Raw genomic sequence first — 115,343 nt, forward strand, 5'->3', positions numbered from 1 at the left:
CTGATAATATGCGACCGGTATTTATGGCTAAAAATGTGAAAGATGCAGGCTTTTCCAAAGTGGTAAAAGACCTGCATCTTAGAGTGGTATTAAAACAAGATGATATTATTTTATCGGGTATCGGGTTTAATATGGCCGATAAATTTTCAATATTGCAAGATGGTCAACCAATCGACATTGTTTTTACAATAGATGAAAACGAATGGCAAGGCAATACCAATTTGCAACTAAAAGTTATTGACCTCCTACCTGCATCATCTGTACAGAACGATTAATAAAGTTAGTCAGCTCCGATCCCTTCAATAATCCTTGTGACAACAAAGCCAAATCAGCTAAATTTCTTACCTGCTTGGTTTTAAGGTCTTCATTATTCTCTTTTAAAATTGTTTGGAATACGGGGTGATTACCATTCACTGTCAAGGTCACTTCATCTGGCATTTGAGCATAAAATGCAGTCATTCCGCCACCAGCAGCACCCATATCTTTCATCCTACGCATAAACTCAGGACGAGTGGCAATAACAGGTGCCGAATCAGTACTTAATCCTTTTACTTCTGTGGTTACATTTAATTCAGGAATTTGTAGGGTAAATAAAGATTTCAATTGCTCTGTTTCATCCTTGCTTAATACAGATTCATTACTCTCTTGTTTATCAATTAAATTATCTACGATATCCGCATCTACTCTTACAAAACTGGTATTCTCCCACTTCATTTCCATCGTATTCAAGAATGCAGCGTCTACCAAGGTTTCCATCTTTACTACTTCGTATCCCTTCAATTTACATGCTTGAATATAGGCGTCTTGTTGAACAGGATTAGTAGTATACAATACAATATGTTTCCCTTCTTTATTTTTTTGTAAAGCTTCTGTTGCCGTTTTGTATTCGTCTAGAGTAAAGAATTTGCCATCCACATTTTCCATTACCAAAAACTTGTTGGCTTTATCTAGGAATTTGTCGTCGGTCATCATTCCATACTTCACAAACAAGCCCAAACTTTCCCATTTTTGTTCAAACTCAGCACGATCATTTTTGAAAATTTCTTCTAATTTATCTGCTACCTTTTTAGTGATATGGGCATTAATTTTTCTAACATTTGGATCGCCCTGCAAATAGCTTCTACTAACGTTTAAAGGAATATCCGGACTGTCAATTACACCATGCAATAACATTAAGAATTCAGGTACAATATCTTTTACTTCATCCGTTACAAAAACTTGGTTACAGTACAACTGAATCTTATCTTTCTGAATTTCGTAGCTCTGCTTAATCTTTGGGAAATACAATACTCCAGTTAAATTAAATGGATAATCTACATTTAGATGTATCCAAAATAAAGGCGTTTCACCAAATGGATATAATTCACGATAGAATTTTTCGTAATCTTCTTTAGTAAGTTCACTTGGTTTTTTAACCCAAATAGGATTGGTATTATTAATCGACTTTTCAGCTTCTTTTTCATCGTCTTTCTTTACTTCGGCATTCACATCCGTAAAAAAAATGGGGATTGGCAAAAACTTACAGAATTTTTCTAAAATTCCTTTCAATTTGTAAGCATCTAAAAATTCAGCACTCTCTTCATTAACATATAAAATAATCCTAGTACCGCGCTGTTTTTTCTCCACTTCATACAATTCAAACTCAGGGCTACCATCACAACTCCAGTAAACTGTTGCAGCATCTTCTTGGTAGCTTTGGGTTAACACTTCTACTTTAGAAGCAACCATGAAAGCACTATAAAAACCCAATCCAAAATGCCCAATGATACTCGCATCTTTATATTTCGTTAAAAACTCTTCTGCACCACTAAATGCTACTTGGTTAAGATATTTATCTACTTCTTCTTTAGTCATTCCCACCCCACAATCTTCAATGGTAATGGTCTTCTCTTTGGCATCTAGCTTAACATCTATGCGGAGTTCACCCAACTCACCTTTTGCCTCTCCAATTGAGGATAAAGTTTTAATTTTTTGAGTTGCATCAGTAGCATTACTTACTAATTCTCTTAGGAAAATTTCGTGGTCGCTGTATAAGAACTTTTTAATAATAGGGAAAATATTCTCCGTCTGAACGCGAATCTGTCCTTTTTGCATATCAATGTATTTTTCCATGACTTGTCAAAGAAAGTACCAATTGAGTATTTGCTGACAGGATGACAAATAACAGAGGAAAATGCACTTAAACGAATAAATTTTGACAGAAAAATGGGAGATTACCGGAAGCTGGGAATGTAAAAATTAGCCCCATTGACTCCAGATTGTCCATAATGTACTTCTTTAATGGCGGTATGATCGTACCAAAAATTCCATTGATCATTTACTTCGGAATATCCGTTTTGACGCAAAAATTGAACAATATACTTTTTAGCCGCATCCATCTCAGTTGTGGGTTTGGTATAACCAATAAACTGAATGTACGTTTTCTTATCTGGGAATAAACGCATAAAACGCTCTAGTTCCTCATTGGTAATAGGCGTATTGTTGGGAACAATATCCTTCATTTCTTTGCTATTGCGGTTTTCCTTTATTTCATTGCTGCTAGGATTACTTTGTCGAGGGATAAAAAAAGCTTCCACTTTTTTATTATTGAAGTTAGGTGGAGTGCTTATTTTTTTTTCAGTTTGTTTAATATTTTCTGGTAACTGTATCTTACGAATGTTTGATTTAATAACCGTTTTAGGCTTCGTTAATAAAGGCTTTACAGCAACATCTTCGGGTTTTACAGTGACGGGAATAGCTGATTCTTTGGTTCTTGTTTCAGTTATTGTGGAAGAATCAATTACAACAGCAACCATACGCTCGGCCGAACTATCAAGAGTAGGCTGGCTATTCATTTGAGCTTCCATTATTTTTTTTTGCTCATCATACCAAGCCTGCGCACTTGCATCAACCACTGTTTGCTCAGGAACTTTTGTAACAATTTTTTCGCTTTTAAATATCCATAAAAAAGCCATATAACCTATACCAGCCATAATAAAAAGTACTAGTATAAGCAGGAGGAATCTTGGATTTTTCTTTTCTTGCGTTTCCTCTCCCGTCAAATCGGTTGCGGTTAACATAGTACTAAGTTAACAAAATCATGTGGTTTATGGCCAAAATGCCCTTAAAAGAGCCTATTGAGTGGTAATTTTAACATCATCTACCCAGAACTGGGTATTTTTTTTTGACCCCGCCAAGCCAAAATCACTACCGGTATATTTAAAAGCAAGATGAACTGATCCCGTTAAATTAGACAAAGAAATATTCCCCGATTTAACCCAAATGGGCCCAAGTCCTCCTAAAGCCCCTTTTGAAAAATTTGCTTTTAAATTCGTCCATTTGGCTTTCCATGGCTGGCCTTTCCCATCATAATTATTAGAAACTAAAATCTGCAAATTAGCCCCATTATCAAAAGCATCCCTACTCAAGAAACTCAATTGCTCTCCAACAGTTTGATTCAATTGAATTGAAGGTAAAACCAACCAACTAATTAATGCGGACTCATTGGTTCCTAAAGCTGAAATACTAGCAAATTGATTATTTTGATGAGTTTGAACTTGATACATCAGTTTACCGGATTCCGAAAGATTATTCCAATTTGGCAAATTGAGTATGGAATTAGGAATCGCCTGTTCAAAGTCTTCATAAAACAAAACACTTGGGCCAATACCCACACACCTATTTTGTGTGAGTAATACATCGTTAGTGTCTCTAATCATTAATTGTCTTTGAGAGCCAAACTCCGAATAAATGCCAACAATAGAACCACTACCATTAGGCGTTTTTATTGCCGCGAAAGAAGCAAAACCACTTGTTCGTAAATAAACAGTTCCACCAGTACAAAACTTCAATGAATGACTTACAGTCAATTTATTAATAGGATCCCCGTATGATTTTGCTGTATCTGCAATTGCTAACTCAATATTATTCAACCGTACTAATCTACTGTGCAATGAATCGTTTAATTGATGATACGTTACATCAATAGGTTTAGGCATAGCTTCCAATTGAACACCCAATAAATGCTTACTAAACAAAGGGGCTGGCACCGGCAGTAATTCAGCAAACATTGGATCAGTACGATCAACGCCACCACCTATTTGCAACATTCCACCATACTCACCCATCCATAAACCATTTAGTTTTACCATTATACGCATCCCAAGTGGAAATTGAGCAGATAAACCAAAACCATCCAACCGAATAGTAATAGCAGCAGTACTATCTTGCAAAACGATTGACTTATAAAAATTATCCTTTTCGTCATTAGCAGTTACAATTCCTGTAATAATTTCATTATCAACAAACTTTTCAGTATTACCAGCAATATGAGAATCATATAAAGATCTAATAGAAGTATTCGCTTGTAAATTTGTGCCTGAATAAGCAGGGGGCGAATCAAATTGCTTAATGCATCCCTGCAACAAAAAGCCCGAAAAAATGCAGACAATCAATAATTTAATAAACACGATAGTATTCATAATTTCCATTTTAAACTGAGTGAATACAGCGCACCTGCACTGAAATAATATTTGTTAGGAAATTTATTTAAGTCAGCACCCTGTGCATCAAAGCGTAACTGTTCGTAACCACCAGTAATAATAGGTTGATTCAAAAAATTGTTAATGCCTAAAAAACATTGCAAGTAGTAAGCATGCCCGTCTTTGAATTTTTTTAGACGAAAACTATACCCTGCAGAAAAATCAAACACAAATGCACTTGGCAAAGCAGTTGGACTTGAAAGTAAAGAGGGGTCTTGTCCTGGTCTCCAATTTTGACCAGCATCATAAGTTCTTCGAATAGGATTAAAGGAAATCCATTGATTACTCATATAAGCGCTACTGATACTCAAAAATAAATTACTATTGTACCGATAAACCAACCCACTCAAAAAAGACAATTGGGGTGTACCTGTTACAGGAAACTTGTTAGTATACAAAACACCACTTTCTAAAGCATGCAGCTCATTATCGGCTACCACAATATAGTTGGGTCTACCCTGATAGGTATATCTTCCTAAATTGAAAGCAGTATTCAACGTTAAATTGGTGTTGAATGAATACGCCGAACTAAATTCTACCCCTAATAAATTAGTACCAATATTAGACAAACCATAATTGACTAAATTTCTATACCCATCATGATAAAAACTCAAAACATCCATGGCACCCCTTATTTGAATGAGATAACCATTAAACCGAACCTTAATAGTTGGAGCATTTAACAAGTACCCTGCTTCTAACATAATGGCATTTTCATTGGAAGCTAAAAATTGTTTATTGGAGTTTATTCTTGGAGACAAATACAAATCATTGACCAATGGTGGTTTACTCGTATAGGCACCATGAAAATAAAAATAATTTCGTCCATTCATTTTATAGGTAGCTCCTATTTTTATTTGTCCATTTTTAAAATAGTCTTGTGGAGATCTACCATAAGAATTATTGGGGAAAATTCCATTTTGAAAAACCCCTTCACGCTGATAACTTGTATAAGTATATTCAAGTCCAGCAAAAAAATCGAATTTCGGCAAGTTCAATACTAACTGCCCCATTCCCAGCCATTGATGCAAACGCATTTTGTAGTGATACCCGAATAAATCTCCAATCAACAATTGTTTATCTGGATATTTTAAATCGTTTTGAATAGTGGTACTCCCTGGTAAATTTTCAGCGGCAAATTGATTATAGTTGATAGAATAAGCAGCCCCCAACAAGTCATTCACTCTTTTAAAATATTCATACTGCTCTAGCTTATATTGACCTTGAAGAGTCAATACAAGCTTAGGGGAAAACCGTATAGCATACCTAGTATTGAATGTAAGTTTTTTTGATTTTTCAACTCGGTCTTCTAACAAGTACTTTGCTCTTCTATCGGTAGAACTATATTGGTTTATCCAATACATCTTATCCCAATCAATTTGCAATTGTAAAGGGTTAGTAAAAAATTGATTGGCAACAACAGAAGACATTAAACTGTCTTTATAAAAAGAAGGTAAATACCGATAATAATCAGGCCGAGGATCTGAAGCATTGTACCAATCTAATCCAGTGTTATACTTTTCCCCAACACTCAACAATACCGAACTCACCTGTTTTATTTGAGAAGAAGCTTGGTATTCATGAGACAAAATAAAAATGGGTTGATGGCTATATTGCCAATTCGCGTTTCTTACTTTTCCTGCCTGCAACCCCCATCCTGGCTGATACAAAGTTGAATTAGATAAACGAACTAACTCATCAGTAATGGCTGCGGTTCTAGTATTAGCCTGTTTGTTCCCCACTAAAACAAGCGACCATAATTGATTTTTAAACCGTTTATCAACGGACAAGAAATAGGCAAACCCATTGAATGAATTAGCAAGAAGCCTCCCTCCTTCACCCATTTTATAGGAGAAGCTATATGCAAAAGACCATCCATTTTTATTAAGTGGTATTACTTGTGTAAATGCAATTCGTTGATGATAATTTCGATTAGAGAAATTTATCGTTAAAGTAGTTTGCGGGAAAAATTTACTTGAATTTAGCTGCATAAATACTGCTGAACCAAATGAACCGAATTGATACTCATTATTACGTAATCCAGTAGCAAATTGATTATTGGAAGTGACTTCATTTAAACCACCCCAACTAGCCCAAGGAATTGTTCCATCAGACAATTGATTCATTGGTATTTCGTGGATGGAATTAGTGGAATACCGATTACTCAATCCCTTTAACCTAAATCGTCTAATACTAAAACTAAAACCAGTTAAAGCACTGAATAAGTCTTTACCCGACTGTAAAATGGAAGGGACAAAAGGTTGCTCCTCATCCCCTTCCGCTATTAGCGCTTCATTGGTATACTGGTCTTGAAAATACTTCCACCCTTCCTTATCTAAACTACTATCAATGAATTGATTTTTGCGTTTAAATAAAGTTGATTTAGTAGGTGGCTGTGAAAAGGCAACAGCATTAATCAACCCAAATAAAAATAAAATAACCCGCATAAAAATCTACTTGCGGAATTACAAACAATTAAAACTATCGACTTTATAATAAAGTACCAAGGCATACAAAATATTTGTGTTGAATACTTGAATACCTGCCGTTTAAAAAACCGCTTTAATTCGGCAAATGCCCTCATACACCTATTGCTAAAAATGTATTTTGAGTTAATGAAATGGATATTACTTTTTGTAGGAGTTCTCACCTTATTATCGCATCAAAACAAGCCCATTGAAATTGCGGTAATTGGTTTTTATAACCTTGAAAACTTGTATGATACAATTGATAACCCAATTACCAGTGATGATGAATTTACCCCGAACGGCGCTAAACATTATACCAGCGATATTTATATTAACAAGCTGTATAAATTAGCCTATGTACTAAAAGATTTTGGTAAAGAATGGCATCCAAGAGGCGCTGCAATCATTGGCGTTGCAGAAATTGAAAACGACACGGTATTAAATGATTTAGCGAATCACTTTTTACTACGCAATAAAAAATACCAATTTATTCATTTTGATTCTAAAGATGCACGAGGGGTAGATGTAGGATTATTTTATCAACAAGATTATTTTCATCCCTATACTGCAAAAGCGCTGGAAGTAATATTACCGGGCAAGAGTAAAGAAGCTTATTTCACTAGAGATATTTTATATGTAAAGGGAAAATTGAGTGGGGAAGAAGTACATATTTATGTAAATCACTGGCCTAGTAGAAGAGGGGGTGAAGACAGAAGCGCCCCAGCTAGAGCTGCAGCGGCAAAACTTTGTAAAGCACATGCCGATTCAATCAGAATTGTAAATAATGCTGCAAAAATCATTGTAATGGGAGACTTAAATGACAACCCGACTGATAAGAGCATTATTGAAACATTAGGTGCAACTGGGAATCTAAAAGATTTGCACGATGGAATATTTTTTAATCCATGGATAAGGTTTTATGAAAGGGGGATTGGAACCCTTGCAAACAGAGATGTCTGGGGATTATTTGATCAGATCCTGTTATCGAAACCATTTTTTGATAGCACCAACAATGATTGGCGGTTTTTAAAAGCAGGTATTTATCATCAGCCTTTTATGACAGAAAACACTGGAAGGTATAAAGGCTATCCAATGCGGACCTGGGATGGAAATCATTATAGAGGAGGATTTAGTGACCATTATCCTACTTATGTGGTGCTAAAGAAATAAATGAAGAATAAAATAGTAAATTCATTTTGAATTAATCAAAACATTGAATGAGAAAACTAGCAATTCTTTGGATATTAGTTCTTTTTGCTATTCCACAACTTATCTTATCTCAAACAAATGATAAGACGGAAGAAGAAAAATGGAAAAAAAATTTTGCTTTAGCTAATCAACTAGAAGAAGAAAACAAATTCACAGAAGCAATAAACCTAGGGAATTTGGTTTATAATTATTATGCAAAAAATAAAGACACAATTAATGCAGCAAAGATTAAAAGCACTGTAGCACTCTCGCTTTATAAATCAGGGAAAATTCAAGAATCTATCAATACCTATCAACAAATAAGCCAATTATTAGGGAATAAAGACCCTCTTACAAAAGCAATTGTTTACAACCAAATGGGGAATATTTGGGCCGACGAAATGAATAACCACTCTAAAGCACTAGAATATTACGAACAGAGTTTAGCACTTAAAATAAAGATAAATGCAAGGCCTCAATCTATTGCCAATTCGTACAATAATATTGGATTAAGCTATAGATATTTACTTGACTCAGCAAAAGCAGCACAATCTTATCAAAGTGCAATTTTGTATATCAATAAAACAGAAAACCCTATTGGTATTTTTAATCCTTTAAATAACCTCGGCAACCTGTATAAATTTTATAATAATTTTCAACAAGCATACTTGATGTATGCAAAAGCTTTATCAATTGTAGATAAATTAAGCCGTCGGAATCAATTAATTTTATTTAGCAACTTAGGAAATATGCATTTAGAAATGGCGAGGCATGATTCTGCCATTTTTTACTTAAAAAAATCAAGAGAAATTGCAGTAGAACTAAAAAGAACCAAAGACTTTGCAAACAATGAGAAATATCTATCACTTGCATATCAGGGTTTAAAAAAGTTTGAAGAGGCATATCAATACAGCATATCTGCCAGTAAAGTTCTAGACTCCTTAAATAATGTAGAAAGAAAAAGCATATTAGCAGACTTGATGTTAAAGTACGAAAGCACGAAGAAGGACAATGAAATACTGGAAGCAAAACAACAAATTATCAAGCAAGAAAAAGACAAACAACTACTTGCATTAGAAAAAGAATTAAGTGATAAAAAAGTAGCTGCTACAATTCAACAAAGCAGATTAAAAGAAGAGGAATTGATAAATGAGAAAAATATACTGTTATTGAAGGCACAATCGGACAGCTTAATAAAAACTACACAAATATTAAAACAGCAAATTGCAATTAATGAGGCATACGCCAATTTATTAGAAAAAGAAAACGCAATTGAAAAACAAAGTTATTGGCTAATTGGTTTTGGGGGTTTCCTTATTACATTATTTGGTATTCTTTTCTATCAGGTAAAACAAAAAAAATCAGCGAAAAAACAGGCTAGCTTAGAAATGGAAATTGCCAGACAAGAAGCAATTAATAAATTACAAGAAGAGCGATTAAGAATATCAAGAGAATTGCATGACAACATCGGCTCTCACCTTACACTAATGAATGCAACGGTAGAACAAATACCTAGTTCAAAAGGAATAGATATCACTCCTCAACTAACTACTGTTAAGAATAGTCTAACAATGAGCATGCGTGAACTACGGAGAACTGTTTGGCTAATGAATAAATCTAGAATATCGTTGGATGAATTGGCAATTAAACTCAGAGATTTTTTAAAACCAATAAGTTCAGCTAAATATCTTATACAGATTTCCGTGAAAGAAGGCAATGAAATCATACTAAACGAAGTATCTGCTGCTCACTTATTCAGAATGATACAAGAATTGGTAAATAATAGCATAAAGTATGCTAATTGTACAGCAATTAATGTATATCTGATTGGGAGCAATGATTTAATTCAATTTATTGTTTCAGACAATGGTAAAGGATTTACTATTTCAGAAGAAAATAAAAGCAACGGAATTAAAAATATAGAATATAGAATTAAAGAACTGAACGGGACAGTTGAATGGAGAAGTGATATTGAAACTGGCACCTTTGTAAAAGGAGTATTTCCTCTTTAAATACGAAATTATACGTACAAATTTATTCATATAACAGCAATAACTTTGTCATTAAATATGCCAATACATATCATTATAGCAGAAGACAATAGTTTTGTAAGAGCTGCAATTATAGAGCGTTTGAATCTACATAAACAGATTATTATTAAACATCTAGCAAATAATGGTGAAGAATTACTCAAAATATTACAAAAAGACCAACAAATTGATCTGATACTAATGGATCTTCAAATGCCTATTATGGGCGGTCTTGAGGCAACAACTAAAGTTAAACAGCAGTACCCGCAAATAAAAGTATTGATACTCACAATGTTTGACGATGATGAAAATTTATTTAATGCTATTATGGCTGGAGCATCAGGTTATTTATTAAAGGAAGATGATAGTGTTCAATTAATCCAAGGCATTATGGATACAATCACGGGGGGCGCGGCAATGAGTTCGGGGATTGCTTTGAAAACATTAAACCTAATTAGAAACCCACTGCAAACAAACCAAGAAATAATTGACTACGGTTTAACAAAAAGAGAAATAGAATTACTTACCCATTTAAAAAATGGACTGACTTACGAACAAATTGGTTCAAATTTGTATATCTCTTATCATACTGTAAGAAAACATATTGAGAATATCTATCGTAAATTACAAGTGACTAATAAAGTCGAGGCAGTTCAAAAAGCAGCAGAAAATAGAATACTTTAAATACGTATTTATGCGTATTGATTTCATAATCGCACTGTAGGAATTTTGATTTATAAAAACCTACAGTATGAAAAAAATTTGCAGCTTCTTACTTATTATAGGTTTGCATTTGGGTGTACAAGCTCAAGAGGTAAATCTAAAAAATTTTGAAAAATCCTACATTGCCCAGGATTATAAAAACCCCTTTAAAAAAGCAAAAAAGATTTGTTTTTTAGGGGTGAACCTTGGAATTAGAACTCAATCCTTTACTACAAAAAACCAAAAAGGTACCAATACACTGCACACGTATTTAGGGAATCTTACAATGGATGTAGGCTATGAGTTAGCAGATTTATTTAGAAAAAAATTGGAAACTAAATTTGCACAATTGGGCTATACTATTGTAGATCCAAATTCGCTCACAGAAAATAATTTATACCAGAAATTAATTGAGAACTCCACCAAAAAACAGGATGAAGAGTTTTTCTCCAAAGATTTTGGAGTAGCCATCCGAACCTTTCCATCTGGGAAACGTCCAGTATTTAAATTTCCAAAATTTGCTGGAGGAGCGCATGCCCGATTAGCGAATCAAGAAGATATGGTAGTCGTTAATATTTCTCCTGTACTAGAACCCTATTTTATCAATTGGGACAGGAAGTATAAATACACAACAGAATACACCGATAACTTTGACTTTGACCCAATCATGCGATTTACCACTTATGCCAATCCATTCTGGTATGATGTACCCAATCAAATAGCAGGTCCAGATTATGGATACATTAATTTTGAATTATACGTTGGAAAAGATGCGGATAAACTTATCTATTCTAAAACCAATGATTACATAGTAGATTTAACCAATGGAATTCTAAATAATGGCAAACTTCAACAGAATGTATTAGGCAAGAATACATATTCATACGGCATCAATTTAGATGTGCCTAAATTTAAAGAAGCTGCTAGTATTGCTTTGGATGCTTATGTTGCTCATTTGGCTGCGTATGCGGAAGACAGAAGAAAATAAAACATTGATTTACAACATATATTAATATTTAACATTTCACGATTGATTAAATGAGTAAATTAAATCCTCATTTAATCAATCGTTTATGTTTAGAATCCACAGTTTATTTGCACTGCTTTTCATTTCTCTAGCAGTATCTGCACAAAAATTTACCTACCAGCCACTAAAGCCTAAAGCAGGAGACAAAGTTGAATTTACATATAATCCAAAAGGTTCTGTATTGCCGGGAAAGACTAGTCCAACTTTTTCTGTATACCATTTTAATTTTATTGACAAAAAAAATGGCATCATAGAATTTTTGCCTACAAACCAAAAAAACCAAACTTATACAGGATCTTTTGTGGTACCTGCTGATGCTAAGTTTTTAGCATTATTAATCCAGGAAGAACAAATCATCGACAACAATAAAAAAAATGGCTTTTTGATTCCTGTTCACAATGAAAAAGGAAACCCTATAATGGGAACTGGGGTGGCGCTTATAAACTTATATACTGGCTTAGGGGACGCCTTTCTTGAAATTGGATCAAATCCGGAAAAAGCATTAGAGGCAATGAACAATGAATGGAAAAACTATCCTGAATCTCATTATATTTTATACCCTCATTACTTTAGAATAAACTTTCAAACTAAAAATAAAGAATTAAATAAAATTACTCAGGATCTTATAAAAGAAATTTTAGCTCACCCTTCTGTTAAAGAGGATGATTATAGTCGATTATCTTCCTTTGCGAGTCTTTTAAAAATGACCGAAGAATCAAATCAATTAATGGTTCAGATGAAATCAAAATATCCTGAAGGAGATTGGAAAAAAAATGAAGAATTGAAAGGATTGAATAGCATTATTGATTTAGATAAAAGAATGACAGCGCTTGATGAGTTTGTAAAAAAATATCCCGCTAAAACTGCAAATGAGAAAGAGGTTTACAGTGGCATGTACGAAATGATAGCGCAAGCTTATACTAATACTAAAGAATCATTTAATATAGATAAACTTTCCTTATACGCAGCTAAATTATTGCCTGCAGATAAAGCTGCATTGTATAATAATATTGCATGGGATTGGGCTTATAAAAAAGATACCATGTATTCTCAGGCAGAACAGTTATCACGGGAAGCCACCCAATGGGCTAAAAATGAAACTATTAATCCAACAGAAACCCAACCTGAATTTTTTACCTCTTTTTTATGGGAAAATAGAAGAAACTTTTTTTTAGGAATGTATGCAGATACCTATGCATTTGTTTTATCTAAGTTAAAAGATTACAATACAGCCTATGCTTATGCAAAATTGGGTTGTGAATCAAGTAAGTGGTTGAATAGTGAATATAATAATCGTTATGCGGAAATTGCAGAGAAGGTATTAACCAATGCAAAACTTATTGAAGCGCTAAGTCCCTTAGTAGAGAAAAATACGGCAGGTAGTAAAACCAAGGATATCCTCAAAAAAGCCCTAACAAAAGAATTGGGATCAGAATCAGCAGCAAACGAGAAACTTAACCTATTAGCTAATGCAGCCAATATAAAAGCGAAGGAAGCGATTATTAAAAAAATGATTGATGAACCTTCTGTAGATTTTAAACTCAAAAACCTTGAAGGAAAGGAAGTACAATTGGCCAGTTTGAAAGGAAAAGTGGTAGTAATCGATTTTTGGGCTACTTGGTGTGGACCCTGCATCGCTTCATTCCCTGGTATGCAAAAGGCCTTGGATAAATATAAAAATGATCCAAACGTGGCTTTTCTATTTGTAGATACTTGGGAAAGTCAGGAAACCATGGAAAAAAGAGCTAAAGAAGTATCTGAATTCATTACCAAAAACAAATACAGCTTCAATGTTTTATATGATGAAAAAGATGCATCTGACGCCTATAAAGTAGTTACTTCTTATAAGGTAAACGGAATCCCTACCAAGTTCATTTTGGATAAAACAGGAAAAATCAGGTTTAAAAGCGTTGGAGGAGACTCCAATGAAGACAAATTAGTGAATGAATTGAGCACAATGATTGAATTAGCTGGTAACTAATTTGGTTGAGAACCCTATTATACTTACTTTTGCAGCCCCAAATCTGTATTTGGCAGATTTTCTTGCTTGCAAGAATCCACTGGGCAAAACCAATTTTTAACCAAAAAAATTCAAGTAATGAACAATTACGAATTGATGGTGATCTTTACTCCGGTTCTTTCAGAAGATGATTTTAAATCATCTCAGAAGAAGTTCCAAGACCTGATCACTGAACTGGGCGGTGCAACCGTTCACAGCAATCCATGGGGATTAAAATCACTAGCTTACCCTATTCAAAAGAAAACCACTGGTATCTACTGGGTTTTAGAATTTACACTTCCTGCTGAAGGAATTGAGAAATTAAAAATCCAATTACTACGTGATGAGCAAGTGATGCGTCACATGATTACCCGTCTCGATAAATACGCCGTCGAGTACAACTACACCAAGAGAAATGGCGGATTCCCTAAAATTGAAAAAGCGGAAGCATAATCATGGCAAAGAACGAAATAAAATACCTGACCGCTATTAAGCAGGAGAAGCCAAAGAAGAAATTCTGTCGTTTTAAGAAATACGGTATCAAATACGTAGACTACAAAGACGTAGAGTTTTTGAAGAAGTTCATCAACGAACAAGGTAAATTATTACCTCGTCGTTTGTCTGGTAACTCTTTGAAATACCAACGTAAAGTAACTGACGCTGTTAAAAAAGCACGTCAAATGTCTTTGTTGCCTTATGTAACAGATTTATTGAAATAGACCAATTAGTTAACCATCCCTAATCACGCATAGCGTGAGACAGTCAAATCAAATTCAAATGATTGGGCGCTGGGACTAAAAAACAAAACATGCAAGTAATTTTAATTCAAGATGTAGACAATTTAGGCGGTAAGAACGAACTAGTAACCGTTAAAAATGGCTATGCACGTAACTTTTTGATTCCTCAAAAATTTGCTGTTGAAGCAAGCCCTTCTAATATGAAACAATTAGAAGAAAAGCTTAAAGTTAAAGCAAAGAAGGAAGCTGCTATGTTGGCTGAAATCAACAAGGTAATAGATGTATTGAAGTCATCTCCTGTTAAAGTGGGAGCAAAAACTGGTACCAGCGGTAAAATCTTTGGTGCAGTTACTTCTCTACAAATCACTCGTGCTATCCGTGACCAAAAAGGTTATGAGATTGATCGCAAGCGTATCACTATTGTCGACGATGTGAAAGAGTTAGGAACTTATAAAGCAACTATCGACTTTGGTAACGGTAATAATACCGAAATTGAATTTGAAGTAGTAGAAGGATAATTCTTTACTGAAAATAGTTAATGCCCCGATTGCTCGGGGCATTTTTTTTGCCTTTATCCCCTCCGATAAATGCAAATCATTGAAATATTATTTGTTCAGTCTAATAGGCGGTAAAACTTTATTGCTAAAATCAATTCCAGTCTTAGGATTTGCCTCTTCTGAAGAAACTTTTTTGCCCTGTTTATTTATATGCCACCATTCAGTACCTTTTTTCACTAGTGCAAACCCATTATAAAATGCACTTGCATGTTCATACTGGAAAGGAATAACGGCTTTTCCAGTTTTATCTACAAAACCCCATTTACCCGCTTTCGATACATTTATTAACCCTTGAGAATAATACGGATAGGAGGTTCTATAATCCCCTTTAGGTTTTCCTTTAAATAATAAGGAATCATATTTATATTCATCAAATACAGACAAGGATAACCATGCTTTGCCCGTATGATCATATAATGTCTTTATTTTTTCATCTTCTACCAAGACCATCTGTTTATCAGCTGTTGAAGCAATATAAGAATGTTTTACAGGGATGATTATAGCACCAGTATGACTTAGCATCCCCCATTTCCTGGAATTGGTTTCCTCTTCGTCTAACGCAGCCATTAATTCATCATCCGCTAAATCATCTAAATCAAAACCTACTGAGATATTTCCTTCGGCTACAGCATAATTTTTACCTTCTAACTCAATAGTCGAATACTTTAATGGAATAATCTCTTTACCATTGTAATCTAACACTCCATACTTGGTACTCTTATCCTTGGGATCAACAATTGATACTTTATATGCCTGATTGGTGTCAATAAAAGAGATTGACTGATACTTAGGCGGGATGGCCCATTTACCTGAATTATCCATCACTCCAAATTTTCCTCCGTCATTTTTATGGGCTTTTACAATCAATCTCCCTTTTTTAAATAGCATGGGATAGCGATAAGTTCTTTTTTTAATTTCGTCTTCGTCATCAATAGTTCCGAAGGGTATAATGGGTAGACCATTAAAATCAATCACTCCCCAGCCTTTTGAATTTTTTGCATAAACCAATCCTTCAGAAACTCTATCTAAATAATTGTATACAAATGGAAGAATTGTTTTTCCAGTTTGGTCGATTAATCCCCAATAACCATTCTCTGCTCTAGCAGAAAAATACAGGTTTGATTTATCCTTACTTACATTAATCGTTTGCATAATTGGGGGAATAATATTATTCAGTTGCAAATCGTACACTCCCGAACTTAAAGTAGTTTGACTAGTTATGGTTACTACCTGCTCATTAATAGATGCATACTTTAATATAGGATCAACTATCCTATACCCATCTTTATCAATCAGACCATAATCAAATCCATATTGACCTCTCATAATACCAAACACTTCTGGTTGCTTAGACTTAGTGGCAATAGGTTTTTCAGCGATAGGATAATCAGCCCTTGGGTTGTACCCTGCTTCAATTTTACCTTCAATGGAATTGTTTTGCAGCCATTGTTGTATTTCGATTTTATCCATTGCAACATGCATATTTCCTGTTGCATACAACCCCATATTTCCAATAAACGGTTGAGCATTTAACCTTATTTGTTTTACAGTTACCTCATTTAAAATAAATTGAAACTCCTCCCCTTTTTTCTCAACAGCTAATTGATTGATATTATTAAAACCTGTTTTAATTAAAGAAGATTTTACCCAACCATTAGATATACTATTTAACTTCCCATCAATGGCGGAACTTATGGTGTAATATCCATTTGCGGCAATACCAAATTGAATAAAATTCTTTCCATCTTTTGCACTCAGCACAATTCCAAATCCATAATCTTGAACTCCAGCAATTTGCATGATATCTGCTTTATATTTAGTATAAGCTTTACTATTCATACCGAAAGCAAGTGTTACCCAACGAGTAGGACTGCCTTTAAAATGCTTGTTATTAATTTGAAAACTTCCATTTTCTAAAAAGTATAATAAAGAATCATTTTTACTAAGAGTTGTTTTACTACCATAATTAAATCGATCGTCATCAAAGGAAGTATTAACCACCGTTATAGCCTGAGCATATAAATGGGTCAATGGAAAAGTAATAAGCACAAATACAAAAACAAGTAAACGCATAAAAAAAATTTAAATAAAAATAACCACAGTCTATAATTAGAACAATACCGCGTATGCGGTATTTTAAGTCATAAAATAAATTTGTCATTTTTTTGGAAAAAAGTGCCCAATTCATTAAAAACACTATCTTTAACTGTCCAAATGCAGAAGTTCCAGGTCTCAGAACGTTTTCACGTAAATGGTTCAGGGTTTTTGGTTACTATTTTAGCTTTGGTTTTTTGATCACTTAATTTCTTAAAAATGAACATTTACGTTGGAAATCTGAACTGGAATATGTCTAGTGAAGACCTGCAAAATCTGTTTGCTCCCTATGGTGAAGTAAGCAGTGCCAAAATCGTTACCGACAAATTTAACAACGACCGTAGCAAAGGCTTTGGTTTCGTTGAAATGGCTGATGATGATGCAGCTCGCGCTGCAATCGCTGCTTTACATGACACTGATGTTATGGATCGCAAAATTGTTGTAAACGAATCTACACCTCGTCCTGAAGGCGAAAGAGGCGGCTTTAAGAAGAAGCCTTACGGTGGCGGCGGCGGCGGTAATCGCGGCGGCTACGGCGGTGGTGGTGGCAATCGCGGTGGCGGTGGATACGGTGGCGGTAATCGCGATCGTGGAAACGGCGGCGGCGGTGGATACAACAGATATTAATCTATTCAAACTACCGATTGATAAATCTCGTTCTGACTTCAGAACGAGATTTTTTTATTCCTATATTTAATTATGAAACAACAAGTACAATTAAGTAGTCCTATTGCAGGCTGTATGCGATGGGGCAAATGGGGAGCCAACTTTTCAACTGCTGCGTATCGTGCAATGATTGAAGAATGTTTGGCCATTGGAGTAAATAGTTTTGACCATGCAGATATTTATGGAGATTATACTACGGAGGAAGAGTTTGGAGAAGCTTTAAAGGAAGACAAAACGCTTAGGTCTCAAATAAAACTGATTACAAAGTGTGGAATTCAAATGGTAACCGAAAATAGGCCCAACCACAATATTAAATCTTATAATACGAGCAAAAAACATATTATACGTTCTGCAGAACAATCATTAAAAAATTTTGGTACTGACTACTTAGATGTGCTCTTAATTCATCGTCCAGATCCATTACTCAACCCAGAAGAAGTAGCGGAAGCAATACAGACTTTACAAATGCAAGGTAAAGTACATGCTTTCGGTGTGTCAAATTTTCTACCTCATCAAGTAAATATGTTGCGCAAATGGGTTCCTATACAATACAATCAAATAGAGGTATCTATTATTTGTACTGCTCCTTTCAACAATGGAATTTTAGATAATTGTATTGAAAATGAAATCATTCCAATGGCTTGGGCACCATTAGGGGGGGGATTACTTACAGACGATTTACATCCACATTTTAGAAGCATCACACATGCAGCTTCTTTGCTTGCTGAAAAATATGTTGCTGGGTTAAATGAAATATTGATTGCATGGCTAAATACCCATCCATCAAAAATAGTTCCTGTAATTGGCACTACTAAATCAGAGAGATTGGCCCAAGCAAAAATTGCAGCTTCCATCAAACTAACCAGAGAAGACTGGTTCCTAATGAAGAAAGCTGCAACTGGCGAAGATGTGGCATAATATTAATCAGCAGAAATAGCTGCAATACCTGGTAATACTTTTCCTTCAAAGTATTCTAGCATGGCACCACCACCTGTACTTACATAACTTACCTGATCAGCAAAACCAAATTGATTAACCGCAGCAACGCTATCTCCTCCTCCTACTAAACTAAATGCGCCATTGGCAGTGGCTTCTGCAACTGCAATGGCAATGGCTTTGGTCCCTTGTTGAAATTTATCCATTTCAAAAACACCCATTGGTCCATTCCATAAAATAGTTTTAGAACTTTTAATCGTAGCAGCAAATGACTCAGCAGCTGCTGGACCAATATCCAATCCCATCCAACCATCAGGAACTTGATTACTTTGCGCAGTTGCTGTATTTGCATCAGCGGCAAAATTGTCTGCAATAATACTGTCTACTGGCAAATGAATATTCACCCCTTTAGCCGTTGCTTTATTTAAAATATCTAACGCCGTATTTAAACGATCTTCCTCGCAAAGGCTTTTTCCTATTTGACCTCCTTGCGCTTTCATAAATGTATATGCCATTCCTCCACCAATAATAATATCCGTGGCACGCTCTAATAAATTTTCAATAATCAAAATTTTATCACTCACTTTAGCACCACCAATAATTGCAGTAAATGGCTTAGCTGCTTTGTGTAAAACCAACTCAGCAGCCCTAACTTCCCCTTCCATTAATAATCCAAACATTTTATGCTCTGCAGTAAAATACTGTGCAATTACTGCAGTAGATGCATGCGCTCTATGAGCCGTACCAAATGCATCATTCACGTAAACATCTCCTAGCTTGCTTAACTTTTCTGCAAAAGCAGGATCGCCTTTCTCTTCCTCTTTATAAAATCGTAAATTTTCTAATAATAAAACTTCTCCTCCATTTAAATTTCTAGCCTTATCATATGCTTCTTGGCCTATACAATCATTCGCAAATTGCACCATGACTGCTTTATTCATTGCATTACTCAATAAAGTTTGCAAATGCCCGATAATATGTATTAGTGAACTTTTTGTTTCAGGGCCTTCTTTGGGTCTACCCAAATGACTCATTAAAATAACTGCACCGCCATCTTGCAAAATTTTTACAATTGTTGGCACCGCAGCTCTTATACGATTATCATCACCAATAGCATAGGTTTGCTTATCTAAAGGCACATTAAAATCAACTCTAATTAATGCTTTCTTTCCAGAGAAATTAAAAGCTACAAAAGGACTCGTCATAAAAAAATATTTAAAGGCAATTTAACCAAAAAACAAAAGCCGTCCCGAAAAATCGGAACGGCTTTTAAAGCTATTATAAAATGATTATTTGCTGATTAATCCTGCAAAATATTGTACCGTTCTAACCAACTGACTTACATAACTCATTTCGTTATCGTACCAGCTCACCGTCTTCACCATTTGCGTATCACCAACAGTCATTACTTTTGTTTGAGTCGCATCAAATAAAGAACCAAAATGGGTTCCAATGATATCTGAACTTACAATTTCATCTTCGTTGTAACCAAAGCTTTCATTAGCAGCAGCTTTCATTGCAGCATTGATTTCTTCTGCAGTTACTTTCTTGCTCAAGATAGTAGTTAACTCAGTTAAAGAACCAGTGATAGTTGGAACACGTTGTGCACTTCCATCTAACTTTCCTTTTAACTCAGGTAAAACTAATCCAATCGCCTTTGCTGCACCAGTACTATTAGGAACAATATTAGCAGCAGCTGCTCTAGCTCTTCTTAAATCTCCTTTTGGATGAGGAGCATCCAATGTATTTTGATCATTGGTATAAGCATGTATAGTGCTCATGATACCAGTTAAGATACCATATTCATCATTCAATACTTTAGCCATTGGAGCCAAGCAGTTAGTTGTACAAGATGCACAAGAGATAATGGTTTCAGAACCATCTAAAATGGCATGATTCACATTAAATACCACTGTTTTTAAATCGCCAGTTGCAGGAGCAGAAATAACGACTCTTTTAGCACCTGCTTTAATATGTGCTTCTGCTTTGTCCTTATCAGTAAAGAAACCAGTTGACTCTATCACCACATCAACACCATGTGCACCCCAAGGAATTTGGGCTGGATCACGCTGTGCGTATATTTTTACAGTCTCCCCATTCACTACAATTGAATCTTCTGTTGAAGTTACAGTTGCATCAAAACGTCCTTGTGCACTGTCGTATTTTAATAAATGTGCCAAAACCGCTGGACTAGTTAAATCGTTGATAGCAACTACATCAATTCCCTTCATATTGTAAATCTGACGAAATACCAAGCGACCGATTCTTCCAAATCCATTAATAGCAACTTTAACTGTACTCATTGATAACTATTTTATTTTAATTAATAAGCGTTAGGTTGGCAAATTTACAGTTTCTAAAATCAATTTGCGTATTTTGATAAAAAAGTTTGGCAGAAAAGAAATTGCCTCTTATTTTTGCAACCCGAAAGATAAAAACCATGGCCGGTTCGTCTATCGGTTAGGACAGCCCCCTTTCACGGGGCAAAGACGGGTTCGATTCCCGTACCGGCTACAAAGCCCTCGAGCGAAAGCGAGAGGGCTTTTTTACTTGCGAACATGCCGAATGTATTCGGCTAAGAGAGCAAATAAAAATACCGGTATCGGTGAAGCCGACAATCCCGCTCAAAATATCTAAACTTTAATATAAATCCTTTTTTTATTCATCCAGTAACCAATCAACCAAAGTAAAAAGACAAAGCAGAGTGCAAACAACAAAGAGCCATTTTCTGGCGGCCCGGGTATTTTACTGGTGATATTTTGATGAAACCAACCCCAAGCAGATACGTAATCCGGTTTTCCGCTTGCGTTAGTACCATTGCTGATCCGTATAGTGCCCAATAACTCAGGCAGCAAACCACTTAAGGCATAAATAAAAAGCGGGTTTTTCCCAAAGACATCAAAGAAGCGCATCCATCCGGCACTTACCTTTTTTACTTCAATAAAATAAATGAGTATTGAAAGTACAACGATGGCCAATCCCGACGTGCACGCTACATAGGAGCTTGTCCATATTTTTTTATTAATAGGAAAACTTAACCCCCAGGTATAGCCGGTAAACAACAAGGCCGTTGCTGCTACAAACAGGATGGTTAGGGTTTGATAGTTGGGATTTACACCCGCTTCTGTTGTCTCTCCGTTGTTTATTGCAATTGCTTTACCTCTTTTCAAAATATAATCACCCACCAGGAACCCAAAGATGACCTGTACAATCGAAGGCAAAGTGCTCATTAAACCTTCTGGATCAAAAGGAAGACCTTCACCGTTATACATATGCGCCTCACCTAGGATGGTCTTATCAATACTCGTTCCAAACCAACCGCTGAGACTATATGGATCGGAATTGTTGCCAGCAATACATATTGCCCAATATACAACTAAGAGGAGTACCCCAATCAAAAATGCAATACGTGCTTTTGCATAATAAACAATAATGGAAGCGAAAAAATAACAGAGGGCAATGCGCTGTAGCACACCCATTATCCGAATGCCCGTTCTTTCGCCATCGCTGTTATACCAGGTCCAGGAGTTAAATACTAATTGATCATCCTGCCAATGCATAAACGGAAACCAGTTGAGCAGTAAGCCAATCAAAAAAATAAGGATTGTTCTTTTCAGCACTTTTTTCCAAAAGGTAGCAGGGCCAGTTTGTTCAAAACGTGGCATTACAAAAGCCATAGCATTTCCTACCGCGAAAAGGAAGAAAGGAAAAACGAGGTCAGTTGGGGTGAGGCCGTGCCAAGGAGCATGCGCTAGTGGAGCATAAATATGCGACCAAGTTCCGGGATTGTTTACCAAGATCATAAAGGCCACGGTAGCGCCCCGAAAAACATCAAGTGAATAATATCGCTGGTTCATAGCAGTTGGTTTTATACTTTATTAGATTGTGCTGAAGATCTATGATTAGCACAATCTTCACAAAGTAAAAATAATGGGTTTAACTATGGTAGTCAATATTTCTCTAAAGTATAAATATTGTTAAAACGCATTGGCGTTTTTTTGATTTCCTAGGGCTACATTTACTTTTAAATAGTTTATAATTATTTAGATACGGTCATAGCTGTGTTAAAATATTATATTAATTTTTTGCTTTAAAATTTAAACAATGAAAAAAATATTGATCATTTGCATTTTAGCAATCTCCATATGTGGTGCAGAAGCTCAAAGTAGTAAACGCGATATTTCTATTATTCCTATACCTGTAAGTCACCAGTTTAATGATGGTAGCTTCTCACTCAAAAAAACAACGGCAATAGAGTTAGCAAGTAATAATGAAGATGCAAAAAGAGTAGCCGAATTTTTAAGTAATCGATTAAAAACAGCTACAGGATATTTGATGCCCGTTAAAGTAGTGAGCACGGTTTCAAACACCCTAGGAAATATCAGGTTAGATTTTATAAAAGATCCGCAGCTAGGTGATGAGGGCTATAGGATAAATGTATCGCCAAATATGGTAGCAATATCAGCTAATAAGGCTGCAGGATTATTTTATGGCATGCAAAGTTTTTTACAACTATTGCCAAAGGAAGTTGAAAGAAAAAAGAGTATTGGATCTAATACAACTTGGACTGTACCTACAATAAGCATAACTGATTACCCACGTTTTTCCTGGAGAGGGTTAATGCTTGATGTAAGCAGGCATTTTTTTACTAAAGACGAAGTGAAAAGCTTTATTGATGATATGGCTAGATATAAGTACAATTTATTGCATTTACATCTTACCGATGACCAAGGATGGAGGCTTGAAATAAAAAGCTTGCCTGAACTAACAAAAGTAGGCGCTTGGAGACCAAAAAGGGAGGGCAAGTATGCTAATACCACAGCCCCAGATCCGAATGAGCCCAAAACTTATGGCGGTTATTATACACATGATGATATAAGGGAACTCGTAAAATATGCAAGCGATAGGTTTGTAAATATTTTACCTGAAATAGATGTGCCCGGTCACAGCCTGGCTGCTATTGCTTCTTATCCGCACTTAACCTGCACACCTGGAACTTATAGCGTAAATGCAGGTGAAAAATTTATGGAGTGGCCTGAAGGTGGTCATTTTTATGCACTGCTTGATAACAACCTATGCCCAGCAAAAGAAGAAGTATATGGTTTTTTAGATAAAGTATTTACAGAAGTTGCACAGTTATTTCCATTCCAGTATATACATATGGGTGGGGATGAGGCCGCAAAAAACTTTTGGGAAAAGAGCAGTCTGATAAAAGATTTAATGCAGAAGGAATCTTTAAAAGACATGAATGAAGTGCAAAGCTATTTTGTAAAACGAGTAGAAAAAATCATCAATGCTAAGGGAAAGAAATTAATAGGATGGGATGAAATACTTGAAGGGGGACTTGCACCAAATGCTGCTGTAATGAGTTGGCGCGGCATGAAAGGTGGTATTGACGCGGCTAAGGCCGGGCATGAAGTTGTTATGTCGCCAACTGATTTTGTTTACCTCGATTATATGCAGGGCGATCCTATCACCGAGCCACTTATTTATGCATCACTTCGGTTGAAAAAAACATACGATTTTAACCCCTTGCCGCAAGGTGTAGACCCCAAGTTAATTTTGGGCGGACAAGGAAATCTTTGGACAGAACAGATGACGAACATGCGCACGGTACAATATATGACTTGGCCCAGGGGGTTGGCTATCGCTGAATCAGTGTGGTCTCCGGATGGAAAAAAGAATTGGAACAATTTTGTGCAACGCGTAGAAAAACAAATGGAAAGACTAGATGAGGCAAAAGTGAAATATGCTAAAACCATGTACGAACCTATTTTCACGACAGCAAAGGAAGAAGATAGGGTGAGAGTGACGCTGGCAACAGAAATAGAAGGTGTGGATATTCATTATTCGCTGGACGATACACATCCTGATGAATTCTATCCAAAATACATAGCTCCTATCTTGGTACCGCATGACGCAGCTACTTTAAAAGTAGTAACTTATAAAAATGGTAAACAGGTAGGGCGGCAAATAAATATGCCCGTTGTTGAGTTAAAGCGAAGAGCTGGAATAAAATAAAAAAAAATTTTTTTAAGCATCACTTTTTCTAATGCCAGCATCTAATTAAAAAAGAATATTATGAAAAATACCCTAATCGCAATATTGGCATTTAGTTTTTTGCAAATTTCTTGCAACAAAGAAGATGATTTAACCACTACTACATTTCGAGTAAAAATCATAAAGGAAATTTGTAACGATGCAATTGTACAATTAGTAGATAGCACTTCTAAAGCAAATGCAGAGGATGGATTTGTATTTGAAGGAAGAACATTCGATAATGTTTTTTTTACAACATTTAGTTGTGCTGATAAAGCAAAAATGCAAACCCTCACCAGCGATTTAACAGGTTTAGTCATCACAGTAAAACTTTTACAAGCACCTAAAGAAGATCCCAATTGTGGTAGTTGCAGAGCAACTGTAAGCAGCAGACCCAATAAATCAAATTTTATTGAAGTAATCGGTTTATAAAAAAGAGGTCGCTAAAAGGCGACCTCTTTTTTTATAAATAATCATTCTTTATACTTTATCCACCCGCATACAAATCCCAGTTAATCTCTGCTTGAGGACGAGGGAATTGTTTAAATATGGTTCCTTGATCAAAAGAGGTAGGAATCGTATTTAGTCTGTCATACCTGCGAGCATCAATCCATCTATGCCCCCATGGCTCAGCCCACAAAGAATAACGACGCTGATATAATATCTCATTGATTAATGCTGCTTGCGTAGTAGCACCACCATAATTTCCAATAGCCGCAGCAGTTCTGATAATATTAATTGCATTCACCGCATCGGTTGTTTGATTTAATTGAGCATGTGCTTCCGCTTTAATTAAAATCAATTCTTCATTTTTAATAAAAGGCATTGGAGCAGTATTAGTTGCCCATCTTTTATCTTGATGCGTTCCTACCAATGGAGTTGCATCGGTAGTAACCGTAACAGGTGCTGAACGTTGATGGAACTTTGCAGCAACTCTTGCATCACCTGGTGTTGCATCTGCTAATACAGATGGATGCACTACAATGATGGTATTAATATTTGCATCCAATACGTAAAACATTGGATTGAACCCATCAGGTGGGGCACCAAATGTATGCGCAGGTCCGGCAGATAATGAACCGGATAAATTCATGAAAGATAAATTGAGTGCATTCAATGCACCTTGCCAATCCTTTCTGTAAATAGCTACACGTGCGGCTATTGCTTTGTTCAGGCGCTTTAATCCATCAATATTATTAAATCCATTAAAGCCAGCAGTTAATGTAAATGGAAATACAGATCCTGCATTATTTAGGTCATTATAACCAGCCGTTAATAAAGAATCTATAAAACCTAAAGCAGCTGTATATGATCTGACAGGACCAGGTTTAAGTGGGTCTTTAACATCAGTCCTAATTCCATTCTCATATAACCAATTAGCAGGGATCAAATATTGATAAGCCATAATGGTTTTAGCAAAACCCGACACTGCACTTTTTTCTTGAGTAGTTAGTGTACCCGAATTATTCGCAGCATCAATCAATACAGAGCCTTGTTTGATTGCCTGATAAGGTGTTGCATAAGATCCGCCACCTGTGGCGCCAAATCCGAAATAAGCCGCATCTGGTAAACGACCCGCTTGCCCTAACCAATCAGTTTGAAAGCGAGGATCTGATGCATTCAGGTACCAAATTTCTCTTCCAAAAGTATTCCATGCCTGACAAATATTGGTCACATAGCCTTTATGTCTTTGTTCTAGTCCGGTTACTAGAAACTGTATTTGTCTTCGGGAAGCGTTATTAGAAACACTCGCTTCACTTGGATTATTTGGATCAGTTAGTTCTTTTACTTTAAATGGGTTACAGCTAAATAAAAAGGCAACCGCACTTGATATAATTAATAGTTTAAACTTTTTCATGTGCTATTGGTTTAGAAGTCAATTTGTAAGTGAAAAAATAATCTCCTTGATGTTGGATAAGGAGCAACGTCTACGTTATTAGCTAAAGCCTGAGCTCCAAATGTGGATGTTTCAGGATCATAACCAACATACTTAGTTGCTAAGAAAACGTTGTTCCCAGAAATACCAATTCTTGCACGTTGAATGATATTACCAAATGTTTTGCTTAAAGATTCTTTAGGCAATGTATAGTACAATCCTACTTCACGTATTTTTAAAAATGTAGCATCTTGTACCCAACGAGCTGCACCATTATATGGAGCTGGATCACGTTGACGACCATTTGGGATTCCGTCTTTGTTATCATCATTAAACCAACCTTTTGTAGTTCCACCGCCATCTGTTAAGAATGAAGTAAGATTGATATTATCGCCTCCACTTCTGTACTCTGTTAAGATACTTAAATCAAAGTTCTTCAAGAAAGTGATATTATTAGACCAAGATGAAGTCCAATCAGGTTGGGCATTTCCTAATACCGTAAATACACCGGGAGAAATTGCAGGCGTCCCAACAATAGTAGTAGGAGCTACTCCCTGTTGAATTAAAAAAGTACCTAATGCAGTTCCAAATGCTCCTGTAGTGTAAGATGGGATTCCAAGTTTGGTGATCATCACATCATTCTTCCACCATAATAAACGGGAAAACCATCTAAAGTTTGGTTTTTGAACAATTGTACCAGACAATCCAAGTTCAATACCTTTGTTACGCATTTCTGCTTCATTACTAATAGTACTTACCACACCAGTAGCAGGAGATAATGTTAAAGGCTGTAAATTATTTTTAGTTGTCTTAACATAGTAAGTTGCTTCAAATAAAATTTTATTATTTAAGAAACCCGCGTCTATACCAAATTCAATTTCTTGTGCACGCTCTGGAAGAATATTGGTATTACCCACACTGGTTGCAACAGTTGAGCCCAATAATCCACCAATATTCACTCCACCCAAAGAGGTGAAAGTTGCTCCAAATGGGACAGGTCCTGCGGTTTGACCATAAGCAATTCTTGGCTTGAATTGAGAAATAGCATTGATTTTCCAGAAATCAAAATTTGTTAAGTTAACTGCCAATGATGCTTTAGGAAAAGCGTAAAACCGATTGGCATTACCATTGGTATTTGATTTGTCCCAACGCATACCCACGGTTCCAATAATCTTATCTTCAAAATTCATTTGTTGTTGAACAAATAAACCCACATCACTTTGTGTACTTTGAAATTCAGATTCTACTTCTTGAACAGTTGCTTGCTTTATATTAGACTGCCCTGGAGCTAAACCCCTACCTCTATTAAATAGCCCATTGTTTTTAAAATCAAGTCTAACCATACCCACTTGTGTACTCATATTTACACGCTTCACTTGCCAATCATAAACAAATGCAGCTTGGATATTGGTATTCATGGTTTCTTGTCTTCCTACTAATACATCTCCTGGGTTGGCTTGACCACGTTGAAACTGTAAATCATCGGGTAAATATACCTTTGTGGAATTCTGAAGAAAATCAATACCTCCGTTTAATTTAAACTTTAATTGAGAACGTTCGTTTTTGAATAAGTTAACGTCTAAACCAAAAGATTGAATGAAACGATTAACCAAAGAATTATTAATTCCATTATCGGTAACTGCTACTGGATTCTCTGCAAAATAAGGGTTGGTAGGATATACCCCATTTACTGGTCTTAAATCAAAGTAATTAGGTACATAAGCAATATTGTAACCGATACTTGCACCTGAGTTATTTTGGTTTCCGGTAAACCCTCTGTCTGTATTGGTTCTAATGTAATTCGAGTTTACAGTTAATACGATATCCTTAGAAAGCTTATGCTCCAGATTTGCTCGAATCGATTGTCTTTCAAAACCTGTTTTTCTTACGATACCGCCTTCATCGGTTAATGAACCTGATACAAAGAATTTAGTTTTTTCATCTCCTCCACGAATGCTTATTCTAGAGTTCATTAATGATGCAGTGTTGCCATAAAAATAATCTTCGTAATTCACGAAATTATTTGCAGCAACAGCACTCTGATATCTAGACAATTCAATGGGTCTTCTTGCAGCTGGGAAAAAACTATTGATTTTGGCTTCACTCCAATTGTCTACTCCCATCATTCTTAGTGGTCTTCCAAAGCCAACATCTTGTCCAAAACTGATGGTTGTTTTACCAGCAGCACCTTTTTTAGTTGTGATAACCAATACCCCCGCATTCGCTCTTGTACCATAAATGGCAGCCGCAGAAGGTCCTTTCAACACTTCAATATTTTCAATATCTGCAGGATTGATATCTGCTAAACGATTGGCGCCATCGTCTTGGTTTGCACCACCAGCTCCAGATACAGAAGCTCTACCCGTTCTTTGAAAGTCGTTGCTTATATAAACACCATCTAACACAATCAAGGGTGCAGAAGCTTGTGTTAAACTAGATAAACCACGTAATTGGATATTAATACCCCCACCAGGAGCCCCTGAATTCATGCGAATATTTGCACCAGACACTTTACCGTACAATGCACCATCTGCAGTTTGAATTTGAGTAGTTCCTGTTAAATCTTTTGCTGAAACAGAAGTGATTGCATTGGCCAAATTGGATCTTTTAATAGATGATGCCAACCCAGTAATTACTACTTCTTTTAACGCACTTACTTCTTCCTCCATTGAATAAGTTGCCACTGGTTTTTCTGCAGAAACTGCAACTTCAATTGTTTTAAACCCTACATACTTTAAAACCAAGGTAACTGATTTACCAGAAGACTTTAAAGAGAAATTACCACTAGCATCTGATGTGGTAACTTGTTTAGTACCTTTAATACTAATAGATACTCCAGCAAGTGGAGTTCCGGTAACAGATTCTTTTACAGTTCCCGAGGCGGTAAACCCCTGAGCATCTGCTTGAATACCCTTCATAAAAAAGAGTAATGCTAGCAGCATTTTCATTAAGTAGCGTTTCTTCATGCTAGTTTGTTTTTGGTTAAAAAAAAGATTAGAAATGGTTAAAAAAAACTTAAAGCTGAATTTAATAAATAAAGAACATGTTTAACAATTCTAGCCGCTTCGAGTTATAGCCTATAGTTTTAAATAAAAAAAATTATACTTTCAAGCATGTGTTATTACAACTCCCTCAAAATCCCAACGAAAAAAAAGATCAAATTAAAAGGAAAGGAAAAAGAAATTCCTCCAATAGATGTTGATGTACAGTCTGGTTTTAGTTATAACTCGTGGCCAATCATTATAGAAGATAATGCAGGTGATTGGCAACCAGAATTAGCCCATTGGGAATTCATCCCTTGGTTTATTAAAAATTTGGGAGAACTGGAAGAAAGTAGAAAAAAATATACCACCTTAAATGCTACTGCAGAAAAATTATTCGAAAGCAAAATATATCAACATGCAGCAAAAGCTAGAAGATGTTTAGTACTCAGTACAGGATTTTATGAATGGAGACATTATCAGGGGGTTGAAGATAAAAAACCCATCGCATTCCCTTACTATATCCATAGCGCCAACAAGGGAGAGCCATTGTTTTATATGGCGGGAATTTGGCAACCTTGGACCGACAAATTATCTGGTGAAATGATTCACAGTTTTGCCATTGTGACTACGCAGGCAAATGGATTGATGCAAAAAATCCATAACACAAAAAAAAGAATGCCTACTATACTGCCTACTGAATTAGCCGAAGAATGGATTAGTCCTTTGAAAGAAAATAGAATAAAAGAACTCGCGGCATACCAAATTCCAGATAGCGCATTAACTGCCCATACCATTACAAAAGATTTCAACAGAGGTATTGAACATCCTCAAGCAGTTGTAGAATATGCTGCATTGCCACCACTATAGTCCATGACGATCACCTGCAATCACATCTAGCACATGTAACACTTGTGGAAACAATGCTTGCATATATTCTGTGGCACCAGATAATGAACCAGGAAATGTAAGCACTAAAGTTTGGTTGATCAAACCCGCTACACTTCTAGATAGCATTGCGTAGGGCATGCGCTCTTGCCCGTACCTTCTAGCTGTTTCCATAATACCGTCCAACTCACGATCTAATAATGGCTTAATAGTTTCAGGCGTTATATCTCTCAAAGAAACACCGGTACCTCCTACCATGATTAATAATTGTATAGCATCATGGGTATTCGCTGCAACTTGCGCTTGAATGGCATTAGCATCATCAGGTATTACTTTGTATACGGGCACTTGTACATTTAATTTTTGTAGGGCCTCAATGACTGCAATACCTGCTCTATCTTCTGCCTTATTCGCTGAAACTGTATCTGAACAAACAATTACTGCAGCTTGGAGATTTTTATCCAAATACAATTTTTTATCGGTCTTCCCACCCGTTTTAGACATCAATCGTATATGCTGAATTTCTACATTTTTGTCAATGGGTTTTAGCATATCATATAAGGTTAAAGCTGCAATAGAAGCGCCATGCATGGCTTCAACTTCAACACCTGTTTTATAAATAGTATGCACTTCTACTTGAATTAAAATATTCAATCCATTTATAGAAAACTGCACGTCAGTAAATTCTACTGGCAGTGGATGACAATCTGGAATTAACTCACTGGTTTTTTTAACGCCAAACAAAGCAGCTACTTTGGCAAATGAAAATACATCTCCTTTTGGAACCTTATATTGCTCAATTGCATCAATTGTTTCTTGCTTAGATACTAGCACAGTAGCTTCCGCAATGGCTTTTCGAAGTGTACTCGATTTATGGGTAATATTAACCATGATTAATTATTTTGTTTCCATACTGTACTTTCATCAGTACAAATTTCCTTACCCCAAATTGGCAATTCCTTTTTAATAGTTTCCACCATTTCATTACAAGCATCAATTGCATCTCTTCTATGTGCAGAGGAGGTGAATACAAATAAACAAATTTCACCTACTGCTACCCTACCTAAACTGTGATAAATATGCATACAGGTTAAAGCATATTTTGCAAAAAAAGTCTCCCTTATTTCAGTCATTTTCTCCATCACCATCTCTTCATACGCAGTGTACTCAATTGCAACAACTTTTGCATTGTTCAATTCATCTGCACGAATCTGTCCTAAAAAAATACTGTGGGCTCCAATATTCGTTTTAGCTGAATGCTTTTGAATATCATCTGCTATCTTTTGTGCTGGAATAGGACCACTAACAAAAATAGAAGCTGGTTTTTTATTACTCATTACTTACTTTATTAAAATAGGCAGTTAAGCCCCCTTTTAAACTATATGCTTCAACTTGCTTATGCAATTTAATTAATTGTGCTGCATAAACACTTCTAATCCCCTGATGACAAATTACACAGATTGGCTGTTCGGGAAGTTGATGAATGGCTTCTTTTAATGTAGACATTGGAATTTGAGCATGAGAAAAATCAATTGCGGGATATTCATGTAGCTCCCTCACATCAAGAATAAAGACCCTTAAATCATTTTTAAAATCTAAAAACTGAGAAACATCAATTTCTTCAATATCAACATCTTCTAAATCGGCTTCCATCCTAGCACAATCAATTTGATAATTAGTGGTATTAATAAAATTTTCGTCAATAATAGGTATTGCTAAATTGGCATTCATTTCAATTTCAAACCAATGGGCTGTTAAGAAATTATAAGTAAGCATCCGATTATATAATGGGCTACCTAACCCTGTTATCAGCTTAATTGCTTCAGCAGCTTGCATCGTTCCTATGATACCTGGCAATACTCCTACCACACCTGTTTCTTCACAGGAAGCAATTTCATTAGCTGCTGGTTGTACTGGAAATAAATGGCGATAATGAATACGATTAGCATCCTTTGAAGCCAAATTAAAGACAGTTACTTGTCCTTCAAATCCAGAAACTGCACCAAATACAATTGGTTTCTTCAACCATACACATACATCATTAATCAAGTACTTAGCAGCAAAATTATCCGTTGCATCTAAGATTAAATCATATTTGCCAATGATATGGATTGCATTTTCTTTGTTAATTTCAAAAGGATAAACATCAACTTGAATTAAACTATTTTGAGCCTGTACTTTACGTGCAGCGATGTCTACTTTCAACTGTCCAATATCTTTTTCATCATACAATAATTGACGATGTAAATTACTCTTACTGATCCTGTCTGGGTCCATTATGCCAATCGTTCCTACTCCTACCCCAACCAAGTATTGTAATATTGGACAACCCAATCCTCCCATACCCACAATTAATACCTTAGCCTGACCAAGCTTTTCTTGAGTTACAGTTCCAAATCCTGGAAGAATTATTTGTCTAATATAACGATCGTTCATATCCATCTTATCCCCCGGAGAATGGTGGCATTAATGCCACCGTGTCTCCCATTTTAAGTTTACTATTTTCATGTACTATTTTCTGATTAACTGCTACAAAATATTTTTTATTAGCCAATGCTGGATAACGTTCAATTAGTTCTTGTACTAATGAATTTATATCAACGCAATTATCTATCACAACTGAGTTATCAAGCGTAATATCAGTAATTGATCCAAAGAAAATTACTTGTACTTCCATATCGTTAGTTTACAAAAAATAATTTTGTTGCAGCAACTATTAACACACTTGCCAAAATGAATTTTAATTGGTCTGCCTTCAGTTTCTTAGATCCAATGTAAGCTCCAATCCAACCGCCGGATAAAACAAACAAGATAATAATATAAATAGATTGATCTAAATTAAATCCCTTTTGAATTTGTCCGACCATACCTGCTGCCGAATTCAAAAATATAAAAACTGCACTCAATGCTGCAGTTTGTTGTTGCGTAGACCATCCCATCAAAAGCAGTAATGGCGATAGTAAAATACCTCCCCCCATTCCAATCATACCCGAAACCAAACCAATTAATGCCCCAGCAATACTTAACCAATACCACTTAGGTGCAGGACGAATTGCATTAGATTTATTTAAAAATAATATTCTAGCTACAGCTATTAATAAAACAATGGCCAATAATTTTTTATAAAAACTCTCAGAAACGGGAATAATGCTCCCCAAATACGCAAAGGGGATAGACGTAATAATTAATGGCCAAAGCATGGAAGACCTAAAATGCTTGGCCCTATAAAAAGAAATAAATGCCAAACAGGAAACCATTAGGTTCAATATTAATGCAGTGGGCTTAATCTCTGTTGCACCAAAATTAAAAATGGCCATTAAAGCCAAATACCCACTAGCACCTCCATGACCTACCGCGGCATATAGAAATGCTATGATAAAAAAAGCAAGTCCATAAAGAATTATTTCTTCCATTACTCAAGCTTTAAAATAAATATACGGTTACGGCTTGTTCCTTATGAAAAGAGGACGCTTCAGCGGGCAATTCTACCCAACAATTGGCTTTTGAAAATGCACCTACCTGATACGATGCCTGTGCAGGTAATATAGTTACCCAACCTTCCTGAATAAATCCTTTTAAGAAAAATACCAACCCTGGCTTTTTGTGATACGCTTCTGTCAACTTGGCTTTAATTGGCAAAGCTGATACTTGACCTGTCATCAATTCTATCGCTAGCTTTACATACTGCTGAAAACAATGCAATACAGAACTTGGATTCCCAGGCAGACCAAAAACAAATTTTCCTTGGTATATCCCAAAGAGCAGCGGTTTCCCAGGTTTTTGTTTTACCCCATGAAATATTAATTCGACTTTTTCTTGTTTACATGCTTCGGCTACATAATCATAATCCCCAACACTTACTCCACCTGTTAGCAAAACCATATCTGAACAGTTCAATGCATGCTTTATTTCAGTTGACGTTGCTTCTAAAGAATCTCTAACATAAACAATTTTCAAATCATTGACACCCACAGATTTTAAGGCAGCTGCAAGTCCTATAGAATTGGACTCGTACACTTGACCAAAATGAAGTGACTGTCCTGGCTTAACTAATTCATTACCTGTAATGATTAATGTAATAACCGGCGCAGGATAAACCAATACTTCATTTATTCCCAAACTTGCCATCATGGCTAATTGGTATGGATGTAAACAGGTTCCTTTAGCAACAACTAAATCATTTTTTTCTACTGATGATCCAGGTTCTCTAATATTCAATCCTTTTTCATCTGTTTTTTGAATTACTTGAATGGCATTACTTATCTGGCTTACCCATTCTTTTTGGATTACACAATCTGCACCTTTTGGAACAGGTCCTCCAGTAAATACTTTTATTGCATGACCTTCAATTAATTCCAATTGATTTGAAGTACCTGCCGGCAATTCAGCTTGAATAGGCATAATTGCATCTATGCTTTTCAACTGAATCGCAAAACCATCCATAGAAGATTGTGTAAACAAAGGCATTGCAATAGGACTAAATACAGCTTCTGCTGTAACCATACCACTCGCATGAATTAAAGGAACGGAAACAGGGCTAAGTGGCTTAACCATAGAACTGATCAACTGTTTTGCTTCGTTTACCGTTATCATAATATGAAATTAACCTCCAATTGCAATCATGCTTCTATTATGTAATTCTTTGGTATCAATCTTTTCAAAGTCTTTTGAAAATTGACCACCTAATTCTTTGTGCTTACTTGCTATTGATTGTTTGATTAATGGCAGTATGTCTAAACCTTCTCGCAATGGTGTTAGTAAATCAGTTTCAGAAGAAGAAAACAAACAATTTTTAATTTTACCATCTGCAGTTAATCGAATCCTATTACAGGTGCTGCAAAAGGGATTACTCATTGTACTTATTATTGCGAAACTACCCTTGTGTCCTTCAATTTTGTAGCGCTTGCTTGTATCGTTGGGTTCATTTTGAGTAGGAGTAATGGTATAACGCACTTGAATTAATGATAGCATTTCTTGCAAGGTTACCAACTTATCACTATTCCATTTATTGCCATCAAATGGCATAAACTCAATGAGCCGAATTTGTATAGGAGTGTGTTTCGTCCATTCTATAAAATCAACTATTTCATGGTCATTCATTCCTTTTACTACCACCATATTTACTTTAACCCTAAAATCATTGGCTAATAACAAATCAATATTATCTTTTACTATACCGAATTGATCTCGGCGGGTAAGTAATTGAAATTTATCCTGCTGTAGTGTATCCAAACTGATATTAACAGATTGTACACCTGCTTGCTTCAAATCATCAATAAACAAGTGAATTCGAGTAGCATTAGTGGTAATAGTTAACTCAACGCCTAACTCACCCAAGGATTTTATAATTGCCGCTGCATCTTTTCTTACCAATGGCTCACCTCCAGTTAATCGAATTTTCTTAACCCCTTGATTCACAAATAATGTAGCTAATATAAGGATTTCATTTTGTTGCATTAGTTGCTTATTGGGCATAAATGCATAATCTTCTTCGGGCATACAATAGAAGCAACGCAAATTGCAATTATCCGTTAAAGAAATACGTAAATAATCATGTACTCTATTGTGCTGATCAATCAACATGGTCTTCATTTATTATTTTACAAAACCGCTCATAATCTTCCACCGTATCAATATCCAATTCTCCACTTTCAAAGTCGATGGTAGCAACATCATCCGGGAATTGCTGCAATATACCACGTGCGCCTTTATCACCTGCTAAATTGTATAAGTGAGTAAAATACGATGAACGAAACAATACTGGTGTTCCCCTAATTCCATTATATGTAGAAGCTACTATTCCTTTTGCAGTTTGTTGCTGTTTATTAAATAAACTAATTAAAACGGAACTGCTTAAAAAGGGTTGATCAGACACTACAATTACTAAAAAATCCATGCCCGAACAGCTATTCAACATTGCAGTAAGCCCCACTTGTATAGAACTACTCATGCCATTTTTGTACCCTTTATTTTGAATGATACTAATACTGTCCGAATTAACTTGCTTAACAATTAAATCGTGATAATGACCAGTAACTAATTGAATTATACTGGGATCAAGAGAACTAATTTCTTTAATCAAATGCCCCAATATAGTGGTTTGTTTATAGGGTAAGAGCATTTTAGCCTTTCCAATTCTAGATGCTTCACCAGCTGCCAATATCATTACTCCCCATTTCATATGGTTGCATGTATGGGTGCATTTTTCAACTTTAAGTGTTGAGGTTGTTTTCCTTCAATTACGGCCATTATTTCAGCGCTTACAGACAAAGCTATTTCTGATGCTGTTTCTGCACCAATATCCAATCCAGTTGGCCCATATATATTCTTTAATTGCGCATGATCAAAATGAACCCCATTTTCTGCTAACTCGCTTAATAAACGATCTCTTTTAGCAGTGGGTCCTAATAATCCTATATATGGTATATCAATATTTGCCAAACAGGTCAACATGGCCAAATCATAATTGTAATTATGAGTCATCAATACCATGGCTGTTCGATTGTCAAAAGACAATTGTGAAAATACCGTCTCAGGTTTTCCCACAATCACTTTACTGGCTTGGCCAAAACGGAGTGTATTTGCATGTGTGGGCCTTCCATCCACTACAGTCGTACTCCACCCAATTAATCTAGCCATTGTTTCTAACGGCATGATATCGTTTCCTGCACCAATGATAATTAATGATATAGGAGGTACAACATATTCAATGAATAATTCCTGCTTTCCCTCATCCGTATCAATTACTAAGTGTTCTGATTTTTTTAGTTGAAGTACACGTTGGAAAACAGGTGTTAACTCCATTTTATATTTTTCGGAAATCGCCTCAGGCACTAAAGTACCCCAATGATTTTGAAGATTGTTTTGATATCCTGTAATGAGCAGCGATGGTTCACGAGAAGCATTAATTTGCTTAAATGATTCTATGATTGAAGCAATATGAGGTTCAATGGGCTCAAACAAAATGCGAACAATTCCATTACAACCAAGCTGTACTCCTAATTTTGCATCATCCTCATCGGTGGTATCATAAATGACCAACTTTTTTTTGCCTTGTGTAATAGCCAATGCAGCTTTTCGAAGTGCATCCCCTTCCAAACACCCCCCACTGATTGCCCCCGTAAACTGCCCGTCTTCTGTGACCAACATTCTGGCACCTGGCCTGCGATAAGAAGAACCTTCAACATTTACAACTGTTGCCAGAGCCATTTTTTGACCCAACTGATTTGCCTTTTCATATGCATGAACAATATCGCCTAATTCTTTCATGAAAAATTCCTTAAGGTCTCAATAGTTTTACTTGCGAAGGAAGAATTGGTTTTACATTTTTATTGCCCCAACTATTATTAATATAATTTAACACGTCTGCAATTTCTTCGTCGGATAAATAATCTTGTGCTGGCATTGTGCCGTTATAAATTATTCCATTCACTTTTATTTCTCCCGATTGTCCCTTTAATATTACTGTTATCAAATCTTTAGATGGACGTTTTAAATAATCAGCTTTAGCAAGAGGAGGGAATGCTCCTTCCAATCCCTTCCCATCTTCCATATGGCAATTCATACAATTATTGGCATATACTTTCTTACCATTGGCTATGCTCTTGGCCATATTTGCGGGTTGAATAAAGGCAACAGCTACAAATACGAAAAGCAATATTCCAACTAAAATCACTACTCTTCTCATGCTTACACAATTTTATTAATATCAAAAGGAAGCCTTCTAATTCGCTTTCCAGTAGCAGCAAAAATTGCATTACACAATGCAGGTGCAAATGGTGGCAACCCAGGTTCTCCTACTCCTTTAATTTTACTTCCTCCATTGGCCAAAATATGTACTTCTACTTTGGGCATTTCATTAATTCGAACGAGCGGATTATTATGGAAATTAGATTGAACCGTTGCTCCTTTATCAAAAGTGATTCCACCTTTAATAGCTGCTGTTAAAGCCATTACTGCTGCACCTTCAACTTGCGCTTTAGTATTGTCTGGGTTTACTACTGTTCCCAAATCAATTACAGCATATACTTTTTCAATTTTAACGCCAGTTCCATTTTTTGACACTTCAATTACGAAACCAGCTTGCCCCGCAAAAAATTCATATTGCGCAACTCCTCTTCCCCAACCAGCCGGTAATTTCTTATCCCAGTTAGACACTTCTTTTAGCTTGTTTAAAATCTGTTTGGTATCGGACTCTTTAGTAAGCATTTCTAATCGAAATGCCATAGGATCTTTTTTTGCAGCAACAGCCATTTCATCTAAGAAACACTCATGTGAAAAAGCTAAAGTGGTACTAGTAACAGCTCTCCAAGCAGCCAATGGAATATGTACATAATGATGAACATACAAATTTTTCATGTGTTCAATTTCGTACTTCTGTTCGCTGATACCTTCAGTCATGGTTCCATCAGCCTTTGTAATATCGTAATCCTTCTTCATGTCTAACGTAGGAGATATTACTTTGTGTTGAAATGCAATGGCTTTACCATTCGCATCCAAAGCCCCCTTCATTGCAGAAAAAGTCAATGGTCTAAATGGACCCTGCTGGGTATCATCTTCCCTGCTCCAAATTGATTTTACTGGCTTACCAACTTTCTTACTCAACTGAACTGCCTCATGTATATAATCAGGATACAATCTTCTTCCAAAGCCGCCTCCATTAAACAATACATTCAATTTTAAATCTTCTTGTTTAACCCCATAGGTTTTAGAAAAATCATTCACAACACTTCCAGGCACTTGGGTTGAAGTCCAAATCTCCAATTTATTCCCTTCTTGCCAACTCGCTAAGCAGTTCATTGGCTCAATAGGTGAATGAGAAACAACTGGTGTTTCATAAAATGCTGTAAGTTGAGTAGGCGCCTCTGCAAAAGCTTTATCAAAATTGCCTTGTTGGTGTTCAACTGCACCTTCTTTCTTGGCAGCCTCTCTTAAACTTTGTTCATAATCCTTAGAATTGAAAGTTTCATTTCCTTGATGATCCCATTTAACTACCAAGGCTTTTCTGCCTTGCACTGCAGCCCAATAATTTTCAGCAATAACCGCTACCCCTTCAGATTTATAAATACCATGAATTCTTTCGCAGGTTTCCACAGCAATAACCCCTTTCACTTTTTTAGCAGCAGTTGCGTCAAAGCTGATTAATTTACTACCAAACACTTTACAGCGCTCAATAGAAGCATACACCATTCCAGGAACACTTGCATCAATACCAAATTTAGCAGTCCCATTTACTTTCATTGGAACATCTGGTCTAGGTGCAGACTTTCCTAATATTTTAAAATCTTTTGCTTCTTTTAAAGTGGGATTTTTGGGCGCCTCTAACTTAGAAGCGGCTTCTGCTAATTCACCATACCCTAACTTTTTACCAGTTGGTCGATGTATAACGGTTGCATTTTCTGCATAGCATTCATTAACAGGAACGCTCCAAGCTGTACTTGCTGCTTTAACCAGCATCTCTTTTGCCGCAGCACCAACTTTACGTAAGTTGGTATAGTTGGTTCTAACTGATGAACTGCCCCCAACAAACTGAGCCGGTCCGTATTTTTTTTCGCCACCTGTTTGGTTGATGACTATTTTATCCATCGCTACTTCCAATTCTTCTGCAATTAAAGCTGGAATAGATTGGTAAGTCCCTTGACCAATTTCTGGTTTAGTATTAAATATAGTCACCAACCCTGTTTGATCAATCATCACTAAAGGAGATAACTCAAACGAAGCTGCTGAAGTTCCCAAGTTTTCTATAACAGATATACCATCTGCTTTAACGCCCAAACCCATTACCAGGCTTGCTCCAGTTAAACTGGTTAAGCGTAAAAAATTTCTGCGATTGATTTGACTATTTTGCTGATTCATTGCTTAATTTTTTTGAATTACTTGATCATTTCTGCAGCGCGGTGGATAGCACTACGTATGCGTTGATAAGTTCCACATCTACAAAGATTCCCTTGCATGGCTGCATCTATATCAGCATCAGTTGGATTGGGTTTCGTTCTTAGCAAAGCAGTTGCACTCATGATTTGACCTGATTGACAATATCCGCACTGAGGCACTTGTAACTCTACCCATGCATTTTGAATGGCTTCTGTAATCTTATCTTTCATTCCCTCTATGGTCGTAATCTTTTTCCCTACAGCAGCTGAAACAGGGAAACTACAAGAACGAACAGGCTTTCCATCTACATGAACAGTGCATGCCCCGCACTGAGCCATACCGCATCCAAATTTTGTTCCTGTTAATCCTACCATATCTCTGATAGCCCATAACAAAGGCATTTCTGAACTGGCATCCACCTGATAAGCGGTGTTGTTAATATTTAATGTTATCATGGCAAAATATTTCAGTATGAAGTTAGGTTTTTAATCTAATAAGTGCGTTTCATGCATTTCTGGTATAATCACTTCCTTGAAATGTTTTCTTCTTAATCGGGCAGCAAAATCAATTTGAACATCGTGTTCACCGTGTACTAGAAACAATTTCCTTACTAATTCAGGATTTTGGCAAGCTAAGAATTGACAAAGATCTTCATAATCTCCATGCGCACTCATGCTTCGCATTACGCCAATCTCTGCCTTAACAGGATACAATTCTCCAAAAATCTTTACTTCTTTTTGCCCTGCTGTTAATCTCCCTCCCAAACTATAAGGATCACAGTAACCCACCATTAATATAGTTGTTCTCTCCTTTTCAATATTGTTCATGATATGATGCTTTACTCTACCAGCATCAGCCATGCCACTTGCAGAAATAATAACACAAGGAGCATCATTTTCATTTAACTGTTTGCTCTCATCAACCGTCTTTATAAACTTCAGTGTTTTAAAATCAAAAGGATCATGATCATGTTCCATTATTTTCCTTACTCGTTTATTAAAATTCTCCGGAAACTGTTTCAGCAATTCAGTAGCTTCCCTACTTAAAGGACTATCCACATATATGGGAACAGGGGGTAATCTTTTTTCAATATCCAATTGATTGAGTGCATATAATATTTCTTGGGTTCTGCCTACACTAAATGCCGGGATAATTAACTTCCCCTTTTTCTCTAAACAAGTACCGACAATCCACTTCAAAATAGTATCTGTGATACCAAAAACTTCATCATGCAATTTGTTTCCATAGGTACTTTCTAAAATAATATAATCTGCCTGCTCAAATGGTTCAGGAGACCGTAAAATGGCATCATTGTATCTACCTACATCTCCACTAAAAGTAATTTTATTGGTTTTTCCCTCTTCGATTACTCTTAAATGAACCGCTGCTGAGCCAATGATATGACCAGCATCTGTAAAACAAACAGACAGTTCATCATCAATTTTAGTCCATTGATTGTAATGAACATATTTAAAAAGTGATAAAGCAACAGCGGCATCTTCTAAATCATATAAAGGCTCAAATGGCGGCAATCCTTTTTTTGCTCTTCGCTTATTAATAAACTTTGTATCATCTCTTTGAATAATAGCAGAATCTTCTAACAAAATTTCAGCCAATGCGCCCGTTGCAGGGGTTGCATAAATTGTTCCCTTAAATCCCTCTTTAACCAACTTCGGTATTAAACCTGAATGATCAATATGCGCATGAGATAATATTAAATAAGTGATTTCAGAAGGATCAAATCCAAAATGCGCATTTAATTCCTCCGTATTTTTCCCCATTCCTTGAAAGAGACCACAATCCAATAAAATTTTTTTGCCATTCTTTAAGGTCAACAAATGCTTAGAACCAGTAACTGTTCTAGCTGCTCCATGAAAAGAGATTTTCATAATTATTTTGATTTAAAACTCCAGGTAATATGAAACACTGCAACTACTTCGCCTTGTTCATTTGTGCCAACCGATTCGCAAACAATTGTTTTTCCTTGCTTGGTTGCAATAGCTTCTTCAATTGTTTGTGTGACTCGCAAACCATCATTACAAGTAAATGCAATTAATCCAGTTGCTTTCTTTACAAATTTTGCTTCTAGCCCAACTACCAACATACTCACAGAAGGACTTCGTTTATAGGTTTGCCCAACAGGGAACAATCCCGTACTCATTTCTGCAGCCATTGCTTGTACAGCAAAATACATTGACTTAAATGGATTTTGATTGATCCACCCATGTCTTACCAAAATGACTGTTTTGTATTCGTCAATATACCCAACTTTTAACCCAGCAACGAATGCAGCAGGCAACTTTACCAATTTAAAAAAAGCAAACCGTAGGGAATTTGTTATGATTTTTTTGAAAGCAGGAAATTGAGGATTCATATCTCAATTTAACTAATTATCAGTTTATAACAAGAGTGCTGCTAACAAATAATCAGCGAGTAAAATTAAAATGCAACTTACTACCACTGCACTGGTACTTGCACGACCAATTTCAAGAGCGCCACCTTTTACATAATATCCATAATAAGCCGGCACACTACTGATGATAAATGCAAATGTGTATGCCTTGTACAAGGCAAAATTGATATTGAAAAAATTTAGATTTTGTCTTAACCCGATATCAAATGTATCATTAGCTAAAATACCCGCCAATTCGCCTGCGGTTCGCCCACCCCAAATACCTAGCACCGCTGAAATAACAATTAAACAGGGTACAACCACAAGTGCTCCGAGAATTTTAGGTAATAATAAATAAGCTTTCGTATTGATTCCCATAATTTCCAAAGCATCAATTTGCTCACTGACCCGCATATTACCCAACTCACTGGCTATTTTACTACCTACCACTCCAGCAAGTACAATACTTACCACTGTGGGAGATAATTCTAAAATCATGCTATCTCTTACAATCTGTGCGATGGTACTTTGTGGAACTAAAGGGCTTACTAATTGATAAGCAGTTTGAATGGTAGTAACAGCTCCAAGAAATAAAGAAATGATGATCACAATGGGCAATGCCCCCATTCCAATTTCAACACACTGATGCATGAACTCTTTCCAATACATTTTAAAGTTCTCTGGCTTAGAAAACATGCCTTTTAGCATCAATAAGAACTTACCTAAGTGCGTGAAAAAATTCATAAAATAAAGATATGCTTATAATTGGTTGGTTGATTTCTTGTTTTTCTTCCTGCTTTTCCACCATGAACTTCTTTGTACTTCTTCTGCAGTATCAACTCGAGTTTTCATTTGCGCATCAACTACGGCAACCAAAGCCATATTTATGATATTTCTTACACTGCTTCCTAATTGTAAAACATGAACAGGTTTTTTTAACCCTAATAAAATTGGACCAATAGCATCTGCCCCACCTACTTCTTTCAATAAATTATAGGCAACATTCCCAGCAGTTAAATTAGGGAACATCAACACGTTCACTTCTTGTTCAACTAAATCACTAAAAGGATAATTGTCTCTAAGTATTTCTTTATTGAATGCTAAACTACCTTGCATTTCACCGTCTACAATTAAATTTGGATCTCTTTGTTTAAGTATTCGGGTAGCTTCTGCCACTAACCTGGCTTCCGCAGAATCGCTGCTTCCAAAATTACTGTAACTTAACATAGCCACTCTTGGAGTTAAATTAAAGCTTCTTACTTCCTTTGCAACCATTTGAGTGATATCTGCCAACTCTTCTGCTGTAGGATGAAAATTAACCGTTGTATCCGCCAAAAACAATGGCCCTTTTTTGGTTAACAATAAATACATTCCTGCAATTTTCTTAACCCCTTCTTCTGTCCCAATTATTTGCAATGCAGGCCTGATTGCTTCTGCATAGTTTTTTGTTAAGCCCGACAACATTGCATCTGCGTCGCCCGTTTCTACCATCATACAACCAAAATGGTTTCGATCTTTCATTACTTTCAAACTCTCATGATGATTGTACCCTTTTCTTTGGCGTTTTTTAAAGAATAATTCTCCATAAAATTCTCGCTTAGATTCCATTGCATCACTTCGTGGATCGATAATAGGCAAGTCAGCTAAATCAATGCTATTAGCTTCAGCAATACGATTAATTTTTTCTGGATCCCCAAGTAAAATTGGGTAAGCAATTCCTTCATCGTAAATAATGGTTGCTGCCTTTAATATTTTCAAATTGTCGGCCTCTGCAAATACCAATCGCTTAGGGTCTCTTCTGGCTTTATTGCTAACCACCCTAAATAATTGATTGTCTAATCCCAATCGTTTGTTTAGTTCTAATACATAAGCATCCCAATTCGTAATATTCTTTTGAGCAACCCCGCTATCTATTGCCGCTTTTGCAACTGCAGGGGCAATGGTGCTTAATAAACGAGGATCTAATGGCTTTGGAATAATATATAAAGGACCAAAACTCATGTTGCTTTGGTTATATGCTAAGTTCACAATATCAGGCACTGCTGTTTTAGCTAAATCGGCCAAAGCATGAACTGCAGCCAATTTCATGGCTTCATTAATTTGTGTTGCTCTTACATCCAATGCCCCTCTAAAAATATAAGGAAAGCCTAACACATTATTTACTTGATTGGGATAATCGGATCTGCCAGTAGCCATTATAATATCTTTTCTTACCGCCACTGCATCTTCATAGGTTATTTCAGGATCTGGGTTGGCCATTGCAAATACAATTGGATTCCTAGCCATTGATTTAATCATCTCTTGTGTAACCACATTACCTACACTCAACCCTAAAAACACATCGGCATCTTTTAAGGCTTTTGCCAATGTCCAGTCCGATTTTTTAACTGCAAACTTTTCCCGACCAGGTCCAAGATCGGTTCTTCCAACATGTAATACACCGTCTTTATCAAACACAATAAAATTTTCGTGTTTTGCACCGAGCGCAACATATAAATTGATACAAGCCATTGCTGCTGCACCAGCTCCATTAATTACAAACCGAACTTTATCAATGCGCTTTTTTTGTAACTCCAATGCATTTAACATCGCTGCACTACTAATGATGGCAGTACCATGTTGATCATCATGCATTACCGGAATATTCATCTGCTCTTTCAGCTGCTGCTCAATATAAAAACATTCAGGCGCTTTAATATCTTCCAAATTAATACCCCCAAAAGTTGGTTCTAAAGACTTTACAATTTGAACAAATTTTGCTGGATCTTTTTCATTGATTTCAATATCAAAAACGTCAATGTCTGCAAAGATTTTAAACAATACTGCTTTACCTTCCATTACTGGTTTACTGGCTTCAGGACCAATATCGCCCAATCCAAGTACAGCAGTGCCATTTGTTATCACCCCAACCAAATTACCCTTGGCTGTATATTTATAAATATTATCAGGATTCTCCTTAATTTCTTTACAAGGTTCTGCAACCCCAGGACTATACGCTAATGAAAGATCCCGTTGTGTTTTAGCTTCCTTAGTAGGAATGACTTCAATCTTTCCTGGTCTACCACTTGAATGATATTCCAATGCTTGTTCTCTGCGTAATTTAGAATGCTTATTATCAGACATAAATATATTTCGTTGTAAACTATTTTGTTAAACTAATACCTAAGTAAGCCATCATACCAGCTCCTATTTCAATGGCAGATTCATCAATGTCAAATTTAGGGGTATGTACTTGATGTATAATACCTTTTGATTCGTTGCGTACCCCCAATCTAAAAAAACAACCTGGTATTACTTGTGTATAATAACCAAAATCTTCTGCTCCCATTCGTAGTTCCGTTTCTTCTACCGATTGTTTTCCCATATAATCATTGGCTAATTGCCAAGCTGCTTCTGTAAAATCAGGATCATTGTCTACAGTAGGATAACCAATATCAATATGTAAATCAATTTCTGCACCCATACTTTCAACTAACCCAATTGCTTGCTTTTTAATTAGCTCATGCGCTTTATAACGCCAAGTTTCATCCATTGCCCTGAAGGTTCCCATTAATTTTACTTCACTGGGAATTACATTGGTGGTATTTCCTCCTTGGATAGAGCAAATAGACAAAACAGAGGGTGAAATGGGACTATTATTTCTTGATATAATTTGCTGTAAACTCACGATTAATTGTGAGGCAATTAATACCGTATCTGCAGTTAAATGAGGGGCTGCTGCATGCCCTCCTTTACTTCGAATAGTAATATAAATTTCATCTGCACTAGCCATAACTCTTCCTTTTCTAAAGCTCAGCTTACCCACATCCAAACCCGGATGCACATGCAATGCAACAATCCCATCAGGTCTTGGATTTTCTAAAACACCCTCTTTAATCATAAAACTAGCTCCACCAGGATTTCTCTCTTCGCCAGGTTGAAATAATAGTTTTATTGTTCCATCCCATTCCATTTTTAACTCATTTATAATACGCGCGGCTCCCAACAAAACAGTTGTATGCACATCATGTCCGCAGGCATGCATTACACCATTATTTAATGATTTATAGGGAACATCATTTTCTTCTACAATAGGCAACGCATCCATATCTGCACGCAATGCAATCACACGTGAAGCTGGATTTTTCCCTTTGATAGTTGCTAGAATTCCAGTAGTTGCTTTCACTTCAAAAGCAATATTCATACTACTTAGTTGGTCTTGAACAAAAGCAGATGTTTTAAATTCCTGGTAACTCAATTCTGGGTTGGCATGCAAATGATGTCTGATATCAATCAACTCAGGGGCAATAGTATGAGCGAGTGCTTTAATTTTTTCTTTAAACATGCTGATTGCTTAACTAATTTTGTTCTTCCTCAGGAGGTGTATACTCAATCGTGTCTTCCACGATGTAAATACCTTTAGGAAAAAACTTACTGATTTGATTTCTATATTTCTCTGCTTCTTCTTTCTTTAAGAAGTTTCCAATTCTTACTTTAAAATTTGGCGACTGAAAAAAAGTATAACTTTTTTGATCAGGAAAACGATTCATTAAATCCGTTTTAACTTGATTGGCATCATCTCTTTTGGGAGTACTAATTACTTGTAAGCGAAACCCTTTATATAAGCCAGTACTGGTCATCATAGCAGTACGCTTATTTATTTGCCCTTGTTTGGAAACTAAAATATCTAAACGAGGGTCTTTTTCGATAATTATAGTGTCCCTTACGCAAGCATAAACACCAAATTGGTTAACCAATAAAAAGAATAATATGAAACATCCTATTTTCATGGGGTAAATATAAGGTTAATACGTTGCGTTATGCTGATTTGGTTCCCCCTTAACAATAGCTATACTTGCGCTACAACCTAATCTGGTTGCTCCTGCAGCAACTAATTCTGCTGCAAATTCATAGTCTCTGATTCCCCCAGATGCTTTAATTTGAACCACATCGGGCAAATGAAGCCTGAATAATTTAACAGCTTCAACAGAAGCACCTTTTTCGGCATATCCAGTTGATGTTTTTAAATAATCAATACCAGCTATACCATATAGTTCACAACACTTTATGATTTCCTCCTTAGTTAAAACACCACTCTCAATAATAATTTTAATCGTTTTGTTTTTTGACTTTACCACAGGCATGATATGATTCAATTCATTTGCCAAGTATACCCAATCTTGATTTTTAATGGCACTTATATTAGCTACCACATCTAACTCATCCACCCCATCAACCATGGCCAAAACAATTTCTGCCAATTTAGCTTCAACCGCAGAATAACCAAAAGGAAATCCAATCACGGTAGCCACTTTGATATTTGTTCCTTCCAAAAACGCTTTGGCCTTTTTCACAAAGTTTGGGGGAATACAAACTGCAGCAAAGCCATATTCTACCGCTTCTTTACAAAGCTGTTGAACTTCAGTCAATAAAGTAGTTGGTTTTAAAATAGTATGATCAATATAGGGAGCTAAGTGCATGTAGAAGAATTTTGGCAAAGATAACAAATACCGTAACTACGGTATAGGTGTGCCTGTTAAAAAGCATTTCATTCGCATAAAATACATCACCATGCAAAAAATCTTACTTACACTCTGTTTTATTATTACTGGCCTAATGGCCAATGCACAAAAGGGAATGGATCCACGTTTGAGTATTTATATCGGCATTGCAAGTCCTAAAGCAACTGAAGTTTTTGGGCAATTTTATAAATCAAAAGGAATTCAACCTAGAATTACCGCAGAATACAATTTCCTAAATCTTGGATACACCAATAAAATGTTTGTAAAAGTAGCTGCTATTGCAGGATTAGAACCCCAAAATTTTAGAAACCTAACTACCGCCTTAACCAATGTAACCATGACACAGAAGCCATTGGGCGCTAGAATTTACCCATTTGCTTTTAAAGAAGGATTTAACCCAGATGATCAAAAAGAAGTCTTTAAAAACGCAGGTTTCACTAATTTATTCATTATTGCAGGAACTTGGGCAATTAGCGGATTATATGTAGAAGGAGGTGTTTCTCCAGGGGTAAATATGAAGGAAGAAGGATATGCAGACGTTACCCGTTCGCCCCAATTTTTTGGATGGGGCATTTCATTTGTAGACTTTGAAGACGAGGACAACAAAGTGAAATTTAAATTCAATATTGGAACAAGAAAATATACATGGACCAATGCAAGTAATACAACTTCTCAGATTAAATCTTTCTGTATGGATTTTGGTATAGGCATAAGATTATAAGACCATCAATTACAAAATAAAGCCCGATGATATATTTCATCGGGCTTTTATTTTGTATGATTATGCATCTTTACCATGACAAGATTTAAATTTCTTGCCACTACCACAAGGACAAGGATCGTTCCTGCCAATTTTAGGCCCTACTTTAATAGGCTCTTGTTTTACCGGTGTAGGATCATAATAATCATTTTCATTGGCACCATATTCTTGACCCGCAGCATCTACTTGATCTTTGTTGGCGCTCAACTTACTCATATCGGTTTTTTCTTGATGACCTTCTTGCAATTCATCACCCTCAGCCAATGGAATACCAGCGTGACATAAGAATTGAACGATATCTCTATTTACTTCACCATCCATTTTTTTGAACAATTCAAAAGCTTCCATCTTGTAAATTACTAATGGATCTTTTTGTTCGTAGGTCGCGGTTTGAACACTCTGCTTTAAGTCGTCCATAGAGCGCAAATGCTCTTTCCATGCATTATCAATGAAAGCTAATGTTACTGTTCTTTCTAAAGAATGTAATAATTCAGCACCATTTGTCTGTAAGGTTTTATCCATATTGGCCAAAGCCTGCACCTGACGTTTGCCATCGGTAAACGGAACAATTACATTGTCAATATGCGAACCTTGTTGCAACTTTATATTTTTAAATACAGGAACAGCCTGAACCATCATATCCTGTTTTCTTTTTTCATATTGAGCAATGGCTTCACTATATAATTTCTCTGCCAATTGATTAGCATTGGTTTTATTGAACTCTTCAAGTGAAATAGAAGTATCAATTCCAAAGTTTACAATAGCAGCCAATTTAAATTGATCGTATTCATTTTGATCTTTAAACGAAAGGACTAAGCCTTCTGCAACTGCATACATTGCGTTGTCTAGGTCTAAGGCCAATCTTTCACCAAACAAAGCATGATTGCGTTTGCTATAAATAACTGTACGCTGTTTATTCATTACATCGTCATATTCCAACAATCGCTTTCTAATACCAAAATTGTTTTCTTCTACTTTACGTTGGGCACGTTCAATAGATTTAGTAATCATACCTGCTTGAATTACTTCACCTTCTTTATATCCCGCAAAGTCCATGACTTTGGCGATACGCTCACTACCAAACATGCGCATCAAATCGTCTTCTAAAGATACAAAGAACAGAGAGGAACCAGGATCACCTTGACGACCAGCACGACCTCTTAACTGACGATCTACCCTTCTAGACTCATGTCTTTCCGTACCAAGAATAGCCAATCCTCCCGCTTCTTTAACACCAGGCCCTAATTTAATGTCGGTACCTCTACCAGCCATATTGGTAGCAATAGTAACCGCACCAGCCAAACCTGCTTCTGCAACAATCTGTGCTTCACGTGAGTGTTGCTTAGCATTTAATACATTGTGAGGAATTTGTTTTTGCCTAAGCATTCTACTCAACAATTCACTCACTTCAACAGAGGTAGTACCTACTAGCACTGGACGACCAGCTTCGCGTAACAAAACAATTTCATCAATGACAGCCCCAAACTTTTCTCGTTTAGTTTTGAATATTTTATCTTCCTCATCTTTTCTAATTGCTGGAACATTCGTAGGTATGCTTACAACATCCAACTTATATATGTCCCATAATTCAGCAGCTTCTGTTTCAGCTGTTCCAGTCATACCACCTAACTTATGGTACATTCTAAAGTAGTTCTGCAATGTTACCGTTGCATAAGTTTGGGTTGCTGCTTCAATTTTTACATTTTCTTTTGCTTCAATTGCTTGGTGTAGACCATCTGAATATCTTCTTCCATCTAAAATACGCCCTGTTTGTTCATCTACAATTTTAACAGCCCCATCCATCACCACGTACTCAACGTCTTTATCAAATAAAGTGTAGGCTTTTAATAGTTGTTGAACAGTATGAATTCGATCCGCTTTTACAGAATACTCATTTATCAAAGCTTCTTTCTTCATTAGCTTTTGATCTGCAGCCAACCCTGGGTCAGTATCAATAGCAGCTAAGCCTAAACTGATATCTGGTAATACAAAGAAGTTGGGATCTTCCCCTTGTCCAGTAATTAATTGAATACCCTTATCAGTTAATTCAACAGAATTATTTTTCTCATCAATATAAAAATAAAGCTCTTCATCCGCCTTTGGCATTTCACGCTGCTGGTCTGCTAAATAATGATTTTCTGCTTTCTGTAATTTAACCCTATTACCAGGCTCACTTAAAAATTTAATTAAAGCACTATTCTTTGGCAATCCACGGTGTGCGCGGAATAAAGCCAAGCCTCCATCCTTTGGATCATCATTTCCTTCAGCAATTTTTTTCTTTGCTTCAGTTAAAAACTGTTGAGTTGCTCTTTTTTGCGCTTCAACTAATTTTTCAATTCTTGGTTTTAAGGCAAAAAATTGTTGTTCACCAGTTTGGTATCCGATAGGACCAGAAATAATTAATGGTGTTCTAGCATCATCAATTAAAACTGAATCCACTTCATCAACCATTGCAAAATGATGTTTTCTTTGTACCATTTCAGCAGGGCTATGTACCATATTATCACGCAAATAATCGAATCCAAATTCGTTATTGGTACCGTAGGTAATATCCGCCAAATATGCTTTTCTTCTAGCTTCACTGTTAGGCTCATGTTTATCAATACAATCAACCGTGATACCTAACCATTCAAACAAAGTGCCATTCCACTCACTATCACGCTTAGCCAAATAATCATTCACCGTTACAATATGCACGCCCTCTCCAGCCAAAGCATTTAAGTAAGCTGGTAAAGTAGACACCAAAGTCTTACCCTCTCCTGTAGCCATTTCTGCAATCTTCCCTTGGTGCAAAACAGATCCCCCAATCAACTGAACATCGTAATGAACCATGTTCCATGTCACTTTTCCACCTGCTGCAGTCCAAGTATTATTAAAAACCGACTCATTGCCATTAATGGTCACGTATTCTTTTCTTACACTTAACTCTCTGTCAAGCTGAGTAGCCGTAGATACTAGCTTTTCATTTTCTTTGAATCTACGCGCTGCTTCTTTTATAACGGCAAAAGCTTCAGGCTGAATGATAGCTAAAGCTTCTTCAATTTTTTTATCGCGATCTTTACGTAGCTTATCTATATTTTTATATATAGTATCCCTTCCATGAATATCAGCTTCAGCTAATGATTCGGCATTAGCTTTCTCAGCAGCAATTTCAGCATCTATTCCTTTTAGATGGTCTTGTATTCTTGCTTTAAACTCCACCGTTTTATTACGCAACTCATCATTGGTTAATGATTGGTACTGCTGAAAAAACTGGTTGGTCTTTTGGATGATCGGCATTAACTGCTGCACATCTTTTTCACTTTTACTACCCCCGAATAACTTAGAAATGAACTTCAACATATTTTATATACTCTGATATGAAAAAATTTAACAGTCAAACAGCGTGCAACAAATTTTTTTTAGCCAATTTGGCACCCTGAATTAGAGCCGCCAAAGGTAAGGTTTTGATTTTAGAAGCAAATGAAGCAATTAACTATTATACCAACGGTTTTTTTATGCCTGCTAATGGCGTCTATTAATTTGAATGGACAGGAATCAGAATCAGCTCCACTAATTACAGACACATTGCCTAAACAAGCAATTGACTCTATCATTATGGTCAGTGATTCCATTGCAGCCGACAGATATAATAAAAACAAATCTAATATGACCTTATTAGCAGCCTGGGCAGGGGTGAACATCATTCAGGGGAGTATATCTGCAACAAATGCCACGGGGTCGGGTCCTTATTTTTTTAGAATGAATGCATATTGGAATATGGTTAACCTGGGAATTGCGAGTGTTGGTTTGTTCCAGCTTAGAAAAGAGTGGTCAAAAAAGTATTCATTTACCCAAAATCAGCTAGCACAGCAGAAACTAGAGAAAATCCTATTATTAAATACTGGCTTAGATATTGCTTATATCACAACTGGTTTTTTATTAAAAGAGCGAGGAAACAGTCAAAATAACCTTCAAAACATTGGTTATGGCAATAGTTTGCTACTACAGGGAGCTTTTTTGCTGGTATTTGACTTAGTACAATATGGAAACCATCGAAGAAATGGTAAAATCTTAGAGAAACAGCTATCCAAATTACAAATTCATACCAGTGGAAATGGAATTGGATTACGTTTACCTCTTTAAATAATCCATGAAACTTATTGGAATTTATAGGCTTTTCAGCTACTTTTGCAACCCGTTAGATATAAACTTTAAACCTTACAAATGGCAGGTCAATTAAAAGAGGTTAGGAACCGTATAAAGAGTGTTCAAAGTACTCAGCAAATTACCAAGGCAATGAAAATGGTTAGTGCGGCTAAATTACGCCGTGCACAGGATGCAATTACACAAATGCGTCCATATGCCCAAAAGTTGCAGGAAATGCTCAGCAATATTGTAAGTAGTATTGAAGGAGGCACTACTTTGGCATTAGCAGAAGAAAGACCAGTGGAGAAAGTGTTATTGATTGTTATCACTTCAGACAGAGGTTTATGTGGTGGTTATAATGCCAATATTGTAAAATTGGCAAAAAGTACTGTAGCAGAAAAATACAGCAGTCAGTTTAGCAAAGGCAATGTGACAGTTTGGAATATTGGAAAGAAAGGTTGGGAAAGCTTAAGTAAAGCTGGATACAATACAAATGATCGCTTTAAGGATATTTACTTAAATCTTCATTTTGAAGCCGTTCAGGAAGCAGCGCAATCTGCTATGAAAGCTTTTGAACAGAAAGAATTTGACGCAGTAGAAATAATATATAGTGAATTTAAAAATGCTGCAACACAAGCATTTGTTGCTGAACAATTTTTACCTATCCCAAAAGTAGCTCCAAAAGCAGGAAGCAAAAAAGCTGACTTTATTTTTGAACCAGCAAAAGAAGTACTGATAGCTGAATTAATGCCAAAAATTTTGAATACCCAATTATTCAAAGCGGTTTTAGATGGTAATGCAAGTGAACATGGTGCACGTATGACGGCAATGGACAAGGCAAGTGAAAACGCAAATGAATTGTTGAAGTCACTTAAAATCAGCTATAACCGTGCACGTCAGGCTGCTATCACTACAGAATTAACAGAAATTGTGAGCGGAGCTGCTGCTTTACAAGGATAATAGCCAATACAACCATGGAATTAAGTGAAATTATACCACATATAGAAGTCCTCATTTTTGCCAGTGAAAAGCCGCTGACTTCATTGGATATTGTTGAGCTAATCAATAATAGTTTTGGATTTTTAGAAGAACGTATTTCGCTTGATCAAGTTGAAACAGCCGTAGAAGGTATTAAAGAAAAATATGCTGCAGAATTCTATCCTTTTGAGGTTAGAGAAAGCGGCGGTGGATGGCAGTTCCTTACTAAAAAAGAATTCCACAAAACTATTGCACAATTAAATGGAGATAAGTTTTTAAAACGCTTATCCAATGCTGCTTTAGAAACGCTTGCTATCATTGGTTATAAGCAACCAATCACCAAGGGTGAAATTGAAGCGATAAGAGGCGTAAATAGCGACTATTCCATTCAAAAATTACTAGAAAAAGAACTGATTTTAATTAGTGGTAGAAATGAACAATTGCCAGGCAAGCCCTTAGTTTATGCCACTTCCAAAACTTTTATGGATTATTTCGGCATCAATAGTGCTGCAGACCTGCCAAAAATAAAAGAAGTATTAGCAGATCAGATTGTAGAAGGTACTATTATAAAACCAGAAGACTTTACTGATAATCAAGTAGCCAATGCAACAGCAGCAATTCCTTCTGATGAAGAAGTGATTGAAGGAGATGTATCTGCCCTAACAGTGAATGAAGAAGGAGAATTGACTACCATAGACACATCTCTTGATAAGGATTTATCAAAAGAAAATGATGAATCAAATACTGATGAATCAAATAGCAACGAAGAGCAGAATCCACAATAGTTGGATTATCTTTGTGCTATGTCTTTAACAATTTCCAACGAACAATTACAAGCAGCTGCAAGCCAATATGGTACACCTTTGTATATGTATCATGCAGAAAAAATTACGGCACAATACCAGCAATTACAAAATGCATTTGAGGGAGTTTATGCGCGATTTTTTTATGCTTGTAAAGCATTAACTAATCTTGCGGTTTTACAACATGTCCATTCTATTGGTTGCAATATTGATTGTAGTTCTATCAATGAAGTATATCTAGCACTAAAGGCTGGATTTAATCCAGAACAAATTTTATATACCAGTAATGGAATTTCGTTTGAGGAGATTGAAGCTGCTGTAGAAGCTGGGGTATCGGTTAACATTGACAGTTTAAGCAACTTAGAAAAGTTTGGGAAAGCCTATGGCAGCAGATATCCTGTTGGCATTAGATTGAGACCCAATATAATGGCTGGAGGTAATCTTAAAATTTCTACAGGGCATAATGGTAGTAAATTTGGCATTCCGATAGAACAATTAACCGAAATCCTCACCATAAAAGAGCATTACAAGCTTCGTATTAATTGTTTACATGTTCATACCGGAAGTGAAATAAAAGATGTGGAAGTTTTTATTAAGGTTGCCGATATTTTCTATGATCTAGTACCCTCATTTCCCGATTTACAAGTCTTAGATATGGGGGGTGGTTTTAAGGTACCGTATCAAGAAGGTGAAAAAGGGACTGATATTCCTTTATTGGCTAAAAGAGTGGGAGAAGTACTCAACAAATTTGAAAAAAGTTATGGCAAAAAATTTCAAGTTTGGTTTGAGCCCGGAAAATATTTAGTGAGCGAATGTGGTTATTTAATTACCAGTGTGAACGTAATTAAGGAAACACCTACTGTGATTTTTGCAGGTGTAAATAGTGGCTTCAATCATTTGATACGCCCAATGTTTTATGAAGCCTATCATCATATCAAGAATTTAAGTAACCCCAACGGTAAAGTTAAAATTTATGCAGTTACTGGTAATATCTGTGAAACCGACAATTTTGCTTGGGACAGACCTATCAACGAAATAAGAGAGGGAGATTTATTGGTCATTGAAAATGCAGGAGCATATGGATTTGAAATGGGGAGTAATTACAATGCAAGGTTTTTACCCGCTCAAGTTTTATTAAGAGATGAAAAAATGCTTTTAATAAGAAAAAGAGACACGATGGAGGATTTGTTAAAAAATCAGATAGGCCTATCTTATTAAGAACAATTCATTAGTTTACAGTATCATGATTACGTTAAAAAATATTAGCAAAAGCTTTGATGACCGAGTAATTATTCAGGGCATTGATGCAGTAATGGAAAGTAGTAAATGTAATCTGATTATTGGCACAAGTGGAAGTGGCAAAACAGTACTGACTAAATGTATTGTAGGCCTCATTAAACCCAATGAGGGAAGCATTGAATACGACGGAGAAGACCTTGTGCAAATGGATGAAAAATCGAAAAAACAATTGCGTCAACAGATTGGAATGCTATTTCAAGGAAACGCTTTATTTGATTCGATGACGGTACAAGAAAATGTAAAATTCCCATTGGATATGTTTACCACATTAACCCATGGCGAAAAAATAAAAAAAGTTGATGAAGTATTAGATAGGGTTAATCTAAAAGATGCACGTAAAAGATTTCCTGCTGAAATTAGCGGAGGAATGAAAAAACGGGTTGGTATTGCTCGTTCTATTGTATTGAATCCAAAGTATCTTTTTTGTGATGAGCCTAATTCTGGGTTAGATCCACAAACTTCTATGGTGATTGATAAACTCATTAAAGAAATTACCATCGATTATAAAATGACAACAGTAGTTGTAACCCACGATATGAATAGTGTAATGGAGATTGGGGACCATATCATGTACCTATACAATGGTAAGAAGCAATGGGAAGGATCTAACAAAGACATTATTTTTAGTAAAGATCAATTACTCAATGATTTTATTTTTGCTTCGGAGTTTTTACAAGATGCTAAACAAATGCGGATGCAAGAAGCAGGTCACTAAAAAGCAATCAATTAGAAAGTATGAAATGGAAGTATTACTGCGCATTTTTAATAATATTTATCAGCTGTCTAAAGTTACAAGCGCAAAGCCCTATTGACAATCGACCAAACTATATTAAAAATCCCGCGCTACCTGCATTCAAATTAATTTTAACCGATAGCAGCTTGTTTACAGAGAAGTTAATTCCTAAGGCTGAATATACCTGTATTGTTTATTTCAGCCCTGATTGTGGTCATTGCCAATATGAGGCCGACCAAATGATTCGTAAAATGGATAGTTTAAAACAAGTACAATTTGTTTGGGTTAGCTATAGAGATTTCAATGATATAAAGGCTTTTGGACGTAAATATCAATTTGATTTATATCCCAATATCATTTTAGGTCGTGATCCTGAATATATTGTACCTGCTTTTTTTCAAGTCAAATTCACTCCATTTGTAGCTTTATACGATAAAAACAAGCAGTTTTTAAAAGCCTGGGAGTCAGGTGTAGAAATGCCTGAATTATTACAATTTATTCACAAAAAATAAGGCTGCTGCACGTACCTTTGCACCACTTAAATTAATCATTTTAAATAATGCCAATTATGAAAGTTACTGTAGTAGGTGCTGGTGCTGTAGGAGCAACCTGTGCTGACAATATTGCCCGTAAGGAATTATGTACTGAGCTGGTATTACTAGACATCAAAGAAGGATTTGCAGAAGGCAAGGCCCAAGACATGATGCAAACAGCTGCTTTACTAGGTTTTGACACTAAAATTACCGGAAGCACCAACGACTACAGTAAAACTGCAGGAAGTGATGTGGTAGTTATTACTTCAGGTTTACCGCGTAAACCAGGTATGACTCGTGAAGAATTAATTGGCACCAATGCGGGTATTGTAAAAGGGGTTTGTGAAAATATTTTGAAGTACTCTCCCAATGCAATTATCATTGTAATCAGTAATCCAATGGATACAATGACTTACTTAGCATTAACTGCAACAGGATTACCAAAAAATAGAATCATTGGAATGGGTGGCACATTAGATAGCAGCCGCTTCAAATATCAATTGAGTCAACACTTAAATTGCAGCCCAGCCGATTTAAATGCGTTGGTTGTAGGTGGACATGGAGATACTACTATGATTCCGTTGATTCGATATGCTACATGGAACAGTGCACCTGTGACAGATTTTCTATCTAAAGAACAACAAGAACAAATTGTAAATGATACCATGGTAGGTGGAGCAACATTGACTAAACTCATAGGTACTTCCGCTTGGTATGCACCAGGTGCAGCAGGAGCTGCTTTAGTTGAGAGCATTGTTCGCGATGAGAAAAAATTATTTACTTGCTGCGTTAGCTTAGAAGGTGAATATGGTCAGAACGATATTTGCTTAGGCGTTCCTGTAACTATTGGAAAAAATGGTTGGGAAAAAATCATCGACCTTAAATTAAATGAAGAAGAACAAGCTGCATTTAATAAGAGCGCTGATGCGGTTAGAAGCATGAATGATGTTTTAAAAACTTTATAGTTATAAAATCCATTGCATTGCCATTGCAGCAATGTTAGCGGTATCTTGTAATTGCATACAGTTAAAATGCCCTTTGGGGCATTTTTTTTTGCCATAATTACTACAAGGCTGACAAGTTAAATCAGGTACAATAAAATTGTGGTAGGCTACTTGATTTTTATGTACAGCTAATTGCTGTGCCCCATAATAAGGCTCCACCGCCAACTTAGGAGAAGTGCCTCCCCAGATGGCCAATACTTTTTTATTAAAAGCACAGGCAATGTATTGTAAACCCGTATCGTGTGAAATAACCAGTTTTGCTTGTTTTACTAAATCCGCAGATTCGTGTAAAGAAAATTTGCCACAAGCGTTATAAACTCGAATAGAATCTATGCTAGCAATTGCATCGCCTTCTAGCTGATCATCTTTACCGCCAATTAAAATAATGGGATATGGAATTTGAGTACATAATTGCTGCAGCTTAGGAATAGGCAATTTTTTGGTAGCATAAGAAGCCCCGATTACAATAGCAATGTATCCAAATTGATGCGATGCAGGAATATCATTTATTTGAATACCCTTCCCTTCAGGAATAAAATAATCAAGTCCTTGCTCATCATTAACAATTCCTAGTGGAGCCAATGCATCTAAGCTTCTAAGTGTAATATGTCTATTGGGCATTTGGTTGATTCCAAAACGAGTAAGCAGCCATTTCTGCCGACTTAATTTATGATAAGCATATACTGGAACTTTTAATTGAAACTGAATGAGCCAAGACCTAAAATTTTTATGCAAATCAATAATATAATCAAATTGTTGGCTCATGAGTTTAGGGATAAGCTCATTGAGATTATTATTGAAGTAATGAAACTGGTCTATATACGGATTAGCTTCTGTAACTGCTTTCATAGAAAGCTTGGTTAAAAAATGTACTTCAACGCCAGGCAATTGTTGCTTTAAACACCTAAATACAGGAGAAGTCAACACAATATCTCCAATCGAAGAAAAGCGAATGACCAGTATTTTTTTTGTTGAAACCTCCATGGTCGAATAGGTTAATTTAGGTATGCTTTTCTACAAAATCTAAATCCTTATGAAAAGTTTCTTCGGTAAAATAAAAAGCAATTAAGGTAATACTCATGATAATGATGCCCGTGATAATTCCACTTTGAATTAAAGACCAACCCCAGTTATGTTGAAATAAATTAAGAAACATCAGATTAATCAGTGGCAATGCCCCCCTTACCATATTAGGAATGGTAGTAGCAGCTGTAGCCCTTAAATTAGTACCAAACTGCTCTGCTCCCATTGTAACAAAAATAGCCCAGAACCCAGTGCTAAAGCCCAACATGCCGCAAATAAAATACATAGAAGTATCATTGTTATTAAAGCTACTGTAGAAAAACAAGAGGCATACTATACAGAGTAAGTAAAAAGAAAGCAATGCTTTTTTCCTACTCTTAAAATATTGACTAATCAATCCAATTAAAATATCTCCAATGGCAATACCCACGTAGGCAAACATGATGGCCCTACCACTTTCAATTTTATTATCGCCATATAACGCACCTGCAAAACGATTGCTAAGATTCACTAAAATTCCAATCACATACCAAGTAGGCAAACCAATTAAAATGGCAAGAATATATTTCTTAAATCTTTTCCCATTATTAAAAAACATGAAGAAATTGCCTTTCTGAATACCCACTTGTTCTTTTAAACTATGAAACATGCCACTCTCTGTTACAGAAATACGCAATAATAATAATCCAATCCCCAATCCACCTCCAATCATATAACAAAGTCTCCAGTCATTGGTGAGCTTGTAAACAAAATAGGCAAACACTGCTCCAAATAAACCAATACCTGCAACCAACGAAGTACCTACCCCTCTTTTTTCTTTTGGCAACAATTCACTTACTAAAGTAATGCCTGCGCCTAATTCGCCAGCTAAGCCAATACCCGCAATAAATCTAGCCCAAGCATATTGATCGACTGTTTGTACAAACCCTGTTGCAAAATTGGCAACAGAGTAAAGTGCAATTGATCCAAATAATACACTTAATCTTCCTTTTCGATCTCCAATGGTACCCCATAATACACCGCCAATTAACAAGCCAACCATTTGCCAATTGATAATTTTAGTACTTGCAGCAATAACTTGAACACTATCATTTAATTGAACGCCTATGCCTGCCAAACTAGGTTCTCTAACAATCGTGAATAGCAGCAAATCGTAGATATCTACAAAATAACCAAGAGCTGCAACAACAACTGGTAAAGAGAATATGCCGTAATTTTTTGCCGTCATGCTAATTATTTCTTTTTATTGAAAACTAATTTCATGATAACAGGTGCAGTAGTAACAGCAACAATACCTAATACTATTACTTCTAAGTGATCTTTTAAATCAAATCCAAATTGAGCTAGAATCCATTTTTGTAAAAAATGGCCCGCAAAAAGCATACTGCCTACCCAAGCCACACAACCCACCACATTAAAAAATGCGAATTTCTTTTTATCCATTTGTACAATACCAGCTACGATGGGAGCAAAGGTTCGAACTATAGGGATAAAGCGGGCTACTATAATTGCCCCACCACCATGCTTTTCATAAAATTCATGTGCTTGTTGTAAATAACGTTGCTTAAAAAACATGTTTTCTTTCCATTGATACATAGCAGGGCCTACTTTTTTACCAAACCAATACCCGGTTGTATTCCCGACAATTCCCGCAGCGGAAATAAGCAGCATGATCAACAATAAATCAAGTACCTCATTACCAGTAGGTATAAACTCATTTGCTAAATTGGTGCTGTAAATACCCGCAACAAACAATAAACTATCACCTGGCAGAAAGAATCCAGCAAATAATCCTGTTTCAGCAAAAACAACAAACAAAATCAACCATAAGCCTCCGTGCTCAATATAAAACTGAGGCTGCAATAAATTAGTCCAATGAAACTCTAATAATATTTGCATTAACATAACACTACATAATTTTTTTTACGACTCCATTTCAAAACTACCTTCTTCTTGTAACTCACCTTCCCATTTGCTTACCACACTTGTAGCCAATGCATTTCCTAATACATTGGTACCGGTTCTAAACATATCACAAAAGTGATCAATTGGCAAAATTAATGCAACTCCTTCTGGTGGAATTTTAAACATGGCACAAGTAGCTAGAACAATAATCAAGGAAGCCCTTGGCACTCCAGCAATTCCTTTACTAGTCAACATCAAGACCAATAACATAGTAATCTGCTCTCCTATTGGCATATGGATACCATATGCTTGAGCAATAGCTAAGCTAGCAAAAGTCATGTACATCATACTGCCATCCAAATTAAAAGAGTACCCTAATGGCAAAATAAAAGACACAATGCTTTTTTTACAACCAAAACGCTCTAACTCTTCGGTTAACTTAGGAAATACCGCTTCACTACTGGTAGTACTAAAAGCTACCAATAATGGATTCGCAATGATTTTTAATAAACGAAACATTCTTTTTCCAAGTATCAAAAAACCAACTGAACATAACAGTGCCCATAAAACAGCTATTCCTAAAACAAAATAACCAAAGTATATAAAGTAAAAACTAAAAATTCCCAACCCCTTATCTGCTACTACCGCAGCCAATGTTCCAAACACACCAAAAGGTGCAAAATTCATTACATACCCTACAATTTTTAAAATGATATGTGCAACAATATCCAATGCATTAATCACGGGTTTAGAATAAGAACCTAAGTTAGCAGCAGCCACACCAAAGAAAATAGAAAAGACTACAATTTGCAATATTTCATTGGTAGCCATTGCTTCAAAAATGCTAGCAGGTACTACGTGTTCAATAAATTTTTGCAAGGAAAACTCAGAAGTTTTTCCCATTAAATCTTGTAACCCTGCATTATCAGCCTGTGATAAATTGATGTAAGAGCCAGGCTGAAAATAATTCACCAATATCATTCCCACCAATAAACTCACCAAAGATGCAGAGACAAACCATAACATGGCTTTGCCACCTACTCTACCGACCGTTTTTAAATCGCCTAATTTAGCAATACCAACCACCAACGTACTAAAAACCAATGGAGCTATGATTGTTTTTACCAATCTGATAAAAATAGTTCCCAATAATTTAATGTTCTTCGAAAACGCAGTAATTGTTTCAGGAGCAGCAGATTCATGTATAATATATCCTGTTACTATACCCAATACCATGGCAATCAGGATATAAATAGTCAATTTATTCTTCATCCAGCAAAATTTGAGTTGGCAATATAGCCGTAAATTGAATATAATACCTATTTTGCCAGATAATTTAAAACCAGAACCCAATTAATAAAACTATGAGTTTATTCAGAAAGAAATCGCTTTCAGCGATGCTGGCCAATGCAGAGGATTCTACCAATGGTTTACAAAGAACACTTGGAGCCGGAAATTTAATTGCATTAGGTATCGGAGCCATTATTGGTGCCGGTTTGTTTGTTAGAACAGCTGCAGCTGCAGGACAATCTGCAGGACCAGCTGTTACCATTTCATTTATTATTGCCGCAATTGGATGTGCGTTTGCTGGTCTTTGTTATGCAGAGTTTGCAGCAATGATTCCTATTGCGGGTAGTGCGTATGCTTACTCTTATGTTACATTAGGAGAATTGGTTGCTTGGATTATTGGATGGGCTTTAATTATGGAATATGCTTTAGGAGCAGCAACTGTATCTATTGCATGGAGCGAGTACCTCAATAAATTATTTGGAGGATCCATTCCATATGAATGGTGTCATTCCCCCTTTGAAAGCTTTACAGATTCTGCAGGTGTATTACACCAGGGAATGATTAATGCACCAGCTTTATTGATTTTGTTTTTAATCACATTATTATTGATTAAAGGAACGCAGGAATCTGCCATTGTAAACGCTGTAATAGTATTTATTAAAGTAGGTATCGTATTGTTGTTTATTGGAATTGGTTGGCAGTTTATAAAGCCTGAAAACCATACTCCATACATGATTCCAGAAGGAACCGCAGCCGTGGTTGATAGTGCAGGTAAAGTTATTGCAGATTATTCTCCCTTCAATAAACATGGATGGGGTGGTGTACTAGGTGGAGCAGCTGTTGTATTTTTTGCCTTCATTGGTTTTGATGCGGTATCAACTGCAGCGCAAGAAGCAAAGAATCCAAAAAGAGATATGCCAATTGGTATTTTAGGTTCTTTAGTAGTATGTACCATTCTATACATTTTATTTGGTCACGTATTAACTGGGGTGGCCAACTGGAAAGAGTTTGTTGATCCTGAAAAAGGACGTGAAGCTTCTGTTGCTTACGCTATTTCTGCATATATGACTGGCTATGGCTGGTTAGCACAAGCAGTAACTATTGCAATTTTAGCAGGCTTCTCTTCTGTTATTTTAGTAATGTTAATGGGCCAGAGCCGTATTTTCTACTCAATGAGTAATGATGGTTTGATTCCAAAAGCATTTGGAGATTTACATCCTAAATTCCGCACGCCTTACAAAGCCAATATCATCCTCTTCGTATTTGTAGGATTATTTGCAGCTTTTGTTCCAGGACATGTGGCAGGAGACCTTACTTCTTTTGGTACCCTATTTGCTTTTGTGTTAGTTAGTGTTGGCGTATGGGTATTAAGGGTAAAATCACCTGAATTAGAGCGTCCATTTAAAACACCTATGGTTCCATTGGTGTCTACATTAGGAGTTATTGTATGTACTTCAATGATTTTTGTTCTTGATGCAACAACTTTAAAAGTTGCGTTTGGATGGATGGCATTGGGCTTGGTAGTGTACTTTGTTTATAGTAAAAAAAGAAGTAAACTGAACTAATCAATAAAATTGCATATTCTAAAAGCCCCAACTAGTGTTGGGGCTTTTTTTTCACTAATTTTGCCATCCGAAAACAACAACTATGGGAAGGATTTTTGAAGTACGTAAAGCAAGCATGTTTGCCCGTTGGGATAAAATGGCAAAAAACTTTACCCGAATTGGTAAAGAAATTGTAATTGCAGTAAAAGCATCAGGACCTGATGTTGCTACGAATCCAGCATTAAGAAGGTGTTTCCAAAATGCCAAAAGCGTGGGTATGCCCAAAGACCGTGTTGAAGCTGCAATTAAGCGAGCTATGGGTAAAGACACTAGTAACTATGAAGAAATACTATACGAAGGATATGCGCCACATGGCGTTGCATTGTTGGTAGAAACAGCTACCGATAACCATGTTAGAACGGTAGCCAACGTTAAGAGCCACTTTAATAAAGGAAATGGAGCTATGGGCACCAACGGAAGCGTGAGTTTCCAATTCAAAAAAATGGGGGTATTTAAACTAAAAGCAGAGGGCCAAGATTTAGAAGAGATGGAATTGGAGTTGATAGATCATGGCTTAGATGAGTTAGGAGAAAGTGAAGACGACAACGGCAATCCGATCATTGTGTTGCGTTGTGCATTTACCGACTTTGGAAGGTTACAAAAAGAGCTGGAAGACAGAAATATTACCCCTATTAGTGCAGAATTAGAATGGATTCCAACCAATACCGTTCCAGTAACCGATGAACAAGCAGAAGATGTTTCTAAACTAATTGAAAGACTAGAGCAAGACGAAGACGTGAATAAAGTATTCCATAATATGGGATAATAAATTGAGCTTTATAAATGGAAAATTCAATTGATATAAACCCCGTTATACTTTTTGACGGGGTTTGTAATTTGTGTAATAGTACCGTATTATTTGTAATTAAACATGATCCAAAAAAGCAATTTCGTTTTGCTTCAATTCAGGGGGATTATGGCCAACAAGTACTAAAGCAGTTTCAGTTACCACCTGACTCACTAAATTCATTTATTCTTTTAAAAGACAATCAAATTTACACGCATTCTACAGGCGCATTAAAAGTTGCAAGGCAATTATCAGGTGCATGGCCATTGCTTTATGCATTTATCATTATACCATCTTTTATTCGCAATGCAGTTTATCAATTTATTGCGAATAATCGATACAAATGGTTTGGTAAAAAAGAAAGCTGTGAAGTTCCGAGCCCAGCAATCAAAGCACTGTTTTATAATTAAATTATCAACAACTAAAAGTGTTGCTGTTAAGCAGGTGCTAGTTTGCTAAATATTCTACTTTAAGAGTAATAGAAGCCGTTTTCTCTTTTGACGAAGTATTGAAAGACCCCCCATAACTATAGTCTTCATTATCATTTTTGCCGGTAATTTGAAAAACACCCATATTCGCTTTTTTAAGTGTACCAAGTTTAACAGCAGAGCTTTTTGCAATCGTTTCAGCTCTTAACTTAGCGTCTTCAGCGGCTTTAGCTAAAAGATCAATTTTCAACTCATTCAGTCTGCTATAATAATAACTAGGCTTATTAGAACTAAACTCAATTCCTTTTTGCAAAAGCTCTGTTACTTCTCTAGATACTTTTTCAACTAACTGGATTTGCTTTGAATCTACCTTAACTCCCCCAGTTAAAGTGTACCCACTAAATACAGACTTTGAAGTTCCGTTAGGTCCATTTTCGTAATTAAAATTTTTCACCACATCTACAGCTAAAAAAACCATACTAGAGTCTGGAATTCCTTTATCTTTTAGATAAGCTTTTATGACTGCTTCATCAGACTTAATTTGTGTATAAGCTTCTTTTAATTCATAACCAGATCTACTATACTGGCCTTTCCAAACAATCTGATCACTAGTAAAGTCTTTCTCAGCTAACCCTGTTACTACAATTGTTTCCGTACTAATAAATTTGTACTTGTAGGAATTGCCTAAAATAAACGCACTAATTAAAATACTTAAAGCAATTACAATTGTACTGACAGAGGCTTTCATATTGGTTGATTATTTATTCGTTCATCATATCGCGCACTACACTAATAACGTCTTCGGCATTGGGCTTACTAAAATAATCTCCATCACTTCCATAACTAGGCCTATGCGCTTGAGCAGTAAGTGTTCTAGGTCTTACATCCAACCACTGGAAAGCATTTTGGCCTTCAATCACTTGGTTGTACATATAAGCAGCCGCACCCCCAGGTACGTCTTCGTCCACAAATAATATTCGATTGGTTTTCTTTAAAGAATCTAATATCATATGATTGATATCAAATGGCAATAATGTTTGTACATCTATAACTTCGCAAGAGATGCCTTCTTGTGTCAAACGCTCAACTGCGTCTTGTATGATTCTTAATGTTGAACCATAAGAAACAATGGTTACATCTTCCCCAGAAGTAATGACCTCCGGAATACCTAATGGAACTGTGTACTCAAGCAAGTTGGCTGGCATTTTCTCTTTTAATCGATATCCATTTAAACATTCAATGACCAATGCAGGATCATTAGAAGACAACAGCGTATTATACATACCTACTGCTTGAACCATATTTCTTGGCACACAAACATACATTCCTCTTAAAGAATTAATGATCATACCCATTGGAGAACCACTATGCCAAATTCCCTCCAATCTATGCCCCCTAGTTCTAATAATCACTGGACAACATTGTTGGCCCTTTGTTCTAAAATGAGTGGTGGCAACATCATCACTTAAGACTTGTAAACCATATAACAAATAATCTAAGTATTGAATTTCAGCAATTGGCCTTAACCCTCTTAAAGCCATACCCACAGCCTGTCCCATAATAGTGAGCTCACGAATGCCGGTATCAAAAATCCGATCTCTACCATGCTTTTCTTGCAAACCAGCAAAACCCTGATTTACATCACCTATATACCCTACATCTTCTCCAAAAGCATACACTTTATGATTTTGAGTAAAGAGTGCATCAAAATATTTATTGAGCACTTCAAATCCATTTACCAAAGGCGCATCAAAAGAAATCAATGGTTTAATTTCTTGAATATTTAAAGCACTTTTAGTGGTTTGATTGTACAGATGCGAATTATATAATCCTTTATTTAAACTAAGCAACTCTTTGTAATATAATTGCACATCTTGAACGGATGGAGAAGTAGGAGCAAGTTCAATTGCCAATGATAATGTTCGCAAAATATCTCTCCGCAATGGTTCTTTATTCTGTTGTAAGTCATTCGCCATTTGTTGTAAACGATTGTACTTATCCATATCGCTTACAATCATCTCTTTCAACAAAGTAGCCGCATTACCAGCTTGCTCCTTTATTGGGGTAATATATTTCTCCCAAGCATGCAACCTGCTTTCCCTTACATATTCTTTAGCAGCTGCTTCTATATCAGCAATTTCGTCTTCAGTGCTCAGTTGATTATCGAGCATCCACTCTTTCATTTTTTTAATACAATCCCACTCTTTTTCCCAGGCTAAACGTTCGGGCGTTTTGTACCGTTCATGACTTCCGCTAGTAGAATGCCCTTGCGGTTGCGTTACTTCTTCTACATGAAAAAGTACAGGAACATGGGTATCTCGTATTCTTTGAATACCCTCTTCAAAAGCTTGACAAAGACCTGCATAATCCCAAGCTTTTAATTTATAAATTCTTATACCATTGGTATCCTCCATTTTCTCTAATCCTTTCAAAGCATCTGAAATGGACCCTTTGGTGGTTTGAAAATTCTTTGGAACAGATATACCATAGCCGTCATCCCACACAAAAACAGCTAATGGCACTTGTAAAACACCTGCTGCATTCATAGTTTCCCAAAAATGTCCTTCACTAGTGCTTGCGTCTCCTATAGTACAAAAACAAACTTCATTACCATTATGACTTAAATGGTCTAACTCTCTTAAATGAACACTTTGTCTAAAACATTTAGAAGCAAAAGCCAAACCTAAAGCCCTTGGCATTTGTGATGCGGTAGGGGCCATATCGGCAGAAACATTTTTTCGATTAGCTAGATCTAGCCAATTCCCATTATCATCAACCAATTTTGTAGCAAAATGGGCATTCATTTGTCTGCCAGCACTGAAAGGATCATTTTTAAGGTCTGGATCAGCATATAACTGTGCAAAATATTGCTCAACACTTGAAAGACCAGCTGCAAACATGAATGTTTGGTCTCTATAATAACCACTTCTAAAGTCTCCAGGCTGGAAAAACTTTGCCATTGCCAATTGAGCAATTTCTTTTCCATCCCCGAAAATGCCGAATTTGGCTTTCCCAGTGAGTACTTCTCTACGGCCTAATAAACTAACTTCCCTGCTGATTACAGCGGTTTTGTAGTCTTCTAGAATGGTGTTTCTAAAACCTTCAAAAGACAACATATCGTCTTTGTATTGTAATGAAGCTGTTGATTCCATAAAACAAAAATAACATTAGGAACGGAATAGACTAACAATAATTAGTTTAATTAGAAATTAACGGGTAAATAACTGTTAAGTTAAACTTTAAGCGATCAATTTTAGTACTTTTATGCACTAAATTTATTTTAATGAAAGTCTGGAGATTACTGATTGCATTTTTAGGTATTTCATTGGGGACAATGGCACAAGACAACACAGCCAAAGTATCCATCAAAAATGAAACCTATGATATGGGTAAAGTTACTTATGGAAAGCCCGTAGAGTATTGGGTTGAAGTAACCAATACCAGCAAAGAAACCTTAAAATTAGAGGGTGTTAGGGCAGGCTGTGGATGTACCACACCAGATTTTACTCCTAATCAAGAATTTAAACCAGGGGAAACCATCAAAATCAGAATAAATTTTAATAGTTCGGTTTTAGGAAAATTTACCCGATTCACAGATATCTTTATTTCAGGAGGAATTGTAAAGCAAACAAGCTTTACTGGTGAAGGAATAAAATAATATTATTTATCAAAAGAAAACAAACCCAAATGAAATCATTTTTTTTATCTGTTTTTTTATTCGCTGGAATCAGCGTTTTTGCTCAAAAAGACATCAAGTTTAACAAAACAACTCATCAGTTTGGCAAAATCAAAAAAGGGGTACCAGCAACTTATGTATTTACCTACACTAACGAGTCGGCAAAGCCAGTAGTAATTGAGTTTGCTAATGCAGAATGCGGATGTACTAAACCCGTTTACAACCAAGCTCCAACAGTAAAAGGAAAGTCTAGTACTATCAAAGTAACCTATAATGCTGAAGCGGTAGGTGTTTTTAAAAAGCGTGTAGACTTAAAGTTTGCACACTCTAATCAACCTTATATTTTAACCATTGAAGGCGAAGTAGTAGAAACTAAAAAATAAGTTTTTCTAATTTGTCCATTTTTCAAATTCATTTATGTTAAGCATTAGCAGCAGAGGCATTGCCATGCCATCGTCGCCCATCAGAAAGTTAGTCCCATTTGCAGAAGCGGCTAAAAAAAGAGGCACCAAAGTATATCATCTAAATATTGGGCAACCAGATATTGAAACCCCCAAAATGGTATTAGATGCTGTAAGAAATAGTGATTTCAAGGTATTAGAATATAGCCACAGTGCAGGGAATGAGAGCTATAGAAGAAAGTTAGTTGACTATTATGCTTCTGTAGGAATAAATGTAAATCATCAACAAATCATCATAACTACAGGAGGAAGCGAAGCTATTCAATTTGGGTTCATGGCTTGTTTAGATGCAGGTGACGAAGTTATTATTCCAGAACCATTTTATGCAAACTACAATGGCTTTGCTGTTGCAGCTGGTGTAAAAGTAATTCCAGTAACTTCTGCTATAGAAAATGGGTTTGCCTTACCGCCCATTTCAGATTTAGAAGCTAAAATAACTTCTAAAACCAAAGCTATTGTGATTTGTAATCCAAATAATCCAACAGGTTATTTGTATAGCAGAGCAGAAATGGAACAGTTAAAAGAATTGATTTTAAAAAACAATCTTTATTTGTTTTCAGATGAAGCATATCGCGAGTTTTGCTATGAAGGGGAACAAGTAAGTGCTATGCACTTAACTGGAGTAGATGATCATGTAATTATCATGGATACCATCAGCAAAAGATATAGTGCTTGTGGAGGAAGAATTGGTGCACTAGTTACTAAAAATCAGCATGTATTAGATGCCGTGATGAAATTTGCTCAAGCACGTTTAAGCCCTCCAAGCTTTGCTCAAATAGCAGGGGAAGCAGCAATTGATTTACCTGCCAATTATTTTGATACTACGAAAGCCGAGTATAAAAAAAGAAGGGACTTAATTGTCCGCAGGTTAAATGAAATGGAAGGTGTTTTTTGCCCAAACCCAGGCGGAGCATTTTATGCAATGGCTAAATTGCCTATCGATGATGCGGATGTATTTTGTCAGTGGCTATTAGAGCATTTTAGCCATGAAGGACAAACTGTGATGTTGGCTCCCGCAACAGGTTTTTATGGCACTCCGGGACTTGGTAAAAAAGAAGTAAGATTAGCTTATGTATTAAATATCAATGATATTGACAAAGCTATGGATTGTTTAGCAGCTGCATTAAAAGTATATCCAGGTAGGGATTAGTATAAATATAAAATATTGCTAATATTAACAAATTGTAATTTTTTTGTAACTTTTTGATGAAACAAACCGAAAAACTATATATTATTTTTTTATTTATTTTGTTATTTAAGCAGAATCCCATACCTTAGCAACACAAAATAATTACGAACGATCTCTATAATGGCAAGCAATCGAAAAAACCCTTCGTTTCTACGAGGGGTTTTTTTTTGAGGTATCTTGAGCCCCAGAATTACTTTTACCCATGCGCTTAACCCATTTTAATCGACTTATTTCGCTATTACTGATTAACTTTTTGGTTGTTAACCCAATAGTAGCTCAGCAATACCACGCTATACATGGGTCATCGTATGCTGGTGTTAGCGGCGCATTTAATAATCCGGCTTCAATTGGCAATAGTTTACATCGCTGGGATATTCAATTGTTCTCAGGTCAAGGCACAGTATACACAAATACAATATTAGCACAAGCCTTAAAAAATGCAGTAACAAACAGAAAAGGAGCATATTTAACCAATGGATTTCAAGCAAGAGAACTTAATAGTAATTTAGACATGAGTCTATTTTCGGCCATGTACCGAATCAATAAAAAACATGCTATTGCATTTGCATTTAGAGGCAAAATGTACAATCATGTTTATACCAATGAATTAAATTTCCAAGACAGCAGTTCAACCATAAACAGTTTTTTCAAAACAAATAGAACAACTCCTTTTATTGAATCAAAAACAGTAAATGCAGGATGGGGCGAATTTAATTTAACTTATGCAGGAGCAATAGCAGAAACCAATAATAGCCGATTAACAATTGGTGCAACTGTACAAATTTCAAAAAGCTTATTTGGAGGTTACGCCAATATGAGTAAAATAAGATTCAGGGAAGAAATTAATGGAAGGGACACCAATTATATTTCTTATAGTGGACTTGCCGAATATGGTTATTCAAGAAATATAGATGTGATTCAAAATGATGGTGTGAGCTTAAATTCTGTCAAAAGTTTTATTAAACAAGCTAGAACTGCAGTTGGTTTAAGTATTGGCTTAGAATATCTACAATATGATGATGAAAATGATTTAGATAAAAGAAATTATAGTGGGCGACTTTACAATTACAAAATTGGTTTTAGTATAGTAGATATTGGAGCTCAAAAATTTAACAATAGTCAGTATACGGGAAAATTTATAGGAAATAATAGATCTATCTCAGAAGGTTCAATAGCAAGATCATTTAGAGGAGTTGATAATTCGCAAAGTCTCAGAGATTCATTAACAGTGTTGTTAGACTCCATTCAAGTGCTCCCTGCACAATTTAACATAGGGAATCCAACTCGTGCAATTTTCAATTTTGATAAACAAATAAATCCGAATTTTTTTGTAAATACTCAAATGGTAGTGCATTTAACTAGCGCTAAAAATTCAGCCAATAAACAAACAAACGATTATAGTTTTATTACTATAACTCCAAGATGGGAAAATTTAAAATGGGGAATTTACATGCCAATTCAATATACGAGAGATGGCCAAGCATGGATGGGTTTTGCAATAAAAGCAGGTCCATTTATTGCAGGCATACATAGAATAGGGATAATAAAACAGGGCAGTTTATTAAACGGCGGAGGCTATATTCTATTGAACATTCACCCTTTTAGAAAAAAGGAAATGAAAAGTAGAGTGGATTGTTTTGAGTAAACTATTCTGCGCTTTGTATATTGGCAGCTTGTTTCCCTTTTTTACCATCAGTAATTTCAAAACTAACCTTTTGACCTTCTTTCAATGACTTGAAGCCGCCCATATTAATGGCGGAAAAATGTGCAAATAAATCTTCACCACCATCATCTGGTTTTATAAATCCAAAACCTTTTGCATCATTGAACCATTTAACTGTACCGGTAGGCATATAATTGTATTTAGACTTAAATATACTAATTATTATTTAAGCGTGAATAATACAATATAAACAACTAATAGTGTAATGATATAAACCAGGATAAGCTTGTCCTTTGCATAAATAACATTATGAAACAAGTTGTAATCGTATTCCTATTAAGTCTTACATGGCCATCTGAGAATAATGCACAAATAAAAGTAAATATCAATATAGGGAATCAGCCAGTTTGGGGGCCAACAGGCTATGATTATGCTAGATATTACTATCTACCCGATTTAGATATGTATTATGACATTAATCGTCGTGAATATGTATACAATGAAAACAACCAGTGGCTATATATTAATCATTTACCCGATCGCTATAGAAACTATGATTTATTCAAAGGCTATAAAGTAGTTTTTAAAGAGGATAAACCTTTCGAAAACCATGCAGTTCACTTTGTCAAATACAAAAAATACAAAAAAAATCACCAACAACAAGCAATCATTTATAGCAAGGATAAGAAGTACTACCAAATAAAAGGCCATCCAGGAAACAAGGGAAATAACGGAAACAAAAAAAATAAAAAGAATTAAAATAATGAAAACACAATTTTTGAAATGCCTACCAATTGCAGCAATGATTCTTGGCGGCACACAAACTAGTCAAGCACAAGAAAAACAACAGACAATTAGCAAAGAAATAAACCCGCCTTTATTTTCAGGGACTCCGGGTTTTAGAAAATGGTCATTTGGTTTAAATGTAGGAGCACTTGCCCCATTTGCCGCCATTGGGGGAAAGAATGACTTTTCTAAGTGGGTTCCTAAATTAGGATATGGAGCTTCTATAAAATACCAAGCCTCTCATGGTTTTGGTATACAATTAGATGGTGTAGTTGGAGAATTAGCCGCTAATAATGATAAATTGGTAAACGGATCTGCACCAGTCAGTCCATACCGTTCATTTTTAACTAAAATGAACTGGTCCGCTAGTTTAAGTGGCGTGATTACATTAGCCAATATCAATTGGTCTCAAATGAATACAACAGTTCAACCTTACTTAACGCTTGGCGCAGGTGCAGTGAGTTATACGCCAAGAACAATTAATAATGCTGGAACTTCAGAAGGCTTGTCGCCAAAAGCAACAGCCGTATCATTTTTTGTACCTGTAGGTTTGGGAGTTAAATTAAATCTAACTAAATCGGTTAATCTAGATTTTGGATATACCATGGCATATGTAGATAACGACAATATAGATGGCTATTTTAAAGCACCTTATATTGGAGATAAATATTCATATGGACATATTGGATTAGAATTTTCATTAGGAAAAAAAACAAAGCCGCAGATGGCAACTCACAATCCGCCTGCACAATTGCATCATGAATTAACTGCAGCAGATGCTAACTTAAAAGCATTATTTGAAACTAGTGAAGAGAACATGAGAAAGAAAATGGCAGAGATGAAAGGAATGCATGAAGAAATAGCGAAAATGAAAATGGATATTGATGGAGATGGTGTTTCAGATTATTTTGATAAATGTCCTAGCACCAATCGTTCAATTAAAGTAGATGGTGCAGGCTGCCCATTGCCTGTAGTTGAACCTAGTAAAGACACTATTATTCGAATCACAAACACATATGTGATCACAGAGGAAGACAAGCAAATTGTAAATGAAGCAATCAGAAACCTTGAGTTTGAATTTTCAAAAGCATCAATTAGAGACCGTTCATTCCCGTACTTAAATAGGGTTGCAGAAATGCTGGTTCTAAAAGGATTTAGCTTAAAGTTAGGTGGACATACAGATGCAGTTGGTTCAAATGCAGCTAATATGATTTTATCTAAAAACAGAGCTGAATCAGTTAAGAATTATCTGGTTTCTAAAGGAGTAAATTTCGGAAGGATTGAAGCTGTTGGATATGGAGAATCACAACCTGTATCGAGCAATAAAACTGCTGCTGGCAGACAGAAAAATAGAAGAGTAGAATTTACATTGTATTAAACGGGCTGTAATTAGAAGAGTGCATAATCAAAATCCCGGCTATCTTAATTGATAGTCGGGATTCTTATTGCGTTAATTATTGTGGTAAAGTAATTTTAAATTGAGCACCGTTCCCTTTTTCAGAAAAAATAGACATATTACCTTTCAATTCGTCTACTAGTCTCTTAACCAATGACAAGCCGAATCCATATCCTTGCTCTCCAGTTGTTCCATTTGAAGAGGCTTTAGTCCCTTTTAAAATTTCATCAATCTCTTGAGTAGTTAAACCAACTCCACTATCCGATACGATAATTTCTAGAAAATGCTTGGCATTTGAGTCTGTACGTATACTTAAATCCACTTTGATAGTACCATTTTGAGGAGTGAATTTAATAGCATTTGTGATCAAATTTCCCGCAATCTGAAGTAGTTTATTTTTTGGAATAGGCTTTAACTCTTGTCCCACTTTAATGTCAAGTAAAAAATTAATATGCTTGCTTGCAGCTTGTGGCGTATAAAGTTTTTCCAGTTTATCTTTAAAATTAATTAGCGTAAAATCACTTGTTTGAATAACACCTCTTGCATGCTGGTCTTCTGCATTTAAAATTTCGGTTGCTAGATCTAATAAAGATTTACCTGCCCGATGAATGAGTTTCATAATTTCCAAAATATCATCTAGCTTTTGAGATTGCCCTTGATCAGTTACCATTTGGGCCAACCCTATAATTCCAGAAAGAGGACCACGGATATCATGGGCCATTTTTTTATTATTCTCGTGTACTTGATTTACCTTAGACTTTAGCCCTTGGATATACTTGATAGTTGCCAATCGATTAACTACCTCCTTTGCAACAATTTTCAAGAGCTCTACTTTTTCAGGAGAAATTTCTTTTGCTGTAGTGTCTAAAACACAAAGTGCACCTAAATTAAATCCATCATTTGTTGTTAAAGGAATTCCAAAATAATATTCCAAATTAGGATTATCCACTACATAGAATTTGTCTTTAAAGCGTTCATCGGATGATAGGCTTTTCACTTCGAAGCCCTCATTATTTAAAATGGTGTATTGACAAACTGATTCTTCTCTACCCATTTGTTCAATTGGTAATCCAAAATCGGCAACAGTCCACTGAGTATAAGTATCAATTAAATTGATTAAAGAGATTTTAGTCCCAGCAATTTTAGCAGCCAATTCTACCAAATCTTTCAGCAAAACAGCACTATCTGAATAATCGATATCAAATTCGGTTAAAGCCCAGACTCTTTCATCTTCATTCTTTGGGATAGGTTGCTTCATGGATCATATTAATTTATGCAAAAATAACACAAGAATTCAACGAATTTGTAGTTATTGTTCTGTTTTAAGGAACTTGTAATATTCATGATCTTTTTAATGGAAATTAGTAAATTCAAAGTCGAAATTTAAATCATGCAAAATTTCCTTTTCCTAAGCATTTTATGGGCATGGCTGTTTGAATCGGCCCCTACCCCCAGGTTTAAACTTTTACCTGCTTCTAAAATAAAATTCAACTCATTTGTAGATTGTAATATGGCTGAAGTTTGGGTAGGAGATACTTTCAGAATTTTTCCTGGAAAATATGGGGAAGATCCACTCTGGGGCAATGCAAAAGATTTGAAATACTCAGATGGACCAAATGCACCAAGTGTATTTCAAAACGGATCAGAACAATTTTTCAATCCTGTTATGCCACCCAATGTACCAATTGGCAAAAAAGGATTACATGGCGCAGTATGGTTTGAAACTGTATATCAAGACAAGAAAGATACTAGTGGTAAAACACTATATGCATTATATCACAACGAAAACTATCCCATCACCCTTCCTTACGATCCAAAATCAAAAGAAGGTTATACGAATAGCAAATTATGGCCACAAGGTTTAACTGGTCCTGAAAGTCCTGCAGCTGTATGCAGAATAGGTATTATGAAATCTACGGATGGTGGAAAATCTTGGAATAATCGTGGAATCATTTTAGAAGACTTAGACCCAAGAATGATTTTAAAGCCTCATAATACTTCTAATACTTTTGCAGGGGGTGTTGGAGACCCTTCAGCTGTTGCAAGTGGAGAATACCTCTACATATTTTACGGAGAGTACGGATATCCAGGTGTGTATAATCCCACCACCTATAACCCAATTACTGAAGCAAGCGGACAATGTATTAGTATCGCAAGAATTGCATTAAAAGATTTAGACAATCCTATTGGGAAAGCTAAAAGATGGGATGGTCAACATTTTAATATTGCGCATAATAGCTTTGGTAAGCCAATTCCGTCTTTACAAATTCCTTTGGCTGAAAATGGAGGACCAGCTTCCTCTCCTACTGGTGGATTTCATTGGGGACCCTCTGTAAGTTGGAATACCTATTTAAAGTGTTGGGTAATGTTGATGGGTAAGGTGGAAGGAAAGTCTTGGATTGGTGATAAGATATACATATCGTTTAATCATCATGAAAACTTAGGCGAAGGAAAGAATAGTCAAGATTGGTCTAAACCTCAACTTTTGTTTCAAAAGCCAGGCTATATACTTTGGTATCCCTCTTTACAACCTTTAGATTCAGAAGAAGATATAAGGGAAAAATATACTTCCACTCGTTTGGGTAAGCGGGTACGATTTTTTGTAAAAAGAATCAAACCAGAAGACGACAGTTACGCTTCAGAACATATTATTGAATTTGAAAAATAAATGATTAATTTAAGAGAACATTATTGCTTAATAAAATATTATTTGGATCAATCACAATTTTCTCAGGCGCAGCTGCCAATGGAAAAGTAAATACTTGCTCCTTCTTATTAAATTGTACTTTCTTTATTTGTGGTTCTTTATTTCCTTTTATGTAACAAGCAATTTCAATAGGTAGCTCAAAAACAATATCTCCTGCTTGCGTTTGATTCAATTGTAAGACAAGCTTTTTTTGCTTGGGATCAAAACGCGAATTTGCATTGATACTGGGATTGATAGGTTGATACAACCATTGTTTAAAAAATTGTTTTAAGTTTTTTCCAGAAGCATTTTCCATTTCTTCTCTAAATTGATCAGTAGTTGCATTGGCGTTAAAATATTTTGTGTAATAAGATTGTATCCCTTTTTGAAAATTGGCATCCCCAATTAAGTTGCGCAACATATGCAATACCCAAGCTCCTTTTTGGTAAGTAAGTCCGGTCGTTACAACTTCTTTTTCAGCAGTTCGATCACTGATAATACTAAAATCAGGCATTTTAATTGCCATATCAAATACCGCTTTTTTGGCCTTCGCAATCCCCTTATCAAACTCCGCCTTACCGTATTCATTTTCGATAAACAGTAATGTAAAGTAAGTGGCAAAACCTTCACTTAACCAAGCATCATTCCAAGTCGATTCTGTTACCGCATTACCAAACCATTGGTGTGCAATTTCGTGAATAACAATATTTCTGATTCGTTCATCTCTTTTTCCATTGACTAAATCTTCTCCATAAAAAATGGCCGAAGAAGTTTCCATACCGCCATTTACACTTGGTGTTTGGATATTAGCCAATTTTTCATAAGCAAATGGCCCCACATACTTAGTATAAAACTCCAATACTTTTTTAGTAGGCTCTTTAAAATCATAAAAACCAGCTTCTCTATTTTTAGAATATACCCAAGTTTCAATTGACTTACCATTAAATTGGTCTACATATTGAACAGCAAATTCAGCTACTCCTAAAACAAATAACCACGAAGAAACAGGTACCGATTGTTTCCAATGAGTCAGCTTTACATTATTTCCTAAATAGGATTCCTCTAATAGCAAACCATTCGAAACCACTTTATATTTTGCAGGCGCTTTCACGATAAATTCAGAAGTGGCTTTATCATAGGGATGATCAATAGTAGGTAACCAATGCCTTGTTCTATTGGGCCAGTTCTCATTAAAAAAACTACGATCACCAAATTTTGTAGCACCAATTCTAAGTCCATCAAAGGGAACACCATGGTATTGGATAGTGATTTTAAATTCCTCATTTATGTTAGCGGACTTAGGTAAATCTATGAGGAGTTCATCATTTAGATGGGTAAAAACCAATTTTTGACTACCAATCCTGATTGCGTCTACCATCATTCCCTTACCCGCTCTATTTCCCGTCTGATTCGCTAAGTCTAATCTGAACTGGTTTATCCCAGCTTGTTTGAATTGGACATAAATATTCGTAGTTCCAACAATGACATCGCTGCTATCAGATAAACTAAGTTCAAATGAATAATGTTTTACATCAATATTTTTATTGATAGGGTACGAATCTGCCCATGAGTATAGCGGAGCTAACAAAAGTATAACAGCATAAAAGTATTTATTCATGATGGGTTGTTTGATTCGTATAAATTATTATTAATTAGTGGGCATTTCCATCTGTCCAATCAAAAATTTCTTTATCAATATTATGGTCAATATGACATCCATTACATTTTTTTGTAAGTGTCTGATAAGCAACAATTGCATTAGGGAAATCATTTTTGCCCAATGCTACTCGAATCTTATCAATCGAAGGAACTAGCAATTTATTATATGATTGTTCAAAAGGGACTTCTAATTTACGATGTTCGTCAAATTTGGAGGCGACCACTTTAAGTGTGCTATCCATCCCCTCCAATAACCAACTAGCATAATCTGCATCTTTATAGCGTAAATGTGTTCCTAAATTATCATGGTACATTACAATATCAAGCATATTGTCGTCAAGGTCTTTATTATTAATAGCAGATTCATTCATACATCGATTAAAAAAAATCACAAAAACTATTAAACTACTGATTGTAATAATACGTTTCATCAAGCGATATTTTGTATCTAATTTAAGCTAAAACAAACAATAACCTACTGGTATTACTTTATCTAAAATATCGGATAACAATTCTGCAAATGTGGAAGCTCAGATAATATTAAAAGGCATCCCAACCAAGTAAATTAATTTCAAGCACTACTCCCATATCTTTAGGGGTAGATGGATTGGGAATTTGCCATCCTGCACAAAGTTGAATTCGTTTTGTCAAATTATACATTCCTCCAATGACTGCAACGGAAGCATCATTATTTCCACTAACCCAATCTCCCATTAAATACCATCTTTTTGACAATTTCAATTCATAACCTAACATCGCACCAAAAGTATTACCTTGTCCAACAAACATTTGATTAGTTTGATAAAGACCCGCGACTATTCTGCTTTTATGATTCATAAAATGAAATACACTTAATCCATAGGTAAAGTAGTTCAATTCTTTATTCTGTATTTTACCACTTACATTATATCCAACTTGCGTACCAATATTAAAGTCAATATTTTTAGTAATTGCAAATTGTTTTTGAAGCGTTCCCATTATGATGGGATAAACAGCTCCAATTGCTGGGTTATCATTATGTAATACACGCCAATTAGGAGAAAAATAAAGCCCTTTACCCACCACATTTACACCTGCATCCCAGCCTTTACCTAATCCATAAACAAAATGCGCTTTTGATTCAAACTTGTTATTATATACATTCAATTGGTGTTGATAAAAACCTTTCTTTGCATTGGTAATATCTCCAGATGGTATATTAAAAAGATTTTGCTGAGACAAACCTGCTGAAGATATCAAGAGAGAAATAACAAATTGTATAAAACGTTTCATAATCAAAAGCCGCTTAAATTGGCGCAAAAGTATCGGATTATATATAAAACAATTGTTAATTACACCCCAGCATATGAAATACCTTTTCTCAACCTTATTGATTCTTAGCACCCTTGGTGTGGCTGCACAACAGGAAATCCCACTTTATATTGGAAAAATCCCCAATGCTAAAAACTGTGGAACAGAAAACAAAACACAAATTAATCCATCGGGGCGTGAAGTCTATTATCAAGTAAACACGCCTACCCTTACCATTTATCAACCTAGCTCCAATCAATCCAATAAAACAGCTGTACTTATTTTACCAGGTGGCGGATATGCCTTTTTAGCTGCCAACCATGAAGGGCATGATATTGCGAAAGCATTCGTTGATATGGGTGTTTCTGCCTTTGTTTTAAAATATAGACTGCCTAATGACTCATGCATGTACAATAAAGAATGGGTGCCTTTATTAGATGCGCAGGCTGCTATGAAATACATTAGAGGCAATGCCCGGGAGTTCGGCATTAATCCTGATAAAATTGGCGTAATAGGATTTTCAGCAGGCGGGCACTTAGCTAGTACTTTAGCAACAAAATATCAACTAAACATAAATGATCTGGGATCACGAACAAGTGCAAGACCTGATTTTGCCATATTAGGCTATCCAGTCATTAGTATGGATAGTACAATTACGCATGCTGGATCAAGGAATAAATTATTAGGCTTTCTTTCTTCAGCATCCAATGTGGAACAATTCTCTTCAGAATTACAAGTAAATAAGCAAACGCCCCCCTGTTTTATCTTTCATGCGAAAGACGACAAAACAGTACCTGTAGAAAACAGTCTGAAAATGAAAGCTGCATTAGATGCGGAAAAAGTTTCTAATGAATTATTATTAATGGAAAATGGAGGTCATGGATTTGGACTTCACAATAAACAATCAAATATTCAGTGGTTTGACGAAATGAAGAAATGGTTAAAATCACTTAAAATCATTTAAGCATTATATTTGAAATCAATTTTTGTGGTCTATGAGAAAATGCTGGGGTATAACAATACTATTTTGCTTTTTACAATTACCGTTTTATTCATGGGGGGCATCTGACAGTCTTTTAATTCGTCATTTATTAGAAAGTATTGCTAATGATCAGGTAAAAGAAAATGATAAAGATTTTTTTGAAGGAATGTTCCCAACATTCAGGGAATGGGGCGCCTCGCCCGTAAATAGGCAGCCAGACAACAATGTATACTTTACAGCCATCACCAATTTCACGCTGAAGAATTTAATCCCAAAGATGGGCACAGACCAACAATCGCTGATTCAGTTGATGATTAAGAAGGGCACAGCATGTTATCCGAATTTTTTGAATAAAAAACCTGGCGGTTTGTATGAGTTTTTTCCCGCAGACAATACTTTTATGCCCAATAGCCTTTTTCTTAAATACTTTAAAAAACAATTGAGTTCAGGGGAAGATGCAGATGATTGTGTAATGGTTTTCATGACCAAAGATCATCCAGACAGCATATTAAATCGTTTTCATCAGAAACTAATTAACGCAGCAAATTTATCTAGGAAAAGAGTCGTTAATACCTTTAAAAAATATAGAGATATTCCTGCTTATTCAACATTCTTAGGCCCTAAAATGAAAATTGATTTTGATTTTTGTGTCCAAACCAATGTGATGTATTATTTACTTGGGCAGAAACAAAAATTTGAAAAACAGGATGAAGCTACACTTACCCTATTGCTAGAGAATGTTCGTAATAGAGACTATATTTTTCATCCAGCTTATATTTCTCCCTGGTATGCCAATTCATCATTATTGATTTATCATATTGCTCGATTATTAGATGCATATGAAATTCCTGCATTTAATCCTTACAAAGCTCAACTAATTGATGATGCTAAATATTTATTAAAACAACCTTCTAATATTATGGAGAAAGTCATACTCTCTACTTCTATTTTAAGGCTTGGAGGAGAATTAGATCAACCACTTGTTGTAAAAGACTTGGAAACCTTTGAAAAAAGCAATCATCAATCATTCCCATTTTTTCAGGCAAGAGGATCAGGACTGATGTCTAACACTTTGAAGCGATTGTACTCTGTTCAAGGACCTGCCTTTTACTTTAATTTTTCTTGCCCTAGTTATAACAAAACATTGTTATTGGAATATCTGGTTGAGAAGCAAATGACAGATTAATATTAGAAAATTTATTGGCTTAATTTAGGTAGGTTCTCAATGTCATTTAAATCTTTACTTCTTCCCGAGGCTTTTTTTGCTTCAATTAAATTTTGTAAATGAATAATCCGAATTGGTATCTCATTAATATTTTCAATACTTGCATTTTTAAACGCAACGCCAAAATCAATACCTTTTACTTCAGTCATAATTTCAATAGCGTAAGGGGGTCTTCCAAAACTGAAAACGTCAAAATCTGTTGAGAAAAACTCCGACTCTTTAACAGCTTCAGCTGGTAAACCAAAAGATTGAATTGCTTTTTGCAATTTTAGATAGTTTTCTGGCGTTTTATTAACCCAGATATCAAGATCCCCAGTGGATCGACTATAGCCTCTGATAATAACAGCGTATCCACCAACTAGAATATATTCTACTGCATGTTTATTCAATAAAATAAAAAAGTCCTTAAAATCATCATTCAGAATATTCATCATGAACCTCTTTTTCTAGTGAAAAAAATTTTCTTATCAATTTTCTGATGAATGAAATTAGTAGTAGTATAAGCAGCCTCAATCATTGCAATCGAAGCAATCAATTTTTCTTCAATTGTTTTATTAAACCAATATTGATTATCAATATTGCCATCTCTTTGCATATTTCGAGAAGAAAATACATTTGTATCCACAAAAGCTCTACGCATAAAAGCAAATTTAAATAAAATACAGAAAAGACTTATAACTATAAAAGCTTGGCCCCACTATTGATTTTTAACCCAATAATCAACTACCGTCACTTTATCTAAAATATTAGGTAGCAATTTGGTGAAAGCTACATGAATAGGATGAACTAAATAATCGTCACGATCTTTCTCGTTAGAAAAGGTTAAAACAAAACAATGAGTTAACCCTTGATTTAATTTTTCTGGACTATTATTTACGCCCCATTCATAATCTTTGATGGTCTTGATTTGCTTAGGTAACTCCCCAAAAGCTTTTATAGCCATTTCAATGGAGTCTTTATTGGCATTTGCTTTCCAACCGAATAAAACGACGTGACGGAGTTCTTGTTCAGCTGTTAATTGCTTTGCCATTTTTATAGAATTCTTTAATGAATTAATATCTCTCCAATCGCTATGCGTTGTAATGATATATTTTGGGCTAGGGTATTTGTTTTGAACTTTTAGTAAAGTACTAGCATACGTTTTTGTATTACCATCACCCAAATAACCTAGGTTCTCATCTTTAGCTCCCTTTATTAAACAGCCACCCAGCAATATCTCCTCTTTAGGGAACCAAATGACGATATTGTCCTTTGTATGCCCTTCTCCAGGATAGTATGTTTCAAACTGATATTGATCAAAAGTAAAACTGGTGTCTTTGGTCATTAAAAACGCTGCACGCTTTGTATTGTTGACTTTACTTAAACTATCCGTAAGTGAAGTGGTATAGGTTTTAATTCCTTTCTTTCGATAATACTCCAACCCAGCTGTTTTATCGCTATGCCAATGGGTAGCAAATGCCATTACCACTTTTTGCTGATGTCTTTTATAAATAGTATCCAATAAGGGTTGAAACTGAGTAGTATCCCAAGGTGTATCAAATAGTACAACTCCCTTTTTAGTAACTAAGTAAACGCCATTAGCACGAACTTTACTGTCTTGATAAGTATTATAGGTAGTGTACACATAAAAGTTCCCGGTAAGTGGCTCAATCAATAATTTCTTATCTGCTTGTGCGGAAGCATTCCCTAAAAGTAAGCTTGTTATATAAATTAGTATTAGTTTGTATTTCATCAGAATAGAATTAAGATTTATTTTGATTTCACCGCCTTAATTAATTTTTCATTCCGCTTATCAGCTCTTGCATTTTGAAGTGAAATCACCGCCCATATAGCAGCTGGAATCCATCCAATTAAAGTAATCTGTAAAATGAAACAGATAAATGCTGTAAAAATTCTTCCTCGAAGAAAAAAAGAGAGCGCTGGAAAGAATATAGCGATGAGGGTCATAAAGGTTTTTATTATATTAAATATAAGAAATTAATAAAAGCCATCTATGAAAGCATTCACTGTTGCTTCTTTCAAAACCGCATAAGCTTTCTGATTCTGCCTTGCTTTTTCAGCTAGCGCGTATTTCATCTGTTGATATTCAGCTTTAGCCCATTCATTTTTCCGCAAATAATCTCTGGTAATCAAATGTCGTTTTAGTGCTGGGCTATCAGCTGAGCAAACATAAAGATGGTGTTTGATGGTATCAAGTACATCATCTTGCGAAGTACCTTCACGCTTAAAAACCTCCCTATCTTCAATTCCTTGATTGCCATTGTGGAAATATCCTATCAATTCCAACGCTTGTTTAATCAAAGGAAATGCAGAAGGGTCATCGAATACAATATCGATATCTATGATAGGTTTGGCTGCAAGACCTGGTACAGCAGTACTACCAATATGTTCTATAGTATAATATAGCCCTTGCAAACACTCATCCAATGCATTCTTGATTAATTCAAAATGAGTATTCCAATCTGCAGAATAGGGATGAAGGAGCATGGACTAATTTTGATACAAAATAACCGCCGAACTACCATCAATCAACATCTTTTTCCCTTTTAAGTTGGATTGATTACTAATTGATGCGATTTTCCAATTCCCCGCAGGCAGATCAATAGTTTGAGTACGCTCGGATCCATTATACCCTACCCATATTTTTTTCCAGCTATCGTCTACCGCTGCTCCATTTATTGTATAAGCAATAATCCCCTCGGGCAAATTATCTTGAAACACCAAATGATTCGCTATTTGATTGGCTGAAGTCATTCTAAAAGCTGGGTGTGATTTTCGAATCTTAATTAAAGACTGAATGTATTGATAGGTTGCTATATTTTTCGACTTTAAATTCCAGTTAATGGCATTGATGCTATCCCCACTGTTAAAAGAATTCTCTACACCATACTTGGTTCTCAAGAACTCTGAACCCGCTGTTAAAAAAGGAGTACCCTGCGATGTTAATACAATAGCATAAGCTAGTTCGTGCATTTTAATTCGATCCGATTCAGAAGCGTCTTTATAAGAAAGAGCAATTTTATCCCATAGAATATTATTATCATGGCAATCTGCATAATTAATTAAACTTACTGGAGTAGAAGTGTATGGGGCTTTTGAATAATTTACTTTAGCATAGTTTATTTGCGGATGTTTACCTGCGGCAACTATTCCAAATTTTACCGACTCATTATTTTCAATTTTCCCCGTTGCAAAACCACGATCATCTATATTAAAAACACTCCCTTTTATCCCATCACGCATATCATCACTAAACACAGCAATACCTTTGAGCTGGCTTGCATTGGCTTTAAGCGCTCTTTTAGCGTCAGGCAGTGGAGATCCTCCGGCAGTCCATCCTTCTCCATATAAAACAATTGAAGGTTTTATTTTACGAAGTGTGTCTGCAATTAGGTTCATGGTTTCAATATCATGTATACCCATTAAATCAAAACGAAATCCATCAATATGATATTCCTTCACCCAATACAAAACGCTTTCTAACATAAACTTCTGGAACATCGCTTTGTCGCTTGCCGTTTCATTACCACAGGCACTAGCATCAGAAAAAGTTCCATCAGCACGTTTTCTATAATAATAGTCAGGAGCTAAAATATTAAAATTCGAATTAGCTGTTAGCGCAGTATGATTGTACACCACATCCATTATTATCCTCAAACCATTGCTGTGCATAGTTTTCACCAGTTCCTTTAATTCTTTAATACGCTGTTTGCCATCTGCAGGATTAGTACTGTATGATCCTTCAGGAATATTATAATTCACTGGATCGTATCCCCAATTGTATTGATTAGGCTTGGTTTCATCCACTGAATTGTAATCGTAGAAAGGCAATAAATGTACATGCGTTACACCCAATTCTTTTAAGTGCGAAAGACCTGTTGTTTTACCTGTACTATTTTTGGTTCCCAATTCAGTGAGTCCTAAATATTTTCCTTTGTTTTTAATGCCACTGTTAGCATGTATACTCGCGTCTCTTATATGTAATTCATATATAACTGCATCGGTTTGTTGATTAGTTGAAGAAAAATTAGGCGATTTATCTTGAGCCCAACCAGTCGGATTGGTTTCCTTTAAGTCAACAACTTGCGCCCTTAAACCATTGATACCGCAAGCTTTTGCATACGGATCAATCACTTCAGTACTCCAATTATTATTAACTAATACTTGAAAAGTATAATATTGGCCTTTTAGATTTTCTAGCATAGTAAGCGCCCAAACACCGTTAGCCGCTTTTTCCATTTGCACGGTGCGATTAGACTCTCCGCCTATATCGGTTTTGTAAAAATTGATTCTAGCAGCAGATGCAGTAGGTGCCCAAATTTTGAAAGTTGATTGTTTTGGCGTGTAGTTTAGGCCTAAATCATTACCCTTGTATATAGGATAATTAGCAGTATTTTCCTGGGCTACTAAATTAGTAGCTATTATTAATAGAAAGAATAGGATTAAATTTTGCATAAACAGCACATATAAATTAAATCAAATTGTCTTAAAATTTTTAAGAATTGCTTCCTCCTTCATTTTCATTTCTAATCGTCCTTGCAATTCATAAACATCATCTTGTTTTTCAACAGTACTAGCAAGTTCCATTAAATTATCTGAAAGAGTGTCATTCTGCCTCTTAAATAGCATTGTATATAAATCAGAAAAAAGTTCTCCTTTATTCATTTCAATATCGTCAATTTTGGCATTAAGCAAAGCAAAAAAAACAGATAAAGAATATTTAAGCTGTTCTTTATCGGAAATCAATTTTATTTGAATATAAAGATCTTTAAAAGTAATACCAAGATTTTGCAGGCCCCTATAGGCAAAATAAACAGTACCGGTACCAGTAGAATTAGTTTCCCAATTTGGATTGAAAAGCATCCTTTTAAAATAATCTCTTCCTTGATTACCACAAAGTGAAAACCCCAAAACTATTCCAGCATTACAATCGGTAGAAGCATAATCATTGCCCAGTTCATATAACTTTTCTAATATATCAGATGGGTTATCTAGCTTAGCAACAAGAGTAGGAATAAACTCAGGAAATAAATTTTTACCATAACAATCCGCTATTGTCGTCTTGATTATATCTTGGTACTCACTACAATCAAAATGAAGTAATCCTAAAACGGCATATTTTGTACTGTAGTAATCAGTTACAGCTGTCTTAAAAATATAGTCTACCAAAATGGGCTTTACAGGAGCATATTTTAAAAAGCCCAATAATTCGAATATTTCAGGAGCTGCACTATCTTCTAGCTTATCAAACTTAATAGTTGCATTAAAAATTTGTTCAGCATGTGTATCATCGCCAAGATATTTAATAATAGGCAACAAATAAGTGTAATGAAAGTCACCTGGGTTAAGCAAAAAATGCTTTAGCGCTGCATCCGCATCGTGCTTACTTCCACATTGTAGAATTGCATAGACGATCGAACTAATAACAGTTAAATCCCGTTCGGAGCTATTTAATTTTAAGACATTAATTAAATCTCTAGTTGACTTGAGCATATTGTCGCTATATCAGCAATATACGCAATAATATTATTTTAGTTACCTCTATATGTAGCATAACCAAACGCTGATAAAGTTATTGGAACATGATAATGTTCGTTATCCACTAGTTCAAAAACAACTTCAATAAAAGGATAAAAGGATTGCTGTTTCAGTTTTTTAAAGTAAGGATTAGTATGAAAAGTCAATTTATAGACACCAGCATTATCTTTACCATCTTGCCTTAAAAAATCTTTCACTCTGCCATTTGCATCAGTATTTCTCTCCTCTATAAGCATCCAATTATCTTTACTAACTCTTTTTGATAGTGTAATTTTAACACCTGAAACGGGTTTGCCTGTAGAAATATCAAGAATATGACTAGACAATTGAAATTTAGATTCTTGTGCAAAACTTAACAAACCAATAGACAAGAAAACAACAACTAATATAAATATTTTTTTCATTCTAACACTTTTTACAAAGGTTTGTCATTTTTGGTTAATAAAATGTTTAAAGTGTTAGCGTATATCACACAGTATTACAACTTCATTCTAAAATCGAATGTTTGAGATGTTTTTAAATCATAAAACTTTCTAACTGCAGAAGGAACAATATAACTATTGGCTTTTACTATTCTTGAAAAAGCCATTTTAAATGCAGGTATCAGAAATTTTAATGCTCCATTACTAGCGTAAATTGACAATGAAATGATATTATTGTTGTCTCTACTAAGGTTATATAATATTTCATCATCTTTAGAAGGCAAGTCTAATAATTCCTTGTCAGACAAATAGGTACTATATTCTTCTTGAAAATCACTCTTACAAATTTCAATTACTTTTTTTCTTAGCAATTCGTTCCATTCTTCATAACTTAGCGTTATCGGATTATTCTTCCTATTGTCAACTTCTGCTTTATTTGTTTCAATCATTTTCTCAAACTCTACAGTAGCATGCTCAACTAATTTAATACAGTTATCCACTGGCCTTAAAAGCGTATTTTTTAATCTCAGGATATATTGCTCTAACCCTTCAATGGTTCGTTGCTTATCAAAATTATTAAAATAGTACTCATCAAACCCATTTAAGGAAAAGCCAATTATTGAACTTTCAATTTGCTTAAACAACACGTTATCAGCAGAATTATTAAAAACTAATCGGCTCTCTACCACATCAAAAGAAATTACGCGTTTTGTTGCATTAACAAAGAAAAAACCATTTACCGCCTTACCTAACTCATAATGAAACACAATATAATCAGATCCATTACTCACAAAATCTAATCGATTCTTTTGGGAATCAGTAGTTTTTATTTTTGCTTTAATAGTTTTCCCACTAGTAAATTGCAACAACTGCTTGTTGTTCTCAAAAAATATATCACCTTTCTTTGTAATGAAATAATAGCCTTTTGAAATATCCTCTTGTAATTTTTTATTGACAATCGCTCCTTGGCCAATTCGAAGTGAATCACCCGATTTTTCAAGAAACCATTTGTTAACTCCAACACTTACCAAGGAATAAGCCTGATGATTTTTATTGGCAACAATTACTTGATCACTAATATTACCATTTTTAAAAAAACTGATTGTGGTATCCCCGTCTTTATTCAACATTACTCCAAGACCATCAACACAATTACCAATGATACAGGTTTTCTGTGCATTTAGATTTAAAAATGTAAATGATAAAGCTATCAATAAGAAGCAGCTATTTTTGCTCATGACGAAGAATTAAAGTAAATAGAAAGTAAATAAGTGAATAATTAGTTTGACCTGTACTCTGTAAGTTGGTTCCTATCGTAAATCACAAGATATTTATTCGATCCTTTACTGCAACCAATTTGAGTGCCACTGCTGGTAGTGTACATATAATATGAACTCCCGCTTTCATCTTTCATTATTTTGCTTTGAACGACTGTATAAGTAGATTCCAATTCCCATTTCATATTCATAACACCCTGATTACCCCAAAACTTTTTAATGCTATTGGGCGTAAATTCAAATCTAACTACTCGCTTAGTATTATTGTACTGACCAGGCGTTTGCCCTTGTGTCCAACTTCGATAGATACCATAAGTTTCATAATAAGTCTCAGAAATATCTAATTGACCAAAGGAATAGTTTACAAGCAAAGAAGTAAAAATAAAGATGAAGCATCCTTTTAAAAATGATTGATTCATTGTGGTATGATTATGATTAGTAATTAAAAAGTTATCCTTTTCGCTCTATATCGCTTCTCTTCCTTTTCATAATATTTCAAATTAGTTTTATTGATAAACCATTCGTCATTTTCTAATCTTATTTTAGAAAATAGGCCATGCAGAATAAGCAGTTCTCCATACATAATTTCTGGGGTCATCAAATTTTTTTTACTTATTAAACCTATGTAAGTAACATGCTCTGAGAGTAACACTGCATTTCTACGCATTTTTTCTTTGGGAGTAGTATAAATTTGCATGATACTTTTATGGAAAATACTGTATTTAGACTTTAATTCATCAAGACGGCTTAGTGCGGGGTCTATATCCCCTTTTTCAGCATTCTGCAACACTGTATTAAGCACTTCGTAGAAATCGGCTCGTTCTTTCCAAGTATCTTGTGCAATTACGAATTGGAGACTTGTAAAACCTAAAAGTAAGAGAATGAGTAATTTTTTCATTGAATATATTTATTCAACAAAATAAGTACTCCTTAGCCTAGGTAACAATACTGCATATGTAGTATTCTTTTGATTAGCGCAGCTAGAAAGTGATACTATCCAAAACTTCTAAAGCCTTTTTTCTAAAATCCTTATCAGATGGATCAACTTTATTGGCAGCCTTATAGTTCTTAATATAACTATTCATTTGTTTATAAAAATGCTGGTGCAAATAATACAATGGCATTCTTTTCCCACTTTCATTAATGAGCGACATTTGTTTTGACTCGCCATTGGTTTCATACTCATTATTATACATTTGCCAGTGTAATGCAAATGGGAGATTTAACTCTAAAGAAATTTTCATAATCTCTTTGGTCTCTTCATACTGCTTTTTAAATGATTCAGGTTTGGCGTTGCTAGCATGATATCCATATTCACCAATATATACACGGCGCGAAAAAGGTAAGCCAGCCTTGGGCTTTAATTGTTTTTCTAAATAATCAAAGACATTTTGCAATTGTTCTTTTTTCTCAGCATAGTTGCGGTTATTCTTGATGGCTTCATAACTGCTATACGAAACCAAGTCAACATTCACATTCGGAAGAATACTCTGTGCAATGCAGGCCTCCCCTTTTAAACCTTTTAAAACCAGATTCAATTCAACGTAGTAATAGAGTTCTACATTTTTAGCGTTAGATTGCTTTTTAGCGTCATCAATCGCACACTGTCTTATCTGAAACCACTTCGTCATATTGTCAATATGTTCTTGAGTGGGCGTGAAATTTCGGTTGTAGTTGGGATGCAACAACCAATCACCTTCCCAATTGCCTATCAAAAAAGTTTTACCAGATTCATTATACTCTTTCAACAAAAAAGAAGCAAAATTGAACATCTCATCATACAAAATCTTTTCTTGATCAGCAGAGATTCCTTTTTTCCATTCTATTCCTGTAAGTGTATGCACCCAAGTAAAAATGTACTTGAAATCCATATCAAAAACTTTTCGATACTCTGGGCTAGCCTTAAACAAGTCTAAGGTATTAGTAAGTTTCTGCGTGATAGACAATTCATAAGATTTAGGCGAATTGGGCCCTAATGAAATTTTTAAAATATTAGAGCCCATTGCCCTTATATGCTTTGCTTGCTCATATAATTTTGAATCAGACGTAAATTGATACTTTCCTCCAATGGCATTTGTTCCCAATACAAAATTATAATTCGCCAAAGGCATTATACTGTCATAACTAATCTGCTGCTGACTATGAACAGCAGAAAATAAAAAGATAGTGATAACAGTTAAAAGAGATTTCATTGTTTATTTTTTAACAGACCATAATTGATTCACATTATATCCAGCTATTTTCAAATGCTCAAATCCCTTTTGGGTTCCCATTTCAAGAAAAACAACTTTCTTTTCTTTCGGTAGCAGCGTGAAATAACCATCACTAAAATAAGCAGGCAAAATAATTTGATTAGTAGCATCTAACATATCTAATTTTAGCCCAATTGCTGGATGTTTAGATTTATTCTCGAGTTCAATCTTATAAGTACCATCACCCAATGGGATTAAATTACTTTTTACATCAACAATAGGGAGTAAATTAAATGCTTTAAAATGCCCAACAGATTCTTTGGCCTTCCAGTATTCATTACTTGCTAACTCTTTACCCTGCTCGTCTCTTATCCAAAGTCGGATTAAATAATTTGCTGGTAAAGAACTACTATCAAAAGAAATATCAAAAATATTTGTTTTGCAATTTGCAAGAAGTGCTACATTAACGGATTTTTGCTGAATCAGTTTGCCATCAGGTGCAAACAAGTTAAAGCCAACATTTGCTTGTTTAATTTTATTTAAAGAAGTGTTGGCAACAATTACTTTATTATTATCCAAATTCAATTGTACATGTAAGGGCTCCGTACCTTTCTTAGATCCAAAATAAGATCCATGTGTTTGAAAATCCCATGAATAAGTTTGCCATATCATACTTGGCCAAGCAGGGTGACTCATCCATAGTAAAACGCCGCTACTATTGTTCCACAAATTACTATTCCAAGCTTCAAATATGGCTCGATGGCTTTCATAGTTAACTAGTTGAATTTTTCTATTGAAATCATCTAAGTCATTTGAAGGACCATATAAACTATCGGTAGTTTTTAAATAACCTTCCAAATTTTGATTATTCACATGCAAGTCATGATAATGCCATACATCATTAATAGGCCATTCATCTTCTTTTGGAATAAATTTTCTTATTGAACTAGCTTCAGGAATTGAGAAAGTACCAATTTCAGTTGAAAATCCTTTCCCATGTTTAAGAAAGTAATCTTTATTATTTACAAAAAAGTGCCATGGTCCACTTGGCCTTAAATTCATTTCTCTTGAATTACCGTGATAATGTCTAGTGCCATCTTCCACAGCAATTTGTGCAGCCAAATCATTCTCAAGACTAATGGGGGCATATCCCTCATTTCTAGGACACCATAATACAATGGATGCATGATTCCTATAGCGTTTAATAACATCTAAACTATTTGCTAATAACAATGACTCATCAAGCGGATTCAAATTAAATCCTTCTGTACTGATCCAGAAATCATTCCACACCATCATACCGTATTCATCCGCCAAATCAAAGAAAGCTGGTTCTGTACTTTGACCAACCCAATTTCTAATTAAATTGAAATTTGCTTTTTGATGTAAACGAAATGCAGGGGCTAAATTCTCCCGACTTACTTTTTTCATTGCATCGTCTAAACCCCAATTACCGCCTTTACAAAATACAGGTATGCCATTAACTTTAATCACAAGAAATGGATTCTCGCTATCCATTAAGGGTTCTAACTTATCTAAGGGTACATCTTCTCTTACAGTTGAAATAAATATCTTATTAGCATGCTCTCTCCTATTCACAAAATCAAACAAAGGTTTACCCGTTTGCAAATCTGTTGGGCTGTATGAAAAACGAAGATTTTTTTGCCGCTTTGTATCAGCCAACATTTCATAAGAATACTCACGAATACCAAAACGAATATTTTTAATTTCTGCAACGCCATTCTCATCAATTACTTTAATGGTAGCGTTATATAAGTTGGGTAAACCATAACCATTCGGCCACCATAATTTTGGTTTTTTTACAACCAGTTGCTGATAGTGTTGAGGGGTGAATACAATAGGTAAAATTTCACCTGGCTGAATAGTAAATTTCTGAGAAACCGACACACCCTCAAAAGAAAAATGAACGGTAGCTTCTTGCGCTCGAGTAGTATTATTTACCAATCGGGTTTTAAGAGACACCATTGCAATACTAGTATCAGGTAAAGGCAGATCGGTAATAATCTGTGGATCATCAGAAGTAATACTTCCAGTGAAATGTAATTGAACATCTTGCCATATACCTATATTACGATCTCTTATACCAGGAATCCAATCCCATCCTTCAGTAGGAAAAAAAGATGGCCCATCCAATGTATGTTGCCCCCCATTTTTACCCATTCCAGATAATGCAGATTGCTCGTCAGGAATCCCAGGATTAGGAGGAGGAAGTATTTGTACCAATAAAACATTGCGACCCGATTTCTTCATCAAGCCACTCACATTAAATGTAGCCCTGGTAAAAGCCCCATTGATGTCTCCTACATATTTCCCATTCAGCCAAACTTTTGATTTATAACTAATGCCATTAAATCGCAGCCAAGCAATTTTTCCATTCTCTGATTGGGGACTTTCAAATGTAGTTCTGTACCACCAATCTCTTCTGCACAAGGAATCGGTAATGGCTAAATTATTCAATCCATAATATGGATCAGGATACTTACCAGATGCAACCAAAGAAGTTAAAACTGTACCTGGCACAATTGCATCGCTCCAACCGTCACTGTTGGTTGCTTCTGAAAAAGTTTTTTCAGATCCAATTAGTAGAGACATATTATCCGTCAGTTCCCATCCCTTATTAATTGCATAGTAACTATTCCCAAGGGGATCTAAACTGCCTACTACACCAGACCGCGGCTTTTCAATAGACTGCTGGAATGCAGCTTTTCCCTTTGGCAATGTGACCACTGATTGTTTTTGAGTCAATCCAAAATTGAGTTGCTTTTGTGCAATCAAATCTGATTGAATCAATATCAAACTTGCAATTGATAACCCGATTTTAATAAAGCCCCTTGCTACCATAATCTCCTCTTTTTTCTGTGATAGGTTTTAAAGGAATATTTAGACCGCCCGTTTCTTCTAACCATTTCCATAATTCTTTTCTCATGCGAGCTATTTCAGGTTGCCACGCAGGATGTCTGTATAAATTTTTCTTTTCTTCAGGATCAGTTTTTAAATCATAAAATTCAGATACATCCCAAATACCTGGGTAAAAAATGAATTTATGTGAGCCTTCTCTAACACCAAATGTGGTAGGAGTTTGTGGATAGGAAAACTCCCAATAATATTCATAGAATGCTTTATTTCTCCAGTCTACTTTTTTATCTCTTAATAAAGGTAAAAATGACTGACCCTGCATGGCAGCAGGTTTAGCCACACCAGCTACTTCCAAAATAGTAGGAGCTATATCAACCCCTTGAATAATTTGATCGAGTGGTTTTCCATTGTGTTCTAATCCTGGCGCATAAACCAATAAAGGAACTTTTTGACTTTCTTCATACATATTGCGCTTGTCTATCAGTCCATGTTCACCCATTAAAAAGCCGTTATCGCCCATGTAAATAATCATGGTATTATCGCCAATTCCTAATTCATCTACCGTCTTGCGAATATTAGCTACACTTTCATCAATAGATAATAATGTTTCACAATAACGATAATAAAAATCATCAAATTGAACCCTACCATCATACATAAAATCAATACCATGCCAACTATCACGTTGCGCACGAACCCACTTAGGAATGTCTTTCACATTGTAGTTGGTATCGTTCATCACCATTGCTGCAGTAGGACTTTTAGCAAGATCTCCATGCAGTTTACTTTTTTCTGTTGCGGTCAGGTTGATTGTAGAAGGATAATCAATTTTATTACCATGGTATTTGTTGCGATGACGTTTTGCAGGCATGAATTCATCATGAACACCCTTATGAGAAACGTACATGAAAAAAGGCTTTTGGTCTTTCGCTTGATCACGCATCCAACCATTAGCATGTTCCGTTAACAAATCAGTAATGTAAGTGCTATCAGTGTATTTAATTTGTTTCCCATTGATATTAATCAAAGGATTGTAGTATACCCCTTGCCCTCTAAAACTTTCCCAATGATTGAATCCTTTTTGCGGATCATCCCCTGCGTGCCCCATATGCCACTTACCAAAAAATGCGGTTTGATAACCCTTCTGTTGCAAATACTCTGGAAAGAAACGTAAATCGCTTGGCAAAGGAGAAAAATTATCTACTACTTTATGAGTGTGTGCATACTGACCAGTTAGTATAGATGCTCTTGAAGGAGAGCAGAGAGCGGTAGTTACGGTAGCGTTTTTAATCCACACCCCTTCTTTTGCCATTCTATCCATTGCTGGTGTAGCTAACCAAGGAACTTTTCCAGTAAATCCCATGAAGTCGAAACGATGATCATCTGTTAAGATAAAAATCACATTCATTGGCTTTTTAGGATCTGCAGCTGCTTTCAATTGAACACTACCGATTAGTAAGAAGATGGCTGCAATGGCCATCTTCTTAGACTTTAAAACACTCCACTTCATTATTTATCAATTAAGATTCAGATTGATTAATTCTAGTATCCAGGATTCTCGACTAAGCTTGGGTTATCGGCAATTCTACCGATACCTAAAGGCAAATAATAATGTCTAGGTTGGAAAACTCTTGTAGCTCCCTCTGCATTCTTCAAAGTGATAATATATTTTTTAGCATCAAAATCATACACATAGTTCAAACCCTGTAAACGCCTTCCATTTAAAGTGGCTTCTGCAATTCTCCACCTACGTATATCCCAGTAACGATGCTCCTCGAATGCTAATTCCACTTGTCTTTCTTGTCTTAGCTGAGCTTCGGTTAAAATTGTTCTTACAGGCATTTTAGCTCTTTGACGAATTTGGTTGATTGCAGTTAATGCATCAGCATTTCTATTCAAATAGAAAGCCGCTTCCGCATAGTTTAATAATACTTCCCCTAATCTAAATACAATAAAGTCTGTTCCCGATTGTAAGCTAACTGCAGGAGTCAACGCTTCATCACATCTTTTTCTTACGTGTAATCCTGTCTTTTGCGTATTTCTATTAGGTGCTTTTGCATAGAAACCATCAGGGAACTGTGGAGAAACAGAATTAGGAATCATAAATGTTTCACTAGTGCTCGTAACTCTTTGTCCACTTGCGTTCCTATAAATAGTGCTTGAATGAAAAAACACTTTTTTGCCCTGCCAAATTTGTTCTGGATAAAACATAGATGCTTTAAAACGGGGGTCTCTCAAACCAAATAATGAATCGATATCCCAAAGGGTATTATTATTTAATCTGCTCCTGTTAATTACTCCCGATCTTCCATCTTGATAATCAAATAAATCAGCAAATTCTAAAAACACGTTGAAATTAGAATTCCAACCAGAAGTAAAGCCTGCAGGTGTGCATAAAGCATCCCATGAATGGCCTTTATTCAATTTAGGATCCCACTTCACTCCAAAAATTATCTCTGGATTATTATTTTCATCGGTAAATAGTTGTGTGAAATTCTTGGTAGGATCGTTTGGCAGTTTATTGTATAAACTAAATGAACTATTGTCCATTATTTTCTTAGATGCATCTAATGAAGCAGTAAAATATTTTTCCGCATCAGCAGCAGGTATTCCAATAATACCATTCAAAGCAACAGTACCAAATTTTGCAATACTTCCAGCATATAACAAAGCACGGCTTTTCAATGCAAACGCAGCAAATCGAGTTGGTCTACTGTAATCATTCGAGGTATAAGAAGTAGGCAATAATGCAGCAATCTCATCCATTTCCTTACCAATAAAATCATATACTTCTGCTTCCTTATTACGAGCAGGATACAATTCTTCTTTAGGGTCGTTCAAGCTCTGTACTTTGGTAATGATAGGTACTCCACCAAAACGCTTCACCATTTGAAAATAAATAAAGCCTCTTAAAAATCTTGCTTCGCTTATTTTTTGATCTTTATACGCTTGCTCAAACTTAGAACTATTCACTCCCCCTATAAATTCATTGAGTTGTCTGATTGCAGTATAAGCCCAATAGTCTAACAAACCAGACCCTGTGTTATCGTAAATTTTAATGGAGGCAATGTAGGGATCTTGCCAATCACCAAATGCACGATATTCTCCACCTGGGCCAGCCAATAATCCCATATTGAAATTTTCCTGATTCCCTAATTCCTGAAATTTGGTTCGATTATAAAGACTCAACAAATTGGCTTCAATTAAATTCTTATCGCTGAATACAGCTGTTTCCGCAATCATATCAAGGGGCTGAATATCTAATACTTTAGAACAACCCATCATGCTCATTAATATAAACCCTAAGAATACTTTTTTCATGATTAATATTTTAAAATGATAACCTTACACCGCCAGAAATATTTTTATGAATTGGATAGTTTCTTCCCTCGCCACTTAAGTTAGCATCTGGATCAAAAGTGTTTTTATAAAACCCTAGTTTGCTAATGGTTATTAAGTTAGTAGCAGAAGCAAAAACCTGGAAGTTTTTAAATCCGATTTTTTTAACCCAATTACTTCCTATCGTATAAGAGAGATTGATATTACGTAAACGAATAAACGTAGCATCTTTCATCCAGAAGTCTGAACGCTTAATATTATTGGGATTTAAACCCAAAGACGCGGCAGGCAATTGTGCATTCGGATTTATATTGCTAGTAGGGTCGGTTGGATTAGGCTTCCAACGATATTGATAATGATAATCGTGAGGAATAGACTCATTCGAGAACATCGATGCCGAAGCACCAGTTACATAGAAATTAAATCCTGTTGACCCCTGCCATACCATTTCTAATGAAAACCCTTTATAAGTTGCTCCCGTAATTAAACTGTAAGTAATCTCAGGAAATGTTCCTTTACCAATAATATCCTGATCGCGCCAATCTAACAATCCATCTTTATTTAAGTCGACGTATCGAATATCTCCGGGTTTTAAACTTGTATTACCAACTCCATCTTGATTAAATCCTAAACGGTTAATTTCAGCCTGTGACATAAACAAACCATCTGATTTATATCCCCATGAAAGGTTTGCAGAACGGCCAGTTAATTGGAATATTCTGATTTGGTCAGGGTCGGTGTATATTGTTTCATCCCGGTAATCCCAACGATTTTTTGTTAAAGTAAAAGTTGGCATAATGGATAACTGAACACCCTTTACTTTAGGACGATAGTCAATCATCAATTCAAATCCTCTATTGCTTTGTCTATTCAAATTCACTAATGGCAAAGTGGCTCCAAAAGTGGACGGTACAGCCCTTTGTTGTGTCGCTAATATTCCATCTCTAATCCGATAAAATATATTTCCCTCCACAACTAATTTACCTTTAAAGAAAGATAAATCTAAGCCAAGATTGTAGTTAGTAATACTTTCCCAAGTTATATCAGGATTGGGAAGTCCTGTAGTGCTAATGGTTTTGTAATTGGTATTGCCAATGATATAACCATTTGGATCAATATCATATCCAGTTAAATAACTAAATTGACTGGTTCCATCATTACCAGACTGACCATAAGAAAGTCTTAACTTACCATTGTATAACCAAGACGATGCCCTATCCATGAATTTTTCCTTAGAAAAAACCCAACCAGCAGAAATGCCTAGAAAGTAACCCCATCTTGAATTTGAAGGGAAATTAGCACTTGCATCAGCGCGTAAAATGAATTCAGCCAGATACTTACCTTCAAAATCATAATTTAATTTACCTATATATCCAACCCTAGACATTTGGCTTTGCGTTCCTGTATTCTCTTGAAAATCTTGTCCTCCAGAAAATAGTTGCTGAACAGTTGGTGACAATAAATCACGACGATAAGCCATCAACGAATTACCTCCATTTTTAATTTGTTCAGCAATGGCCATACCACTGATACGATGCTTACCAAAGGTTCTGTCATAATTCAATTTCAACATTGGATACACTTGAAAATAACGCGCATTCGTTTCTCTCAATGAAATAAAGTTTCCCATATTAGCCATATAGGTATAAACCTTTGTTTCATAATCATAATCATATACTTCTGCAGGAAGATTAAAAGATTTTGTATAATCTGCAGATTGACTAAGCAATAAATCCACCCCTACTTTCAACCCTTGAACAAATGGAACAGTATAAGTAAGACCTACTTGACTATTGAAGAAATTAGAACTTGTTCTGTTATACCCTTTTCTACTTGCATCTGTTCTTAAAAGTGGATTACGTCCCTGAAATCCTGTATAAGCATTTCTAGTGGGGTCTGGTAAATAAGGATTATAGCGAGGTTGTGCAGTACCAAAATCAACCATTACATCTTCAATAGAACCCACCGTTTGTTGCTCTCCAAAACGGTACTGCATATCAAATCGCATAGAGAGGTTTTCTGCAATTTTTGCATCAACGTTTAATCTTGCGTTGTATCTTTTGTAATAATAATCACTAGAAGTAAATACACTCTGTTGATCAGTAACACCCAATGAGCCAAAGTATTTAAGATTTGCAGAACCTCCACTCACGGTGATGCTTTGCTGCATCATTGGTGCACCCCCACGGAACAAAGCATCACGCCAATTGTAAGATCGGTAATTGGGCTCTGTTCCAGCTTTATATTTATTTACCACATCTTCTGTAAAGTCACCAGGATTTAGTCCATAATTAAGTGCTGCTTCTCTACGTAATTCTGCCCAATCGCCCGCATTAACTGTATTTTGGAATGCAGATGGCATTTGGTATGTATATGTGCCAGTGTAATTAATTTGAGGTGCTCCAGTTTTTCCTCTTTTTGTAGTAACGAGAATAACACCATTTCCGGCTCTCGCTCCATATATTGCAGCAGAAGCATCTTTCAAAATGGAAATAGATTCAATATCATTTGGATCAATACGATTAAAAGGAGTAGGTAAACCATCCACAATAATCAACGCATTTCCATATCCTCTAATTTGTAAGTTTGCATTATCTGCGCCAGGTAAAGCATTCTCTGTTTTAGCTATTAAACCAGGTAATCGTCCAACTAATAACTGAGAAGTATTTGGCGCAGGGGCAGATTGCATTTCTTTAGTACCAACTTGCGCAACTGCTCCTGTAACAGTAGCTTTTCGTTGTGATCCATATCCTACCACAATTACTTCTTGCTGAGAGATATCCATTTTTTTCAAAGCAACCTTTACCGTTGTCATTCCTTTCACACTCACTTCTTTATTTTCCATTCCAACAAAAGAAACGACTAAAATCATAGAGGAATTATCAGGAATAGTAATGGTGAAAGCACCATTCGCATCAGCACTAACACCTTTCCCGGTTCCTTTTACAGAAACAGAAGCACCTTCTAGTGGCAAACCTGTTTCATCTGTTACCACACCCTTTAACACTTGATCAACCAATGGAGTTTCCTTTTTTAGGGTAGTTGATTCCTCCATTGGAGGTTTTTGTTTAATTACAATGGTATTCTCAATTATCGTATAGGTTAAAGGAGACTTCTGCAAACATTCCTGCAAAGCACTCTGCAAGGAAAGATTCTTGCCTTCAACACTAACATTGCCAATAAGGTCTAAAAGCTCTGTAGTACAAATAAAATTAAAACCAGTTTGCTTTTTAATCTCTTTAAGCACTTTTTGAAATGGCACATTTTTCAATGAGAGATTCACAGGTTGTGCATTGGTTTCAGCAAAGACCTGCAAGCAAGCAACAAAAATAAAAATGTTGATAAGCTTCATAATTAACAGTGCGCGCTTAACCGCAGGAAAGGCCTTGTTAACTTTTCGATTTGGCCGAACATTTGAAGATGAGAATAGCATAATCGTTGTTTTGGGTTTATAGTTGATTGCCGTATTAAGGCATTACAATTAGTTGTTTACCGTCAATTTTAAATTTAACTGCACCAGTTTGCTGTAACATGGTTAGCACCTGAGAAAGATTTACATTTCTTGAAATACTCCCTACAAAATGTTGTTGAATATTTCCTTTATAAGTCACATCAACATCATACCAGCGGGCCAATTGCCTCATAACAGCCTTTATATCTGCATTTTCAAATTGAAAATTGCCATCCTTCCAAGCAATAATCTCTTCGAGATTTATATTGTTTGTAATAGCAATATTACCTGAAGGTTTTAGCTGAGCTTGTTGCCCAGGATTAAGAAATTTAGTGCCTGAAGCTGATGCTACTTTTACTTTTCCTTCTACAAGTGTTGTTTTTACTGACTCTTCGTCTTCATATCCATTTACATTAAAATGAGTACCGAGCACTTCAACTTCCATATTATTCAGATGAACTTTAAAAGGCTTAGTTACGTCTTTCACAATTTCAAAATAGGCTTCTCCAGAAATATCTACCCTACGCTCATTGCCAGCAAATACAACTGGATACTTTAAGGAAGAAGCAGCATTTAACCAAACTTTACTCCCATCTGGTAAAGTGATTTTATATTGTCCGCCCCGCGGTGTTTGCAATAAATTATAAGCAACTTCATTTGTTTGACCATCAGCCGAATTATATTCCAGTTGACCGTCATTTTTCTTGACAACACTAGTATTACCTTGTTTTGCGAGTACCCCGTTTACCGCACTATCCAAAATAATAGTACTGCCATCAGACAAGGTCAATATAGCTTTGTCGCCTCCAGGTAATCGATCCTGTTTAGGTTGTTGCTTTTTTGTATTGGAATATATTTCTTTTTGATCTGAAGAGATGGATACTACTATTGAAGTAGCCACTATGAGGAATACAGCAGCAGCCGCAATCCACTTATATCGCTTAAAAAATATGGGTGATTTAACCTTTTTAAATGATTGTATATCTTGCTCAATTTTATCTTTACCCAATTGCATTTTTTTCTCCCACTCAGCAGGCGGGATGATAGAGTCTGACTGCTTTACAGATTGCCAGAGTGCTATCAACTCTTGATCCAAAGGTTCTTCATCACTAGACGCATTTAATAAAAGCCATAGTTCTTTGTATTCCTCTGGAGAAATCTGATTCTCTAGGTATTTATGTATCAGCTTTTTTAAAGCTACTTTTTGTTGACTCATATGCGCATTAAATAAGGTAATTATTATAGCGTCCCCAATACCTGAATGGCTTTGGTGCTAAACTGATCTGCTGTAGGATATTTACTATTTTTTTGAAACTCTTCCTTCAGATAAGTATTCATTGCTTTATAAAAATTTTGATGCAAAAAATACTGTTTTGTCTTTACTCCAGCTTCGTTAATCAATGACATTTGCTTTGATACGCCATTTTCATATTCGTTGTTGTACATCTGCCAATGTAAAATGAATGGCAGCTTTAGTTCAAAACCAATTTTCATGATTTCTTTTGTTTCTTCATATTGCTTTTGAAGTGTTTCTGGCTTGGTAGCATTGGCTTGATAACCATACTCCCCAATTAATACTCTTCTAGAAAAAGGTATACCAGATTTAGGTTTGAGCTGCCCCTCTAGGTATTTAAAAATATTGTCTAAATCAATCTTCTTTTGAGCGTAGGTTTTATCTTTAATCGCTTCATAGCTAGAATAAGAAACCAAATCAACATCTACATTTGGCAACACACTACTAGCTACAGCAGGATCGCCATTCATCGCCTTTAAAACTAAATTAGCTTCTATATAATGGAATAAGGAGACATTGGCAGCAGTAGACGCTTTCTTTGCATCATCAATTGCTCTTTGCCTTACCTGAAACCACTTAGTCATATTAGCAATAAAAGTGGGGGAAGGAGTTACGGTTCTATCATAATTGGGAATTAATAGCCAATCTCCCTCCCAGTTACCAATGAAAAATGTTTTACCAGAATTATCATAAGTTTTAAGAATATAAGAAGCAAAATCAAACATCTCATCATAGATGATTTTCTCGCTGGCTGCACTCATATTATTTTTCCAATCTACATTGGTTAAAGTATGTACCCAGAAAAAAATATACTTGAAATCCATATCGCATACATTTTTATACGGTACATTATTTGTGAAAAGCGATAATGTATTGGTACTTTTAATGACTTCGTTTATTCCATAAATGTCAGGGGAATTTTTACCCAACGATATTTTAAGAATATTAGACCCCATTTCACGTATTCTTTTGGCCTGTTCAACCAGTTTATTTTCTGAAGTAAACTGATAACTTCCAGAAATAGCATGGGTACCTAATACAAAATTATAAGGTGCTAATTGCAGTGTTTCATTAGTAGGGGTCGTTACAGGAGTAGTGGTATTAGGCGCATCGGTCTTTTTACAAGAAAATAAAAAGAAAGCACCCAAAAGCAGTACTTGAAATGGCAATAATCGCTTCATTGTTTTATCTATATGGCTTGTTCGTCTTTTATAAGACGAACAAAAAGCAATGATGTACTAATGGAGCTATAAAAATTTTTCAAAAAAACTAGCTGGTAGGAGTAGAAGGGCATTGTGCTTACGAAGATGCTCTCGAATAAAGTCTACAGAAGCTGCAAGGTGATTCCGCACAGTATTAGTGGACAGATTCATTGTTTCTGCAATTTCAGTATAACTCAAGCCTTCATTTTGTCGTAATTCAAATACTTTTTTCCGCTGAGGAGATAATTGATTGATTGCTTCTTTTATTAAAGCTTCTAGATTATGTTGATGCAATCGGGCGTCTGCACTTTCAGGGGTGGTCAAATCTGTAATAGCTTCCCACACTGCCTCTTGCAATATAGGGCTGCGTTTGGCTGCTCTGAAAAAGTCAATAGCTTTGTTGTGTGCCACACTATATAAGAAAGCTTCTAACTTTTTGATTTCAGTAATGGCTTCTCGTCCATGCCAAAGTTTTAAAAAAACATCTAACACAATTTCCTCGGCAATTTCCTTGGATTTAGAGACCTTATAGAGGTAATTGAATAGCTGATTGCGATACCGCTGAAAGATGACGTTAAAATAAAATTCATCCCCCTCCTGTATTTTAATCAGGCAGAATTCATCACTATACATATTGGCAAAGTCAGTCATTGGCAGTAGCAACCCTTTCCGCGTCTAACCAAAAGTAAAGGAAATGTTATAATTCTGCTAGATTATAAAACCATTAAAAGTATATATTAAATTTAAAATAAATATACATAAGCTTTTAAGGGGGGATTTAGGCTATTATTTAACCTCAAATTCTAATTGTCGACCTTCACTTAATGCCTTTTTATCCATACTAGTACCTACCCCAATCCCAATTGCCATACCAATTGGCAATCCGATTCCTAGCATTCCCAAATTACCAATACTTAACCCAAATGCGACCCCCATTGGCAACCCAAATGCGGACATTCCAACTACCATCCATAATTTTCTATAATAATTGATTGGTACAATTTTATGCATTTTCTCTACTAATTTTATAACGCTATTTTCTTTTGCTTTAATTTTCTTTACTAAATATTTATCACTGTCGGATAGGTTATTTAATTCTTCAATATCGCGGTTAATTTGATCAACTGTGGTATTTGGCAATTCCTTTGATTCTAGTGCCTTTAAAAGGCTGCCAAATTGTTGATATGCATTAAATGCTTTTAAATTATTAGCAATTCCTTGTCTCTCAATTAATTTTATCATATTTATTTTTAATTCGCAGGATTATTTTTGCTTTATTTTATTAATATAGGTTATTACATTATCCGAAAAACAGTAAGGCTTTTCCTTATCTAATTTAGCCGCTTTATTATAAATCATTATGAATTTAACAGGATCGTCTATACTATTAATCAGTTCATTTTTCAACCCATTACGGTCAATGATGTAAGCCATATAACAACCTGGAATATGACCAGACATTGGTGCAATATAAAGCTGTGTATTTTTTGTCTATTAAATCAGCGCTACCTTCATTTAACAATAAGGTCAAAGCTTCATAGAGGAATTTGTCTTTAGTATTCGTTAAAGATTTATTTTGTCTTAAGATATGATGCAGTTCATGTCCGCCCAATGAGCCTAACTTTAATTTGTCATAATGATAAACACAATACAAAGTGAAAACAACGTCTTTCTCTTCTGCAACGGCATCATTCATTAAAGGAATAAAATAAATTGTCGTATTTGTTGCTCTCTTCCACATTCTTTTTGGTAAAAGACTATAACAGTGCTTATACAAACTATCCCTATAACCGCTTTGATTCGCTTTGATTTTATGATAGTAATTCCATAATTCGATTTCTTGCGTTTTATAGTTATTAAAAATCCAGAGTATGAAATTTTTTTCTCGATTCATCAAGCGGGCTTTTAGCAAGCTATCATATTTGGGCATATAGGCATACTCTAAGTTTTGCCTATATATCTCTAATGTTGATTCATCAAGTGAATTGTTTTTTATATAAAGTTGAATTCCTGCCGAAGACAATAAATTCTTCCAAGATTCCTGAGATAAAGGAATATTTTGCTTTTAACTTTCTGTAATTGAAAAGTATTTATCTAATGCTTCAAAATTCAATTTCTGACCATTAACAGAAAGCGAGAAAACAAAAAGAAATATTATTAAATGTATTTGTTTCATGGTTTATGGAATTTACGAAATGGTAATTGCAAATTGTTTAAAATACTCGCCCAGAATGGCTCTCTTAATATAATTCATGCTCCCCAGGAACTAAATCTTGTAACTTGGGTAATGGTCTGATGAGGATTTTTTTGGTTTTTTGACTCAATAGTTTATCTGTATCATAGCGTTCTAATTTTTCAATTCTTACTCCTGTTGAAAGATTAAAGTCAATTGATCTCATAACCCCCTGACCGTCTGATAAATATTCAGTATACCCTATCAATTCAAAGTTGCCTTTTTGAAATCTGAATTTGTGTTCATAGTTCCCTCGCAACAAATCGAATCTTATTCCAAGGATTCCCTTGTTGATTGACACCTCACCAAATTCATCTCCAGTACGGTATCCGTCTCTGCCGTCTGGATATTGCGGTTCTATGATTTTTGTACTCGTTACAATAAGCTTGTATTGACCGCTTGGCTCTTTAAAGAATACTTGCAACCGATATGGTGCATTTTCATGTACCGTGTCCTGCGTTACAATTACTTTGTCTGGTAAGCCGTCTTTGTTTAAGTCGCCCTCAACTTCCATTACTTTATAACTGAAGTTGTATTTGGGGGCAACAGTTCGCGAATAGCTGGTTAGCTGGGTTAGGAGAAGAAAGATTATCAGGATATGTTTCATTTGAAGAAATTGATTATTTACAATTATAGTAAGCTCATAAATATTCTATAATTGTTTAAATGATTGCTTTTTATCAGATTTAAATACTTTAAACAAAACATATAAGGTAGACAAGAACCACCAAGTAAATAGAAATAAGAACCATTGTAATACTTCTGTAGTTCTTGCTATTGCTTTATTATACGTTTGTAAGAGTCTTAGTATTTTTTTGTCACCGTTTATTTCATCAATTGTTGCGGGATATCCAAAAGTTTTTAAACTAGGCGTTGAAGGAAGTGATAACCACAGAATTACTATAAGAATACCAAAAACAATCGTAGTACTTTTAAAATGGTCAATTGCTTTATTTATAGCAGTGTCTTTTTTCCGGCTTCTAAAATACGCCATGATCAATAAGACAAGTGACGCTAATAAAATAGCCGGTCCAAAAAAAGTAATGAAGTCTAATTCTTCGAGCATAATTTCAAATTTATTCACCTCGTGAATGAGTTACAATTAGCTTTTGCCAGCTAAAAAATGAATATAGGTATAAATATCTTAATATAAAAAGATTGCTTCATAACAGCTACTTAGTATGTATCTTTATTGCCTAAACCTAAATTTAACTGTATGCCGAAAAAGAACGCAGAACCAAAGAAGAATAAACCAACAAAAAAGAAAAGCTCCGCACAAAAAAAAGCGGATCCAAAGAAAAAAGCACGCTAAGATTAAAAATATAAAGAGCCCAGTTAATAGCTGGGCTCTTTATATGTATCTCTCTTCTGTCGTTAGTCCTTGTAAATTGCTATTTTATAGGTTTTTTGAAAATTTGCTTTACTTCTTTCCAACTGAATGATACAGTCATTAAGAATGTCATTCGGTGTGCTTTTTTATCATTTACCGAATTTAGTCTTTTGAGGGGGATTGGAATTGTTCAACCTAATTACAATCATTGTAATTACTGACTTTTGCATTTCTCATTACTGGTAATACCAACAAAACTGCTAAAATTTTACTGAGATACATATTCTACATTTTTTGACCCATCAAAAATGATGATATTTTTAAAGGAGCCTCTATTCACTCCTATTTGGTATTTATTACTAGTGACATATAAATAAACTGGGCTTCCATCATCCAATTTTCTGATTTCACTTTGAATAATTGTATAAGTTTCTGCTAATTCCCATCGAAAATTAAAAGTACCTCGTAGCCAATATTTCTGAATTGTAGTTGGAGTAAACTCAAATTTTACTGTAGTCTGCATTCTATTATATTGCCCAGGGCTTTCGTCTTTATTCCAGCTTCTAGAAATATCATATCTCTCAGTAAAACTTTCATTGATCTTAATCGGACCGGTTTCTGTTTTGCTGGTATTGGGTTGATTATTGCCGTTGTTATTTCTGGCAGCTGCTGCTCTATTTTCTTCCGTTTTTCTGCGGCCTATTTCAGCTAATCTTGCCATACTATTGGGAGATTCCCTCCCTTCAAATACAAGGTCACTCCCGCTTTTTCTGCCCTTGTATAGCGTAAGCGCCATGCAATATTCGTTGCCTCCACAGGATACCATACCATCTATTTTGTTCAGCCCTGCTTGAAAAACTACATGATCAGCAATTCCATCGCCGGTAATATCGCCTACTGCCAATGCACCGTAGTTCAACTCCCTGTCTTTCGTATTGTCTACAATTGGCATTTTTAACTTTGGGATTCCATTTTTTTGGTTACAACCAAATACCTGAGGATAGCCCCCCAATGAAGCAACCACGTCTTGCAAACCATCGTTGTCTACATCTCTAACTAATAAAGGACTTCGGTACATTTCGGATGGGTTACTGCCCGTTGCTATTTCGGTAAGCTCAAATGCTTTATTGCCTTTGTTTATATAACACAACATTTTGTATGCCTTTTTGCAAATAGCAAAAATATCAGCTCTACCATCTCCATTTACATCTGCAATTGCTAAGCTTTCTATATCGTAAGGTGTAATTAGTTTTATTTTTCCCAGCGGTTCATTTCGTACTTGTGCTTGTAGATTTTTTACCAAAGGCATCAACTGTATTTCAATACCATCATACAAATTTTTACCCGCTACTCTTTTCACAAAATCAGCACTACCATTGCCATCTAAATCTCCTATACCACCTAAATATTCAGGACCTACATTAGTTCCTATCCAAAAGCCCATTTTATTCTTTTCGAATTTTTCTGTTGGATAATGGGTAAATGCAGCCTTCCCGTTGTTAAGAAAAATTCCGCCCGGTGCCAGTATATCTATATTACCATCCGCATTATAATCGTGCAGCACAAAATTCTCAATACCCAACTTGCCTAGCAATGTGCTTACATAATAGTTTTTTCTTTCTAATATCAGCAATTGCAGAGAACTATCCGCTAGATTTAGCACTACAAGATCGGTTTTCTTATCTGCATTTAAATCTGCTGCAGCTACCAGAAGCCCCTTGCCATTAGAGGTTAATGCCAGCCTAGTATACCTTGATGCAGTAGGTGTTCCATCACCATAGTACATATCTATATAGCCTGCTTCACTGTAACTAGTTAGCATATCTGTAAAACCATCTCCATCAAGGTCAATTATTTGCTGTCGGTTTGGCCAATCGGTATAACTACGTCGTGAATTGACAACCCAATAACCTCTGTCCATTAATTTAGTATCATCGATTGCTGCTGTGCCACCTCGCATTCCATTTAATAAGCCACCAACAAGCGGCGGCGCTGTGTTTGAATTTGAATTGGCAACATTTACACTTGGATTATTAGGAGTAATCTTTTTATTAGTAAAATCGCCTTTGGCCAACAATGGCTGAATGTCTTTTAAACTTATTTTAGAGTATACAATGGGATCAGAATACGAACCCACTTTTGGCCAAAGCATTTTATTTTGCCGGGTTACAAATACTGGGATGTTTCTACCATCCTTCAAAGTAATAAAGGATGCACCCACAATACCCGCTTCGGGCAATTCAATTTTAAACCAGTTTATTGGATGAGGGTATTTTTGGAAACCAATTACACCAGTCCAGCATTCGCCTTTTTCATTGGCCACTATTAGGTCATACTGAGATACGGCGAGGCAGGTATAATTGCCTGGTTTAGGCGGCTTCGCTCCAGCATTTGCTCCATTTCTATTATAATAGAAAGAGTCGGTTAATGCCCCTTTTTGTCCTCTTGTTATAAAACTATAGTCGTAGCCTCTGAAATTGGCAGCCACTACAATGCCCCTGAGGTCTTCTTCTATTCCAAACTTTCCATTAATAGGTATATCGTAATTGGTTATACGGCCACCAGGCTTGTTGATACAGCTTACATATAATCTACTGGTTTCGCCAAAAGCTGCAATAGGTGTACCTGGCATTTCAACAACTTTTTCACTTTCTTCTACAATTTTGTTACCCTCTCTTTCTAAATAAGCTATAATAAATTTATTGCCCTCGGCCCACATAACCATTGGGCCAGAGCGGCCGGAGTAAGGTAGCGCTTGTAATAATTTACGACCTGGTTTTGGGGTAAAAATGTATGGCTCCTCTCGGGTAATGGCATTTCTGTAAATTACAATGCGACCATCAGTTGTTTCGTATGCCCCACATAATAACTCTGGACTATTTTCAAACACGTTCACAGGTGCAGCAAAATCGGCAGGTGGTGGTTGTAACTGTTCTAGTTTGCCAGTTGTATCAATACGATATAAGGCGTAATTAGCCGTGGTAATATATAATCCCTCAGGGCGTGCTTTGTAAGCAGGTAATACCGCCTGCGCATTACTAAAAGTAAATGTTACAGTAATTAATAAATTTACAAGTAGCAGACGAATGTATTTAAGTAGGAACATGGCTGTGCAAAGTTTGAGGGACCCGATTTATTTCAATCAAATTACTAAACTTTAGCCAGAATTTCTCTTACTTATTGACAGAATACTGTTTAAGTTAATGGTGAATTTTTTCTGGTCTGGAAACAAATTTTTCTAAACCAATACTTCCCTATCATTAAGCAAATTCTATACGGGTTAATAGCAGTTGTTTATTCAAATAAATCATTTGTAAAAAGAGGTTGATTTAAAATCACTATATCTTCTAATCCTTTATCGACAAGCCAGTTTAAAAAGCTTGTCACTCTTTCCTGTTCCATAACACCACAACTAGATTCATCTCCGAAATAAGGAATTGAAAACATGATTGATTTTTCTACATCAATATTATTGAGATCATACTCGGTCATGTAACTTTTTAAAATCTTTACCGATTCGGCTACATTTTTTTTGACATACAAGAAACCTTTTTGGGTGGTCTTAATAAAGGTTGAATAGAGTTCTTTATTCTCTGCAATAGATTCCCGCTTTGTCAATACAATGGGTGAATAGCCATAAGGTATATTGAAGTCAGCTAATGTAAACTTGTTCAATTCAATACCCTTGCTGCTAGCTTCAATCCCCTCCCAATTATCAAAAATCCATGTAGAATCAGCTTTACCAGTCAACAGCGTATTCCAAATGCCAAGCTTTTCAGGATAAACTATTTTGATATCTCCTTCACCCCCATCGTTTTTAATCATTTCTTTCACAATATAGTCTTCATAACGTGCCTTATAAGAGGCGTATGATTTGCCGTCAAGCAACTTTGGGGATGAAATATTAGCTGATTTGAGCGAAGTAATACAGCTTAAATCCTTTTGTAAGATTGCGTAAATCGCTATTGCTTGAACTTGATTTACTTTATTATTCAAGCTTATAACCGTCTCAAAAGGCGCAATTGCTAAGTCAGCAAAATCAAGCTCCAATTTTTTTCCTGGTGTCATCGAATACTGATCATCTAAGGGATTTAAGATTTGAAGATCAATCCCTTGTTGATGATAAAGTCCTAACTCTTTTGCAACAATAAATCCAATATGATTGACATTGGGAGTCCAATCAAGTGCTAATCTTAATTCAGTCATTTGCTATGGGTTAAACGCCTCTTATCTATTATGAACTATACTCTTCCATTTTATCTACCAACAACTTATGTAATTCATCGAAGTTTATTTTTAAGGCACTAGCCGAAATACTTATTGGTGAACCATAAGTTTTATAATTAATTTCCATTCCTTTCCGTTTAATGGTGTTTTTTATTTTGGCAATATAATCTTGAGGATTTTTAACAATAAGCATTAAGAATTTTTCATTCATTACTTGTGCAACCTTAATTTCTTGGATATCCTTCCAGGATACAAGACCTGCTGAAACACCACTAGAATTATCAATTATTCCCTGACTATTAATGATAATTCCTGCTTTTTTATCCGAAATTTTAGGAAAAATAGCAACCGCTACCAATCCAAAAAACAAGACTGAAATAAAGCCTACAATGGAATATATTGAAGAAAGACCAAAAATTTGGTGGCTACTAATTGGTGGATTTATCAAAAACCAGAGTCCAATGAGAACAAAGCTAATTGCACCAAATAAGATTAAAACTAATTTTTTTTTACTAAGAGGAATTTCGATTTGTTCTTCTTGCATCATTTCGTGCTAAATAATATGTATAATGAGTGTGTCTCGATATTTCAACTACGCAAAACGAAATTCCGCTTATAAATAGAAAATTTATAATTTGGAATTCAAAAAATGCGTTAATAGATTGGCATAAAATAGCTTTTAGCTATTGCGAGTTCTTTTGAAAATTTGTTTTACACCTTTCCAACTAAAAGAAATCGTCATAAAGAATGCCATCCAAGTCGCATGAAATACATGATACTTCCACGAATGTTTTTCTTCAAAAATGAATTCATCGGCAATTAACCAAGCTATAAGCCAGTAAAGCCAATTTAGCATAAATGATACACTAAATTTCTTCAATGGAGTCAAACCGTTATGCCATTCGGTGTACTTATTTATCATTTTACTAAGCTATTATTTTCGCTTTCGGTTAATAATTTCTTCAATTCCCGGTTTGCAAGTAAACAAATGCCAACCACCAAAAACAATAAAAATCTTATCGTATGCATCTAATAATTGGTCAATAGTTCCTATCAAATTTTGATCTCGTATTTGCTTTGAAACTCTACCAATTTCTTGAAATTTACCTTTTGGATCAAATGGATTGGAAGGCTCTGGTCTATTTATATCAAAGGGTCTTCCAACTGTCTTTTCAAAACTTGCCTTGAAAAAATCGAATGATTGTTCTGTTTCAGTAAGATTTACTTTACCTAATGTCATTATATATCCTTGAATAAATTTGTTAAACTCTTTCTCAACATCTTGCTGATTAAATATTTTCCTACCTTTTAATTCCCACATTAGTCGCTCATTAACTACGTAAGCAATAAACTCTTCAGTAGAATATCTCTGTAAAAGATTTTTGAACTCATACGCTTCATTCATATCACCGTTTACACAACTTAATTTTAAGCTGTCTGCTAAAATTTTAGTTAGCCCAATCTCACCATCACTGAGTATTGCCTCTTTTTTTGAAGTGTAAATCTTTTGAGAAATATCCCCGCCTTCATTAACACAAACGTCTGGACGGAAAGCGAAAAAAGCAGCTTCAATTTTTTTGTATAGCGGATTGTTGAGATCTGCCTTACTCAAATGCATTGTTCCACAGAAGACGATTTTTTTCTTTCCGTTTGTAAATTCTACAATATAAGGATTCGATGGAAGTTGTCCATTTTCAAGTTTTAAGTCAAGATAACTTACTGTTGGATAATTATATGTAGTATCGCTTTTTTGCTTCTGAGTATCTTGATTTTCTTTCTTGTCTGTATTGATACAGCCAAAAACTAAAACTAAAATTAATGGTACGATTTTCATTTTAAATTAATTTGATTTATCAATGAATAGTATGGTTTGCATTAATACATTCGCTCCATTCTCCATATCGATTGCTTTAGAAAACTCTTTGGGTGAATGACTAATGCCCCCAACACTCGGTATAAAAATCATTGCGGCTGGAGCGATGGAGCTCATATGTTGTGTATCATGCCCTGCCCCACTTTGCATGAACTTGGTACTAAATCCTAATGATTTAGCGGTGGCATTAATGGTTTGCTGTAATTTCTTATCCGTTAATGCTGGCTTAGATTCATTGGCTTGTCTTTCAAACCGAATGTTGGTCTTAGAAGCTTTCGCAATTAAGGCAGCCCGCCTTTCAATTTCTTTGAATAGCATGTCAATTTTATCAGCAGACAAATCGCGAATTTCTAAACCCATTTGAACTTTACCAGGAATCACATTATAGGCACCAGGCAGCACAGAAATTTTTCCTACTGTTCCCACTTGAGTTCCCTTAACACTGTTAATCACTTCATTTACCGCAATGACCAATTTAGAAGCCGCCAGCAATGCATCCTGACGCATATTCATTTGAGTGGCGCCTGCATGATTCGAAAATCCTTCTACGATTATTTCCCAATGCACAATCCCTACAATCCCTTCTACTACCCCAATCTGTATATTTTCTTTTTCTAAGATTCCACCCTGTTCAATATGTAATTCCAACCAGGCATGAATATCTCCTTTTTTGCGGATGCAAGATTGAATATCGTCGGGGTTTCCGCCAATAGCCCGTATCCCTTCCCCCATGGTTAAGCCACTTTGACTTCTTTGCTGTAAGCCTTCTTTAGTAATATCCCCTACCATAGCTTTACTGCCAATAGTACCGCCCTCTTCATTGCTGAAAATGATTAGCTCGAGGGGATGTTCAGTCATTATATTTTGCTCATTCAAAATCTCTATCACTTCCAATGCGCCAATAGAACCCAATGTACCATCGTAATTGCCCCCATCGGGCACCATATCAATATGAGAACCAAAAGCAATAGGCTTTAGTGCATTGTTTTTGCCCTTGCGTTTGCCTATAATATTTCCAGCAGTATCAATGGTGGGATTTAGACCGGCTTTTTTCATGAGCGCTATAAACCATGCACGGCCCTCAATATCTGCTTGGGTAAATGCAACACGGGTGCCATGGCCATTGGCATCCATTCCAAATTTTGCCAATTCAAAAATGCGGCTTTCAATGCGCTTTCCGTTTACCCGTAGTGCATTGCCGGAGGCAGCTGATCTAGTTACAGCTTTAATCCCGCCGAAGGTGGCAATGCCTAAAGCAGTTAAAGAGGCGTTTTGTATGAATTGTCTTCTTTGCATAAGGAAATAGTTTTATCCGAACAGTCAGTC

At 35.6% G+C, this 115,343-nt stretch carries 106 protein-coding genes and 1 tRNA gene (2 of these 107 running past the window's edge); 35 read left to right on the top strand and 72 right to left on the bottom strand.

The features are described 5' to 3' along the window. Positions 1-275 carry the 3' end of a single-stranded-DNA-specific exonuclease RecJ gene (recJ, locus tag ACTIEI_RS09750; protein WP_439506103.1) on the top strand. It extends 1,438 nt beyond the left edge of the window, so the window shows 275 of its 1,713 coding nt (coding positions 1,439-1,713); the start codon falls outside the window, past its left edge; its stop codon occupies positions 273-275. Here recJ and htpG read toward each other — a convergent pair. The 4 genes from htpG to ACTIEI_RS09770 all read right to left on the bottom strand — a co-directional run bounded on the left by htpG (position 235) and on the right by ACTIEI_RS09770 (position 6,967). Beyond that, positions 235-2,112 carry a molecular chaperone HtpG gene (gene htpG / locus ACTIEI_RS09755; RefSeq protein ID WP_439506104.1) on the bottom strand — a complete coding sequence of 626 codons (1,878 nt, stop codon included), beginning with the start codon at positions 2,110-2,112 and terminating at the stop codon, positions 235-237. The two genes, recJ and htpG, sit on opposite strands and share 41 nt — an antisense overlap. 101 nt (positions 2,113-2,213) lie before the next feature. Beyond that, a complete protein-coding gene (locus tag ACTIEI_RS09760) occupies positions 2,214-3,059 on the bottom strand; it encodes a hypothetical protein (protein WP_439506105.1) in 846 nt (281 codons plus the stop codon). Positions 3,060-3,113: 54 nt separating this feature from the next. Further along, positions 3,114-4,460 carry a DUF5689 domain-containing protein gene (locus ACTIEI_RS09765; protein WP_439506106.1) on the bottom strand — a complete coding sequence of 449 codons (1,347 nt, stop codon included), beginning with the start codon at positions 4,458-4,460 and terminating at the stop codon, positions 3,114-3,116. Beyond that, a complete protein-coding gene (locus tag ACTIEI_RS09770; protein ID WP_439506107.1) occupies positions 4,457-6,967 on the bottom strand; it encodes a hypothetical protein in 2,511 nt (836 codons plus the stop codon). The genes ACTIEI_RS09765 and ACTIEI_RS09770 overlap by 4 nt, the downstream gene beginning before the upstream one ends. A 168-nt stretch (positions 6,968-7,135) precedes the next feature. Between ACTIEI_RS09770 and ACTIEI_RS09775 the strand changes: the two genes are divergently transcribed. The 8 genes from ACTIEI_RS09775 (at position 7,136) to rplI (ending at position 15,189) form a co-directional block, all read left to right on the top strand. After that, entirely contained in the window at positions 7,136-8,158 is a 1,023-nt protein-coding gene (locus ACTIEI_RS09775) for an endonuclease/exonuclease/phosphatase (RefSeq protein WP_439506108.1), read from the top strand. A 47-nt stretch (positions 8,159-8,205) separates the two neighbouring features. Further along, complete coding sequence (locus tag ACTIEI_RS09780) at positions 8,206-10,188, top strand: tetratricopeptide repeat-containing sensor histidine kinase (protein ID WP_439506109.1); 1,983 nt, start codon at positions 8,206-8,208, stop codon at positions 10,186-10,188. A gap of 57 nt (positions 10,189-10,245) precedes the next feature. Further along, positions 10,246-10,890, top strand: coding sequence for a response regulator (locus ACTIEI_RS09785; RefSeq protein WP_439506110.1), 645 nt, complete (start codon positions 10,246-10,248; stop codon positions 10,888-10,890). A gap of 67 nt (positions 10,891-10,957) precedes the next feature. Beyond that, a complete protein-coding gene (locus tag ACTIEI_RS09790; protein ID WP_439506111.1) occupies positions 10,958-11,896 on the top strand; it encodes a hypothetical protein in 939 nt (312 codons plus the stop codon). Between the two features lie 85 nt (positions 11,897-11,981). Next, positions 11,982-13,916, top strand: a complete 1,935-nt coding sequence (locus ACTIEI_RS09795) for a TlpA family protein disulfide reductase (RefSeq protein ID WP_439506112.1) — start codon at positions 11,982-11,984, stop codon at positions 13,914-13,916. A 117-nt stretch (positions 13,917-14,033) separates the two neighbouring features. Next, positions 14,034-14,387, top strand: coding sequence for a 30S ribosomal protein S6 (gene rpsF, locus ACTIEI_RS09800; protein ID WP_439506113.1), 354 nt, complete (start codon positions 14,034-14,036; stop codon positions 14,385-14,387). A 2-nt stretch (positions 14,388-14,389) separates the two neighbouring features. Next, positions 14,390-14,653, top strand: a complete 264-nt coding sequence (rpsR, locus tag ACTIEI_RS09805; protein WP_026752391.1) for a 30S ribosomal protein S18 — start codon at positions 14,390-14,392, stop codon at positions 14,651-14,653. 89 nt (positions 14,654-14,742) lie between these two features. Then, a complete protein-coding gene (gene rplI, locus ACTIEI_RS09810; RefSeq protein ID WP_439506114.1) occupies positions 14,743-15,189 on the top strand; it encodes a 50S ribosomal protein L9 in 447 nt (148 codons plus the stop codon). Positions 15,190-15,276: 87 nt separating this feature from the next. Here the strand turns inward: rplI and ACTIEI_RS09815 are convergent, their stop codons facing one another. Continuing rightward, a complete protein-coding gene (locus ACTIEI_RS09815; RefSeq protein ID WP_439506115.1) occupies positions 15,277-17,301 on the bottom strand; it encodes a WG repeat-containing protein in 2,025 nt (674 codons plus the stop codon). Positions 17,302-17,541: 240 nt separating this feature from the next. Between ACTIEI_RS09815 and ACTIEI_RS09820 the strand changes: the two genes are divergently transcribed. After that, on the top strand, positions 17,542-17,949 hold the full coding sequence (locus tag ACTIEI_RS09820) for an RNA recognition motif domain-containing protein (RefSeq protein ID WP_439506116.1): 408 nt from the start codon (positions 17,542-17,544) through the stop codon (positions 17,947-17,949). A gap of 72 nt (positions 17,950-18,021) precedes the next feature. Continuing rightward, positions 18,022-18,906 carry an aldo/keto reductase gene (locus ACTIEI_RS09825; RefSeq protein ID WP_439506117.1) on the top strand — a complete coding sequence of 295 codons (885 nt, stop codon included), beginning with the start codon at positions 18,022-18,024 and terminating at the stop codon, positions 18,904-18,906. Between the two features lie 2 nt (positions 18,907-18,908). On the opposite strand, the gene ACTIEI_RS09830 is transcribed toward ACTIEI_RS09825, so the two are convergent. Together ACTIEI_RS09830 and gap are read right to left on the bottom strand one after the other, a co-directional pair. Further along, positions 18,909-20,129, bottom strand: coding sequence for a phosphoglycerate kinase (locus ACTIEI_RS09830; RefSeq protein WP_439506118.1), 1,221 nt, complete (start codon positions 20,127-20,129; stop codon positions 18,909-18,911). 84 nt (positions 20,130-20,213) lie between these two features. Next, positions 20,214-21,227, bottom strand: a complete 1,014-nt coding sequence (gap, locus tag ACTIEI_RS09835; protein WP_439506119.1) for a type I glyceraldehyde-3-phosphate dehydrogenase — start codon at positions 21,225-21,227, stop codon at positions 20,214-20,216. 139 nt (positions 21,228-21,366) lie between these two features. On the opposite strand from gap, the gene ACTIEI_RS09840 reads away from it, so the two are divergent. Then, positions 21,367-21,438 (top strand) — tRNA-Glu (locus ACTIEI_RS09840). 119 nt (positions 21,439-21,557) lie between these two features. On the opposite strand, the gene ACTIEI_RS09845 is transcribed toward ACTIEI_RS09840, so the two are convergent. Continuing rightward, positions 21,558-22,781: an acyltransferase family protein gene (locus tag ACTIEI_RS09845; RefSeq protein WP_439506120.1), complete on the bottom strand. Its 1,224-nt coding sequence runs from the start codon at positions 22,779-22,781 to the stop codon at positions 21,558-21,560. Between the two features lie 247 nt (positions 22,782-23,028). Between ACTIEI_RS09845 and ACTIEI_RS09850 the strand changes: the two genes are divergently transcribed. Both ACTIEI_RS09850 and ACTIEI_RS09855 read left to right on the top strand, forming a co-directional pair. After that, positions 23,029-24,945: a beta-N-acetylhexosaminidase gene (locus tag ACTIEI_RS09850; RefSeq protein WP_439506121.1), complete on the top strand. Its 1,917-nt coding sequence runs from the start codon at positions 23,029-23,031 to the stop codon at positions 24,943-24,945. Positions 24,946-25,005: 60 nt separating this feature from the next. Further along, the gene (locus ACTIEI_RS09855; protein ID WP_439506122.1) at positions 25,006-25,395 is read left to right on the top strand and encodes a hypothetical protein; all 390 of its coding nucleotides are present in this window, start codon (positions 25,006-25,008) and stop codon (positions 25,393-25,395) included. Between the two features lie 55 nt (positions 25,396-25,450). Here the strand turns inward: ACTIEI_RS09855 and ACTIEI_RS09860 are convergent, their stop codons facing one another. Further along, complete coding sequence (locus ACTIEI_RS09860) at positions 25,451-26,821, bottom strand: RagB/SusD family nutrient uptake outer membrane protein (RefSeq protein WP_439506123.1); 1,371 nt, start codon at positions 26,819-26,821, stop codon at positions 25,451-25,453. Positions 26,822-26,832: 11 nt separating this feature from the next. Further along, positions 26,833-29,805 (bottom strand): SusC/RagA family TonB-linked outer membrane protein, encoded by a 2,973-nt coding sequence (locus ACTIEI_RS09865; RefSeq protein ID WP_439506124.1) that lies wholly within the window; start codon positions 29,803-29,805, stop codon positions 26,833-26,835. Positions 29,806-29,952: 147 nt separating this feature from the next. On the opposite strand from ACTIEI_RS09865, the gene ACTIEI_RS09870 reads away from it, so the two are divergent. Further along, complete coding sequence (locus tag ACTIEI_RS09870) at positions 29,953-30,690, top strand: SOS response-associated peptidase (RefSeq protein ID WP_439506125.1); 738 nt, start codon at positions 29,953-29,955, stop codon at positions 30,688-30,690. Here ACTIEI_RS09870 and moaCB read toward each other — a convergent pair. The 19 genes from moaCB to deoC are packed head-to-tail and all read right to left on the bottom strand — an operon-like array spanning position 30,685 to position 48,432. Next, complete coding sequence (moaCB, locus tag ACTIEI_RS09875) at positions 30,685-31,599, bottom strand: bifunctional molybdenum cofactor biosynthesis protein MoaC/MoaB (protein ID WP_439506126.1); 915 nt, start codon at positions 31,597-31,599, stop codon at positions 30,685-30,687. The genes ACTIEI_RS09870 and moaCB overlap by 6 nt on opposite strands. Before the next feature lie 2 nt (positions 31,600-31,601). Continuing rightward, positions 31,602-32,045 carry a molybdenum cofactor biosynthesis protein MoaE gene (locus ACTIEI_RS09880; RefSeq protein WP_439506127.1) on the bottom strand — a complete coding sequence of 148 codons (444 nt, stop codon included), beginning with the start codon at positions 32,043-32,045 and terminating at the stop codon, positions 31,602-31,604. Further along, positions 32,038-33,144, bottom strand: coding sequence for a ThiF family adenylyltransferase (locus tag ACTIEI_RS09885; protein WP_439506128.1), 1,107 nt, complete (start codon positions 33,142-33,144; stop codon positions 32,038-32,040). The genes ACTIEI_RS09880 and ACTIEI_RS09885 overlap by 8 nt, the downstream gene beginning before the upstream one ends. Positions 33,145-33,151: 7 nt before the next feature. Further along, complete coding sequence (locus ACTIEI_RS09890) at positions 33,152-33,385, bottom strand: MoaD/ThiS family protein (RefSeq protein ID WP_439506129.1); 234 nt, start codon at positions 33,383-33,385, stop codon at positions 33,152-33,154. A gap of 4 nt (positions 33,386-33,389) precedes the next feature. Then, entirely contained in the window at positions 33,390-34,121 is a 732-nt protein-coding gene (locus ACTIEI_RS09895; RefSeq protein ID WP_439506130.1) for a sulfite exporter TauE/SafE family protein, read from the bottom strand. Between the two features lie 10 nt (positions 34,122-34,131). Next, a complete protein-coding gene (locus ACTIEI_RS09900) occupies positions 34,132-35,301 on the bottom strand; it encodes a molybdopterin molybdotransferase MoeA (RefSeq protein ID WP_439506131.1) in 1,170 nt (389 codons plus the stop codon). A 9-nt stretch (positions 35,302-35,310) separates the two neighbouring features. Beyond that, positions 35,311-36,300 carry a GTP 3',8-cyclase MoaA gene (moaA, locus tag ACTIEI_RS09905; RefSeq protein ID WP_439506132.1) on the bottom strand — a complete coding sequence of 330 codons (990 nt, stop codon included), beginning with the start codon at positions 36,298-36,300 and terminating at the stop codon, positions 35,311-35,313. Then, entirely contained in the window at positions 36,281-36,889 is a 609-nt protein-coding gene (locus ACTIEI_RS09910) for a nucleotidyltransferase family protein (protein WP_439506133.1), read from the bottom strand. The genes moaA and ACTIEI_RS09910 overlap by 20 nt, the downstream gene beginning before the upstream one ends. Next, positions 36,886-37,977: an XdhC family protein gene (locus ACTIEI_RS09915; RefSeq protein WP_439506134.1), complete on the bottom strand. Its 1,092-nt coding sequence runs from the start codon at positions 37,975-37,977 to the stop codon at positions 36,886-36,888. The genes ACTIEI_RS09910 and ACTIEI_RS09915 overlap by 4 nt, the downstream gene beginning before the upstream one ends. 10 nt (positions 37,978-37,987) lie before the next feature. Next, complete coding sequence (locus ACTIEI_RS09920; protein ID WP_439506135.1) at positions 37,988-38,395, bottom strand: c-type cytochrome; 408 nt, start codon at positions 38,393-38,395, stop codon at positions 37,988-37,990. 2 nt (positions 38,396-38,397) lie between these two features. Continuing rightward, complete coding sequence (locus ACTIEI_RS09925) at positions 38,398-40,563, bottom strand: molybdopterin cofactor-binding domain-containing protein (RefSeq protein ID WP_439506136.1); 2,166 nt, start codon at positions 40,561-40,563, stop codon at positions 38,398-38,400. A gap of 17 nt (positions 40,564-40,580) precedes the next feature. After that, positions 40,581-41,036, bottom strand: coding sequence for a (2Fe-2S)-binding protein (locus ACTIEI_RS09930; RefSeq protein WP_439506137.1), 456 nt, complete (start codon positions 41,034-41,036; stop codon positions 40,581-40,583). Between the two features lie 30 nt (positions 41,037-41,066). Beyond that, on the bottom strand, positions 41,067-42,470 hold the full coding sequence (locus tag ACTIEI_RS09935; protein WP_439506138.1) for an MBL fold metallo-hydrolase RNA specificity domain-containing protein: 1,404 nt from the start codon (positions 42,468-42,470) through the stop codon (positions 41,067-41,069). A 2-nt stretch (positions 42,471-42,472) separates the two neighbouring features. Further along, positions 42,473-42,955 carry a thioesterase gene (locus ACTIEI_RS09940; protein ID WP_439506139.1) on the bottom strand — a complete coding sequence of 161 codons (483 nt, stop codon included), beginning with the start codon at positions 42,953-42,955 and terminating at the stop codon, positions 42,473-42,475. Between the two features lie 24 nt (positions 42,956-42,979). Further along, positions 42,980-43,717 carry an MlaE family ABC transporter permease gene (locus ACTIEI_RS09945; protein WP_439506140.1) on the bottom strand — a complete coding sequence of 246 codons (738 nt, stop codon included), beginning with the start codon at positions 43,715-43,717 and terminating at the stop codon, positions 42,980-42,982. 15 nt (positions 43,718-43,732) lie between these two features. Continuing rightward, positions 43,733-46,096 (bottom strand): NADP-dependent malic enzyme, encoded by a 2,364-nt coding sequence (locus ACTIEI_RS09950; protein ID WP_439506141.1) that lies wholly within the window; start codon positions 46,094-46,096, stop codon positions 43,733-43,735. 19 nt (positions 46,097-46,115) lie between these two features. Continuing rightward, entirely contained in the window at positions 46,116-47,297 is a 1,182-nt protein-coding gene (locus tag ACTIEI_RS09955; protein ID WP_439506142.1) for a M20 metallopeptidase family protein, read from the bottom strand. Between the two features lie 13 nt (positions 47,298-47,310). Further along, positions 47,311-47,742, bottom strand: a complete 432-nt coding sequence (locus tag ACTIEI_RS09960; RefSeq protein WP_439506143.1) for an SPOR domain-containing protein — start codon at positions 47,740-47,742, stop codon at positions 47,311-47,313. Between the two features lie 15 nt (positions 47,743-47,757). Continuing rightward, the gene (gene deoC, locus ACTIEI_RS09965) at positions 47,758-48,432 is read right to left on the bottom strand and encodes a deoxyribose-phosphate aldolase (protein ID WP_439506144.1); all 675 of its coding nucleotides are present in this window, start codon (positions 48,430-48,432) and stop codon (positions 47,758-47,760) included. A 91-nt stretch (positions 48,433-48,523) separates the two neighbouring features. On the opposite strand from deoC, the gene ACTIEI_RS09970 reads away from it, so the two are divergent. Then, positions 48,524-49,195, top strand: coding sequence for a hypothetical protein (locus tag ACTIEI_RS09970; RefSeq protein ID WP_439506145.1), 672 nt, complete (start codon positions 48,524-48,526; stop codon positions 49,193-49,195). Between the two features lie 60 nt (positions 49,196-49,255). Here the strand turns inward: ACTIEI_RS09970 and secA are convergent, their stop codons facing one another. After that, positions 49,256-52,576, bottom strand: a complete 3,321-nt coding sequence (gene secA / locus ACTIEI_RS09975; protein ID WP_439506146.1) for a preprotein translocase subunit SecA — start codon at positions 52,574-52,576, stop codon at positions 49,256-49,258. Between the two features lie 165 nt (positions 52,577-52,741). Here secA and ACTIEI_RS09980 point away from each other — a divergent pair, with 165 nt between their 5' ends. The 7 genes from ACTIEI_RS09980 (at position 52,742) to mdh (ending at position 58,673) form a co-directional block, all read left to right on the top strand. Then, complete coding sequence (locus ACTIEI_RS09980) at positions 52,742-53,359, top strand: DUF6992 family protein (protein WP_439506147.1); 618 nt, start codon at positions 52,742-52,744, stop codon at positions 53,357-53,359. Positions 53,360-53,440: 81 nt separating this feature from the next. Further along, on the top strand, positions 53,441-54,322 hold the full coding sequence (gene atpG, locus ACTIEI_RS09985) for an ATP synthase F1 subunit gamma (protein ID WP_439506148.1): 882 nt from the start codon (positions 53,441-53,443) through the stop codon (positions 54,320-54,322). 14 nt (positions 54,323-54,336) lie between these two features. After that, positions 54,337-55,125, top strand: coding sequence for an SMC-Scp complex subunit ScpB (gene scpB / locus ACTIEI_RS09990; protein WP_439506149.1), 789 nt, complete (start codon positions 54,337-54,339; stop codon positions 55,123-55,125). 18 nt (positions 55,126-55,143) lie between these two features. Next, positions 55,144-56,361 (top strand): diaminopimelate decarboxylase, encoded by a 1,218-nt coding sequence (lysA, locus tag ACTIEI_RS09995; protein WP_439506150.1) that lies wholly within the window; start codon positions 55,144-55,146, stop codon positions 56,359-56,361. 25 nt (positions 56,362-56,386) lie between these two features. Further along, on the top strand, positions 56,387-57,157 hold the full coding sequence (locus tag ACTIEI_RS10000; RefSeq protein WP_439506151.1) for an ABC transporter ATP-binding protein: 771 nt from the start codon (positions 56,387-56,389) through the stop codon (positions 57,155-57,157). A gap of 20 nt (positions 57,158-57,177) precedes the next feature. Continuing rightward, positions 57,178-57,687: a TlpA family protein disulfide reductase gene (locus tag ACTIEI_RS10005; protein WP_439506152.1), complete on the top strand. Its 510-nt coding sequence runs from the start codon at positions 57,178-57,180 to the stop codon at positions 57,685-57,687. Positions 57,688-57,743: 56 nt separating this feature from the next. Further along, positions 57,744-58,673: a malate dehydrogenase gene (gene mdh, locus ACTIEI_RS10010; protein WP_439506153.1), complete on the top strand. Its 930-nt coding sequence runs from the start codon at positions 57,744-57,746 to the stop codon at positions 58,671-58,673. Here mdh and ACTIEI_RS10015 read toward each other — a convergent pair whose 3' ends face one another. Genes ACTIEI_RS10015 through ACTIEI_RS10030 form a run of 4 tightly spaced genes read right to left on the bottom strand, consistent with a single transcriptional unit; the run spans position 58,674 to position 62,912 of the window. After that, positions 58,674-59,696, bottom strand: coding sequence for a glycosyltransferase family 9 protein (locus ACTIEI_RS10015; protein WP_439506154.1), 1,023 nt, complete (start codon positions 59,694-59,696; stop codon positions 58,674-58,676). Positions 59,697-59,712: 16 nt separating this feature from the next. Further along, a complete protein-coding gene (locus tag ACTIEI_RS10020; protein WP_439506155.1) occupies positions 59,713-60,963 on the bottom strand; it encodes an MFS transporter in 1,251 nt (416 codons plus the stop codon). A 5-nt stretch (positions 60,964-60,968) separates the two neighbouring features. After that, a complete protein-coding gene (locus ACTIEI_RS10025) occupies positions 60,969-61,640 on the bottom strand; it encodes a DedA family protein (RefSeq protein WP_439506156.1) in 672 nt (223 codons plus the stop codon). 18 nt (positions 61,641-61,658) lie between these two features. After that, positions 61,659-62,912, bottom strand: coding sequence for a dicarboxylate/amino acid:cation symporter (locus ACTIEI_RS10030; RefSeq protein ID WP_439506157.1), 1,254 nt, complete (start codon positions 62,910-62,912; stop codon positions 61,659-61,661). Between the two features lie 92 nt (positions 62,913-63,004). Here ACTIEI_RS10030 and ACTIEI_RS10035 point away from each other — a divergent pair, with 92 nt between their 5' ends. The 3 genes from ACTIEI_RS10035 to ACTIEI_RS10045 all read left to right on the top strand — a co-directional run bounded on the left by ACTIEI_RS10035 (position 63,005) and on the right by ACTIEI_RS10045 (position 65,731). After that, the gene (locus tag ACTIEI_RS10035) at positions 63,005-64,495 is read left to right on the top strand and encodes an amino acid permease (protein WP_439506158.1); all 1,491 of its coding nucleotides are present in this window, start codon (positions 63,005-63,007) and stop codon (positions 64,493-64,495) included. 82 nt (positions 64,496-64,577) lie between these two features. After that, positions 64,578-65,300, top strand: coding sequence for a YebC/PmpR family DNA-binding transcriptional regulator (locus ACTIEI_RS10040; protein WP_439506159.1), 723 nt, complete (start codon positions 64,578-64,580; stop codon positions 65,298-65,300). Between the two features lie 17 nt (positions 65,301-65,317). Then, a complete protein-coding gene (locus ACTIEI_RS10045) occupies positions 65,318-65,731 on the top strand; it encodes a thiol-disulfide oxidoreductase DCC family protein (RefSeq protein ID WP_439506160.1) in 414 nt (137 codons plus the stop codon). Between the two features lie 37 nt (positions 65,732-65,768). On the opposite strand, the gene ACTIEI_RS10050 is transcribed toward ACTIEI_RS10045, so the two are convergent. Next, complete coding sequence (locus ACTIEI_RS10050) at positions 65,769-66,497, bottom strand: SIMPL domain-containing protein (protein WP_439506161.1); 729 nt, start codon at positions 66,495-66,497, stop codon at positions 65,769-65,771. Positions 66,498-66,510: 13 nt separating this feature from the next. Further along, entirely contained in the window at positions 66,511-68,901 is a 2,391-nt protein-coding gene (locus ACTIEI_RS10055) for an alpha-ketoacid dehydrogenase subunit alpha/beta (protein ID WP_439506162.1), read from the bottom strand. Positions 68,902-69,032: 131 nt separating this feature from the next. Here ACTIEI_RS10055 and ACTIEI_RS10060 point away from each other — a divergent pair, with 131 nt between their 5' ends. The 4 genes from ACTIEI_RS10060 to ACTIEI_RS10075 all read left to right on the top strand — a co-directional run bounded on the left by ACTIEI_RS10060 (position 69,033) and on the right by ACTIEI_RS10075 (position 72,720). Next, positions 69,033-69,407 carry a DUF1573 domain-containing protein gene (locus ACTIEI_RS10060; RefSeq protein ID WP_439506163.1) on the top strand — a complete coding sequence of 125 codons (375 nt, stop codon included), beginning with the start codon at positions 69,033-69,035 and terminating at the stop codon, positions 69,405-69,407. 29 nt (positions 69,408-69,436) lie between these two features. Continuing rightward, entirely contained in the window at positions 69,437-69,808 is a 372-nt protein-coding gene (locus ACTIEI_RS10065) for a DUF1573 domain-containing protein (protein ID WP_439506164.1), read from the top strand. 34 nt (positions 69,809-69,842) lie between these two features. Beyond that, positions 69,843-71,036 carry a pyridoxal phosphate-dependent aminotransferase gene (locus ACTIEI_RS10070; protein ID WP_439506165.1) on the top strand — a complete coding sequence of 398 codons (1,194 nt, stop codon included), beginning with the start codon at positions 69,843-69,845 and terminating at the stop codon, positions 71,034-71,036. A gap of 241 nt (positions 71,037-71,277) precedes the next feature. Next, the gene (locus ACTIEI_RS10075) at positions 71,278-72,720 is read left to right on the top strand and encodes a hypothetical protein (protein ID WP_439506166.1); all 1,443 of its coding nucleotides are present in this window, start codon (positions 71,278-71,280) and stop codon (positions 72,718-72,720) included. Position 72,721: 1 nt separating this feature from the next. Here ACTIEI_RS10075 and ACTIEI_RS10080 read toward each other — a convergent pair whose 3' ends face one another. After that, positions 72,722-72,928: a cold-shock protein gene (locus tag ACTIEI_RS10080; RefSeq protein WP_439506167.1), complete on the bottom strand. Its 207-nt coding sequence runs from the start codon at positions 72,926-72,928 to the stop codon at positions 72,722-72,724. Between the two features lie 119 nt (positions 72,929-73,047). On the opposite strand from ACTIEI_RS10080, the gene ACTIEI_RS10085 reads away from it, so the two are divergent. After that, a complete protein-coding gene (locus ACTIEI_RS10085; RefSeq protein WP_439506168.1) occupies positions 73,048-73,497 on the top strand; it encodes a hypothetical protein in 450 nt (149 codons plus the stop codon). 4 nt (positions 73,498-73,501) lie between these two features. Beyond that, positions 73,502-74,902 (top strand): OmpA family protein, encoded by a 1,401-nt coding sequence (locus tag ACTIEI_RS10090; RefSeq protein ID WP_439506169.1) that lies wholly within the window; start codon positions 73,502-73,504, stop codon positions 74,900-74,902. Between the two features lie 76 nt (positions 74,903-74,978). On the opposite strand, the gene ACTIEI_RS10095 is transcribed toward ACTIEI_RS10090, so the two are convergent. Then, a complete protein-coding gene (locus ACTIEI_RS10095; protein WP_439506170.1) occupies positions 74,979-76,178 on the bottom strand; it encodes a GAF domain-containing sensor histidine kinase in 1,200 nt (399 codons plus the stop codon). Between the two features lie 132 nt (positions 76,179-76,310). On the opposite strand from ACTIEI_RS10095, the gene ACTIEI_RS10100 reads away from it, so the two are divergent. After that, the gene (locus ACTIEI_RS10100; protein ID WP_439506171.1) at positions 76,311-77,588 is read left to right on the top strand and encodes a hypothetical protein; all 1,278 of its coding nucleotides are present in this window, start codon (positions 76,311-76,313) and stop codon (positions 77,586-77,588) included. A 4-nt stretch (positions 77,589-77,592) separates the two neighbouring features. On the opposite strand, the gene ACTIEI_RS10105 is transcribed toward ACTIEI_RS10100, so the two are convergent. From ACTIEI_RS10105 to ACTIEI_RS10115, 3 genes are all read right to left on the bottom strand, one after another. Further along, entirely contained in the window at positions 77,593-79,224 is a 1,632-nt protein-coding gene (locus ACTIEI_RS10105; RefSeq protein ID WP_439506172.1) for a M1 family aminopeptidase, read from the bottom strand. A 34-nt stretch (positions 79,225-79,258) separates the two neighbouring features. Next, positions 79,259-79,696 carry a hypothetical protein gene (locus tag ACTIEI_RS10110; RefSeq protein WP_439506173.1) on the bottom strand — a complete coding sequence of 146 codons (438 nt, stop codon included), beginning with the start codon at positions 79,694-79,696 and terminating at the stop codon, positions 79,259-79,261. A gap of 109 nt (positions 79,697-79,805) precedes the next feature. Next, entirely contained in the window at positions 79,806-80,537 is a 732-nt protein-coding gene (locus ACTIEI_RS10115) for a hypothetical protein (protein ID WP_439506174.1), read from the bottom strand. A gap of 73 nt (positions 80,538-80,610) precedes the next feature. Here ACTIEI_RS10115 and ACTIEI_RS10120 point away from each other — a divergent pair, with 73 nt between their 5' ends. Together ACTIEI_RS10120 and ACTIEI_RS10125 are read left to right on the top strand one after the other, a co-directional pair. Continuing rightward, positions 80,611-81,519: an alpha/beta hydrolase gene (locus ACTIEI_RS10120; RefSeq protein ID WP_439506175.1), complete on the top strand. Its 909-nt coding sequence runs from the start codon at positions 80,611-80,613 to the stop codon at positions 81,517-81,519. Between the two features lie 31 nt (positions 81,520-81,550). Continuing rightward, complete coding sequence (locus tag ACTIEI_RS10125) at positions 81,551-82,723, top strand: hypothetical protein (protein ID WP_439506176.1); 1,173 nt, start codon at positions 81,551-81,553, stop codon at positions 82,721-82,723. Between the two features lie 11 nt (positions 82,724-82,734). Here the strand turns inward: ACTIEI_RS10125 and ACTIEI_RS10130 are convergent, their stop codons facing one another. From ACTIEI_RS10130 to ACTIEI_RS10280, 31 genes are all read right to left on the bottom strand, one after another. After that, the gene (locus ACTIEI_RS10130) at positions 82,735-83,196 is read right to left on the bottom strand and encodes a hypothetical protein (protein ID WP_439506177.1); all 462 of its coding nucleotides are present in this window, start codon (positions 83,194-83,196) and stop codon (positions 82,735-82,737) included. Then, positions 83,193-83,402, bottom strand: coding sequence for a hypothetical protein (locus ACTIEI_RS10135; protein ID WP_439506178.1), 210 nt, complete (start codon positions 83,400-83,402; stop codon positions 83,193-83,195). Before ACTIEI_RS10135 ends, ACTIEI_RS10130 begins: the two co-directional genes overlap by 4 nt. A gap of 57 nt (positions 83,403-83,459) precedes the next feature. Beyond that, entirely contained in the window at positions 83,460-84,494 is a 1,035-nt protein-coding gene (gene bla, locus ACTIEI_RS10140; RefSeq protein WP_439506179.1) for a BlaB/IND/MUS family subclass B1 metallo-beta-lactamase, read from the bottom strand. A gap of 17 nt (positions 84,495-84,511) precedes the next feature. Next, positions 84,512-84,709: a YqaE/Pmp3 family membrane protein gene (locus ACTIEI_RS10145; protein WP_324485199.1), complete on the bottom strand. Its 198-nt coding sequence runs from the start codon at positions 84,707-84,709 to the stop codon at positions 84,512-84,514. 30 nt (positions 84,710-84,739) lie between these two features. Next, positions 84,740-85,249 (bottom strand): GrpB family protein, encoded by a 510-nt coding sequence (locus ACTIEI_RS10150; RefSeq protein WP_439506180.1) that lies wholly within the window; start codon positions 85,247-85,249, stop codon positions 84,740-84,742. Between the two features lie 3 nt (positions 85,250-85,252). Then, on the bottom strand, positions 85,253-87,217 hold the full coding sequence (pulA, locus tag ACTIEI_RS10155) for a type I pullulanase (RefSeq protein WP_439506181.1): 1,965 nt from the start codon (positions 87,215-87,217) through the stop codon (positions 85,253-85,255). A gap of 21 nt (positions 87,218-87,238) precedes the next feature. Next, positions 87,239-88,078 (bottom strand): hypothetical protein, encoded by an 840-nt coding sequence (locus ACTIEI_RS10160; RefSeq protein WP_439506182.1) that lies wholly within the window; start codon positions 88,076-88,078, stop codon positions 87,239-87,241. Between the two features lie 215 nt (positions 88,079-88,293). Further along, on the bottom strand, positions 88,294-88,704 hold the full coding sequence (uraH, locus tag ACTIEI_RS10165; protein ID WP_439506183.1) for a hydroxyisourate hydrolase: 411 nt from the start codon (positions 88,702-88,704) through the stop codon (positions 88,294-88,296). 74 nt (positions 88,705-88,778) lie between these two features. Beyond that, complete coding sequence (locus ACTIEI_RS10170; protein WP_439506184.1) at positions 88,779-89,960, bottom strand: hypothetical protein; 1,182 nt, start codon at positions 89,958-89,960, stop codon at positions 88,779-88,781. A gap of 41 nt (positions 89,961-90,001) precedes the next feature. Next, the gene (locus tag ACTIEI_RS10175) at positions 90,002-90,418 is read right to left on the bottom strand and encodes a hypothetical protein (protein WP_439506185.1); all 417 of its coding nucleotides are present in this window, start codon (positions 90,416-90,418) and stop codon (positions 90,002-90,004) included. Between the two features lie 23 nt (positions 90,419-90,441). Further along, a complete protein-coding gene (locus tag ACTIEI_RS10180) occupies positions 90,442-90,897 on the bottom strand; it encodes a hypothetical protein (RefSeq protein ID WP_439506186.1) in 456 nt (151 codons plus the stop codon). Between the two features lie 82 nt (positions 90,898-90,979). After that, positions 90,980-92,191, bottom strand: a complete 1,212-nt coding sequence (locus ACTIEI_RS10185; RefSeq protein WP_439506187.1) for a hypothetical protein — start codon at positions 92,189-92,191, stop codon at positions 90,980-90,982. Positions 92,192-92,194: 3 nt separating this feature from the next. Continuing rightward, on the bottom strand, positions 92,195-95,008 hold the full coding sequence (locus ACTIEI_RS10190; protein ID WP_439506188.1) for a glycoside hydrolase family 2 protein: 2,814 nt from the start codon (positions 95,006-95,008) through the stop codon (positions 92,195-92,197). A gap of 22 nt (positions 95,009-95,030) precedes the next feature. Beyond that, positions 95,031-96,578 carry a sulfatase family protein gene (locus tag ACTIEI_RS10195; RefSeq protein ID WP_439506189.1) on the bottom strand — a complete coding sequence of 516 codons (1,548 nt, stop codon included), beginning with the start codon at positions 96,576-96,578 and terminating at the stop codon, positions 95,031-95,033. A 32-nt stretch (positions 96,579-96,610) separates the two neighbouring features. Next, on the bottom strand, positions 96,611-98,389 hold the full coding sequence (locus tag ACTIEI_RS10200; protein WP_439506190.1) for a RagB/SusD family nutrient uptake outer membrane protein: 1,779 nt from the start codon (positions 98,387-98,389) through the stop codon (positions 96,611-96,613). A 10-nt stretch (positions 98,390-98,399) separates the two neighbouring features. Continuing rightward, positions 98,400-101,759 carry a TonB-dependent receptor gene (locus ACTIEI_RS10205; protein ID WP_439506191.1) on the bottom strand — a complete coding sequence of 1,120 codons (3,360 nt, stop codon included), beginning with the start codon at positions 101,757-101,759 and terminating at the stop codon, positions 98,400-98,402. A 115-nt stretch (positions 101,760-101,874) separates the two neighbouring features. Continuing rightward, a complete protein-coding gene (locus ACTIEI_RS10210) occupies positions 101,875-103,074 on the bottom strand; it encodes a FecR family protein (protein ID WP_439506192.1) in 1,200 nt (399 codons plus the stop codon). Between the two features lie 23 nt (positions 103,075-103,097). Then, positions 103,098-104,333: a hypothetical protein gene (locus tag ACTIEI_RS10215; RefSeq protein ID WP_439506193.1), complete on the bottom strand. Its 1,236-nt coding sequence runs from the start codon at positions 104,331-104,333 to the stop codon at positions 103,098-103,100. A gap of 66 nt (positions 104,334-104,399) precedes the next feature. Then, entirely contained in the window at positions 104,400-105,005 is a 606-nt protein-coding gene (locus ACTIEI_RS10220; RefSeq protein ID WP_439506194.1) for an RNA polymerase sigma factor, read from the bottom strand. Between the two features lie 135 nt (positions 105,006-105,140). Next, a complete protein-coding gene (locus ACTIEI_RS10225; RefSeq protein WP_439506195.1) occupies positions 105,141-105,596 on the bottom strand; it encodes a hypothetical protein in 456 nt (151 codons plus the stop codon). A 21-nt stretch (positions 105,597-105,617) separates the two neighbouring features. Then, a complete protein-coding gene (locus tag ACTIEI_RS10230) occupies positions 105,618-105,788 on the bottom strand; it encodes a DUF5700 domain-containing putative Zn-dependent protease (protein WP_439506196.1) in 171 nt (56 codons plus the stop codon). After that, a complete protein-coding gene (locus ACTIEI_RS10235; protein ID WP_439506197.1) occupies positions 105,772-106,377 on the bottom strand; it encodes a DUF5700 domain-containing putative Zn-dependent protease in 606 nt (201 codons plus the stop codon). Before ACTIEI_RS10235 ends, ACTIEI_RS10230 begins: the two co-directional genes overlap by 17 nt. A gap of 217 nt (positions 106,378-106,594) precedes the next feature. Continuing rightward, entirely contained in the window at positions 106,595-107,194 is a 600-nt protein-coding gene (locus ACTIEI_RS10240; protein ID WP_439506198.1) for a hypothetical protein, read from the bottom strand. 45 nt (positions 107,195-107,239) lie between these two features. Continuing rightward, on the bottom strand, positions 107,240-107,653 hold the full coding sequence (locus ACTIEI_RS10245; protein ID WP_439506199.1) for a hypothetical protein: 414 nt from the start codon (positions 107,651-107,653) through the stop codon (positions 107,240-107,242). Between the two features lie 532 nt (positions 107,654-108,185). Next, complete coding sequence (locus ACTIEI_RS10250) at positions 108,186-111,023, bottom strand: FG-GAP repeat domain-containing protein (protein WP_439506200.1); 2,838 nt, start codon at positions 111,021-111,023, stop codon at positions 108,186-108,188. A 188-nt stretch (positions 111,024-111,211) separates the two neighbouring features. Further along, the gene (locus ACTIEI_RS10255) at positions 111,212-112,123 is read right to left on the bottom strand and encodes an ABC transporter substrate-binding protein (protein ID WP_439506201.1); all 912 of its coding nucleotides are present in this window, start codon (positions 112,121-112,123) and stop codon (positions 111,212-111,214) included. Between the two features lie 28 nt (positions 112,124-112,151). Then, entirely contained in the window at positions 112,152-112,691 is a 540-nt protein-coding gene (locus ACTIEI_RS10260) for an STM3941 family protein (RefSeq protein ID WP_439506202.1), read from the bottom strand. Positions 112,692-112,823: 132 nt separating this feature from the next. Continuing rightward, positions 112,824-113,066, bottom strand: a complete 243-nt coding sequence (locus ACTIEI_RS10265; protein WP_439506203.1) for a hypothetical protein — start codon at positions 113,064-113,066, stop codon at positions 112,824-112,826. Positions 113,067-113,078: 12 nt separating this feature from the next. Next, positions 113,079-113,978, bottom strand: coding sequence for a hypothetical protein (locus tag ACTIEI_RS10270; RefSeq protein WP_439506204.1), 900 nt, complete (start codon positions 113,976-113,978; stop codon positions 113,079-113,081). Between the two features lie 6 nt (positions 113,979-113,984). Further along, the gene (locus ACTIEI_RS10275) at positions 113,985-115,313 is read right to left on the bottom strand and encodes a Zn-dependent hydrolase (RefSeq protein WP_439506205.1); all 1,329 of its coding nucleotides are present in this window, start codon (positions 115,311-115,313) and stop codon (positions 113,985-113,987) included. Further along, positions 115,277-115,343 carry the end of a hypothetical protein gene (locus ACTIEI_RS10280; RefSeq protein WP_439506206.1) on the bottom strand. 746 nt of this gene lie beyond the right edge of the window, so only the last 67 of its 813 coding nucleotides appear in the window; the start codon falls outside the window, past its right edge; its stop codon occupies positions 115,277-115,279. The genes ACTIEI_RS10275 and ACTIEI_RS10280 overlap by 37 nt, the downstream gene beginning before the upstream one ends.

It is taken from the genome of Sediminibacterium sp. (assembly GCF_051860225.1).
Lineage (GTDB): Bacteria > Bacteroidota > Bacteroidia > Chitinophagales > Chitinophagaceae > Sediminibacterium.

Coding starts and splice junctions, on each gene's coding strand:
- htpG (WP_439506104.1), bottom strand. CDS start 2,112: ATGGAAAAATACATTGATATGCAAAAAGGACAGATTCGCGTTCAGACG.
- ACTIEI_RS09760 (WP_439506105.1), bottom strand. CDS start 3,059: ATGTTAACCGCAACCGATTTGACGGGAGAGGAAACGCAAGAAAAGAAA.
- ACTIEI_RS09765 (WP_439506106.1), bottom strand. CDS start 4,460: ATGAATACTATCGTGTTTATTAAATTATTGATTGTCTGCATTTTTTCG.
- ACTIEI_RS09770 (WP_439506107.1), bottom strand. CDS start 6,967: ATGCGGGTTATTTTATTTTTATTTGGGTTGATTAATGCTGTTGCCTTT.
- ACTIEI_RS09775 (WP_439506108.1), top strand. CDS start 7,136: ATGAAATGGATATTACTTTTTGTAGGAGTTCTCACCTTATTATCGCAT.
- ACTIEI_RS09780 (WP_439506109.1), top strand. CDS start 8,206: ATGAGAAAACTAGCAATTCTTTGGATATTAGTTCTTTTTGCTATTCCA.
- ACTIEI_RS09785 (WP_439506110.1), top strand. CDS start 10,246: ATGCCAATACATATCATTATAGCAGAAGACAATAGTTTTGTAAGAGCT.
- ACTIEI_RS09790 (WP_439506111.1), top strand. CDS start 10,958: ATGAAAAAAATTTGCAGCTTCTTACTTATTATAGGTTTGCATTTGGGT.
- ACTIEI_RS09795 (WP_439506112.1), top strand. CDS start 11,982: ATGTTTAGAATCCACAGTTTATTTGCACTGCTTTTCATTTCTCTAGCA.
- rpsF (WP_439506113.1), top strand. CDS start 14,034: ATGAACAATTACGAATTGATGGTGATCTTTACTCCGGTTCTTTCAGAA.
- rpsR (WP_026752391.1), top strand. CDS start 14,390: ATGGCAAAGAACGAAATAAAATACCTGACCGCTATTAAGCAGGAGAAG.
- rplI (WP_439506114.1), top strand. CDS start 14,743: ATGCAAGTAATTTTAATTCAAGATGTAGACAATTTAGGCGGTAAGAAC.
- ACTIEI_RS09815 (WP_439506115.1), bottom strand. CDS start 17,301: ATGCGTTTACTTGTTTTTGTATTTGTGCTTATTACTTTTCCATTGACC.
- ACTIEI_RS09820 (WP_439506116.1), top strand. CDS start 17,542: ATGAACATTTACGTTGGAAATCTGAACTGGAATATGTCTAGTGAAGAC.
- ACTIEI_RS09825 (WP_439506117.1), top strand. CDS start 18,022: ATGAAACAACAAGTACAATTAAGTAGTCCTATTGCAGGCTGTATGCGA.
- ACTIEI_RS09830 (WP_439506118.1), bottom strand. CDS start 20,129: ATGACGAGTCCTTTTGTAGCTTTTAATTTCTCTGGAAAGAAAGCATTA.
- gap (WP_439506119.1), bottom strand. CDS start 21,227: ATGAGTACAGTTAAAGTTGCTATTAATGGATTTGGAAGAATCGGTCGC.
- ACTIEI_RS09845 (WP_439506120.1), bottom strand. CDS start 22,781: ATGAACCAGCGATATTATTCACTTGATGTTTTTCGGGGCGCTACCGTG.
- ACTIEI_RS09850 (WP_439506121.1), top strand. CDS start 23,029: ATGAAAAAAATATTGATCATTTGCATTTTAGCAATCTCCATATGTGGT.
- ACTIEI_RS09855 (WP_439506122.1), top strand. CDS start 25,006: ATGAAAAATACCCTAATCGCAATATTGGCATTTAGTTTTTTGCAAATT.
- ACTIEI_RS09860 (WP_439506123.1), bottom strand. CDS start 26,821: ATGAAAAAGTTTAAACTATTAATTATATCAAGTGCGGTTGCCTTTTTA.
- ACTIEI_RS09865 (WP_439506124.1), bottom strand. CDS start 29,805: ATGAAGAAACGCTACTTAATGAAAATGCTGCTAGCATTACTCTTTTTT.
- ACTIEI_RS09870 (WP_439506125.1), top strand. CDS start 29,953: ATGTGTTATTACAACTCCCTCAAAATCCCAACGAAAAAAAAGATCAAA.
- moaCB (WP_439506126.1), bottom strand. CDS start 31,599: ATGGTTAATATTACCCATAAATCGAGTACACTTCGAAAAGCCATTGCG.
- ACTIEI_RS09880 (WP_439506127.1), bottom strand. CDS start 32,045: ATGAGTAATAAAAAACCAGCTTCTATTTTTGTTAGTGGTCCTATTCCA.
- ACTIEI_RS09885 (WP_439506128.1), bottom strand. CDS start 33,144: ATGAACGATCGTTATATTAGACAAATAATTCTTCCAGGATTTGGAACT.
- ACTIEI_RS09890 (WP_439506129.1), bottom strand. CDS start 33,385: ATGGAAGTACAAGTAATTTTCTTTGGATCAATTACTGATATTACGCTT.
- ACTIEI_RS09895 (WP_439506130.1), bottom strand. CDS start 34,121: ATGGAAGAAATAATTCTTTATGGACTTGCTTTTTTTATCATAGCATTT.
- ACTIEI_RS09900 (WP_439506131.1), bottom strand. CDS start 35,301: ATGATAACGGTAAACGAAGCAAAACAGTTGATCAGTTCTATGGTTAAG.
- moaA (WP_439506132.1), bottom strand. CDS start 36,300: ATGAAGACCATGTTGATTGATCAGCACAATAGAGTACATGATTATTTA.
- ACTIEI_RS09910 (WP_439506133.1), bottom strand. CDS start 36,889: ATGAAATGGGGAGTAATGATATTGGCAGCTGGTGAAGCATCTAGAATT.
- ACTIEI_RS09915 (WP_439506134.1), bottom strand. CDS start 37,977: ATGAAAGAATTAGGCGATATTGTTCATGCATATGAAAAGGCAAATCAG.
- ACTIEI_RS09920 (WP_439506135.1), bottom strand. CDS start 38,395: ATGAGAAGAGTAGTGATTTTAGTTGGAATATTGCTTTTCGTATTTGTA.
- ACTIEI_RS09925 (WP_439506136.1), bottom strand. CDS start 40,563: ATGAATCAGCAAAATAGTCAAATCAATCGCAGAAATTTTTTACGCTTA.
- ACTIEI_RS09930 (WP_439506137.1), bottom strand. CDS start 41,036: ATGATAACATTAAATATTAACAACACCGCTTATCAGGTGGATGCCAGT.
- ACTIEI_RS09935 (WP_439506138.1), bottom strand. CDS start 42,470: ATGAAAATCTCTTTTCATGGAGCAGCTAGAACAGTTACTGGTTCTAAG.
- ACTIEI_RS09940 (WP_439506139.1), bottom strand. CDS start 42,955: ATGAATCCTCAATTTCCTGCTTTCAAAAAAATCATAACAAATTCCCTA.
- ACTIEI_RS09945 (WP_439506140.1), bottom strand. CDS start 43,717: ATGAATTTTTTCACGCACTTAGGTAAGTTCTTATTGATGCTAAAAGGC.
- ACTIEI_RS09950 (WP_439506141.1), bottom strand. CDS start 46,096: ATGTCTGATAATAAGCATTCTAAATTACGCAGAGAACAAGCATTGGAA.
- ACTIEI_RS09955 (WP_439506142.1), bottom strand. CDS start 47,297: ATGTTTAAAGAAAAAATTAAAGCACTCGCTCATACTATTGCCCCTGAG.
- ACTIEI_RS09960 (WP_439506143.1), bottom strand. CDS start 47,742: ATGAAAATAGGATGTTTCATATTATTCTTTTTATTGGTTAACCAATTT.
- deoC (WP_439506144.1), bottom strand. CDS start 48,432: ATGCACTTAGCTCCCTATATTGATCATACTATTTTAAAACCAACTACT.
- ACTIEI_RS09970 (WP_439506145.1), top strand. CDS start 48,524: ATGCAAAAAATCTTACTTACACTCTGTTTTATTATTACTGGCCTAATG.
- secA (WP_439506146.1), bottom strand. CDS start 52,576: ATGTTGAAGTTCATTTCTAAGTTATTCGGGGGTAGTAAAAGTGAAAAA.
- ACTIEI_RS09980 (WP_439506147.1), top strand. CDS start 52,742: ATGGCGTCTATTAATTTGAATGGACAGGAATCAGAATCAGCTCCACTA.
- atpG (WP_439506148.1), top strand. CDS start 53,441: ATGGCAGGTCAATTAAAAGAGGTTAGGAACCGTATAAAGAGTGTTCAA.
- scpB (WP_439506149.1), top strand. CDS start 54,337: ATGGAATTAAGTGAAATTATACCACATATAGAAGTCCTCATTTTTGCC.
- lysA (WP_439506150.1), top strand. CDS start 55,144: ATGTCTTTAACAATTTCCAACGAACAATTACAAGCAGCTGCAAGCCAA.
- ACTIEI_RS10000 (WP_439506151.1), top strand. CDS start 56,387: ATGATTACGTTAAAAAATATTAGCAAAAGCTTTGATGACCGAGTAATT.
- ACTIEI_RS10005 (WP_439506152.1), top strand. CDS start 57,178: ATGAAATGGAAGTATTACTGCGCATTTTTAATAATATTTATCAGCTGT.
- mdh (WP_439506153.1), top strand. CDS start 57,744: ATGAAAGTTACTGTAGTAGGTGCTGGTGCTGTAGGAGCAACCTGTGCT.
- ACTIEI_RS10015 (WP_439506154.1), bottom strand. CDS start 59,696: ATGGAGGTTTCAACAAAAAAAATACTGGTCATTCGCTTTTCTTCGATT.
- ACTIEI_RS10020 (WP_439506155.1), bottom strand. CDS start 60,963: ATGACGGCAAAAAATTACGGCATATTCTCTTTACCAGTTGTTGTTGCA.
- ACTIEI_RS10025 (WP_439506156.1), bottom strand. CDS start 61,640: ATGTTAATGCAAATATTATTAGAGTTTCATTGGACTAATTTATTGCAG.
- ACTIEI_RS10030 (WP_439506157.1), bottom strand. CDS start 62,912: ATGAAGAATAAATTGACTATTTATATCCTGATTGCCATGGTATTGGGT.
- ACTIEI_RS10035 (WP_439506158.1), top strand. CDS start 63,005: ATGAGTTTATTCAGAAAGAAATCGCTTTCAGCGATGCTGGCCAATGCA.
- ACTIEI_RS10040 (WP_439506159.1), top strand. CDS start 64,578: ATGGGAAGGATTTTTGAAGTACGTAAAGCAAGCATGTTTGCCCGTTGG.
- ACTIEI_RS10045 (WP_439506160.1), top strand. CDS start 65,318: ATGGAAAATTCAATTGATATAAACCCCGTTATACTTTTTGACGGGGTT.
- ACTIEI_RS10050 (WP_439506161.1), bottom strand. CDS start 66,497: ATGAAAGCCTCTGTCAGTACAATTGTAATTGCTTTAAGTATTTTAATT.
- ACTIEI_RS10055 (WP_439506162.1), bottom strand. CDS start 68,901: ATGGAATCAACAGCTTCATTACAATACAAAGACGATATGTTGTCTTTT.
- ACTIEI_RS10060 (WP_439506163.1), top strand. CDS start 69,033: ATGAAAGTCTGGAGATTACTGATTGCATTTTTAGGTATTTCATTGGGG.
- ACTIEI_RS10065 (WP_439506164.1), top strand. CDS start 69,437: ATGAAATCATTTTTTTTATCTGTTTTTTTATTCGCTGGAATCAGCGTT.
- ACTIEI_RS10070 (WP_439506165.1), top strand. CDS start 69,843: ATGTTAAGCATTAGCAGCAGAGGCATTGCCATGCCATCGTCGCCCATC.
- ACTIEI_RS10075 (WP_439506166.1), top strand. CDS start 71,278: ATGCGCTTAACCCATTTTAATCGACTTATTTCGCTATTACTGATTAAC.
- ACTIEI_RS10080 (WP_439506167.1), bottom strand. CDS start 72,928: ATGCCTACCGGTACAGTTAAATGGTTCAATGATGCAAAAGGTTTTGGA.
- ACTIEI_RS10085 (WP_439506168.1), top strand. CDS start 73,048: ATGAAACAAGTTGTAATCGTATTCCTATTAAGTCTTACATGGCCATCT.
- ACTIEI_RS10090 (WP_439506169.1), top strand. CDS start 73,502: ATGAAAACACAATTTTTGAAATGCCTACCAATTGCAGCAATGATTCTT.
- ACTIEI_RS10095 (WP_439506170.1), bottom strand. CDS start 76,178: ATGAAGCAACCTATCCCAAAGAATGAAGATGAAAGAGTCTGGGCTTTA.
- ACTIEI_RS10100 (WP_439506171.1), top strand. CDS start 76,311: ATGCAAAATTTCCTTTTCCTAAGCATTTTATGGGCATGGCTGTTTGAA.
- ACTIEI_RS10105 (WP_439506172.1), bottom strand. CDS start 79,224: ATGAATAAATACTTTTATGCTGTTATACTTTTGTTAGCTCCGCTATAC.
- ACTIEI_RS10110 (WP_439506173.1), bottom strand. CDS start 79,696: ATGAAACGTATTATTACAATCAGTAGTTTAATAGTTTTTGTGATTTTT.
- ACTIEI_RS10115 (WP_439506174.1), bottom strand. CDS start 80,537: ATGAAACGTTTTATACAATTTGTTATTTCTCTCTTGATATCTTCAGCA.
- ACTIEI_RS10120 (WP_439506175.1), top strand. CDS start 80,611: ATGAAATACCTTTTCTCAACCTTATTGATTCTTAGCACCCTTGGTGTG.
- ACTIEI_RS10125 (WP_439506176.1), top strand. CDS start 81,551: ATGAGAAAATGCTGGGGTATAACAATACTATTTTGCTTTTTACAATTA.
- ACTIEI_RS10130 (WP_439506177.1), bottom strand. CDS start 83,196: ATGATGAATATTCTGAATGATGATTTTAAGGACTTTTTTATTTTATTG.
- ACTIEI_RS10135 (WP_439506178.1), bottom strand. CDS start 83,402: ATGCGTAGAGCTTTTGTGGATACAAATGTATTTTCTTCTCGAAATATG.
- bla (WP_439506179.1), bottom strand. CDS start 84,494: ATGAAATACAAACTAATACTAATTTATATAACAAGCTTACTTTTAGGG.
- ACTIEI_RS10145 (WP_324485199.1), bottom strand. CDS start 84,709: ATGACCCTCATCGCTATATTCTTTCCAGCGCTCTCTTTTTTTCTTCGA.
- ACTIEI_RS10150 (WP_439506180.1), bottom strand. CDS start 85,249: ATGCTCCTTCATCCCTATTCTGCAGATTGGAATACTCATTTTGAATTA.
- pulA (WP_439506181.1), bottom strand. CDS start 87,217: ATGCAAAATTTAATCCTATTCTTTCTATTAATAATAGCTACTAATTTA.
- uraH (WP_439506183.1), bottom strand. CDS start 88,704: ATGAAAAAAATATTTATATTAGTTGTTGTTTTCTTGTCTATTGGTTTG.
- ACTIEI_RS10170 (WP_439506184.1), bottom strand. CDS start 89,960: ATGAGCAAAAATAGCTGCTTCTTATTGATAGCTTTATCATTTACATTT.
- ACTIEI_RS10175 (WP_439506185.1), bottom strand. CDS start 90,418: ATGAATCAATCATTTTTAAAAGGATGCTTCATCTTTATTTTTACTTCT.
- ACTIEI_RS10180 (WP_439506186.1), bottom strand. CDS start 90,897: ATGAAAAAATTACTCATTCTCTTACTTTTAGGTTTTACAAGTCTCCAA.
- ACTIEI_RS10185 (WP_439506187.1), bottom strand. CDS start 92,191: ATGAAATCTCTTTTAACTGTTATCACTATCTTTTTATTTTCTGCTGTT.
- ACTIEI_RS10195 (WP_439506189.1), bottom strand. CDS start 96,578: ATGAAGTGGAGTGTTTTAAAGTCTAAGAAGATGGCCATTGCAGCCATC.
- ACTIEI_RS10200 (WP_439506190.1), bottom strand. CDS start 98,389: ATGAAAAAAGTATTCTTAGGGTTTATATTAATGAGCATGATGGGTTGT.
- ACTIEI_RS10205 (WP_439506191.1), bottom strand. CDS start 101,759: ATGAAGCTTATCAACATTTTTATTTTTGTTGCTTGCTTGCAGGTCTTT.
- ACTIEI_RS10210 (WP_439506192.1), bottom strand. CDS start 103,074: ATGAGTCAACAAAAAGTAGCTTTAAAAAAGCTGATACATAAATACCTA.
- ACTIEI_RS10215 (WP_439506193.1), bottom strand. CDS start 104,333: ATGAAGCGATTATTGCCATTTCAAGTACTGCTTTTGGGTGCTTTCTTT.
- ACTIEI_RS10220 (WP_439506194.1), bottom strand. CDS start 105,005: ATGACTGACTTTGCCAATATGTATAGTGATGAATTCTGCCTGATTAAA.
- ACTIEI_RS10225 (WP_439506195.1), bottom strand. CDS start 105,596: ATGATAAAATTAATTGAGAGACAAGGAATTGCTAATAATTTAAAAGCA.
- ACTIEI_RS10230 (WP_439506196.1), bottom strand. CDS start 105,788: ATGGCTTACATCATTGACCGTAATGGGTTGAAAAATGAACTGATTAAT.
- ACTIEI_RS10240 (WP_439506198.1), bottom strand. CDS start 107,194: ATGAAACATATCCTGATAATCTTTCTTCTCCTAACCCAGCTAACCAGC.
- ACTIEI_RS10245 (WP_439506199.1), bottom strand. CDS start 107,653: ATGCTCGAAGAATTAGACTTCATTACTTTTTTTGGACCGGCTATTTTA.
- ACTIEI_RS10250 (WP_439506200.1), bottom strand. CDS start 111,023: ATGTTCCTACTTAAATACATTCGTCTGCTACTTGTAAATTTATTAATT.
- ACTIEI_RS10255 (WP_439506201.1), bottom strand. CDS start 112,123: ATGACTGAATTAAGATTAGCACTTGATTGGACTCCCAATGTCAATCAT.
- ACTIEI_RS10260 (WP_439506202.1), bottom strand. CDS start 112,691: ATGATGCAAGAAGAACAAATCGAAATTCCTCTTAGTAAAAAAAAATTA.
- ACTIEI_RS10265 (WP_439506203.1), bottom strand. CDS start 113,066: ATGATAAATAAGTACACCGAATGGCATAACGGTTTGACTCCATTGAAG.
- ACTIEI_RS10270 (WP_439506204.1), bottom strand. CDS start 113,978: ATGAAAATCGTACCATTAATTTTAGTTTTAGTTTTTGGCTGTATCAAT.
- ACTIEI_RS10275 (WP_439506205.1), bottom strand. CDS start 115,313: ATGCAAAGAAGACAATTCATACAAAACGCCTCTTTAACTGCTTTAGGC.